Annotated in this window: 101 protein-coding genes, 1 other RNA gene and 3 pseudogenes (2 of these 105 cut by a window edge); 53 read left to right on the forward strand and 52 right to left on the reverse strand. The window is 65.2% G+C overall.

Annotation, left to right across the window (positions count from 1 at the left end; genetic code table 11):
• Positions 1-636 carry the 3' portion of a methyltransferase domain-containing protein gene (locus tag ACE10Z_RS12820; protein ID WP_375788232.1) on the forward strand. 192 nt of this gene lie to the left of the window's left edge, so the window shows 636 of its 828 coding nt (coding positions 193-828); its start codon lies beyond the left edge, outside the window; its stop codon occupies positions 634-636.
• Between the two features lie 60 nt (positions 637-696).
• On the opposite strand, the gene ACE10Z_RS12825 is transcribed toward ACE10Z_RS12820, so the two are convergent.
• From ACE10Z_RS12825 to ACE10Z_RS12845, 5 genes are all read right to left on the reverse strand, one after another.
• Positions 697-2250, reverse strand: coding sequence for a FecR domain-containing protein (locus ACE10Z_RS12825; RefSeq protein ID WP_375788233.1), 1554 nt, complete (start codon positions 2248-2250; stop codon positions 697-699).
• A 154-nt stretch (positions 2251-2404) separates the two neighbouring features.
• Entirely contained in the window at positions 2405-2731 is a 327-nt protein-coding gene (locus tag ACE10Z_RS12830) for a hypothetical protein (RefSeq protein ID WP_375788234.1), read from the reverse strand.
• Positions 2732-2855: 124 nt separating this feature from the next.
• Positions 2856-3503, reverse strand: a complete 648-nt coding sequence (locus ACE10Z_RS12835; protein WP_375788235.1) for a septation protein IspZ — start codon at positions 3501-3503, stop codon at positions 2856-2858.
• Positions 3504-3632: 129 nt separating this feature from the next.
• Entirely contained in the window at positions 3633-4742 is a 1110-nt protein-coding gene (locus ACE10Z_RS12840; RefSeq protein WP_375788236.1) for a helix-turn-helix domain-containing protein, read from the reverse strand.
• A gap of 153 nt (positions 4743-4895) precedes the next feature.
• Positions 4896-5672, reverse strand: coding sequence for a DUF2147 domain-containing protein (locus ACE10Z_RS12845; RefSeq protein WP_375788237.1), 777 nt, complete (start codon positions 5670-5672; stop codon positions 4896-4898).
• A 182-nt stretch (positions 5673-5854) separates the two neighbouring features.
• On the opposite strand from ACE10Z_RS12845, the gene ACE10Z_RS12850 reads away from it, so the two are divergent.
• The 5 genes from ACE10Z_RS12850 (at position 5855) to ACE10Z_RS12870 (ending at position 9922) form a co-directional block, all read left to right on the forward strand.
• Positions 5855-6685, forward strand: a complete 831-nt coding sequence (locus ACE10Z_RS12850) for a DUF2147 domain-containing protein (protein ID WP_375788238.1) — start codon at positions 5855-5857, stop codon at positions 6683-6685.
• Positions 6686-6786: 101 nt separating this feature from the next.
• On the forward strand, positions 6787-7044 hold the full coding sequence (locus ACE10Z_RS12855; RefSeq protein ID WP_375788239.1) for a hypothetical protein: 258 nt from the start codon (positions 6787-6789) through the stop codon (positions 7042-7044).
• 831 nt (positions 7045-7875) lie between these two features.
• Complete coding sequence (locus ACE10Z_RS12860; RefSeq protein WP_375788240.1) at positions 7876-9093, forward strand: extensin family protein; 1218 nt, start codon at positions 7876-7878, stop codon at positions 9091-9093.
• Between the two features lie 65 nt (positions 9094-9158).
• Complete coding sequence (locus tag ACE10Z_RS12865; protein WP_375788241.1) at positions 9159-9587, forward strand: response regulator; 429 nt, start codon at positions 9159-9161, stop codon at positions 9585-9587.
• 140 nt (positions 9588-9727) lie between these two features.
• Positions 9728-9922 (forward strand): hypothetical protein, encoded by a 195-nt coding sequence (locus ACE10Z_RS12870; protein WP_375788242.1) that lies wholly within the window; start codon positions 9728-9730, stop codon positions 9920-9922.
• An 89-nt stretch (positions 9923-10011) separates the two neighbouring features.
• Here the strand turns inward: ACE10Z_RS12870 and ACE10Z_RS12875 are convergent, their stop codons facing one another.
• Positions 10012-10602, reverse strand: coding sequence for a TetR/AcrR family transcriptional regulator (locus ACE10Z_RS12875; RefSeq protein ID WP_375788243.1), 591 nt, complete (start codon positions 10600-10602; stop codon positions 10012-10014).
• A 122-nt stretch (positions 10603-10724) separates the two neighbouring features.
• Between ACE10Z_RS12875 and ACE10Z_RS12880 the strand changes: the two genes are divergently transcribed.
• From ACE10Z_RS12880 to ACE10Z_RS12895, 4 genes are all read left to right on the forward strand, one after another.
• On the forward strand, positions 10725-11105 hold the full coding sequence (locus ACE10Z_RS12880) for a DUF4267 domain-containing protein (RefSeq protein ID WP_375788244.1): 381 nt from the start codon (positions 10725-10727) through the stop codon (positions 11103-11105).
• Position 11106: 1 nt separating this feature from the next.
• Positions 11107-11427 (forward strand): DoxX family protein, encoded by a 321-nt coding sequence (locus ACE10Z_RS12885; RefSeq protein ID WP_375788245.1) that lies wholly within the window; start codon positions 11107-11109, stop codon positions 11425-11427.
• A 79-nt stretch (positions 11428-11506) separates the two neighbouring features.
• Positions 11507-12211 carry an SDR family oxidoreductase gene (locus tag ACE10Z_RS12890; protein ID WP_375788246.1) on the forward strand — a complete coding sequence of 235 codons (705 nt, stop codon included), beginning with the start codon at positions 11507-11509 and terminating at the stop codon, positions 12209-12211.
• A 497-nt stretch (positions 12212-12708) separates the two neighbouring features.
• Positions 12709-15381 carry an alpha/beta hydrolase fold domain-containing protein gene (locus ACE10Z_RS12895; RefSeq protein ID WP_375788247.1) on the forward strand — a complete coding sequence of 891 codons (2673 nt, stop codon included), beginning with the start codon at positions 12709-12711 and terminating at the stop codon, positions 15379-15381.
• Between the two features lie 81 nt (positions 15382-15462).
• Here ACE10Z_RS12895 and ACE10Z_RS12900 read toward each other — a convergent pair whose 3' ends face one another.
• The 4 genes from ACE10Z_RS12900 to ACE10Z_RS12915 all read right to left on the reverse strand — a co-directional run bounded on the left by ACE10Z_RS12900 (position 15463) and on the right by ACE10Z_RS12915 (position 18915).
• Positions 15463-15756 (reverse strand): hypothetical protein, encoded by a 294-nt coding sequence (locus tag ACE10Z_RS12900; protein WP_092115942.1) that lies wholly within the window; start codon positions 15754-15756, stop codon positions 15463-15465.
• 323 nt (positions 15757-16079) lie between these two features.
• Entirely contained in the window at positions 16080-16922 is an 843-nt protein-coding gene (locus tag ACE10Z_RS12905) for a GNAT family N-acetyltransferase (protein ID WP_375788248.1), read from the reverse strand.
• Between the two features lie 136 nt (positions 16923-17058).
• A complete protein-coding gene (locus ACE10Z_RS12910; protein WP_375788249.1) occupies positions 17059-18129 on the reverse strand; it encodes a helix-turn-helix transcriptional regulator in 1071 nt (356 codons plus the stop codon).
• Positions 18130-18267: 138 nt separating this feature from the next.
• The gene (locus tag ACE10Z_RS12915; protein ID WP_375788250.1) at positions 18268-18915 is read right to left on the reverse strand and encodes a TetR/AcrR family transcriptional regulator; all 648 of its coding nucleotides are present in this window, start codon (positions 18913-18915) and stop codon (positions 18268-18270) included.
• 241 nt (positions 18916-19156) lie between these two features.
• Here ACE10Z_RS12915 and ACE10Z_RS12920 point away from each other — a divergent pair, with 241 nt between their 5' ends.
• The 3 genes from ACE10Z_RS12920 to ACE10Z_RS12930 all read left to right on the forward strand — a co-directional run bounded on the left by ACE10Z_RS12920 (position 19157) and on the right by ACE10Z_RS12930 (position 24222).
• Positions 19157-20419, forward strand: coding sequence for an HlyD family secretion protein (locus ACE10Z_RS12920; RefSeq protein ID WP_375788251.1), 1263 nt, complete (start codon positions 19157-19159; stop codon positions 20417-20419).
• A gap of 50 nt (positions 20420-20469) precedes the next feature.
• Complete coding sequence (locus ACE10Z_RS12925) at positions 20470-22059, forward strand: DHA2 family efflux MFS transporter permease subunit (protein ID WP_375788252.1); 1590 nt, start codon at positions 20470-20472, stop codon at positions 22057-22059.
• Positions 22060-22422: 363 nt separating this feature from the next.
• On the forward strand, positions 22423-24222 hold the full coding sequence (locus ACE10Z_RS12930) for an ABC transporter ATP-binding protein (protein WP_375788254.1): 1800 nt from the start codon (positions 22423-22425) through the stop codon (positions 24220-24222).
• A gap of 51 nt (positions 24223-24273) precedes the next feature.
• Here ACE10Z_RS12930 and ACE10Z_RS12935 read toward each other — a convergent pair whose 3' ends face one another.
• Positions 24274-25017, reverse strand: a complete 744-nt coding sequence (locus ACE10Z_RS12935) for a sulfite exporter TauE/SafE family protein (RefSeq protein ID WP_375788255.1) — start codon at positions 25015-25017, stop codon at positions 24274-24276.
• A gap of 106 nt (positions 25018-25123) precedes the next feature.
• On the opposite strand from ACE10Z_RS12935, the gene ACE10Z_RS12940 reads away from it, so the two are divergent.
• Complete coding sequence (locus tag ACE10Z_RS12940; protein ID WP_375788256.1) at positions 25124-25852, forward strand: alpha/beta fold hydrolase; 729 nt, start codon at positions 25124-25126, stop codon at positions 25850-25852.
• A 66-nt stretch (positions 25853-25918) separates the two neighbouring features.
• Here the strand turns inward: ACE10Z_RS12940 and ACE10Z_RS12945 are convergent, their stop codons facing one another.
• Positions 25919-26446 carry a hypothetical protein gene (locus ACE10Z_RS12945; RefSeq protein WP_375788257.1) on the reverse strand — a complete coding sequence of 176 codons (528 nt, stop codon included), beginning with the start codon at positions 26444-26446 and terminating at the stop codon, positions 25919-25921.
• 152 nt (positions 26447-26598) lie between these two features.
• Positions 26599-26778: a hypothetical protein gene (locus tag ACE10Z_RS12950; protein ID WP_092115930.1), complete on the reverse strand. Its 180-nt coding sequence runs from the start codon at positions 26776-26778 to the stop codon at positions 26599-26601.
• A 230-nt stretch (positions 26779-27008) separates the two neighbouring features.
• On the opposite strand from ACE10Z_RS12950, the gene ACE10Z_RS12955 reads away from it, so the two are divergent.
• Entirely contained in the window at positions 27009-28028 is a 1020-nt protein-coding gene (locus ACE10Z_RS12955; RefSeq protein WP_375788258.1) for a patatin-like phospholipase family protein, read from the forward strand.
• 4 nt (positions 28029-28032) lie between these two features.
• A complete protein-coding gene (locus ACE10Z_RS12960) occupies positions 28033-29484 on the forward strand; it encodes a GntP family permease (protein ID WP_375788259.1) in 1452 nt (483 codons plus the stop codon).
• Between the two features lie 108 nt (positions 29485-29592).
• Here ACE10Z_RS12960 and rnpB read toward each other — a convergent pair.
• Positions 29593-30007: RNase P RNA component class A (gene rnpB / locus ACE10Z_RS12965), an RNA gene on the reverse strand.
• 134 nt (positions 30008-30141) lie between these two features.
• Between rnpB and ACE10Z_RS12970 the strand changes: the two are divergent.
• Positions 30142-31040, forward strand: a pseudogene (locus ACE10Z_RS12970) (LysR family transcriptional regulator).
• 105 nt (positions 31041-31145) lie between these two features.
• The gene (locus ACE10Z_RS12975) at positions 31146-31580 is read left to right on the forward strand and encodes a PAS domain-containing protein (RefSeq protein ID WP_375788260.1); all 435 of its coding nucleotides are present in this window, start codon (positions 31146-31148) and stop codon (positions 31578-31580) included.
• A 21-nt stretch (positions 31581-31601) separates the two neighbouring features.
• Here ACE10Z_RS12975 and ACE10Z_RS12980 read toward each other — a convergent pair whose 3' ends face one another.
• Entirely contained in the window at positions 31602-31802 is a 201-nt protein-coding gene (locus tag ACE10Z_RS12980) for a hypothetical protein (RefSeq protein ID WP_375788261.1), read from the reverse strand.
• Between the two features lie 7 nt (positions 31803-31809).
• Entirely contained in the window at positions 31810-31965 is a 156-nt protein-coding gene (locus tag ACE10Z_RS12985; protein WP_375788262.1) for a hypothetical protein, read from the reverse strand.
• Positions 31966-32201: 236 nt separating this feature from the next.
• Between ACE10Z_RS12985 and ACE10Z_RS12990 the strand changes: the two genes are divergently transcribed.
• Together ACE10Z_RS12990 and ACE10Z_RS12995 are read left to right on the forward strand one after the other, a co-directional pair.
• The gene (locus ACE10Z_RS12990; RefSeq protein ID WP_375788264.1) at positions 32202-32558 is read left to right on the forward strand and encodes a YciI family protein; all 357 of its coding nucleotides are present in this window, start codon (positions 32202-32204) and stop codon (positions 32556-32558) included.
• 72 nt (positions 32559-32630) lie between these two features.
• Complete coding sequence (locus ACE10Z_RS12995; protein WP_375789819.1) at positions 32631-33866, forward strand: RNA polymerase sigma factor; 1236 nt, start codon at positions 32631-32633, stop codon at positions 33864-33866.
• 83 nt (positions 33867-33949) lie between these two features.
• Here ACE10Z_RS12995 and ACE10Z_RS13000 read toward each other — a convergent pair whose 3' ends face one another.
• Entirely contained in the window at positions 33950-34174 is a 225-nt protein-coding gene (locus tag ACE10Z_RS13000; protein WP_375788265.1) for a hypothetical protein, read from the reverse strand.
• A 251-nt stretch (positions 34175-34425) separates the two neighbouring features.
• The gene (locus tag ACE10Z_RS13005) at positions 34426-35277 is read right to left on the reverse strand and encodes an N-acetylmuramoyl-L-alanine amidase (RefSeq protein ID WP_375788266.1); all 852 of its coding nucleotides are present in this window, start codon (positions 35275-35277) and stop codon (positions 34426-34428) included.
• A 479-nt stretch (positions 35278-35756) separates the two neighbouring features.
• Here ACE10Z_RS13005 and rsmH point away from each other — a divergent pair, with 479 nt between their 5' ends.
• The 11 genes from rsmH to murC all read left to right on the forward strand — a co-directional run bounded on the left by rsmH (position 35757) and on the right by murC (position 49547).
• Positions 35757-36752 (forward strand): 16S rRNA (cytosine(1402)-N(4))-methyltransferase RsmH, encoded by a 996-nt coding sequence (rsmH, locus tag ACE10Z_RS13010; protein WP_375788267.1) that lies wholly within the window; start codon positions 35757-35759, stop codon positions 36750-36752.
• A gap of 2 nt (positions 36753-36754) precedes the next feature.
• Positions 36755-37204, forward strand: coding sequence for a hypothetical protein (locus ACE10Z_RS13015; protein WP_375788268.1), 450 nt, complete (start codon positions 36755-36757; stop codon positions 37202-37204).
• A complete protein-coding gene (locus ACE10Z_RS13020; protein ID WP_375788269.1) occupies positions 37201-38973 on the forward strand; it encodes a peptidoglycan D,D-transpeptidase FtsI family protein in 1773 nt (590 codons plus the stop codon). The genes ACE10Z_RS13015 and ACE10Z_RS13020 overlap by 4 nt, the downstream gene beginning before the upstream one ends.
• Positions 38974-39022: 49 nt before the next feature.
• Positions 39023-40480 carry a UDP-N-acetylmuramoyl-L-alanyl-D-glutamate--2,6-diaminopimelate ligase gene (locus ACE10Z_RS13025; protein ID WP_375788270.1) on the forward strand — a complete coding sequence of 486 codons (1458 nt, stop codon included), beginning with the start codon at positions 39023-39025 and terminating at the stop codon, positions 40478-40480.
• Positions 40477-41910 (forward strand): UDP-N-acetylmuramoylalanyl-D-glutamyl-2,6-diaminopimelate--D-alanyl-D-alanine ligase, encoded by a 1434-nt coding sequence (locus tag ACE10Z_RS13030; RefSeq protein ID WP_375788271.1) that lies wholly within the window; start codon positions 40477-40479, stop codon positions 41908-41910. The genes ACE10Z_RS13025 and ACE10Z_RS13030 overlap by 4 nt, the downstream gene beginning before the upstream one ends.
• Before the next feature lie 10 nt (positions 41911-41920).
• Positions 41921-43027 carry a phospho-N-acetylmuramoyl-pentapeptide-transferase gene (gene mraY / locus ACE10Z_RS13035; RefSeq protein ID WP_028332550.1) on the forward strand — a complete coding sequence of 369 codons (1107 nt, stop codon included), beginning with the start codon at positions 41921-41923 and terminating at the stop codon, positions 43025-43027.
• An 8-nt stretch (positions 43028-43035) separates the two neighbouring features.
• Positions 43036-44436, forward strand: coding sequence for a UDP-N-acetylmuramoyl-L-alanine--D-glutamate ligase (gene murD, locus ACE10Z_RS13040; protein ID WP_375788272.1), 1401 nt, complete (start codon positions 43036-43038; stop codon positions 44434-44436).
• Between the two features lie 341 nt (positions 44437-44777).
• Positions 44778-45929 carry a putative lipid II flippase FtsW gene (gene ftsW / locus ACE10Z_RS13045; RefSeq protein ID WP_375788273.1) on the forward strand — a complete coding sequence of 384 codons (1152 nt, stop codon included), beginning with the start codon at positions 44778-44780 and terminating at the stop codon, positions 45927-45929.
• A 50-nt stretch (positions 45930-45979) separates the two neighbouring features.
• Complete coding sequence (gene murG / locus ACE10Z_RS13050; protein ID WP_375789820.1) at positions 45980-47080, forward strand: undecaprenyldiphospho-muramoylpentapeptide beta-N-acetylglucosaminyltransferase; 1101 nt, start codon at positions 45980-45982, stop codon at positions 47078-47080.
• Between the two features lie 37 nt (positions 47081-47117).
• Complete coding sequence (locus tag ACE10Z_RS13055) at positions 47118-47957, forward strand: class I SAM-dependent methyltransferase (RefSeq protein WP_375788274.1); 840 nt, start codon at positions 47118-47120, stop codon at positions 47955-47957.
• A gap of 186 nt (positions 47958-48143) precedes the next feature.
• A complete protein-coding gene (gene murC, locus ACE10Z_RS13060; RefSeq protein ID WP_375788275.1) occupies positions 48144-49547 on the forward strand; it encodes a UDP-N-acetylmuramate--L-alanine ligase in 1404 nt (467 codons plus the stop codon).
• A 56-nt stretch (positions 49548-49603) separates the two neighbouring features.
• Here murC and ACE10Z_RS13065 read toward each other — a convergent pair whose 3' ends face one another.
• Complete coding sequence (locus tag ACE10Z_RS13065; protein ID WP_375789821.1) at positions 49604-49939, reverse strand: GIY-YIG nuclease family protein; 336 nt, start codon at positions 49937-49939, stop codon at positions 49604-49606.
• Positions 49940-49959: 20 nt separating this feature from the next.
• Here ACE10Z_RS13065 and murB point away from each other — a divergent pair, with 20 nt between their 5' ends.
• From murB to ligA, 10 genes and pseudogenes are all read left to right on the forward strand, one after another.
• Positions 49960-50877, forward strand: coding sequence for a UDP-N-acetylmuramate dehydrogenase (murB, locus tag ACE10Z_RS13070; RefSeq protein ID WP_375788276.1), 918 nt, complete (start codon positions 49960-49962; stop codon positions 50875-50877).
• Positions 50877-51863, forward strand: coding sequence for a D-alanine--D-alanine ligase (locus ACE10Z_RS13075; RefSeq protein ID WP_375788277.1), 987 nt, complete (start codon positions 50877-50879; stop codon positions 51861-51863). Before murB ends, ACE10Z_RS13075 begins: the two co-directional genes overlap by 1 nt.
• 125 nt (positions 51864-51988) lie before the next feature.
• Positions 51989-52257 (forward strand): annotated as a pseudogene (locus ACE10Z_RS13080) (hypothetical protein); the annotation flags it as partial.
• Complete coding sequence (locus ACE10Z_RS13085; RefSeq protein ID WP_375788278.1) at positions 52197-53204, forward strand: cell division protein FtsQ/DivIB; 1008 nt, start codon at positions 52197-52199, stop codon at positions 53202-53204. The pseudogene ACE10Z_RS13080 and the gene ACE10Z_RS13085, both read left to right, overlap by 61 nt.
• Positions 53201-54517 (forward strand): cell division protein FtsA, encoded by a 1317-nt coding sequence (ftsA, locus tag ACE10Z_RS13090; protein WP_244069774.1) that lies wholly within the window; start codon positions 53201-53203, stop codon positions 54515-54517. Before ACE10Z_RS13085 ends, ftsA begins: the two co-directional genes overlap by 4 nt.
• 89 nt (positions 54518-54606) lie before the next feature.
• Complete coding sequence (gene ftsZ, locus ACE10Z_RS13095) at positions 54607-56391, forward strand: cell division protein FtsZ (RefSeq protein ID WP_375788279.1); 1785 nt, start codon at positions 54607-54609, stop codon at positions 56389-56391.
• Positions 56392-56742: 351 nt separating this feature from the next.
• A complete protein-coding gene (gene lpxC, locus ACE10Z_RS13100; protein WP_375788280.1) occupies positions 56743-57705 on the forward strand; it encodes a UDP-3-O-acyl-N-acetylglucosamine deacetylase in 963 nt (320 codons plus the stop codon).
• Positions 57706-57978: 273 nt separating this feature from the next.
• Positions 57979-58887 (forward strand): outer membrane protein assembly factor BamD, encoded by a 909-nt coding sequence (locus ACE10Z_RS13105; RefSeq protein WP_021077229.1) that lies wholly within the window; start codon positions 57979-57981, stop codon positions 58885-58887.
• Between the two features lie 13 nt (positions 58888-58900).
• Positions 58901-60586 (forward strand): DNA repair protein RecN, encoded by a 1686-nt coding sequence (recN, locus tag ACE10Z_RS13110; RefSeq protein ID WP_375788281.1) that lies wholly within the window; start codon positions 58901-58903, stop codon positions 60584-60586.
• 8 nt (positions 60587-60594) lie between these two features.
• Positions 60595-62748: an NAD-dependent DNA ligase LigA gene (gene ligA, locus ACE10Z_RS13115; RefSeq protein ID WP_375788282.1), complete on the forward strand. Its 2154-nt coding sequence runs from the start codon at positions 60595-60597 to the stop codon at positions 62746-62748.
• Positions 62749-62900: 152 nt separating this feature from the next.
• On the opposite strand, the gene ACE10Z_RS13120 is transcribed toward ligA, so the two are convergent.
• Together ACE10Z_RS13120 and ACE10Z_RS13125 are read right to left on the reverse strand one after the other, a co-directional pair.
• Positions 62901-64193: a multidrug effflux MFS transporter gene (locus ACE10Z_RS13120; protein ID WP_375788283.1), complete on the reverse strand. Its 1293-nt coding sequence runs from the start codon at positions 64191-64193 to the stop codon at positions 62901-62903.
• A gap of 269 nt (positions 64194-64462) precedes the next feature.
• Positions 64463-66292: an aminopeptidase P family protein gene (locus ACE10Z_RS13125; protein ID WP_375788284.1), complete on the reverse strand. Its 1830-nt coding sequence runs from the start codon at positions 66290-66292 to the stop codon at positions 64463-64465.
• Positions 66293-66478: 186 nt separating this feature from the next.
• On the opposite strand from ACE10Z_RS13125, the gene ACE10Z_RS13130 reads away from it, so the two are divergent.
• On the forward strand, positions 66479-66664 hold the full coding sequence (locus tag ACE10Z_RS13130) for a hypothetical protein (RefSeq protein ID WP_375788285.1): 186 nt from the start codon (positions 66479-66481) through the stop codon (positions 66662-66664).
• 18 nt (positions 66665-66682) lie between these two features.
• On the opposite strand, the gene ACE10Z_RS13135 is transcribed toward ACE10Z_RS13130, so the two are convergent.
• Together ACE10Z_RS13135 and ACE10Z_RS13140 are read right to left on the reverse strand one after the other, a co-directional pair.
• Positions 66683-67189, reverse strand: a complete 507-nt coding sequence (locus tag ACE10Z_RS13135; protein ID WP_375788286.1) for a hypothetical protein — start codon at positions 67187-67189, stop codon at positions 66683-66685.
• A gap of 1 nt (position 67190) precedes the next feature.
• A complete protein-coding gene (locus tag ACE10Z_RS13140) occupies positions 67191-68075 on the reverse strand; it encodes a 50S ribosomal protein L11 methyltransferase (RefSeq protein ID WP_375788287.1) in 885 nt (294 codons plus the stop codon).
• Positions 68076-68245: 170 nt separating this feature from the next.
• On the opposite strand from ACE10Z_RS13140, the gene ACE10Z_RS13145 reads away from it, so the two are divergent.
• The gene (locus tag ACE10Z_RS13145; RefSeq protein WP_342727636.1) at positions 68246-68410 is read left to right on the forward strand and encodes a Flp family type IVb pilin; all 165 of its coding nucleotides are present in this window, start codon (positions 68246-68248) and stop codon (positions 68408-68410) included.
• A 277-nt stretch (positions 68411-68687) separates the two neighbouring features.
• Here ACE10Z_RS13145 and ACE10Z_RS13150 read toward each other — a convergent pair whose 3' ends face one another.
• Positions 68688-70289: a phytoene desaturase family protein gene (locus ACE10Z_RS13150; RefSeq protein WP_375788288.1), complete on the reverse strand. Its 1602-nt coding sequence runs from the start codon at positions 70287-70289 to the stop codon at positions 68688-68690.
• 260 nt (positions 70290-70549) lie between these two features.
• Here ACE10Z_RS13150 and ACE10Z_RS13155 point away from each other — a divergent pair, with 260 nt between their 5' ends.
• A complete protein-coding gene (locus ACE10Z_RS13155; RefSeq protein WP_375788289.1) occupies positions 70550-72814 on the forward strand; it encodes a spermidine synthase in 2265 nt (754 codons plus the stop codon).
• Between the two features lie 146 nt (positions 72815-72960).
• Here ACE10Z_RS13155 and ACE10Z_RS13160 read toward each other — a convergent pair whose 3' ends face one another.
• From ACE10Z_RS13160 to ACE10Z_RS13170, 3 genes are all read right to left on the reverse strand, one after another.
• A complete protein-coding gene (locus ACE10Z_RS13160) occupies positions 72961-73554 on the reverse strand; it encodes a hypothetical protein (protein ID WP_375788290.1) in 594 nt (197 codons plus the stop codon).
• A 12-nt stretch (positions 73555-73566) separates the two neighbouring features.
• Complete coding sequence (locus ACE10Z_RS13165; protein ID WP_375788291.1) at positions 73567-73947, reverse strand: hypothetical protein; 381 nt, start codon at positions 73945-73947, stop codon at positions 73567-73569.
• A gap of 114 nt (positions 73948-74061) precedes the next feature.
• Positions 74062-74637 carry a TetR/AcrR family transcriptional regulator gene (locus ACE10Z_RS13170; protein ID WP_375788292.1) on the reverse strand — a complete coding sequence of 192 codons (576 nt, stop codon included), beginning with the start codon at positions 74635-74637 and terminating at the stop codon, positions 74062-74064.
• Positions 74638-74775: 138 nt separating this feature from the next.
• Between ACE10Z_RS13170 and ACE10Z_RS13175 the strand changes: the two genes are divergently transcribed.
• A complete protein-coding gene (locus ACE10Z_RS13175) occupies positions 74776-75333 on the forward strand; it encodes a DUF308 domain-containing protein (protein WP_375788293.1) in 558 nt (185 codons plus the stop codon).
• A gap of 48 nt (positions 75334-75381) precedes the next feature.
• Here ACE10Z_RS13175 and ACE10Z_RS13180 read toward each other — a convergent pair whose 3' ends face one another.
• Positions 75382-76227 (reverse strand): alpha/beta hydrolase, encoded by an 846-nt coding sequence (locus ACE10Z_RS13180; protein ID WP_375788294.1) that lies wholly within the window; start codon positions 76225-76227, stop codon positions 75382-75384.
• A 259-nt stretch (positions 76228-76486) separates the two neighbouring features.
• Positions 76487-77278, reverse strand: a complete 792-nt coding sequence (locus ACE10Z_RS13185; protein WP_375788295.1) for a L,D-transpeptidase family protein — start codon at positions 77276-77278, stop codon at positions 76487-76489.
• A 286-nt stretch (positions 77279-77564) separates the two neighbouring features.
• Between ACE10Z_RS13185 and ACE10Z_RS13190 the strand changes: the two genes are divergently transcribed.
• Positions 77565-77894 carry a hypothetical protein gene (locus tag ACE10Z_RS13190; RefSeq protein WP_375788296.1) on the forward strand — a complete coding sequence of 110 codons (330 nt, stop codon included), beginning with the start codon at positions 77565-77567 and terminating at the stop codon, positions 77892-77894.
• Positions 77895-77996: 102 nt separating this feature from the next.
• On the opposite strand, the gene ACE10Z_RS13195 is transcribed toward ACE10Z_RS13190, so the two are convergent.
• From ACE10Z_RS13195 to ACE10Z_RS13215, 5 genes are all read right to left on the reverse strand, one after another.
• Positions 77997-78758 carry an ABC transporter permease gene (locus ACE10Z_RS13195; RefSeq protein ID WP_097674556.1) on the reverse strand — a complete coding sequence of 254 codons (762 nt, stop codon included), beginning with the start codon at positions 78756-78758 and terminating at the stop codon, positions 77997-77999.
• Entirely contained in the window at positions 78755-79678 is a 924-nt protein-coding gene (locus tag ACE10Z_RS13200) for an ABC transporter ATP-binding protein (protein WP_375788297.1), read from the reverse strand. The genes ACE10Z_RS13195 and ACE10Z_RS13200 overlap by 4 nt, the downstream gene beginning before the upstream one ends.
• Before the next feature lie 343 nt (positions 79679-80021).
• Positions 80022-80702 (reverse strand): OmpA family protein, encoded by a 681-nt coding sequence (locus ACE10Z_RS13205; protein WP_375788298.1) that lies wholly within the window; start codon positions 80700-80702, stop codon positions 80022-80024.
• Positions 80703-80710: 8 nt separating this feature from the next.
• The gene (locus ACE10Z_RS13210; protein WP_375788299.1) at positions 80711-81124 is read right to left on the reverse strand and encodes a hypothetical protein; all 414 of its coding nucleotides are present in this window, start codon (positions 81122-81124) and stop codon (positions 80711-80713) included.
• A 90-nt stretch (positions 81125-81214) separates the two neighbouring features.
• Positions 81215-83833: an ATP-dependent helicase gene (locus tag ACE10Z_RS13215; RefSeq protein ID WP_375788300.1), complete on the reverse strand. Its 2619-nt coding sequence runs from the start codon at positions 83831-83833 to the stop codon at positions 81215-81217.
• A gap of 293 nt (positions 83834-84126) precedes the next feature.
• Here ACE10Z_RS13215 and ACE10Z_RS13220 point away from each other — a divergent pair, with 293 nt between their 5' ends.
• A complete protein-coding gene (locus ACE10Z_RS13220) occupies positions 84127-84300 on the forward strand; it encodes a DUF1328 domain-containing protein (protein ID WP_021077209.1) in 174 nt (57 codons plus the stop codon).
• A 341-nt stretch (positions 84301-84641) separates the two neighbouring features.
• Here ACE10Z_RS13220 and ACE10Z_RS13225 read toward each other — a convergent pair whose 3' ends face one another.
• Entirely contained in the window at positions 84642-85157 is a 516-nt protein-coding gene (locus ACE10Z_RS13225; RefSeq protein ID WP_375788301.1) for a thioesterase family protein, read from the reverse strand.
• Positions 85158-85287: 130 nt separating this feature from the next.
• On the opposite strand from ACE10Z_RS13225, the gene ACE10Z_RS13230 reads away from it, so the two are divergent.
• Together ACE10Z_RS13230 and ACE10Z_RS13235 are read left to right on the forward strand one after the other, a co-directional pair.
• Positions 85288-86712 carry an FAD-binding oxidoreductase gene (locus ACE10Z_RS13230; RefSeq protein WP_375788302.1) on the forward strand — a complete coding sequence of 475 codons (1425 nt, stop codon included), beginning with the start codon at positions 85288-85290 and terminating at the stop codon, positions 86710-86712.
• Between the two features lie 32 nt (positions 86713-86744).
• On the forward strand, positions 86745-86918 hold the full coding sequence (locus ACE10Z_RS13235) for a hypothetical protein (RefSeq protein ID WP_375788303.1): 174 nt from the start codon (positions 86745-86747) through the stop codon (positions 86916-86918).
• Between the two features lie 135 nt (positions 86919-87053).
• On the opposite strand, the gene ACE10Z_RS13240 is transcribed toward ACE10Z_RS13235, so the two are convergent.
• The 9 genes from ACE10Z_RS13240 to ACE10Z_RS13280 form a co-directional block, all read right to left on the reverse strand.
• The gene (locus tag ACE10Z_RS13240) at positions 87054-88742 is read right to left on the reverse strand and encodes a SulP family inorganic anion transporter (protein ID WP_375788304.1); all 1689 of its coding nucleotides are present in this window, start codon (positions 88740-88742) and stop codon (positions 87054-87056) included.
• Between the two features lie 187 nt (positions 88743-88929).
• The gene (locus tag ACE10Z_RS13245) at positions 88930-89919 is read right to left on the reverse strand and encodes a hypothetical protein (protein WP_375788305.1); all 990 of its coding nucleotides are present in this window, start codon (positions 89917-89919) and stop codon (positions 88930-88932) included.
• Between the two features lie 20 nt (positions 89920-89939).
• Positions 89940-90725, reverse strand: a complete 786-nt coding sequence (locus ACE10Z_RS13250; protein ID WP_375788306.1) for a putative DNA-binding domain-containing protein — start codon at positions 90723-90725, stop codon at positions 89940-89942.
• A complete protein-coding gene (locus tag ACE10Z_RS13255) occupies positions 90722-91621 on the reverse strand; it encodes a DUF692 domain-containing protein (protein WP_375788307.1) in 900 nt (299 codons plus the stop codon). Before ACE10Z_RS13255 ends, ACE10Z_RS13250 begins: the two co-directional genes overlap by 4 nt.
• A 103-nt stretch (positions 91622-91724) precedes the next feature.
• Positions 91725-91982, reverse strand: coding sequence for a hypothetical protein (locus ACE10Z_RS13260; RefSeq protein ID WP_021077200.1), 258 nt, complete (start codon positions 91980-91982; stop codon positions 91725-91727).
• A 184-nt stretch (positions 91983-92166) separates the two neighbouring features.
• The gene (locus ACE10Z_RS13265; RefSeq protein ID WP_342727657.1) at positions 92167-92430 is read right to left on the reverse strand and encodes a hypothetical protein; all 264 of its coding nucleotides are present in this window, start codon (positions 92428-92430) and stop codon (positions 92167-92169) included.
• A 320-nt stretch (positions 92431-92750) separates the two neighbouring features.
• Positions 92751-94541 carry a thioredoxin domain-containing protein gene (locus tag ACE10Z_RS13270; protein WP_375788308.1) on the reverse strand — a complete coding sequence of 597 codons (1791 nt, stop codon included), beginning with the start codon at positions 94539-94541 and terminating at the stop codon, positions 92751-92753.
• Positions 94542-94638: 97 nt separating this feature from the next.
• Positions 94639-95103, reverse strand: coding sequence for a DoxX family protein (locus tag ACE10Z_RS13275; RefSeq protein WP_375788309.1), 465 nt, complete (start codon positions 95101-95103; stop codon positions 94639-94641).
• A gap of 128 nt (positions 95104-95231) precedes the next feature.
• On the reverse strand, positions 95232-95963 hold the full coding sequence (locus tag ACE10Z_RS13280) for a cytochrome c biogenesis CcdA family protein (protein ID WP_375788310.1): 732 nt from the start codon (positions 95961-95963) through the stop codon (positions 95232-95234).
• A gap of 190 nt (positions 95964-96153) precedes the next feature.
• Here ACE10Z_RS13280 and ACE10Z_RS13285 point away from each other — a divergent pair, with 190 nt between their 5' ends.
• Positions 96154-98199, forward strand: a complete 2046-nt coding sequence (locus ACE10Z_RS13285) for an adenylate/guanylate cyclase domain-containing protein (protein WP_375788311.1) — start codon at positions 96154-96156, stop codon at positions 98197-98199.
• A gap of 157 nt (positions 98200-98356) precedes the next feature.
• Here ACE10Z_RS13285 and ACE10Z_RS13290 read toward each other — a convergent pair whose 3' ends face one another.
• Genes ACE10Z_RS13290 through ACE10Z_RS13300 form a run of 3 tightly spaced genes read right to left on the reverse strand, consistent with a single transcriptional unit; the run spans position 98357 to position 102085 of the window.
• Complete coding sequence (locus ACE10Z_RS13290) at positions 98357-99394, reverse strand: A4/G1 family peptidase (RefSeq protein ID WP_375788312.1); 1038 nt, start codon at positions 99392-99394, stop codon at positions 98357-98359.
• Entirely contained in the window at positions 99391-100272 is an 882-nt protein-coding gene (locus ACE10Z_RS13295) for a phosphatase PAP2 family protein (protein ID WP_375788313.1), read from the reverse strand. Before ACE10Z_RS13295 ends, ACE10Z_RS13290 begins: the two co-directional genes overlap by 4 nt.
• 43 nt (positions 100273-100315) lie before the next feature.
• A complete protein-coding gene (locus ACE10Z_RS13300) occupies positions 100316-102085 on the reverse strand; it encodes an adenylate/guanylate cyclase domain-containing protein (protein WP_375788314.1) in 1770 nt (589 codons plus the stop codon).
• 688 nt (positions 102086-102773) lie between these two features.
• Between ACE10Z_RS13300 and ACE10Z_RS13305 the strand changes: the two genes are divergently transcribed.
• A complete protein-coding gene (locus ACE10Z_RS13305; protein ID WP_375788315.1) occupies positions 102774-104066 on the forward strand; it encodes an MFS transporter in 1293 nt (430 codons plus the stop codon).
• A 4-nt stretch (positions 104067-104070) separates the two neighbouring features.
• Here ACE10Z_RS13305 and ACE10Z_RS13310 read toward each other — a convergent pair whose 3' ends face one another.
• Entirely contained in the window at positions 104071-104682 is a 612-nt protein-coding gene (locus ACE10Z_RS13310) for a TetR/AcrR family transcriptional regulator (RefSeq protein WP_375788316.1), read from the reverse strand.
• 170 nt (positions 104683-104852) lie between these two features.
• Here ACE10Z_RS13310 and ACE10Z_RS13315 point away from each other — a divergent pair, with 170 nt between their 5' ends.
• Both ACE10Z_RS13315 and ACE10Z_RS13320 read left to right on the forward strand, forming a co-directional pair.
• Positions 104853-106085, forward strand: coding sequence for a cytochrome P450 (locus ACE10Z_RS13315; RefSeq protein ID WP_375788317.1), 1233 nt, complete (start codon positions 104853-104855; stop codon positions 106083-106085).
• A 207-nt stretch (positions 106086-106292) separates the two neighbouring features.
• Positions 106293-110015 (forward strand): AsmA family protein, encoded by a 3723-nt coding sequence (locus ACE10Z_RS13320; protein WP_375788318.1) that lies wholly within the window; start codon positions 106293-106295, stop codon positions 110013-110015.
• A 68-nt stretch (positions 110016-110083) separates the two neighbouring features.
• Here the strand turns inward: ACE10Z_RS13320 and ACE10Z_RS13325 are convergent.
• From ACE10Z_RS13325 to fumC, 4 genes and pseudogenes are all read right to left on the reverse strand, one after another.
• A pseudogene (locus ACE10Z_RS13325) lies at positions 110084-110445 on the reverse strand (VOC family protein).
• Between the two features lie 55 nt (positions 110446-110500).
• The gene (locus ACE10Z_RS13330) at positions 110501-110776 is read right to left on the reverse strand and encodes a ribbon-helix-helix domain-containing protein (protein WP_024580116.1); all 276 of its coding nucleotides are present in this window, start codon (positions 110774-110776) and stop codon (positions 110501-110503) included.
• Positions 110773-110961, reverse strand: coding sequence for a DUF4169 family protein (locus tag ACE10Z_RS13335; protein ID WP_375788319.1), 189 nt, complete (start codon positions 110959-110961; stop codon positions 110773-110775). Before ACE10Z_RS13335 ends, ACE10Z_RS13330 begins: the two co-directional genes overlap by 4 nt.
• Before the next feature lie 275 nt (positions 110962-111236).
• Positions 111237-112588, reverse strand: the 3' portion of a protein-coding gene (fumC, locus tag ACE10Z_RS13340) for a class II fumarate hydratase (RefSeq protein ID WP_375788320.1). It continues 64 nt past the right edge of the window; only the last 1352 of its 1416 coding nucleotides appear in the window; the start codon falls outside the window, past its right edge — the gene reads right to left on this strand; the stop codon is at positions 111237-111239.

Raw genomic sequence — 112588 nt, forward strand, 5'->3', positions numbered from 1 at the left:
ACGCTGGCCGCGGCGCGGCGCTTTGCCGATGTGGTCTCGACCGATTACGTCGGAGCGTTGCTCGAGCGCGGCCGTGAGCGGGCAGCTGCGGAGCGTCTACCCGTCACGTTCCAGGAGGCGGACGCGGAGAGGTTGCCGTTCGCCGACGCGAGCTTCGATGTCGTGCTGTCGACCTTCGGCGTCATGTTCACCGCCGACCAGGAGCAGGCAGCGAATGAACTGCGCCGCGTCTGCCGCGTCGGCGGCAGGATCGGCCTTGCGAGCTGGACGCCGGAGGGGTTCATCGGCCAGGTATTCAAGACCATCGGCAAATATGTGCCGCCGGCGCCGGGCGTGAAGTCTCCCGCGCTATGGGGCACCGAGGCGCATCTCGCCGCGCTGTTCGGCCCGCAGGCGACGGTTGACGCCAAGCACAAGCACTTCAATTTCCGTTACAGGTCGCGCGAGCATTTCCTCGACATCTTCCGCACCTATTACGGTCCGGTGCTGAAAGCCTTCGGCGCGATCGATGCCGTCAAGCAGCAAATGCTCGCCGCCGACCTGTTCCGCCTGATGGACCAGTTCAATGTCGCCAAGGATGGGACGCTGGTCATCCCCAGCGAATATCTGGAGGCGGTGATCACCAGGCAGCGCTGATCTGCGGTTCGCAGTTCGGAATGGGGCGCCGGCCCTTGTCGCCGGTGCCACTTCGTTCGGTTACTGACGCTTGTTCTTGGGCGGCGGCTTCGCGGCGCGCGGCGGCGGTGCGCGTCGTTGCTGGAAGGCGGGGCGTGGCTGCACTGCGGGCCGTTGCACGCCGGGGCGGACGCCAGGTGCGGCCTGCTGGATGCCGGGCCGCGCCTGGCCCGGTGCCGGCGCCGCAGGCTGCGCCGCGCCTTGTCGCGGCACGCCCGGCTGAGCTGGTTGTCCCGGCTGGCGAACGCTGCCCGGGACCTGCGTGCGTCCCGGTTGCAGGCCGCCTTGACGTGCAGGCGATTGTTGTCCGGCGGGTGGTGTCGCGCCGCCCTGACGCGCGGGCTGTTGTCCCGCAGGCGGCTGTCCGGCTGGCGTCTGGACGCCGGGCGCGTGCGGCAGCGTCGTGCCGCCGGGCTGGCCGGGCAGTGCGTGCTGTGCGCCGCCTTGCTGCTGCGTGCCCGGCTGCTGCTGCGAGCCCTGCCGGCCAGGTGTGCCCGGTTGCGTGCCCGGTTGCTGCGGTTGGCCCGGACGGTTCGGCTGGCCGGGCTGCTGCGGCTGGCCCGGACGGTTTTGCTGACCCGGCTGCTGCGGCGCATTGCGGTTCTGGCCCGGCAGGCCGTTCTGGCGCTGCGGGTTCGGCTGCACCGGCTGGCCACGATTCGGATAGGGCGCCGCCGGATTGGCCCTGCGGAAGTCGGGATTGGCGCGCCGGAAGTCACGCTGCTCGGTCACCACCTGGCGGCCCAGCGTCTGTGCGGAATGCACCGCGCGCACAAAGCCCTGGTCACGCGTCATCTGTTGCGGCGAGATCGTCAGCGGCACGGCTGCGAAGCGGGCGCCGCCGGTGCCGGGGCGAATCGCAAACCCGCTCGCCCCGCGCGTCAGCACGCCGAGCGAGGCGCCGCCGCGGTCGTTGACCTCGATGCGGCCGACATGTCCGTCGGCGTCGGGATAGAGCTTGATGCCGACATTGTTGCTGGTCGCGGTCGCGCCTTCGGGCACCTCGACAAGGCCGGTGGTGCCGCGGATGCCGAGCGTCGCGGTCGGCGTCGAGATCTTCATGTCGCCGGTCTTGGCGACGGCGGCGGCGACGAACGCCGCCGTTCCCTTGGCGACGTTGAACAGCGCGCTGTTTTGCTGGCCGCCGTCCTCGTAGACATAATTGTCGATCGTGATCCTGGCGTTGGCTCGCAGGTTGAACGTGGTGCCGTCGTTGAAGGTGATGCCGAGCGAGGAGGTCGCGGATGTGGCGACGTCGTCATTGGCAAAGATGTCGTCGCGGATCTGCAGCGGCGTCGTGGTGTTGTTGCGGATGACTGTGGCGGTTCCGGTCAGTGTTGCGACGTTGCCGATCGGCTCGGGCGCTGTGGCCTGCGGCGCGGCGGCTGGAGCGGGTGCAGGCGTGGCAGTCGCTGGCGTCGACGGTGTCGCGCTCGGCGCCGGGGCGGCCGAAGGCGCCGGTGCAGGCTGCGCCTGCGCGAGCTGCGTCAGGCCCGGCGCGGCATTGGCCGTTGTATGCCAACCCATCGTGACGCCGGCACCAAGCAGAAGCGCATAAAGGAGGGCGCGGCGCATCACCATCGATTCCCGGGAGGCATTGGGGACCGGCAATTGAGCCGCGTCAGGCTGAATGCCGAATGAACGGTCCTGCCTTGTTGTCATGGCGGACCCGAACGATCAAGCACCGCACTCCCGAATGGAAGCGCGGCGCTTGGTCGTTGTTGGGGTTTTAGCCGCGCTTGTGAGGAGTGATGTTGAGTGGCTTCGCCGCCTTGGCCGCGGGGGCATAGCTTGCAGGTTGTGCGGCGGTTGCGGGCGGCACGTAGTGGAACACCGCCTTGCAGCCGTCGCTGAGCAGCGCGCGTTGCCGGACCATGCAGGCGGTGACGCGATCGACATCGGGGATTTCCGAGCTGCACAGCCGCATCGCATCGCCGGTGCACATCTGCTGCTGCTCGTCGGTGTAGGCATGGGACGCCGAGGTCAACAGGCCGAGCGTGAACGCAGTTGCCGCCAGCAGTGTGCCGTGACGAAGCGCGGATGCGGTGAAAGCCATCATGTCCCCCTTGTGGTGAACGCGCCGATGCAGCGCGTCGTCGAGGCCATCATGAGGGAGGCTTGGTTTCGGCGATTCTTCGTGCGCACGGCAAAATGGTTTCGTCGCGCGCCGGTTTGTTTCGTCAACCACTCGCGGACGGGGTGAGATCCGCCCTTGCGGCACCGCGGGCCGCCGGAGCCCCCTCGAGCGCGAGCACGGCCTCGCGCTGGGCCTCGGGCATGGCGCGAATGCGGCGCCTAGCGGTGAGGCGGAGCACGGCAAAGCCGCCGAGGAACACCACGATCTTGCTCACAATGCCGAAGATCGGCATCACGACAGCCCATGTCGTGATCTCGCAGGTCAGTGCGACGAAGGCATTCACGGCGGCGGAGGTGAACATCAGGGCTGCCCAGACGTAGCCGACCATGACGGCGACATCAGGCACGACGGTCTGAGCGATCTCGGGCAGATAGCGGTTGAGCCAACCTCGCTTCAACATCACGACGCCGACGATTGCGTAGATCACGCTCGGCTTGAACAGCACGAAACGCGGGTCATTCGTGAGTAAGGTCGCGGTGCCGGCGGTGACGACCAGGAACAGGCTCAGCCATTCCATGGTGTCGATCCGCCTCCGCCGCATGATCTGGATGCCGATCTGCACGACGCCGAATGCGATGCCGAGGCCGACCGAGAGCGCGGTGTTGTGCGTCAGCAGGAACAGGCCGAGAAAGACAAAGGTCGACGCCAGGTCGAGGGCGAGCAGCCTTGCCGCGGTAAAAAAGTGCTTCATCGGCCGTCGAACTCCGCTTGCCAGGTCACGTTGTCATGTCACGCCTTGGCGCGATCCGCGCCCGTGCCGGCACAGCTAGGCAGATTGTGGGGCCGCAAGCCTATCGATTTCTGAAATCGAGGAGTGAATTCACTCCGACCGAGGGATTTCCGCAGCGTCCGTGGTTTGCGCAGCGGTCGCCCGGCGCCGAAACTCGGTCGGCGTCAGCCCGGTGTCGGCCTTGAAGGCACGGTTGAACGGCGCCAGCGACTGGAACCCGGCATCGAGCGCAATCGTCAGCACCGGCACCTCGGCCTGGCCGGCATCGGCGAGCGCCGCCTTGGCTTCGTCGAGCCGGTAGCGGTTGAGGAAGGCGTTGAAGTTGCGGTGGCCGAGCCCGTTATTGATCAGCGCCCGCAGCCGGTATTCCGGCATGCCGAGCTTGACCGCCAGCACGCCGATGGTCAGCCCCTCCTGCCGGTAGGTCCGCTCGGTCGCCATCAGGTGCTTGAGGTGATTGAGCGCGGCCTGGCTGGACGGCGGCGGACCGGCATTGGCGAGCGAACGCGTGACCGGTGCGGCCTGGTCCCTTCCGCCGCCAGCGCCGGCAACCGCCGGCTGGCCCTCGGGCGGATCGAACAGCATCATCCAGATCGCAATCAGCGCGAATGCCCCAAGGGCGAGCGCGGCGCTGAGGCTGATGGACCGGGCCGGAATTGCGGCGAGCCCGGCCGCAGCGGCGAACATCATCTGAAGGCCGATGCCGATCAGCAGCGCGATCATGATCCGGCCGCGTGCCGTGGTCACGGCGGTGCGCCATCCCTTCGGAATTTGCGCGATCCCGAGCACGGCGAAGGCGATCGTTGCCAGCGCCAGGGCGCGGCCGCACGGCCCGGCGAGATCGGGCCAGATCGTCCAGCAATTGTGGCTCACGACGCCAAGGCCGGCGAGCAGCGTCCACACCGCCGCGTGCCACGGCCGCAAGGCAAACCGCTCGTCGAACATCGCGCGCGCCCACAGCCAGAAGATCACCGGCGAGCCCATCGCGAAGGCGATGAACGGAGAGCTCCAGCCGAATGACGATGCGGGAAAGAACGGGGCGGTCGTGATCGCGTAGGCCGCGCCGGCCACGCCCATCGCGGCACCGAGATGCGCGGCGCGATGCGCCGCCGCGTAGCGCAGCAGCAGCACCGCGCAAACCACCAGGAACAGCGCGACCACCGCGCCGCGCAGACCGAGTTCAAGAGCCGTCATCGCCATCGCAAGCCGCCTGCAGGTTCGATTCAACTCGACAGGGCGACGCTTATAGCGCGTCCGGCGATCGACATGAAGCGACCATCGGAGAAGCAGACAACCTGATGTCCGCCCGCCGCTTGCGCGGCAGCGGACATCAGATCGTGCCGGGTTGGCGTGCTAGCTGACCCGCTTCCAGGTCTGGCCGCCGCAGAACATGCCGCCGAAGGCGCAGCCCTGCACGCGCATCGCATTCGGGCCCTTCATCGCGATCGTCGAGTCGTAGTTGCGGCCGGAGTCGGGATCGTGGATGCGGCCGCTCCATTTGCTGCCGTCGGGCTTCATGTTGATCAGGATGCGTTCGTTGCTCTTCTCGGAGTAGCCGCACAGATTGGCACCGCAGGCTTCGACGCGGACATTGCCCTTATTCTCCTCGGTGGCCCAGATGCCGATCGGTCCGGTCGGCGCCGCTGCCGGTGCGGCGGCAACCGGAGCGGCTTGCGGCTGCGGCGCGGGCTGTGCGGCGACCGGGACTGGCGCAGGTGCCGCGGGCGCGGCGTCGATCGACGCGGGGGCCATGCTCGCAACCGTTGCCGGCGGCGCAGGCGGCGGGGGAGGCGGCGGCGGGACAGCGGCGGCGACCGGCGCGGCAGGCTGCGGCGCAGCGGCCTGGACCGGCGCAAGAGAAGATGCAGGTGCGGGCGCGGGTGGGGGAGAACTCGTCGACGAGGCGACATCGTCATCATCGTCGGACTTCGAGCCGAGAGTCTTGCTGATGCCGCCGATCGTGCCGTTATAGCCCGGCGCCGAGATGCGGATGCAGGACAGCGCGCTGCAATTGCGCGGCGCCTCGACATGGATGCGCTGGCCGTCGATCTGGAAGGTGATGCCGGTGCCGCCGGCATGCGCTGATGTTGTGGCCATCAGCAGCACGGCGATCGCAACGAGCTTCTTCATCTTAAGTCTCCATGGCGTTGAGCGGGGGGCAGCGATTGGTCTGGACGCTACGCGCCGCCGGCTCCCGTTTCCGTGATGTGCATCACGTTGCGGGTTGAACCGAATGGCTCGCCACGGGTGACCGAGATCACTGCGCCGGGAGCACGGCGCTCCTAGCGTCATCGGACGTTTTGGAGGCTTCGATGAAGCGCTTCTGCCTGCTCGTCGCGCTGATGCTGTTCACGCCATTCGCCCATGCCGGCGAGGGCATCTCGTTCTCGATCGGCGGCCACCGCGTCCATCTGGATTCGACGCGATGCCGCTCGCTGTCCTGCGTCTCGGTCTCGGGCGGCTCCAGGCGCGACGACGGCGGTGACAACGGCCGCACGCTGAAACCGATGCCCGCGCCGGCGACGACGGCAGTGATCCCTGCCACGCCGGCCGCGAGCGCGCTGCCCGCGCCCGTGCCGGCAGCGCCTCCCGCGCCGCCGCCGATCATCGTGTACAAGCCCGCCCCAGTCGCGCCCGCTGCCACGTCGCCACCGTCAGCGCCGTCGCCGCCCCGGGTGATGACGCCCCAGCCACCGCCGGTCGTCGCAGCTCCGCCTCCGCCGCCGGTCGTGGTGCCCGCGCGTCCGGCGCCGCCGGTGGTGCGTGTCTCGCGCGAGGCCGACGAGCCCGACGACGGTCCGATCGGCGACTGGCAGACCGAAGCCAACAATTTGGTGCGCATCCGTCTCTGCGGCACGGCGCTGTGCGGCTATGCGCTCGACAGGACCACGCGCGATCTCGGTGAAGCGGTGCTGATCAACATGAAGCCGAAGAGCGGCGCACGCTGGAATGGCGGCGTCACCAGCCAGGACAGCGGCCACATCCGTTACGGCACGATCGAATTGAAGGCGGCCGACAAGCTGCGGGTCGAGTCCTGCATGCTCGGCCGCATCTACTGTACCGGTACCGACTGGGTCCGCGTCTCGCACGCACGGCAGCGCGTGATCACGCAGGGGCAGCCTAGGGGCGAGCCGCGCTCCTGACCGCCCAGCTGTCCAATTTGTAACCGGGTGCCTTCTAACCGTTTGCCGCCTCGCGCGACCGATGGAGGTCAGCACCGTCTTCAAGAGCGATGGAGGCAAAGATGAAACGCCTGAGCCTGGTCGCGCTGCTGCTCGCTGGCAGCGTCGCCGCCGCCCATGCTGACAACGACATCTACACCAACATGCTGAAACAAAAGCGCGGCGACGACGCGCTGCATGCCGATACTGCGGTTTGCGATGCAGAGTTCGGCGCGCTGCGCCGGCGTGACGACGGCTATCCCGATCCCGACAATCCGGGCCTCGTCTGCCACGATTTCACAATCGGCGGCATCACGGGATCGAGCTGCTTGAATTTTTGAGGGTAGGCGATGCGCAGTCTATCACCGTCATCCTGAGGAGCCCGCGCTTGCGGGCGTCTCGAAGGATGAACGGCCCGGCTGGTGGCCGTCGACCCTTCGAGACGCGCTTCGCGCTCCTCAGGGTGACGGGGTGGTAGCGTCGATGAGAAAAGCAAAGCGCCCGGCGGGGGGCGGCTGCCGGGCGCTGAACTCATGCCAAGTCGAATGTCTAGAAGTCGAATACTAGAACACGCCGAGAATGATGGCGCCGACGAAGGCGAACGCGATGTACGCGGCCACAATGCTCAGCTTGCTCAGCAGAGGACTCGCGAAATCCATTGGGAAACTCCCTCGGTTCACAACGCTGCCCGCATTAACGCAAAAGCTAGCAAGAGGTTCCTGGCCGAAAAAGTCAGCCTTGCTGCCAAGCTCGATGTTCCCCTGTAATGCCGCATTGCGATGCCCGGCTCAAACAGGCGGCGAATCAAGGCGTTGAAGCACCTGCAAATAAATTGCGCGGCGTTGCGGGTTCCGGATGGGCCACCGGTCCCGGATACCGTCTGTCGGATCTCAGCAGGATTGTGGTGCTTGTAAACACAATCAAAAGGTGAATGGCGGCGCCGGGCGCAGGATGTCGAACCTCATGCATTCTCGATCACAACAATGCGGTGGCGATCACCTCGCTCCGCTGCGACGTGATGCGGCGCATCGCACAGTTGGTGACACAACAAGATCGATGCGGTCGCGCGCGAACTGCCTTGCCGGGTTCCGCCGCATGGTTAAAGACACCTGAAATCGATCGGTCGAAATGCGTTGAAGAGTCTTTAATCAAATTCGCAGAACCTCCGCGCCATGACGCGTGGAGTTCGTTTGTATCTCGTCGGCTCCCTTGTCCTTGTGTCGCTTGCTGGTTGCGGCCGCGGTCTGTTCCAGACTGCCGAGCGCGAACCGTGGCGGGCCGAGGCCGAGGCCGCTTGCCTGAAATCCGGCGCGGTCAAGGAAGGCCCGGACCTCGTCCGCATCGATCCGATTTCCGGCCCCGGCGTCTGCGGCGCCGAGTTCCCGCTCAAGGTCGCCGCGCTCGGCGAAGCCAGTTCAGCCTACGGATTTGCCGACGACAGCCTGCGTCCACCGGCGTCGATCGGCAACCAGCCGCGTTGGCCGATCAATCGTCAGCCGAGCCCGCCGCCCGCGCAGGCGCCGTACTCCGAACAGGCGGTCGGCCAGCCGAACTATGGCGGCCAGCCGAACGGACCGGTGTCGCTGTCGGCGCCCGGCGTGCCGCCGCAGCAGGGCGAGATTGACCTGCCGCCGGATGGCTCGCCCGATGCCCGCGGCGAGCGACCTTATTATCCGGGCCTGCCCCGTAATCCGCAGCGCGAGGGCGCGGCCGCGCCTTATTCACCTGCGCCCTATTCCCAGCAGCCATCCGGCGCGGCGCCGCCGCCGCGGCTCGGCCTGCCGAGCGGCAATCCGGTGATGACGGTCGGTCCGGTCGCAGTGAAGCCGGCGGCAACGCTGGCGTGCCCGATCGTCTCGGTGCTGGAGCGCTGGCTCGCCGATTCCGTGCAGCCGGCGGCGCAGCGCTGGTTCGGCGCGCGCGTCGTCGAGATCAAGCAGATCTCGGCCTATTCCTGCCGCGGCATGAACGGCAATTCGCACGCCCATATCTCCGAGCACGCCTTCGGCAATGCGCTCGATATCGCGGCCTTCACGCTCTCTGATGGCCGACGCATCTCGGTGAAGGATGGCTGGAAGGGACTGCCGGAGGAGCAGGGCTTTCTGCGCGATGTCCAGGCCGCCGCCTGCCAGCAATTCACCACGGTGCTGGCGCCGGGTTCCAACGTCTATCACTACGACCACATCCATGTGGATCTGATGCGCCGGGCCAGCCGGCGCCTGATCTGCCAGCCCGCTGCTGTCTCCGGCGAAGAGGTCGCGGCGCGTGCCGGCGGCCGTAGCCCCTATGCAGCGCGCGAACCTTATGTCACAGGATCGCTTGGCGGCAGAAAGCCGGCTCCGCGGGGTAAGGCGGGGGTCAACGAAGAAGACGAATTCGCCGACGAATAGGACGCGTCTGATACCCGTATTTTTACTGGGGGTGCCGTGCAAACGGTAGCCACTATTTGCTGCATATGCTCGCGGAGCCGGCGCACCCGGCTGATTTCTGGGGGATTGCTTTGCAAGACGTGCCGATCATTCTCGTCATCGAAGACGATCGTGATCTTCAGATGATGGTGGAGGACGCCCTGAGGGACGGCGGCTATGAGCCGGCGATCGCGGGCTCGGGTGAGGAAGCACTGACGCTGCTGAAGGCGTTCCGCACCAAATACAGCGCGCTGGTCACCGACATTCGCCTGCTCGGCCGGCTCGACGGCTGGCGTGTGGCGCGCGGCGCCCGCGAGATCGATCCGTCTTTCCCGGTGCTCTACATCACCGGCGGTGGCGGCGACGAGTGGCCGACCCGGGGAGTGCCGGACAGCGTGCTGCTGAACAAGCCGTTCTCGCCCGATGAGCTGGTTGCGGCCGTGGCGAAGCTGCTCAAGAACGGCGCACCGGCCTGACGGCGGCTTCGATCGACCTGCCGTGCGTAGCAGTTGACACGCGGCAGGCGCTTATTCCGTCTTTATAAGATCTCCTCGCGGTTCTTCTCGAATTCATACGTGCTCGCGTTCATCTTCGCCGCAACAACCGGAGAACGAAGATGACGACCTATCGCGCCTATATCGTCGGACCGCACAGCCGATCCATCGGCGTGGTCAACATGGATTGCAGCGATGACGATGCGGCCGTCACATCGGCCAGCCGTCTTGTTGACCGCCATGATATTGAACTGTGGCAGATGGACCGGCCGGTCGCCAGGTTCGACGCTTGTTCGAAGCAGGTGTTCCGGAAGTAGTGGGACGCGGCGCGGCAGATGAGCGCGTAGACTCATAAGTGCACAGCCGTCGTCCCAATGCGTCGAAGCAGTCCTTCGACCGAACGACCTCAGCCGCCAGTACGCGGGCTTTTTCCTGAAACGACGATCGCTCGCACAATCAGCGCGATGCGCTCGTTGCGCGCGCTGGGCCGAATTCTGCCTGAACGTTCGAGTGTGGCGACCCCATGAAGGGCTGCCCAAAAAGTCTCGGTCACGTCAGCTACCTCGGCGCAAAACGGCGCGACGACCGCCGCAAGTGCTTCGAAACCGGCCCGCAGTTCGGGTCTGGTGCCAGATTCGGCGAACCGCAAATCCGTTGGCAGAACAAACATGGCGTCGTAAAGCGCGGGACGATCCAGCGCAAAGGCGAGATAGGCCACGGCGACATTCTTGAGGGCGTTTCGTCCTGTCGATCCGCTCGCTGCTTCGCGAAGTGCGACCGTGAGTTCCTTGAAGCCCTCGACTGCAACTGCCGCAACAATCGCATCCCGGTTCTTGAAATGTGAATAGAGGACGGGCTGGCTATATTCGATCTCGTCGGCGAGACGGCGGACCGTAACGGCATCCCATCCTTCGCGCTCTGCAATCACCCGCGCTGCCGCGACAATGCGATGCTCGCGCGCAGCCCGGTCCCTGCCTTTTCGCTCCGTGGTACCCAATCGTCGATCTCCTGGACCGTGAAGGTCCAAATATATCAATATTATACCGCTGCTTGATATTCTAGCAATGCTATATATCTAGCATTGCTAGATATTGTTCTAAGGCAGGTGAGGACAGTGTGATGCATTGGCTTGCGCTCGGAACGGGATTGCTCCTGGCCCTGGGAATTATCGCGATCGGCACCAGCTATGTCGTGAGTCCGACAACCGCGACACGCAGTTTCGGCCTGCCGCTTCCTGAAACCGGCACCAACATCGCCTGGTGGCTTCGCCTCAAGGGGGTGCGCGACATTGTCGCGGGACTGGCCGTATTGGCGTTCATGGTGTTCGGCGCGCCGCGCGAGGTCGGCATCATCCTGCTGGTTGAAGCCGTCATCCCCGTCGGGGACATGCTGCTCATTCTTGCAGCGAAAGGCTCGACCAAAAGCGCCTTCGGCATGCACGGTCTCACGGCGGTGATCATGGTCCTTGCGGCGATGCCCCTGATCATTGGTGTGCCCTGAGATGATGCATGCTCTTCCAATCTGGCTGCTTGTCGCCGGCTTCTTCGGCGCAGGCCTTTTCAACGCGATCAGCACGTCCGCAACGCAAAGCGATTTCGCTCGATGGGGCTACCCGCGCTGGTGGGGCGCTTTAACCGGTGGACTGGAGATCATAAGCGCCGTTCTGATTGCACTTCCAGTCAGTCGCATTGTTGGCCTGGCGCTTGGGGCGATCATCATCGCGGCCGCAGTTTTCACTGTTCTGCGCCACCGTGATTTTTCTCATCTTGTGCCACTTGGCGTCTTTGTCGCCTTGATAGGTCTTGCCGCGGCCTCGTCCTGAGCGCCGCCCCGGGGTGTCGCGCCGCGCGATTCCTGATGATAGACCTTGCTTCGGGTTCGTCATCAATGGGATCTCGATCATGACAACAGAGAAGGTCGCACTCGTCGCCGCGGGCGGCAGCGGCATGGGAGCGGCGGCGGCGCGGCGGCTCGCCGCAGATGGATTTCGCGTGGCGATCCTGTCGTCGTCGGGCAAGGGCGAGGCGCTGGCGGCCGAGCTCGGCGGCATCGGCTTCACCGGCTCGAACCGTTCGAACGACGATCTGAAGCGCGCCGTCGACGGCGTGATGGCGCGCTGGGGCCGCATCGATGCGCTGGTCAACAGCGCCGGCCACGGCCCGCGCGCCGGTGTGCTGGAATTGACCGACGAGCAGTGGCACACCGGTCTCGACGTCTATCTGATGAACGTGATCCGCCCGACGCGTCTCGTCGCACCTCACATGCAGGCGCAGAAGTCGGGCGCGATCGTCAACATCTCCACTGCCTGGGCATTCGAGCCGAGCGCGATGTTTCCGACCTCTGCGGTGTTCCGCGCCGGGCTCGCCGCGTTCACAAAACTGTTCACCGACAGCTACGCGGCCGACAACGTCCGCATGAACAATGTGCTGCCGGGCTGGATCGACAGCCTGCCGGCAACCGACGCACGCCGCGACAGTGTGCCGATGAAGCGCTACGGCAAGGCGGAGGAGATCGCCGCGACGATCGCGTTCCTCGTCTCCGACGGCGCGGGCTACATCACCGGCCAGAACATTCGCGTCGATGGCGGTTTGATGCGGTCGGTGTAAAGTACGACTGCGAATCCGTCATCCTGAGAGGATGTGAGGCTATATCTTCGTCCACCGCTGTCATCGCCCGGCTTGACCGGGCGATCCAGTACGCCGCGACCTCTCGGCTCAAGCACCGCGGTCTCTGGAATACTGGATCACCCGCATGCGCGGGTGATGACACTGAGCAAGCTGAGCAATCACCCCGTCATCCTGAGGAGCGCGCTCTTGCGCGCGTCTCGAAGGATGCACGGCCCCCGACGCTACAGCCGGGCCATCCACCCTTCGAGACGGCCGCTGCGCGGCCTCCTCAGGGTGACGGGTCTAGATTCGATCGCTCGACTTTGACACGGCCTTGCCGCAACGTGCCCGCTCACCACTTGCGTCTACGCGCTGCGCGTCACACTCCAGGCTGCACGCGTCACAATTGCGGCGACCTCAGATTGCGTTTGTCGTGATGACAAACTGAAAGCGCAGGGCTAGCCTTCCGTCAAATCAAAACATACGGGAGGAATGGCATGCCAGACGCAGCAGTTGCAGCACGCGCTTCGGACTCCACGCACAGCGGAACCACGCAGCAGGTCGACGTCGCGGTCGTCGGCGCTGGTTTCGCCGGTCTCTATCTGCTGCATCGGCTGCGCAAGGCGGGCTTCTCGGCGGTTGCGCTCGAAGAGGGCGCCGATGTCGGCGGCACCTGGTACTGGAACCGGTATCCCGGCGCGCGCTGCGACATCCAGACGATCGATTACAGCTACACGTTCGATCCCGAGCTCGATCAGGCGTGGACCTGGTCGGAGAAGTACGCGACGCAGCCGGAAATCCTGCGCTATCTCGGCTTCGTCGCCGACCGCTACGATCTCCGCCGTGACATCAGGTTCGGCACCAAGGTCACGCAGGCGACCTGGGATGATGCGACTGCGCGCTGGCAGATCTCCACCAACAACGGCGCCAACGTCTCGTGCCGTTACTACATCATGGCGACCGGCTGCCTGTCGTCGCCGAAGCCGCCGGAGATCGACGGCGTCAAGGATTTCAAGGGCGAGATCTATTTCACCGGCCGCTGGCCGCATCAGGGTGTGGATCTGAAGGGCAAGCGCGTTGCCGTGATCGGCACCGGATCGTCGGGCATTCAGTCGATCCCGCTGATCGCCGAGCAGGCCGCGCAACTCACCGTGTTCCAGCGCACGCCGAACTTCGCATTGCCGGCCGGCAACGGTCCGGCGCCGGAGGATCGCAAGACCTTCTTCGAGACCGACCGCGCAGCCTATCGCGAGCAGGCGCGCTGGTCGATGGCCGGCGTGCCGTATCCGCAGCAGACCGTGGTGAGCTGGCAATTGAGCGATGCCGAGCGCCGCGAGCGGTTCGAGAAGGCGTGGGCGGCGGGCGACCTCGTCCACATCCTTTCCCAGCTCTGGGCCGACCAGGCGGTCGATGTCGACGGCAACCGGCTGGTCGCGGATCTGATCCGCGAGAAGATCGGTGCCGTGGTCAAGGATCCGGAGACGGCCGCGGCGCTCGCCCCGCACGATCATCCGTTCGGCGCCAAGCGCCCCTGCCTCGATACCAACTACTATGCGACCTACAACCGTCCGAACGTGACTCTGGTCAATCTGCGGCAGGAGCCGATCAAGGCGATCACCGCCGGCGGCATCTCGACCGACAAGCGCAGCTTCGATGTCGACGTCATCGTGTTCGCCACCGGCTTCGACGCGATGACCGGCGCGATCATGGCGGTGCATCCGATCTCCGGCCGCGGCGGCAAGTCGCTGTCGGATTTATGGTCGCACGGACCGCAGACCTATCTCGGCGTCACCGTCGCGGGCTTCCCCAATCTGTTCATGATCACCGGTCCCGGCAGCCCGTCGGTGCTGTCGAACATGGCTGTCTCGATCGAGCAGCATGTCGACTGGGTGGTCGACCGCATCGCCGCGCTGCGCGACGCCGGCTTCACCACGATGGAAGCCACCGAGACCGCGCAGGCCGGCTGGGAACGCCACATGGCCGATTGCGCGACACTGACGCTGCACCGGCTCGCCAACACCTGGTACACAGGCGCCAACGTGCCCGGCAAACCGCAGGGCGTGATGCCCTATACCGGTGGCGTCGGCCCGTATCGCAGCATCTGCAACGAGGTTGTCGGGCGCGGCATGCTCGGCTTCAAGCTCTCCGGTCCCGGCGTTGCCGAGCAGTGCAATGACGGCGAGGTGGTGCGCTTGCAGCCCGATGTGCGGCTGGTGCTGGGCATGCTCGGCGAGATGAACCTGCCGCCGATCGAGACGATGGGCGCGCAAGGCGCGCGCGACTTCCTCAACGAGTTCAACAAGGGCCGTCCTGCCGGCCGTCCGGTCGGTGAGGTCGGCACCGGCATGCTGCAAGGCGCCGACGGTCCGCTGCCGTACAAGCTCTACCGGCCGGCGACGCCGGGGCCGCATCCGATCGTGGTGTATTTCCACGGCGGCGGCTGGGTGCTCGGCGACGAGCTGTCGGACGATCCGTTCTGCCGCGATCTGTGCCGGCGCACCGGCATGATCATCGTCAGCGTGGGCTATCGCCACGCGCCCGAGCATCGCTTCCCGGCTGCGGCCGAGGACGGCTATGCGGCGACGCGCTGGATCGCAGCCCACACCGCCGAGCTCGGCGGCCGGGCAGGGCCGGTGCTGGTCGCGGGCTGGAGCGCCGGCGGCAACATCGCGGCCGTCACCTGCCAGCTCGCGCGCGATCGCGGCGGGCCCGAGATCGCAGGCCAGCTCTTGATCTGCCCGGTCACCGATTCCTCGTTCGACCGGCCGTCCTATGTCGACAACGCGGCCGGCTACTTCCTGACCCGCGGGCTGATGTTCTGGTTCTGGGACCTGTACTGCTCGCCGGCCGATCGCACCGATCCGCGTGTCGCGCCGTTGCGCGGCAAGCTCGAGGGACTGCCGCCGGCATTCATCGCGACCAGCGAGTTCGATCCGCTGCGCGACGAGGGCATTGCCTATGGCGACGCGCTCGCGAAAGCCGGCGTCAAGGTCGAGCAGCTCAAGGCACACGGCCACTTCCACTCGTCGTTCGTGATGGTCGACGTCATCATCACCGGCGTTGCCGGTCGCGTGAAGATGGCGAAGGCGCTAAGGCGTTTCGCCGGACTGCCCGAGGAGCTGGAGCAGGACAACGTCGCGGCGCCGAAGGTCAACGCCGCGGCGAACTAGGGGGGTGCAAATCCCCGCGGCTTGCCCGCGGGGATTTCGCACGACTCGGACTCCGGAGCTCCGATTCAATCAGGACCGGTTCTAGAGAAAGGCGAGGTGCTCGACCTTGTTCACGACGTCGTCGAGCGTCTGCTTGGTGGCCGCGGTATCGCCGCCGGCCATGAACACCTGCCAGAACTGCCGATCGACATTGTGCAGATGCAGGATGGACACGCGAACGCCGTTCTTGTTGCCGGCGACCTCCGACTGGGTATTGACGACATCGGTGAAGCCGTTCTGCTTCAGCGTGTTGGCGACGACGCCCTTGAGCTCGCCGACATTGGCGAGCGCCTCGCTGAGGCCCATGCTGCGGAAATTGAAAAACAGGAACGCCATGCGACACCTCCTTCTGTTGCGGACGAGCGCAGCGCGCGGAAGTGCGCCGAACTGGCTCTCTCGCTCAACCAGAGGTGTATTCCCCTATTGAATAATCGCGTTATGAGCCGCTTCACAGGAACCGCGTCCGCGATCGTGCGGCATTTGAACGCAGAGGTTTCTCTAGTGTGCTGAATGCGAAGTTCGTGCGATTTCGCGGCAGCCGCTTTCACGAACTTCGCATTCATAAAGCACACTAGAATCATAAGTTTGCTAGTGTCCTTATCGAATCCGAAGTTCGCTCCGAAGGTGCGGCGAATGATACGAACTTCGGATTCGGGACACTAGCCGAGCTCGAACGTCGTGACGCCGAACACGCGATCGATCCGCAATGGCGGAATCGCGCCGGTGTACATCCGCGCGGTCTCGAACACCGGCGACAGTCCGAGGTCCTGCGCCAGCGCCACGGCGTCGCGGTTGACCGCGGGGACATCGAGGAATATCTCGCCGCCGCCTGCGCTCGCGAGCAATGCCGACAGGATGGTCTCCGCGCCGGCGCGGTCGTCGGCGACCAGCGGACCGATCTTGCGGCCGGTGCGGCACGGACGGATCACACCCCAGCCGGCCAGCCTGCCGTCGCGCATCAGCGCGCGCCCGACATGTCCCGGCGTATTGATCCAGGCACGCAGGAAGGCCGGACGCGGCGCGGGAAACGCCGTGGCGTCGTCGGCCTCGACCAGCGTGACAGGCAGATCGGCCAGCGCGACGATGCCGGCGTTCGGCGCCGGAGGTGCTGCGACCGTGCCGCCGTAGCGCACGTTGGCGTAAGCGAGCGCGAAGCCGGACTTTTGGTAGTTCGCCTGCTGCGCCACCACGCCATCGAGCCCGATCACGCGCGGCCCCGCGTGCGCGATGGCCGCATTCCAGATCTTCAGACCGTAACCGCGGCCGCGCAGATCCGGGCGCACGATGTAGAAGCCGAGGAAAGCGAAACCCGCGCCGTAGTTGACGCAGGAGATCACAGCGGCAGGCTGGCCGTCGAGTTCGCCGATGAAGAAGCCCTGTGGGTCTTCGGCGGCAAAGCAGGCCGCATCGGCGAGACCGGGATTCCATCCCTCCGCCGCGGCCCAGTCGATCGCGAGCGCGATTTCGTCGGAATGCATCGTGCGTATGATGATCTCGTTCATGGCCGATGATCTCTTCGCGCCGGTGTTGTTGATCGTGCACATCGACGGCGGGAGAACAATCCCCCTTGGAGGCCTAAAGAGTGCGGGTCAGTCAAGCTGAGGGGGCCGCAGGGACCGCGCCGGTGCGGCGCCATGCTCAGGCGATCCGAAGGACGAGGCTGACCAGTTCGGGCTGGCGGTGCGTGCCGGTTTTGGCGAAGGCCGACTTCAACTGGTTGCGTGCCGTGTCGCGAACGATCCCGAGCCGTTCGGCAGCGTCGGCGATCGAGAGGCCGCCCGCGAGCAGCGCCACCAGCCGCGCTTCTGCCGGCGTGAGGTCGAATGCCTGCGCGATCAAGCCGGGCTCGGGCATCGGGTGTGGCGTCAAATTGACGAAGACCAGCATCGCCCGCGCGCCGAGGAAGACGTTGCGTGCCGCACCGTCGACCGGCAACACGCGCAGAACCACCGGCCCCTTTTGCGTACGGCGGATCAGGATTGGCTCGATTGGCAGCGCCATGCGCTCGGGTGCGGCGCGGATCAGATCGACGACCTGATCAAGCCGCGCCTGTGCCGCTCTGTCGCGCACGATCAGCCGGCGATCCCTGATCCTGATGTCCGCATCGAAGCCGGCATCGGCGGCTTCGTTGCGATCGATCACGAGGCCCGCGCGATCGAGTGCGACGGCCGGCTGCCGCACCCGGTCGAGAATGCCGGTCATGGAGGCGAGCGCGATGCGGCCGACCGCAGTCGACAGTGTCGCTGTCTCCGTCAGGCGCGGCCCCAGCTGCGTCAGCAGCCGCGTCTCGCGTGTCTCGAAATGTCCTTCCTCTCCGGTGCGCTGCAACGTCAGCACCCACGGTGCGCTGTCGGCCCAGAAGCCGATGCCGGCGAACCATTTGAAGCCGAACGGATACAGCACCTCATTGTACATCGGATCCGACCGGATCTGCTCGGGCGTCAGCAAGTCCTGATCGGTGATCACTTCGCCGGCCATTGCTCGCGGAACGCCCGAAGCGCGCGAATCCTGCTCATGCCAGTTGTGTGCGAAGTAATGCTGCACCATCTCTTCGGTCGACGCGGTGCGCGGCACGTCCGGTGTCCGCACGTCGCTTTGCAGCAGCACGGCGCCGGTTGCGCCCACCGCTTCGCAGATCGACGTCATGATGTCGGTCCACGCCGTCGGGTCGACCACTGCGTCCCCCAGCCGCGCCATCACGCTGGACATTCGATCTGGGTCGATATCCCCGTTCATGCAGGGAATTGTTGCGCGAGGTGGCGTCGCGCGACAAGCGCCAAGTTGCGGTCCTGCCAAAGGAAATAGTCGTATTGGGTCGTCACTCGCCTGTCTTGCGACGGCGGGGGTTCAATCAGCTTGCTTTGGCCGGTACGCCGCGAAGAACACCCGCGCCGCGCTGTCGACGACATCAGCGATCCGCTCCGGCGAGGGCGACGGATTGGCCTGGAAGATAAACGCCTGGAACAGCGTGGCCTGGCACATCTGCATGAACTGCCAGGCCGCGAGCTGATAGTCGTCGATCACGAGCTCGCCGAGCGCGGCGCGCGCCTCGAGATAGGCGGCGAAGCGGTCGACGGTGTGGGCGATCACATGGGTGTAGAACCGGCTGCCGAGCTCGGGCATCCGCTCGGCGATCGCCATCACGGTGCGGATCGCCGAGCCGCCGCCGGGCCGGCACAGCACCGCGACATAGGCACGGCCGAATTCGGGGAGGGTGGTGTCGACGTCGCGTGCCGGATCGAAGTTGAAGGCGACCTTGCCCTGCTCGCGCTTTTCCTCCTCAACGATCGCCGCGAACAGCCCGGCCTTGTCGGGGAAATACACGTACAGCGTGCCCTTGGAGACGGCGGCGGCGCGGGCGATCTCGCCCATGCTGGCGCCGTCGAAGCCGAGCTCCAGGAATACCTTGCGGGCGCCGTCCAGGATCTGGCGACGCTTCGAGGACTCCTCGTCGCCGACGACGAGGTGGAGGGGGTTTGTGGGCGCTGCAACCATTGATTTAGCTTCTCACGAAAGAACCCAACCCAGAATCAGTCCGGGAAGAATCGAAGCCTTATAATCCGCTGGGCGGGAATGTAGATTGACCGAACCGTTCGGTCAATGGTATTGGTGGGAGTGACGATGCGCCGCACGGCCCTTCTTCCGCCATTGCGGGCGTCGAGATTTTTTCTGGGGAGCCTCGGTTATGGCCGCAGCGCGGGATCAGGCTGCACGCATTGTTCGTTCCGAGCCTGAAATGGCTGAGGACGCGATCGCGCGCGACGCATCCGCCGATCTCAGCGAGCAGGCCAGAACCGACGAGGCCAAGAGTCCCGGCGACAAGGGTCCCGGTGACAAACGTCCTGCTGAGGCGCCGCCCGCTTCTGCGCCCGCGCAGCCGGCGGCATCGCCCGCCGCCGCAGCGCCGAAGTCCGGCAAGCGCAAATTCGTGATGATGGGCGTGGTCGGGCTGCTGGCGCTCGCCGCCGCGAGCTATGCCGCCTACTATCTGATGGTCGGGCGCTTCTACATCTCGACCGACGACGCCTATGTCCGCGCCAACAACACCATGCTCGGCGCGCGCGTCGCGGGCCATATCGCGGCGATCCTGCCCGGCGACAACGCGGTGGTGCGCGCCGGCGATGTGATCTTCCGGATCGACGACGGCGACTATCGCATCGCGGTCGACGCCGCCCGCACCAGGATCGGGACCCAGCAGGCGACGATCGAGCGCATCGGCCGCCAGGTTGCCGCCGCGGTGAGCGCGGTCGAGCAGGCGCAGGCGCAGCTCGTCTCCGCCCAGGCTGGTCTGAAGCGCGCCGATCTCGATTTCGATCGCCAGCAGGCGCTGAGCACCAAGGGCTTCGCCTCGCGCGCCACCTTCGAAGTGTCGGAAGCGGGCCGCGACCAGGGTGCGGCTGCGGTGCGCTCGGCGCAGGCGGCCTATGATGCGGCCAAGGACAATGTCGAGGTGACCAAGGCGCAGCAGGCCGAGGCCCGCGCCCAGCTCGCCGAATTGCAGACCCAGCTCGCCAGGGCCGAGCGCGATCTCGATTTCACGAAGGTGCGTGCGCCGGTCGACGGCACCTTCTCCAACCGCCTGGTCAACACCGGCGATTACATCAATGTCGGCCAGCGGCTCGGCAATGTGGTGCCGCTCGACGGCGTCTTCATCGACGCGAACTACAAAGAGACCCAGCTCAAGCGCATCCGCACCGGACAGCGGGTGACGATCAAGGTCGACGCCTACGGCTTCCGCAAGTTCACCGGCATCGTCGACAGCATCTCGCCGGCGGCAGGCTCGGTGTTCACGCTGCTGCCGCCCGACAACGCCACCGGCAACTTCACCAAGATCGTGCAGCGCCTGCCGGTCCGCATCCGGGTGCCGAACAGCGTCGCGAAGCAGGGCATGCTGCGCGCCGGGATGTCGGTATACACCACCGTCGACACGCGAGAGGGCGCGGCCGACGCGGACGCCGATACCGACCTCGACGCGCCGATGATGATCCATCCGCAGTGATGCCTTGAAGCTTCGAACCGCGGGTTCGAAGCGCGGAGCCTGATGAGCCCATGGCCGACGCGACCACTGCTTCGCCCTCGATGATGACCGGCGCTTCGGAGTCCGAGCGGCTCCAGCCCAAGCGGGTGGTCGCCTTCATCATCATGGTGTTCGGCATGTTCATGTCGATCCTGGACATCCAGATCGTCTCGGCCTCGCTCACCGAGATCCAGGCCGGCCTGTCGGCATCTTCGACCGAAGTGTCGTGGGTGCAGACCGCCTATCTGATCGCCGAGGTGATCGCGATCCCGCTGTCCGGCTTCCTGTCGCGCGCGCTCGGCACCCGGCTGCTGTTTGCGATCTCGGCGTTCGGCTTCACGGCGTCCAGCCTCTTGTGCGGCTTCGCCTCCTCGATCGAGCAGATGATCCTGTGGCGCGCGCTGCAGGGCTTCCTCGGCGCCGGCATGATCCCGACCGTGTTCGCCTCGGCCTACACGATCTTCCCGCGCTCCAAGTTCTACATCGTGGCGCCGATCATCGGGCTGGTCGCGACGCTGGCGCCGACCGTTGGGCCGACCGTCGGCGGCTACATCACGGATCTGATGTCGTGGCACTGGCTGTTCTTCATCAACATCGTGCCCGGCGTCATCATCACCATCGGCGTGCTCGCGCTGATCGATTTCGACCAGCCGAACTTCGCGCTGCTCGAGCGCTTCGACTGGTGGGGGCTGATCTTCATGGGCGGCTTCCTAGGCTCGCTCGAATATGTGCTCGAGGAAGGCCCGCAATATGAGTGGCTGCAGGACACTTCGGTGGCGATCTGCGCCGCGATCGGCTTCGTCTCGGCGGTCGCCTTCTTCTGGCGGGTGCTGACCGCGGAGGAGCCGATCGTCGATCTCTATGCCTTCTCCAACCGCAACTTCGCGGTCGGCTGCGTGCTGCAGTTCTGCATCGGCATCGGGCTCTACGGCCTGACCTACGTCTATCCGCGCTATCTCGCCGAGATCCGCGGCTACAGCGCGCTGATGATCGGCGAGACCATGTTCATCTCCGGCATGACGATGTTCTTCATGGCGCCGGTGGTCGGCCGTCTGATGCAGAAGGTCGATCTGCGCTACATCATCGCCTTCGGCCTCGTCACCTTCGCGCTCGGCTCCTGGCAGATGACCTGGATCACGCGCGAGTACGATTTCTACGAGCTCCTGGTGCCGCAGATCCTGCGCGGCATCGGCATGATGTGCGCGATGGTGCCGACCAACAACATCGCGCTCGCCACGCTGCCGCAGGACCGCGTCAAGAACGCCTCCGGCCTGTTCAACCTGATGCGCAATCTCGGCGGCGCGGTCGGGCTCGCCGTGATCAACGAGGCGCTCAACGACCGCACCGATCTGCACATCTCGCGGCTGCAGGATCGGGTGACTTGGGGCAACGCCACCGCGGTCGAGACCCTCAACAATTTCGCCCAGCGCCTGCAGGGCATGGGCGATTCCGCCACCATGGCGATGAAGCAGCTCTCGCAGCTCGTGCACCGCCAGGCCCAGGTGATGAGCTATGGCGACGCCTTCTTCATGCTGTCGTTGTTCTATGTCGGCCTCAGCCTGCTGGTGCTGTTCGTCAACAAGCCGCCGTCGATGACCGCAGGCGGCGGCGACGCGCATTGAGCGCGTCGGCTTCGCGCGCAGTCCGCCCGGTCGCGTGCAGAGCGTTGCATCGCCGACACATTGGCGCACTCACGCGCTTGTCATCTTGCCAATCGCGCGTGATGCATTTATAAGCAGCCCATTCCTTACTCGAACCCGGGAGATGCGCATGAAGTCGTTTATTTCGCAGATCGCGCGCCCGCGTTCGACGGTGCTTGACGCGCCTTCGCGTTAGCTCCCGGCGCTGATCGGGCCTGATCCCCGATCACCCAAACTTCCCAGCACGTTATCTACAATTTCCAGCGACATAAGCGGCCGGATTCCGTCCGCATGTCGCCTCAGATGGAGCCGGCTTGCGCTGCAGAAGCGTGGCCGGAATGTGCCATGACCTCTCTGACGACCAAGCGACCGGCCGCGATCCGGATCGTCCTGCCATTCGTGTTCCGCCATTGGCTGGAGCAGCCGCTGCGCGCCTTCGCCGTGACGGCGGGCTTCCTCGGTGCAACCGCCGCCGACCTGTTCATGCCGGTGTTTTCCGGTCATCTGGTCGACGCGCTGACCGCGGGGGCGACGGATGCCGCCGCGCGCCATGCGGCGATGCTGGCGTTCGGCGCCATCGTCGGCCTCGGCGCGCTGTCCCTGCTGCTGCGGCTGGTCGGTATCCAGACCATCGTGCCGTTCACGTTGAAGACGATGTCCGATGTCGGGCAGCAGGCCTTCATGCGCGTGCAGCGCTTCTCGACCGACTGGCACGCCAATTCGTTCGCGGGCTCCACCGTGCGCAAGATCACGCGCGGCATGTGGGCGCTCGACCTGTTGAACGACACCATCCTGATGGCGCTGTTGCCGTCGCTCGTCGTGCTGCTCGGCTCGATGATCCTGCTCGGGCTGCACTGGCCGCAGCTCGGCGCGGTGATCGCCGTGGGTTCGGTGATCTATGTCGCGATGACCATGGTGTTCCAGGTGCGCTACGTCGCGCCAGCCGCGCGCGTCTCCAATGCGTGGGACACCAAGGTCGGCGGCACGCTGGCCGACGCCTTGACCTGCAACGCGGTGGTGAAGTCGTTCGGCGCCGAGACGCGCGAGGACGTGCGGCTCGACGGCGTCATCAGCCGCTGGCGCCGGCGGGTGCGGCGGACCTGGCTCCGCTACAACCACACCTCGACGGCGCAGCTGCTGGTGCTGTTGTGCTTCCGCGCTTCGGTGATCGGCGGCGCGATCCTGCTGTGGGCGGCCGGCCGCGCCACGCCGGGCGACGTCACCTATGTGCTGACCAGCTACTACATCATCCACGCGTATCTGCGCGATGTCGGCATGCACATCAACAACCTGCAGCGTTCGGTCAACGACATGGAGGAGCTGGTGCAGATCCATGGCGAGCCGCTCGGCATCGTCGATGCCGTCGATGCCAGGACGATCGACATCCAGGGCGGCCGCATCGTGTTCGACGACGTCACGTTCCACTATGGCGGCCATCGCTTGCCGCTCTATGACGGGCTGTCGGTCGACATCGATGCCGGCGAGCGCGTTGGCCTCGTCGGGCGCTCCGGCTCCGGCAAGACGACCTTCGTCAAGCTGGTGCAGCGGCTCTACGACGTCTCCGCCGGCCGGATCCTGATCGACGGTCAGGATATCGCCAAGGCGACGCAGCAATCGCTGCGCAGCCAGATCGCGATCGTGCAGCAGGAGCCGATCCTGTTTCATCGCACGCTGGCGGAGAACATCGCCTATGGCCGGCCCGGCGCCAGCATGGACGCGATCGAGCAGTCGGCGCGGCTTGCCAATGCTCACGACTTCATCATGCGGCTGCCGAAGGATTACGGCACGCTGGTGGGCGAGCGCGGCGTCAAGCTGTCGGGCGGCGAGCGGCAGCGCGTGGCGCTGGCGCGTGCCTTCCTGGCGGATGCGCCGATCCTGATCCTGGACGAGGCGACCTCGAGCCTCGATTCGGAATCCGAGGCGCTGATCCAGCAGGCGATGGAGCGGCTGATGAAGGGCCGCACCTCGATCGTGATCGCGCACCGGCTGTCGACCGTGCGCAGCATGGATCGCATCCTGGTGTTCGATCGCGGCGAGATCGTCGAGCAGGGCACGCACGATGTGCTTGCCGCACGACAGGGCGGCATCTACCGCGGCCTGTTCGAGCGGCAAGCGACCGAGTTCGGCCAGGCGGCGGCGGAATAAGGCAGTGGCGCGTGGCTGGCGGATTGATCTCCGGCAGCCACGCGCCGCGCGCTACCGCGGCGCCAGCCCGTTCCACACCAGCGCCACGCCGGACAGGAACAGCAGCACCAGCACGACGTCGGAAAAATTGCGGTCGCTGAGCGCGTGGTAGAGCCGCGAGCCGAGCCAGGCGCCGAGCAGCGTTCCCGGAAACGCGCAGGCCACGAGCCAGATCAATTCGGGGTTCACCAGGCCGCTTACGATCTGGACCAGAAGCGCGGCGGCCAGGATCGTGAAGTTGAAGATCTGAAACACGCCGCGGCGTTGCTGCTTGCCCCAGCCGCGCAGGCTCGCCCACAGGATCGGGAGCGGGCCGGACAGTCCGGCGAGGCCGCCGAGGATGCCGCCGGCAAATCCGATCGCGCCATCGGCCCATTTGCCGCCGAAGGCGATCGACATCGGTTTGCGCTGCAGGAACAGCAAGGTCGGGAACACCAGCAGAAAGACGCCGATCGTCAGCTTGAAGACCTCGGGGTCGGCGCGGGCGATCAGCAAGATGCCGATCGGCACGCCGGCGAGGCCGCAGATGACGAACGGCCAGACCAGGCGGAAGTCGATGGTCTTCCAGATCGACGGCAGCGTCGAAACCTGCGCGATGACCGAGCACACCAGCACCAGCGGCACCGCAAGCGTCGGCGGCAGCACATAGAGCCAGATGCCGAGCGCCATCAGCGCGGTGCCGAAGCCGGCAAGACCGGAAACGAAGCCGCCGGCAAGCGCGCCGAAGAACAGGACCGCGTAGCTTGCCGGGTTCATCCTCGTCTCGTTGTTTTGTTCATTGCCGCGACGTTTACACGACGCAGCCGGCGGGTACACTTCAAAATCGCGGCCCATCAACGATAATCGGAATGGAAGCATCCCCATGACTGCGAGCATGACTGCGAGTTCGTCCAAAACCTTTCTGATCTGTCACGGCGCCTGGTCAGCCGGATGGGCGTGGAAGAAGATGCATCCCCTGATGCAGGCTGCCGGGCACCGGCTGGTTACGCCGAGCTACACCGGGCTCGGCGAGCGCGCGCACCTTGCGCATCAAGGACTCGACCTCGAGGCGCATATCCAGGACGTGCTCAGCGTCATTTCGTACGAAGATCTGCGCGACATCGTGCTGATCGGCCATTCCTATGGCGGCATGGTCGCGACCGGCGTCGCCGACCGGGTGCGCGAGCGCATCGTGCAGATGATCTATATCGACGCCTTCGTGCCGCGCGACGGCCAGTCCCTGTTCGACCTCAACGAGCCGTCGATCGAGACCATGCGCGAGCTCGCAAGCGACGGCGACGGCTGGCGCATCCCGCCGATGCCGACGCCGCCGGATACGTCTGCCGCAGATGTCGAGTGGCTCACCGCGCGCCGCGTCGACATGCCGATCAAATGCTTCGAGCAAAAGCTGAAGCTGCAACACGGCGAGACGAAATTGCCGCGCAGCTACGTCTACGCCACCCGCACCACCCAAGCCGATACGTTCGGCCAGTTCGCCAGGCGCATCAAGAATGAACCCGGCTGGCGCTATTTCGAGATTGACGCCAGCCACTCGCCGAACGTCACGGCGCCTGAGGCGCTGATGGCGCTGCTGCAGGAGATCGTTTCCTGACGAGCCGTCATTCCGGGGCGATGCGAATCGTCCCGGAATCGATCGGGTGCGCTTGTTCGCCCGGGCTCATGCGCCACGCGTGTCGCGCACCGCCTGAGCGACTTTCGTCGCTTGCGACACGCGTCCGATTTTCGCGCCCGCAATGATCTTCCTTCGGCGTTCGCTCGGCTTCGAAGCCATGCCTTCGCCTGCGGTCGATCCGGCCGGAGGACGGGTCGTGAAGTTCGCGGCTCGGTGCAGCGCGAGGGCCTTTCGAGCTGCTTCGACATGCGCGGTCCGGGTCGCCAGATTGTGCTGACGCCTGAGCTCCGTGTTCACCCGCTTCAACGCCGCTGCGAACACTTGCTTCCGCTCTGAAGCATGCTTGGCGGTTCCCGGAAAGCTTGTCCCGCGAGCCTCGGCTTTTCCGCGGCTCTCTCGCTGCTTTTGCCGGCCGACCGTTCGCTCCTTGTCGCGCATCTTGCGCAAGCGGGGGCGCATGGCTTCAAGCTCGGATACCTCGACGCCATAGATGGCGGGATGATGCGTCAGGCGGATTGCTTCATATTCTTCGTGGTTGAGAATGCTGCGCTCGAACTTGCAGGCGACCGACATTACCATTCCTCCTCTTGATTTCTTGAATCCGGGCAGAAGGACACGTCCAGCTTCAGCAGATCATAGCTCCAGCGCCGCCGGGGACTCAAATTTGGCTAGCACCTCGGTCACGACGATCGGCCGCTTTGCCGTAGTGTGCGGGCACGGAACTCCTACTTTTCCGCATCGTCGTCCTTGAGGCGAATTCCCTCGGCCCGCAGGGCCGTAAAGAGAGCCGCGATGTCTTCGGGCTCCATATTGTTGGGACACATCCCGTTGAGTTGTTCGGTCGTGATCGTGCCGGTGCTCTTGGCGATATCTCGTGCCTTCGCCATGATCTTCTGAAGGTCCATCGGCGTTCCTCCGCGAGGCAGATATCCTACGCCCGCCAACCCATTATGTCGCCTTTTAAGAAACGTGCGCCTATGGCGGCACCAACGCGATTGGTTCGCTTCGCGGCGCGATGAAGCAACATCCTTCGCGAAGTCCGCCATCGGGACCGGACGGTCACCGCAACTTTGTCTCGCATGTTTCGCCAAACCGCGACATAATCAGCGTCCCGCGTGCTGGTGAACATGGCCTCATGAACCGCAGCCCCGTGCTCGTAGATCTGGCGCTCCAAGGTGGAGGCTCGCATGGCGCGTTCACATGGGGTGTCCTGGATCGGCTCCTTGAAGAATCATGGTTTCAGATCGCGGGCATATCCGGAACATCGGCCGGAGCGATGAATGCTGCCGTGCTGGCGGATGGCTGGACCGCGGGCGGCGCTGCGGGCGCACGCGAAGCGCTTGAAAAGTACTGGCGAAGCGTCTCACGCGCCGCCGCATTCAGTCCGTTGCAACGGTCGCCGCTCGACCGTCTGATGGGACGCTGGTCGCTCGACAGCTCTCCGGCCTATCTCTTCACGGATTTGATGTCGCGGATGCTTTCACCCTACGACCTCAATCCCCTCGGCTTCAATCCGCTGCGCGACATATTGAACGACAGCATCGATTTCGAGCGTCTTGCGCGCGCGCCGATCAAGCTCTTCATAACCGCCACACGGGTCCGTACGGGGCGAGGGCGGATTTTTCGCAACGCGGAGATTACCGCGGATGTCCTGCTCGCGTCGGCCTGCCTGCCAACGATGTTTCCTGCGATCGAGATCGATGGCGAGCCCTATTGGGACGGCGGCTATGCGGGCAATCCCACGGTCACGCCGCTGGTCCGCGAGACCGACGCACACGATACGGTCGTGGTCCAGATCAACCCGACCGAGCGGCCGGAGCAGCCGCGCACGGCCGCTGACATTCTCAACCGGCTCAACGAGATCTCATTCAATTCGCCGCTGGCAAAGGAGCTGCGGATGATCGCGTTGCTTCGTCAGGTTGCCGACCCCGGCACCGGAGAGGGCGCCCGCTGGGCCCAGATGAAAACGCATCGGATCAAGAGCGACATGCTTGCGACGTTCGGTTCATCATCCAAGCTCAATGCCGAATGGGCGTTCGTGACCAAGCTGCACGAGGAGGGGCGGCGTGCCGCCGGCGAATTCCTCGACGCGCATGGCGCCGATATCGGTGAGCGCTCGACCGCCGATCTGGATATTCTGCTGGCGGAGTGCTGAGCCGATGGGTCTACTCGGCATTCTCGTCGGGCTTGGACTGCTGGTCGGTCTTGCGTTCCGCGGTTGGAGCGTCCTGCTGCTCGCGCCGCTCTGTGCGTTGGTGGCCGCAGCCTTCGGTGGCGAGCCGTTGCTTGCCAACTGGACGCAGACCTTTATGGCCAGCGCGTCGGAGTTTCTCGCGCAGTTCTTTCCTATTTTTCTGCTTGGCGCCGTGTTCGGGAAACTCATGGATGACAGCGGCGCGGTCGCTGCGGTCGCGGGCTTCATCTCCCGATGTCTGGGCGAACGCCGTGTCATCCTCGCGGTCGTGCTCGCGGGTGCACTAGTCACCTACGGCGGCGTCAGCCTCTTCGTCGCGTTCTTCGTCATCGTTCCGATGGCCCAGTCGCTGTTTCGCACGGCAGGGATTCCGCGTCGTTTGGTGCCGGCGGCGGTTATTCTCGGGACTTCGACCTTTACCATGTCGGCGCTGCCGGGCACGCCGTCGATACAGAATGCGATACCGATGCCTTTCTTCGGCACGACTCCGTTTGCCGCACCGGGCCTTGGCGTTGTCGCATCGATGATCATGCTTGTTGTCGGGCTGTGGTGGCTTCTTCGCGCAGAGAACGCGGCGCGTCGCGCAAATGAGGGCTATGGCGACGAGCCGCCGGTTTCGGCGGATGCAGCCGACGATGAGTTGTTGCGCGAGCGGGCGACGACGGCGCGAGAATTCGACCCGGCGGAGATCCGCCACGGACATCACAGCGACGCGGCAGTCCCGGTCTTCAACGCCATCCTTCCCTTGATCGTCGTTGTCGCAGTCAATCTGCTGATGTCGCTCGTTGTCCTGCCCCGGCTTGATTTCTCGTTCCTGGCCGAACAGCGATGGGGAAATACATCACTGGCAGCCGTGGCCGGCGTCTGGTCGGTTGTCGTGGCGTTGGCGGGGGCGATCGTGACGGTCATACTCTGCAACTGGACGCGACTGCCCGCACTACGACGAACCATGGATGCCGGTGCGAATGCGTCGGTGCTGCCGGCGCTGAGCGTCGCAAGCCTTGTCGGATTCGGCGCCGTTATCGCCTCGCTTCCCGCTTTCGGCGTGGTGCGGGAGTGGGTGTTGCGAATTGAGGGCGGCCCATTGGTGTCGCTCGCAGTCGCGACGAACATCCTTGCCGCGCTGACGGGGTCGGCTTCTGGCGGCTTGACGATTGCGCTCGATGCGCTGGGCAAGACCTATATGGCTCTTGCCGCCGAGGCGGGTATTGATCCCGGCCTTCTGCATCGCGTCGCGGTGATCGGCTCGGGAACACTGGACATTCTGCCTCACAACGGCGCGGTCGTTAGCCTGCTTGCGATCTGCGGGCTCAAGCATCGCGACAGCTATCTCGACATCGTCATGGTCGGCATTGCGAGTTCCGTCATTGCTCTCGCCGCGGTGATCGCAATCGGCACCGCGTTCGGGTCGTTCTGATGCAAGGCGATGGGGCGGCTCGACCGGCCGCGGGCGCGCGTAGCTGGAATGAAGTTGCTGGAAATGGCGAAGGGCCCGGCGTGTTGCGCCGAGCCCTTCATACTCCAAAATATCAGCCGGCCTGTAAGCCGGGTTCTGTAGGGCACCATTCTTGCGAATGGTACGCGACGGCCATTCCTCTGGGACAAGGTTTGCACCTTGCCTCGAGCAACCTACCCGGACAGCGGGCCTGACATCGCCCTGCGGTGTTATCGCGCGTGCGCGAACTAACCGCGTTGCCGTCCCTATTCGGTTTTGCTCCCGGTGTGGTTTGCCATGCCGTCTCCGTTGCCGGACACGCGGTGCGCTCTTACCGCACCTTTTCACCCTTGCTTCCTCCGGGGAGGAAGCGGTTCGTTCTCTGTGGCACTTTCCCTGGGGTCGCCCCCGCCGGACGTTATCCGGCACCGCATGTCGATGGAGCCCGGACTTTCCTCCCCCGCGGCCTTTCGGCACCAGCGGGAGCGGCCGTCCGGCCGACTGACGGCCTGTGCATGCGAGCTTTGGCCGCCCGCGTCAAGCGATTGCGATGGTTAACCGGACGCCGGCCCTCGATTTTGACATCCGCGAAGGTGAGGCCTTTGATATCGACTTGATCGAACCAAAGGTTGAGGCGCCATGGACACCGAACTGGCCCGGACGTTCCTGACGGTGGTGAGCGCCGGCAACTTTATCACCGCGGCGGAACGGCTTCATGTCAGCCAGTCGACGGTGAGCACCCGCATTCACACCCTCGAGCAGCAGCTCGGCTGCGTGCTGTTCGTGCGCAACAAGGCCGCACCACCCTGACGCCGGCCGGCCGGCAGTTTCAGCGGCATGCCTCGGTGCTGGTCCGCACCGTCGAGCAGGCGCGCCACGATGTCGGAATCCCCAAGGGGTTTTCCGCAACCCTGGTGGTCGGCGGCCGCATCGGGCTTTGGGAAGAGTATCTGCTGCGCTGGCTGCCGCTGATGACGCGGGCGCATCCCGACATCTCGATCCGCGCCGAGAGCGCGCTCGAGCCTGAACTGATGCAGGGGCTGGTCGAGGGACGCATCGATATCGGCGTGATGTACACGCCGCAGAGCCGCCCCGGCCTCAAGGTCGAGCAGCTGTTCGAGGAGCAACTCATCCTGGTGTCGACCGATCCCAGGAGTGCACCGGAGCCGGGACAGGGCTATGTCTATGTCGACTGGGGGCCGGAATTCTACGCGCGTCACGCGACGCTGTTTCCGAACTTCGCTGGTCCTGCGCTGACGGTGAATATCGGCTGGCTCGGATTGCAGCATGTGCTGGAGAATGGCGGCTCCGGCTTCTTCGCGCGCCGCATCGTGGAGCCGCTCCTGAAGGCGCGGCGGCTGCACGCCGTCGCCGGCGCTCCTACCTTTGCAATGCCGGCCTATGTCGCCTATCCGGCCGATCGCCAGGACGACCATCTGGCGCGCGCGATCGCGATCATGCATCGCCTCGCCGCATCTCAGGTCCAGGCCGCCACCGAGGCCCCGCGGGCCAGGCCCGGCACGCGGCGGCGGCGCTGACCGCGATTGATATCGGCATCGCCGATCGGTTGCATCGGCATTCTTCGCTTGTCAGCGCGTTCGTCAGAGTCCAGAGCAGGATCGGGATCAGCAGGAGGTCAGGCGATGGACATTGCGGCAGCGGTGGGAGATGCGTTGCTCAACGGTGCGTCCGACGCGATCGTTGCGACCGATGCGAGAGGCCGCATCACCGTGTGGAATCCCGGCGCGGTCAGGGTATTCGGCTTCACGCCTGAGGAGGCCGTCGGACAATCGCTCGACCTGATCATTCCGGAAGCCTTGCGCGCGCGTCACTGGGCCGGCTTCCGCCACACGATGGCGACCGGGACGAGCCGTTACGGTCAGGGCGATCTGTTGTCGGTGCCTGCGCTGACCAAGGATGGCGCGCGCATCTCCGTCGAATTCACCATCGTGATGCTGCATGACGCGGAGCACAAGGTCGCCGGCACCGTGGCGGTGATGCGCGACGTGACCAAGCGGTTCGATGAGCTGAAGGCCTTGCGGCGCCGCGCGGCGCAGCAGGGCGGCCCATCCTCGTAAGGCTGCTGGTGGCAACGCCAGCTATTTTCCTGATCGCAGGCGGGCTTCCGCGAACGCCGTCACGAGGCCGATGATCAGCATCGAGGCGACAATGTCGGCTTCCGCACCGAAGCCAAACGCGATTCCCGTCGCCGAGGCGACCGCCGCAAGGATCGCGATGGTCAGCCCCTCATCGGCGATCAGCCGACGCAGCGCCGTCAGGTGCGTGATGCCTCGTCGCATGGCCTGTTCACACGCCGAGCGGATTGCCGGCCGCGGCGATCGCAGAGGCGACCTGGCTGGCACGGTGGCCCGGTTGCGCGACGATCCGGCCGCGCAGGATCCGGTACAGCACCCACAGCAGGAGCCGCGAAAGGCGCGTCGCAGTCTGCGGCAGTAATGTCATGGCCTGTCCTCCTGATATCCCGCCCAAGGCTACGCGCGGCAATGAATTAAACAAACGAATAATATTGGCGGTTGATATCGGATTATCAGATATAAGCATCAGTCGGTCCGCCCGCCGCCGGGGCCGCAGATGCGCTCGCGCGGGCCGGCCAAAATAATTTATCCTGCCCCTGTCGTCCTGCAGGCCGCCCGTTCGACTGGGTGTCGGCGATCCAGCCGATCAAGAGGAGAGACGAGATGCAATATTTGCTGCTGATCTACCGGAGCGACGCGCAATACGCCCACATGTCCGCTGAAGACCGCAAGGCCGTGACGGCGGAGTACGGCGCCTACACCCAGTCCATCATCCAGAGCGGGCACTTCAAGGCCGGCGACGGGCTGCAGCCGGTGTCGACGGCAACCACCGTGCGGGTCCGCGACGGCAAGACGCTGACGACCGATGGGCCGTTCGCGGAAACCCGCGAACAGCTCGGCGGCTACTATCTGGTCGAGGCCAAGGATCTCGACACCGCGCTCGGCCTCGCGGCGCGGATTCCCGGCGCCAAGACCGGCTCGATCGAAGTCAGGCCGGTGATGATCTACGACAACCCGTGATGACGGCATTATCGCATCATGAATGCAGCGGCCGCGTCGCCTGGCGCGGCCGTTGAGCAACGATTGATGGCCATGACCCCCAGCCAGATCGAGAAAACCTTCCGCGACGAGGCGGGCCGGGCGCTCGCAACGCTGATCCGTCTCGTCGGCGATTTCGACCTGGCCGAGGATTCCCTGCAGGAGGCCTTCGCGGTCGCGCTCGAGCGCTGGTCGATCGGTGAATTCCCCGCCAATCCGCGCGCCTGGCTGGTCAATGTCGGCCGCAACAAGGCGATCGACCGCGTCCGCCGCGCGGTTTCGTTTCGCGGCAAGCAGCAGGAATTGACGCATCACTTGCTGCTCGATGCGGAGGCGGCGCCCGAGCCGGCCGATGCAACGCTCGATGACGACATGCTGAGGCTGATCTTCACCTGCTGCCATCCGTCGTTTGCGGCGGAGGTCCAGGTTGCGCTGACCTTGCGCACGGTGTGCGGTCTGACCACGGCGCAGGTCGCGCGCGCGTTCCTGGTCAGCGAGGACGCGATGGCGCAGCGCCTGTTGCGCGCCAAGCAGAAGATCAAGCTCGCCGGCATTCCCTATGAGGTGCCGGAGCGCGAGGCGCTGGAGCCGCGGCTTACGGGCGTGCTGGCGGTGATCTATCTCGTCTTCACCGAAGGCTATGCCGCGACCGCCGGCGAGGATCTGATGCGGCCCGATCTCGCGCGTGAGGCGATCCGGCTGGCGCGGCTGCTCGACGGGTTGATTCCGGCGCGCGGCGAGATCAAGGGCCTGCTGGCATTGATGCTGCTGCACGATGCGCGGCGCGCCGGCCGCCAGACCGCGGATGGCGACATCGTGCTGCTCGAGGAGCAGGACCGTTCGCTATGGGATTTCCAGCAGATCGCCGAAGGTGTGAGGCTGGTCGAGGCGGCGCTGCAGATGCCGGGCCGGCCGCAATCCTACGCGGTGCAGGCCGCGATCGCCGCGCTGCATGCGCGGGCGCCGAGCTATGAGGATACCGACTGGCCGCAGATCGCCGGTCTCTATGAGGTGCTGCTCCGCATCAGCCCGTCACCGGTGATCGAGCTCAATCATGCCGCTGCGGTGTCGATGGTCGACGGCCCGGCGCGCGCGCTCGATCTGATCGACGCGCTGGACGCGCGCGGCAGCCTGAAGGGATACGACCAGCTGCCCGCGGTGCGCGCCGACCTGCTGCGCCGCCTCGGCCGCAAGGACGAGGCGCGGCAGGCCTATCTTGCGGCCACCGCCGCGACGCAACTGGAGCCGTTGCGGCGGCTTTACGCGCGCCGCATCGCCGAGATGGGCTGACGTCGCCTCATCTCGTGCGCTGTCCGCGAGGGCACGCCTCTCGCATCAACACTGGTCCGTGTGCCGCGCGGCGTCGAACGTGCTCAGTACCCTGTCTTGGCCTTGGCGCCGGTCGATTGCCCGGTCGTCGTTCCACTCGACATGCCGGTCGTGGTGCCGGGCGCCATCATCTTCTTCTGCGCGTGATGGACCTTGTGGGTCTTGTGATGGGTCGACATGGACTTGTCCTGGGTCGACATCGCACCTGCGGCTACTGGAGCTGCGATGAGGCCGATGGCGACAGCTCCGGTGATGAGTGTTTTGAACATGGACGAATCTCCACTCAGACCGCCCCAAATAAGAAGGCGGGACACGGAAAAAAGTTCCAGTTTGCGCGTGAGGATTTGGCCGGAAGCGTCATTGCGAGCGGAGCGAAGCAATCCATCGCGCCGCACGCCGAAACGTGGATTGCTTCCGCCTTCGCCGAGGCTTCGGCGGACAAGTCGTCGCGGAGCCTGTCATCGGGCGCGCATTTCGCGCGACCCGTTGGCGCCTCGCAATGACGATGGAAAGACCGAGCCTACCTCGCCGCGTCCGGCGGCAGACTCTCGAGCAGCGCGTGCAGCGTCGCCATGGTGGAGCGGTCGGCGATCCCGTCGACGCGCTCGGGGCGGAAGTGACGCTGGAAGGCGGTGACGACCTCCATCGTTGGGCCGTCGAACTTGCCGTTGGTCGGGATGTTGTAGCCGTAGCGCCGGAACGCGGCCTGCATGTTGGAGACGCTGTCACTGATCGCACCGAGCTGCAGCGCGTCGCCACGCACGATCGGCGCCGGCTGCACCCAATGCCCGACGCCGGAATTGGCCAGCGAGTGCCAGGGGAATTTCTCGCCGGGATCCTTCTTGCGTCCCGGCGCCACGTCGGAATGGCCGAGCACGCGATGCGAGACCACCTTGCGCCGAAGCATGATGCCGCGGCACAGCGCGATGACGGCCGCGATCTGGCGCAGCGGGAAGTCGGGATAGCCCCAATCGTGGCCGCGATTGACGATCTCGACGCCGATCGAACAGGAGTTGATGTCGTCCTCGCCGGCCCAGGCCGAGACGCCGGCGTGCCAGGCGCGCTTGCTCTCCGGCACGCACTGCACGATGCGGCCGTCCTCGAGCACGATGTAATGTGCCGAGACTTCGGTGCCGGCGGTGCAGAGCTGGGCGATCGCGCCCTCGACGTCGGGCATGCCAGTGTAGTGCAGCACGATCATGTCGGGCTGCCGGTTGTTGGCGCGGTCGCCGAAGTTCGCCGACGGGATCACGTCGGAGGCGATCGAGGAATCCGGCGTGAACGTCTCCACGTCGGCCACGCCCTTCGGAACAGGAAGGACGCGCTGACGCTTCGAATCAGCGTTGCCGGACGAGGACGAACCAGAAGCCATACGAATCACTCAAAACCCGAACCAGGAGAAAGCATTTTGACATATGGATAAACAAATAGGCGTTTACTATTCCTTTACCGTGCGGGCCGCGCAATCGGCCCTGCCGGTTCCAGGGTCCGCTCCATGAGCCGCGCAATGATGCCCGGAGCGAGGGCCGAGGGTATCATTCGAATGCGGATCAAAGTCGCGCGATTCCGCTAACCGATCATCAACGTTTTCTTAACGTTAAGTGCCGTTACTGAGAGGTGAAGTGCCGAACCGGTTTCGGGGGACGGCCAAGGTCCGCTGTTGCGCGAAATCCCATGGAAACCCTCCCAATTCCGGTCGGATATCAGGATTTGCGGCCGAGGACGGGAGTTGGCGCTGGTATTACGCAGCGGCCTTTTTGCCGGAACAGCCAGCGCGAGGATTCGAGACGCTATGAGTCGGCGCGCAGCCAGCTTGCATGCCAGCAACGCGGCCCTGTCCGGGGGCGGCGCATGAGCGAGCGTGCTCCCCGTCACATTTCGGTGCTGGGCCGCGAGGCGGTCGCCTGTCTCGAGCCGCGCGCCGGCGGCATTTATGTCGACGCGACCTTCGGCGCCGGCGGCTACAGCCGCATGATTCTCGATGTCGCCGATACGCGCGTCATCGGCATCGACCGCGACCGCACCGCGATAACAGGCGGCTTCGATCTGGTCGACGGCTCGGACGGCCGGTTGACGCTGGTCGAGGACCGCTTCTCCAATCTCGCCGAGGTCTGCGCATCGCAGGGGGCGGATCAGGTCGACGGCATCGTGATGGATGTCGGCGTCTCCTCGATGCAGCTCGACCAGGCCGAGCGCGGCTTCTCGTTTCGCCTCGGTGGCCCGCTCGACATGCGGATGGCACAGAGCGGTCCGACCGCGGCCGATGTGGTCGCCACCGCTTCCGAGAAGCAGCTCGCCGACATCATCTATATCTTCGGCGAGGAGCGGCATTCGCGCGGCGTCGCCCGCGCTATCGTGGCCGCGCGCAAGGACGCGCCGATCACGACGACCGAGGCGCTCGCCGACATCGTCGGGAAAGTCGTGCGCGCCAAGCCGAACGAGATCCATCCGGCGACGCGGACCTTTCAGGCGCTGCGCATCTTCGTCAATGAGGAACTCGATGAGCTGCATCGGGCGCTGGCCGCGGCCGAGCGCGTGCTGAAGCCGGGCGGGCGGCTCGCCGTGGTCTCGTTCCACTCGCTGGAAGACCGCATCGTCAAGAATTTCCTCACCGAGCGCGGCAAGGTTTCCGGCGGCTCGCGGCATCTGCCCGAAGTGGCGCAATCCGCGCCGAGCTTTCAGATCCTGACCAAGCGGCCAGTGACGCCCGGCGAGGCGGAGATATCGGCCAATCCGCGCGCCCGGTCGGCCAAGCTGCGCGCGGCCGAGCGCACCGCGGAGCCGGCGCATGCGGACGACGACCTGCCGTCATGGCCGCGGCTGTCCGATCTGAAGCGGGGGGGCTGACGATGCGCCTCCTCCATCTCCTTGTCATCGGCATGCTGATCTTCGCGGCATCCTATGTCTACCGCATCAAGATGGAATCGACCGCGCGCGTCGAACGCGTGCTGCAGCTCAATGCCGAGATCCGCGAGCAGCGCAACGCGATCGCCACCTTGCGCGCGGAATGGGCCAAGCTCGATGCGCCGCTGCGGCTGCAGGGGCTTGCCGAACGGCATCTGCCGCTGAAGCCGATCAACGCCAACCAGTACGATTCCCTGAAGAACCTGCCGGAGCGGCCGCCGAGCTTCACGCGGCCCGGTTCGCGCGATCCGATCGGCGCGATGATCGACACCATCGAGGCCGCCGCCGCGCCCGACAGCACGACCGGATCGATCGACAAGCCGGCGACCGACCAGCCGGCCGCCGACCAGCCCGCGCCCGAAGAGTCCGAGCAGGGTGGGGGAGACCAGCAATGACCGGACCTGCCATGACCGATCCGGCACCCGCCAGCAAGCCGGCTGAGAAATCCGCCGAACCCTGGCGCACGCGGCTGATCCGCACGCTGCTGTACGGAAGCAATGTCGACCGTGCCGCGAAGGCGCGCGCACGCGTCGGTCTTGCGATCATCGCGTTTGCCGCGGTCTATTGCGTGCTGGCCGGACGGCTGGTGCTGTTCGCCGTCGGTGCCGACAGCCATGGCGCACGGCGCACCGCCTCGCAGGACGCGATCGCCACCGCCCGGCCCGACATCACCGACCGCAACGGCGAAATTCTCGCCACCGACGTCAAGGCGCCGAGCCTGTTCGCCGAGCCACGCCGCCTGATCGACAAGGACGAGGCGATCGAGCTCTTGACCGCGGCCTTGCCGGATATCGACACCAGCGAAGTGCGCGACCGCCTGTCGTCGCGCAAGGGGTTCGTCTGGCTCAAGCGCGAGATCACGCCGAAGCAGCAGCTCGACATCCACCGCCTCGGCCTTCCCGGCGTCGGCTTCCTGCGCGAGAACAAGCGCGTCTATCCGACGGGCAATGAAGTCGCCCACCTGATCGGCCTCGTCAATATCGACAACCAGGGCATCGCCGGCATGGAGAAGTGGCTGGACAATAACGGTCTGGCCGATCTGCATCGTGCGGGCTTCGCCACCGACCGGCTGCAGAAGCCGGTGGAGCTGTCGGTCGACCTGCGCGTCGAGCACGCGCTGCGCGACGAACTGATCAAGGCGAAGGAGAAGTTCAAGGCCAAGGCCGCCTCCGGCCTCGTCTCCAACGTGCGCACCGGCGAGATCGTGGCGATGGTGTCGCTGCCGGATTTCGATCCGAACAATCCGAAGGAGGCGCACGATCCTGATCGCATCAACCGCCTGACCACCGGCGTCTACGAGATGGGCTCGACCTTCAAGGCGTTCACGCTGGCGATGGCGCTGGATAGCGGCCGGTTCGACCTCAACTCGATGTGGGATGCGCGCGGCCCGCTGCACTACGGCAAGTTCGCGATCCATGACGATCACAACATGGGCCGCATGATCAACATGAAGGAGGTGTTCTACTATTCCTCCAACATCGGCGCCGGGCGCATTGCGCTGGCGATGGGCGTCGATGCGCACAAGGCCTTCCTGCGCAAGATGGGGCAGCTCGAGCGGCTGCGCACCGAATTGCCGGAGAGCGCCTCGCCGATCGTGCCGAAGAAGTGGGGCGAGTTGAACACCGTCACCATCTCGTTCGGTCACGGCATCGCGGTGGCGCCGCTGCAGGCGGTGATGGGCATCGACGCGCTGGTCAATGGCGGCTACCTGATCCCGCCGACCTTCCTCAAGCGCACCGAGCAGGAGGCGATGGCGCTGGCCAAGCGCGTCATCAAGCCCGAGACCTCGGACAAGATGCGCTATCTGATGCGGCTCAATGCCGAGATCGGCACCGCGAAGAAGGCCGACGTCAAGGGCTACTATATCGGCGGCAAGACCGGCACCGCGGAGAAGGTGATCAACGGCCGCTACGCCAAGAAGCGGGTGCTGAACGCCTTCACCGCGATCCTGCCCGCCGACAATCCGAAATACCAGCTGTTGATCATGCTCGACGAGCCGCAGCCCCTGAAGGAGACCTATGGCTTCATCACCTCGGGCTGGAATGCGGTGCCGACCGGCGGCAACGTGATCGCCCGAATTGCGCCGCTTTTGGGCGTTGAACCGCGCTTCGACCTGCCGCCGTCCGACCGCCTTATTCTTGCGGCATCCAGAACAACCCAGTAAGGCGTATAATCACGCGGCGCCAGAACGGCGCCGGCCAGACTGGAAGATCATGAGACTTCGCGACCTCTTCAGCGCCGATGCCACGATCGATCCAAGTGCCGACGCTGTTGTCGTCGGAGGGCTTGCGGTCGACAGCCGTGCGGTGAAGCCGGGCGACCTGTTCTTTGCGCTGGCCGGCAGCAGGACCGACGGCGCACGCTTCGTCGATGCGGCGATCGCCGCGGGCGCAGTCGCGGTCGCCAGCGACCAACTGCCGCAAGGTCACGGCCGTGTTCCGTTCGTCATCACGCCGAATCCACGCCGCGCGCTTGCGCTCGCCGCCGCCACATTCTATCCGCGCCAGCCCGCGACGATCGCGGCGGTGACCGGCACCAGCGGCAAGACCTCGGTCGCGGCGTTCACGCGCCAGATCTGGCAGCGGCTCGGTCACTGCTCCGCGAGCATCGGCACCATCGGTCTCGTCTCGGACAAGCGCACCGTCTACGGCTCGCTGACAACGCCCGATCCGATCGCGCTGCATCGCCAGCTCGACGAGATCGCGCGCGACGGCGTCACCCATCTCGCCTTCGAGGCGTCCTCGCATGGCCTCGACCAGTATCGGCTCGACGGCGTGCGCATCGCGGCCGGCGGCTTCACCAATCTGTCGCGCGACCACATGGATTATCATCCCGACGTCGCGCATTACCTGAACGCAAAGCTGCGGCTGTTCCGCGATCTCGTCGCCGACGGCGGCACTGCCGTGATCTCGGCCGATCACGACTGCTCGGCTGAGGTGATCGATGCGGCGCGGGCGCACGGCCTGCGCATCATCACGGTCGGGCGCAATGTCGACGCCACCGATGGCATCAAGCTCACCGATGCGGCGATCGAAGGCTTTGCCCAGCAGCTCGCGATCGAGCACCGCGGCCGCAAACACGCGATCCGGCTGCCGCTGGTCGGCGAATTCCAGATCGAGAATGCGCTGGTCGCGGCGGGCCTTGCGATCGGCACCGGCAGCGCCGCCGATGACGTGTTCGGTACGCTCGAACATCTCGAAGGCGCCAAAGGCCGGCTGGAATTCGTCGGCGAGCATAATGGCGCGCCGATCTTCGTCGACTACGCCCACAAGCCCGATGCGCTCGCCAAGGCGCTGCAGGCGCTGCGGCCCTATGCCAAGCGCAGGCTGGTCGTGATCTTCGGCGCCGGCGGCGACCGCGACGCCGGCAAGCGTCCGATCATGGGCGCGATCGCCGCCGAGAATGCCGATCAGATCATTGTCACCGACGACAATCCGCGCAGCGAGAAGCCCGAGGCGATCCGCGCCGCGATCATGGCGACGGCGAAGGGCGCGCGCGAGATCGGCGACCGCGCCGCAGCGATCCGGGCCGGGATCGCCGGCCTCGAGCCGGGTGATGCGTTGGTCGTGGCCGGTAAGGGCCATGAGGTCGGGCAGATCGTCGGCAGCACGACGCTGCCGTTCAGCGATCATGAAGCGGTCGCGAATGCTTTGGCCGAGGAGGGCGCATGAGCATGATGTTGTGGACCTCGGATGCGATGGCAGCGGCGATGCGCGCCGCCACGCAAGGCACGCTGCCGGACGGCGTCACCGGACTCTCGATCGACAGCCGCACCGTTGCAAAAGGCGACGCGTATTTTGCCATCAAGGGCGACGTCCATGACGGTCATGCCTTCGTCGCGGCGGCGCTGAAGGCCGGCGCCGGGCTAGCCGTGGTCGAGACTGCGCAACGCGAGAAATTTCCCGCCGACGCGCCGCTGCTGGTGGTCGACGACGTGCTCGCCGGCCTCGTCGAGCTCGCGCATGCCTCGCGGGCGCGGCTCAACGCGCAGATCATCGCGGTGACCGGTTCGGTCGGCAAGACCTCGACCAAGGAGGCGCTGCGGCGCGTGCTGTCGGCGCAGGGCGAGACCCATGCCTCGGTCGCATCGTTCAACAATCACTGGGGCGTGCCGCTGTCGCTGGCGCGCTGCCCGGCGAGCGCGCGCTTCGCGGTATTCGAGATCGGCATGAACCATGCCGGCGAGATCACGCCGCTGGTCAAGATGGTGCGGCCGCACGTTGCCGTCATCACCACGATCGAGCCGGTGCATCTGGAATTCTTCTCCGGCATCGAGGCGATCGCCGACGCCAAGGCGGAGATCTTCGCAGGGCTGGAGCCCAATGGCGCAGTCGTGCTCAACCGCGATAACGGGCAATTCGCGCGGCTGCAGAAGCAGGCGAAGAAGGCCGGCGTCTCGCGCATCGTCTCGTTCGGCGCCGACAAGCGCGCCGAGGCGCGGCTGATCGACCTCTCGCTGCACGCGACCTGCTCGGCGGTGCATGCCGATATTCTGGACCATGACATCACCTACAAGATCGGCATGCCCGGCCGCCACATGGCGATGAATTCGCTCGCGGTGCTCGCGGGCGCCTCGCTGCTCGGCGCCGATATCGCGCGTGCGGCGCTGTCGCTGTCGCAGCTCGAGGCGCCGACCGGCCGCGGTCTTCGCCGCACGCTCGAGGTCGGCCACGGCGAGGCGACGCTGATCGACGAGAGCTACAACGCCAACCCGGCCTCGATGGGCGCCGCGCTCAACGTGCTCGGCCAGGCCCAGACCGGGCCGCACGGCCGCCGCATCGCCGTGCTCGGCGACATGCTCGAGCTCGGGCCGACCGGGCCCGAATTGCACCGCGGCCTCAACGAAGCCGTGACCGGCAACCGCATCGACCTCGTATATTGTTGTGGTCCGCTGATGCGGAATCTGTGGGATGCCCTTTCCACCGGCAAGCGGGGAGGCTATGCCGAGAGTTCGGCGGCGCTCGAAGCGCAGGCGGTCGCCGCGGTCCGTGCCGGTGACGTGATCATGGTGAAGGGCTCGCTGGGGTCGAAGATGAAGCTCATTGTCAGCGCGCTGGAAAAACGCTTCCCCGACAAGGCCGCGCACGAAGAAGCGGTATAGGACTTTTTGAATGTTCTACTGGTTGATCGAACTGTCCAACACCGTTCCGGGGTTTGGGGCATTCCGCAGCGCTCTGAACGTGTTCCGCTACATCACCTTCCGCACCGGCGGCGCGATGGTGACCGGCGCGCTGTTCGTGTTCCTGTTCGGGCCCTGGATCATCGATCACTTGAGGCTGCGGCAGGGCAAGGGCCAGCCGATCCGCACCGATGGTCCGCAGTCGCACCTGATCTCCAAGAAGGGCACGCCCACCATGGGCGGGCTGATGATCCTGTCCGGGCTCGTGGTGTCGACGCTGCTCTGGGCCAACCCGCTGAATCCCTATGTCTGGATCGTGCTCGCGGTGACGCTCGGCTTCGGCTTCGTCGGCTTCTATGACGATTATCTGAAGGTCACAAAGCAGTCGCACAGCGGCTTCGCCGGCAAGCTCAGGCTCCTGATCGAGGCGGTGATCGGGCTCGCCGCCACCTACGCGCTGGTCCGGCTCGGGCGCGACGTGTCCTCGACGTCGCTCGTGATTCCTTTCTTCAAGGACCTCGTGATCAATTTCGGCTGGTTCTTCGTGATCTTCGGCGCCTTCGTGATGGTCGGCGCCGGCAATGCAGTGAATCTCACCGACGGCCTCGACGGCCTTGCCATCGTGCCGGTGATGATCGCGGCCGCGAGCTTCGGCATGATCTCCTATCTCACCGGCAACGCGGTGTTCTCGGATTATCTGCAGATCAATTACGTCGCCGGCACCGGCGAACTGGCGGTGCTATGCGGCGCGGTGCTTGGCGCGGGCTTGGGCTTTCTGTGGTTCAACGCACCGCCGGCCTCGATCTTCATGGGCGACACCGGCTCGCTTGCGCTCGGCGGCATGCTGGGTGCCACCGCGGTCGCGGTGAAGCACGAGATCGTGCTTGCGGTGATCGGCGGCCTGTTCGTGCTGGAGGCGGTCTCGGTCATCGTGCAGGTCACCTCGTTCAAGCTCACGGGAAAACGCGTGTTCCGGATGGCGCCGCTGCACCATCATTTCGAGCAGAAGGGCTGGACCGAGCCGCAGATCGTGATCAGGTTCTGGATCATCTCGGTGATGCTGGCGCTCGCCGGCCTCTCCACCCTCAAGCTGCGCTGAGCGTCATCATGATCCCGGTCACCTCCTTCTCGGGCAAGACGGTCGCGGTGTTCGGGCTCGGCGGCTCCGGGCTTGCGAGCTGCCAGGCGCTGAAGGCCGGCGGCGCGGAGGTGATCGCGGCCGACGACAGTGCCGATAACGTCGCCAGGGCGGCACAGGCCGGCTTCACCACCGCCGATCTGCGCACCGTGTCGTGGGCGAATTTCGCCGCGCTGATCCTGACTCCCGGCGCGCCGCTGACCCATCCGGCGCCGCACTGGAGCGTGCTGAAGGCGCGCGAGGCGGGCTGCGAGGTGATCGGCGACGTCGAATTGTTCTGCCGCGAGCGTCGCCGCCATGCGCCGAACGCGCCGTTCGTCGCCATCACCGGCACCAACGGCAAGTCGACCACGACAGCGCTGATCGCGCACCTGATGAAGGTCGCCGGCTACGACACCCAGATGGGCGGCAATATCGGCACCGCAATCCTGTCGCTGGAGCCGCCGCGCATGGGCCGCGTCCATGTCATCGAGATGTCGTCCTACCAGATCGACCTCGCCCCCTCGCTCGATCCCTCGGTCGGCATCCTGATCAACATCAGCGAAGACCATATCGATCGCCACGGCACGCTGGAGCATTACGCCGCGGTCAAGGAACGGCTGGTCGCGGGCGTGCAGCAGGGCGGCACCGCGATCGTCGGCGTCGATGATGGCTGGTGCCGCGACATCGCCGACCGGCTCGATCGCGCCGGCAAGCGCGTGGTGCGCATCTCGGTGAGGAACCCGCTGCCCGACGGCCTCTATGTCGAGCACGAGACCATCGTGCGCGCCTCGGGCGCGGCGCGCAGCGAGATCGCGCGCCTCGGCGGCATCGGTTCGCTGCGCGGCCAGCACAATGCGCAGAACGCCGCCTGCGCCTCGGCCTGCGCGCTGGCGATGGGGATCGCGACCGATGTGTTGCAGAACGCCCTGCGCAGCTTCCCGGGCCTCGCGCATCGCATGGAGCAGGTCGGCCGCCGCGGCAACGTGCTGTTCGTCAACGACTCCAAGGGCACCAACGCGGATGCTGCCGCGCACGCGTTGTCGTCGTTCGCCGACATCTACTGGATCGCCGGCGGCAAGCCGAAGGCCGGCGGCATCACGGGCCTCACCGAATATTTTCCGCGCATCCGCAAGGCCTATCTGATCGGCGAGGCGGCGGCCGAATTCTCCGGGACGCTCGGCGACCGCGTCGCGCACGAAATGTCCGGCACGCTCGACGTCGCGATCGCCAGCGCCGCGCGCGATGCCGAGGCGTCGGGGCTTGCCGAGGCGGTCGTGCTGCTGTCGCCCGCCTGCGCCTCGTTCGACCAGTACCGCAATTTCGAAATCCGCGGCACTGCCTTCCGCGACATCGTCCAGGCGCTGCCGGGTGTGAAGCCGGTGGTGTGACGACTGATTGTAGAATCGCAGGTTGGGTAGAGCGCAGCGAAACCCATCAGACCGCGCCACACATTCATCGTCGTCCTGGCGAAAGCCAGGACCCATTACCCCAAATCTCAATTGTTGCGCGACGCTGGGGCCGCCATCCTTTTCATCATTGAATGCGGTGGTTATAGGTCCTGGCTTTCGCCAGGACGACGGCTGTGTGAGGCGACCGCATGCCCGGATGGCGACACCGGAGGCGTCGCGAGCCCCCAACCTACCTCCCTCAAAAGTTACCCAACCCGTTAACCCCTTGGAAACCATCCTGCGCCACGAATGGACGTTATCTCTGCCATCTGGGGACGCCCATGCTCGCCCGTGACCAACGCACCCCGTTCTCGGACTGGTGGTGGACCGTCGACAAGCTGCTGCTTGTCGCGATCGCCGCGTTGATGCTGGCCGGGGTCATCCTGTCGCTGGCGGCGAGCCCGCCGGTCGCGGCCCGGATCGGGCTCGATCCGTTCCACTTCTTCAACCGCCACGTCATGTTCCTGGCGCCGTCGCTGATCGTGCTGATCGGGGTGTCGTTCATGACGCCGCGGCAGATCCGGCGCACCGCGCTGATCGTGTTCGCGGTCTCGATCGTGTTGATAGTGCTCACGCTCTTGATCGGGCCCGAGGTCAAGGGCTCGCGACGCTGGATCACGCTGCTCGGCGTCAACATCCAGGCCTCCGAAGCCGCCAAGCCCGCCTTCGTCATCGTCGCGGCCTGGCTGTTTGCGGAATCGACCAAGCGGCCGGAGATGCCGGCGACCTCGATGGCGCTGGTGCTGTTGATGATGCTGGTCACGCTGCTGGTGATGGAGCCAGATTTCGGCCAGACCATGCTGATCCTCACCGTGTGGGGCGCGCTGTTCTTCATCGCGGGCATGCGGATGATCTGGGTGTTCGGGCTCGCCGGCGCTGCCGGCGCCGGCCTGTTCGGTGCGTATTTGCTGGTGCCGCACGTCGCCGGCCGCATCAAGCGCTTCATGAATCCCGCCTCCGGCGACACCTTCCAGGTCGACACCGCGATGGAAGCGTTCTGGAATGGCGGCTGGTTCGGGCTCGGGCCGGGCGAGGGCATCGCCAAGCGCAGCCTGCCGGACAGCCACACCGACTTCGTGTTCGCGGTGGCGGCGGAAGAATTCGGCATCATCCTCTGCCTGATGCTGGTCGCGCTGTTCGGCTTCATCGTGATCCGCACGCTGACCCGCGCCTATGCCACCGAGGACATGTTCTCGCGCTTTGCGGCATCGGGGCTCGCGATCCTGTTCGGCGTGCAGGCGACCATCAACATGGCGGTCAACCTGCAACTGATCCCGGCCAAGGGCATGACGCTGCCGTTCATCTCCTATGGCGGCTCCTCGTTCGTCTCGCTCGCCTATGGCGTCGGCATGATGCTGGCGCTGACGCGGCAGCGGCCGCGCACCGAGATCGAATCGATGGAAGGCGCCAGCGCCCGGCGCGCCTACGCGTAGGTGACTGTGACGGCGGTGTCGGTTATCTGGAAGCCATGTACTTGCACGATATGGACAACGCGCCCCTGATTCTGCTGGCGGCCGGTGGCACCGGCGGCCATTTGTTCCCGGCCGAAGCGCTCGCCGTGGAACTGATCAGACGCGGCCTGCGGGTGCGGCTTGCGACCGACGGCCGCGCGCTGCGCTACTCCGGCCTGTTCGGCAGGGAGAGCATCGAGCTCGTGCCGAGCGCGACCGTGCGCAGCCGCAACCCGATCTCGCTGGCGCGGACCGTGCTGATGCTCGGCTACGGCACGCTGGTCGCCGCCAATGTGGTGCGCCGGCTGAAGCCGTCGGCCGTCGTCGGCTTCGGCGGTTACCCGACCTTGCCGCCGCTGATGGCGGCGCGGATGCTCGGTGTCCCCGGCATCATTCACGATGCCAATGCGGTGCTCGGCCGCGCCAACCGATTCCTCTCCGGCCGCGTCAACGCGATCGCGACCTCGCTGCCCGGCGTGCTCGACCGCGATCCCGCGCTCGCCGGCAAGGCCACCACCGTCGGGACGCCGATGCGGCCGGCGATCCTCGCCGCCGCCGCGGTGAAATACACCCCGCCCGAGGTGGATGGGCCGCTGCGCCTGCTCGTCGTCGGCGGCAGCCAGGGCGCGCGGGTGATGAGCGACATCGTGCCGCCAGCGATCGAGCAGCTCGCGCCCGCGCTGTGGAGCCGGCTGATCATCACCCAGCAGGTGCGCGAAGAGGACATGGATCGGGTGCGCGCGGTCTACGACCGGCTCAAGGTCAATGCCGAGCTGGCGCCGTTCTTCGCCGATTTGCCGGCGCGGCTGGCTTCGAGCCAGCTCGTGATCTCGCGCTCCGGGGCCGGCACGGTGGCCGAGCTCGCCGCGATCGGCCGGCCCTCGATCCTGGTTCCGCTGCCGGGCGCGATCGATCAGGACCAGTTCGCCAATGCCGGCGTGCTGTCGCAGGCGAACGGCGCGCTCCGCATCACGCAGGGCGACTTCACGTCGGAACGGCTCGCGGCCGAGATCTCGGCCTTCGCCGCCGAGCCCGAGAGACTGACCGCGATGGCGGACGCCGCGCGCAGCGTCGGCCGGCTCGATGCTGCCGAGCGGCTGGCCGATCTGGTTGCCAAGGTGGCCGGGATTTGATGCGCCAATCCGGCAGGACGCCGGGGGAGACTAGATGATGACGGGTCTTTTGATTCACTCCGTCTCGGAATTCTCGGACCTGATCCTCGAAGCGCTGCGCCTTTCGGATGCGCAAGACATCGTCGAGATCGGTGCGGAGCATGGCGGCATGTCGGCGCTGCTCGCCGATCACTGCCGGGCCCGCGGCGGTCAGCTCACCAGCATCGATCCGGCGCCGAAGCGCGAATTCCTCGACTGGGTGAATGCCAATCCGGATGTGCGTCACCTGGCGAAGACGAGCCTCGATGCATTCGGCGACCTGGATGCCGCCGACGCCTGGATCGTCGATGGCGACCACAACTGGTACACCGTGTATCACGAGCTCCGGCAGATCGAGGCGATCAGCCGCCGCGCCGGCAAGCCGGTTCTGGTCTTCCTCCACGATGTCGGCTGGCCCTGCGGGCGGCGCGACATGTATTACGCGCCCGGCCAGATTCCCGCCGAGTTTCGTCACCCACACAGTTTCGACGCCGGCGCCACGCTGGATCGCCCGGTGCTGGTCGAGGGGCGTGGATTTCGCGGCGCGGGTTTCGCCGCATTCGCGAACGTTGCCGGCGGTGCGCGCAACGGCGTGATGACCGCGATCGATGACTTCCTGGCGGAACAGCTGGCGCAGGGCAGGGAGTTCGGCTTCGCCGAGATCCCCGCCGTGTTCGGCCTCGGGGTGTTGTTCGACATGAACGCCAGCTGGAGCGCGCAGCTTGCCGAGCTCGTGCTGCCCTATCACCAGAACAAGCTGCTGCGTGCGCTCGAGACCAACCGGCTACGCAACTATCTTCGCGTCATCGACATGCAGGATGAGTTCGCGGCGCGCGCTGTGCGGTCGGGAGCGGCGTAGCCGCCGGGCCCGGATGGAGATGTCCGTGACGTCAGATCACCAGCACCGGCCGGCAGCTGACAACAGCGACATTTCCGCGGCTGCGGGGTGGAAAAAGCCCTTGTCACGCATGGGAAAAGCGGGGCATCCAGTACCCAGCGCGACCGATGTGAGGCGCACAGGAACGATGATATCAGGAACCGGATCATGAGACTGCCGCGCGAGATCGGACCCATTCACTTCGTCGGGATCGGCGGCATCGGCATGAGCGGGATCGCCGAGGTGCTGATCAATCTCGGCTACACCGTGCAGGGCTCCGACGCGTCCGACAATTACAACCTCGACCGGCTGCGCAAGAAGGGCGCCAAGGTCTCGGTCGGCCACACCGCCGAGAATGTCGATGGCGCCGATGTCGTCGTCGTCTCGACCGCGATCAAGCGCGACAATCCCGAGCTGATGGCGGCCCGGGCGCGGCGCATTCCTGTGGTGCGGCGCGCCGAGATGCTGGCGGAATTGATGCGGCTGAAGAGCTGCGTTGCGATCGCCGGCACCCATGGCAAGACCACCACGACCACGATGGTGGCGACATTGCTCGATGCCGGCGGGCTCGATCCGACTGTGATCAACGGCGGCATCATCAATGCCTACGGCTCCAACGCGCGGCTCGGGGCCGGCGACTGGATGGTGGTCGAGGCCGACGAGAGCGACGGCACCTTCCTGAAGCTGCCGTCCGATGTCGTCATCGTCACCAATATCGATCCCGAGCATCTCGATCACTTCAAGACCTTCGAGGCGATCCAGGACGCGTTCCGCAATTTCGTCGAGAACGTTCCGTTCTACGGCTTTGCCGTGATGTGCACCGATCATCCCGTGGTGCAGACTCTGGTCGGCAAGATCGAGGACTGCCGCATCATCACCTACGGGCAGAATCCGCAGGCCGATGCGCAGCTCCTGGATCTGACGCCGATGGGCGGCGGCTCGAAGTTCAAGGTCGCGATCCGCAATCGCCAGTCGGGTACGACGCACGAGATCGCGGACATCATGCTGCCGATGCCGGGGCGCCACAACGCGTCGAACGCGACGGCGGCGATCGCGGTCGCGCATCAGCTCGGCGTGTCCGACGACGTGATCCGCCAGGCCATGGCCGGCTTCGGCGGCGTCAAGCGGCGCTTCACCAAGACCGGCGAGTGGAACGGCATCACCGTGATCGACGATTACGGTCATCATCCGGTCGAGATCGCGGCCGTGCTGAAGGCGGCGCGGGAATCCACCAACGGCAAGATCGTCGCCGTGGTGCAGCCGCATCGCTACACCCGCCTGCAATCCTTGTTCGAGGAATTCTGCACCTGCTTCAACGATGCCGATGCGGTCGTGGTCGCCGAGGTCTATCCGGCCGGCGAGGCGCCGATCGTAGGCATCGACCGCGATCATTTCGCCGCCGGCCTGCGTGCCCACGGCCATCGCAACGTTGTCCCGCTGCCTAATGCGGGCGAGCTCGCGAAGATCGTGCACGGCATTGCCAAGTCCGGCGACCTCGTCGTCTGCCTCGGCGCCGGCAACATCACGCAATGGGCCTACGCACTGCCCGGCGAATTGAAGGCGCTGGGGTGATGGAGGCCTCGTATCTCACCACGTCATGGCCGGGCTTGTCCCGGCCATCCACGTCTTCACTGCACTATCGTGTCGTACAGGTCTTCCCAGTTCGGATTCGCTGCGATGATCTTGCGGATCTTCCAAGCGCGCGGCCAATGCTTGATGGTGTGTTCGCGCTGGATGGCGGTACGGATGTCGTCAAATTGCTCAAAATAGACCAGCCGCTTCAGTCCGTATCGCTTGGTGAAGCCATCGACGAAGCCGGAACGATGCTCGAATATCCGGCGGACGAGATCGCTCGTTACCCCGACGTAGAGCACACCGTTCGGACGGTTGGTCAGAAAGTAGACGTATCCACCTGCCATGTGGAGATACTGCAAGACGTGGATGGCCGGGACAAGCCCGGCCATGACGGATGGAGAGGTCACGTATGACCTTCCCCGACATCACGCTCGACCTGAAAGCCGCGATGCCGGAGCTGCGCGGGCGGCTGCTGGCGAACCAGTCACTGGCGGAGCTGACCTGGTTTCGTGTCGGCGGTCCGGCGCAGGTCCTGTTCACGCCGGCCGATGAGGATGATCTCGCCTATTTCCTGAAGCACCTGCCGCAGGAGTTGCCGGTCTATGTCGTCGGCGTCGGCTCCAATCTGATCGTGCGCGACGGCGGCATGCCGGGTGTCGTGATCCGGCTGGCGCCGCGTGCCTTTGGCGAGACCAGCGCAGCCGGCGATGTCGTCACCGCCGGCGCCGCGGCGCTCGACAAGCGCGTCGCCGAGACGGCGGCAGCGGCTGACATCGGCGGCATGGAATTCTTCTTCGGCATTCCCGGCACGGTCGGCGGCGCGCTGCGCATGAACGCCGGCGCCAATGGCGGCGAGACCAAGGACGTGCTGGTGGAGGCCACCGGTATCGGCCGCGACGGCACGAAGCATAGGTTCAGCAATGCCGACATGAAGTTCGTCTATCGCAACTCTGGCGTCGATCCGTCGATCGTGTTCACCTCGGCGCGCTTTCGCGGCAGGATCACCGATGCCGAGACGATCCGCGCCCGCATGAATGAAGTGCAGGCCCATCGCGAGACCGCGCAGCCGATACGCGAGAAGACCGGCGGCTCGACCTTCAAGAATCCGCCCGGCAACAGCGCCTGGAAGTTGATCGACGCCGCCGGTTGCCGCGGCCTCAAGGTCGGCGGCGCGCAGGTGTCGGAGATGCACTGCAATTTCCTGATCAACACCGGCAACGCCACCGGGCATGACATCGAGATGCTCGGCGAGACGGTCCGCGAACGGGTCAGGCAGACCAGCGGAATTGAGCTGCACTGGGAAATCAAGCGGATCGGGAAGAGCTGATGCAGGTGACCATTCTGTTCGGCGGCACCAACAAGGAGCGGCTGGTCTCGGTGGCGAGCGCGCAGGCGCTGCACCGCGCACTGCCCGACGCTGACCTCTGGTTCTGGGACGTCGACGACACCGTGCATGCGGTGACGCCGGAACGGCTGCTCGGCCACACGCGGCCCTTCGAGATTGACTTCAAGCCCGACGGTCGCGGCATCGCGCTTGATCAGGCACTCGACAGAGCAGGCGCCGAGCAGCGCGTGCTGGTGCTCGGCCTGCACGGTGGCCGCGCCGAGAACGGCGAATTGCAGGCGATGTGCGAGATGCGCGGCGTCGCGTTCACCGGCTCCGGCTCGGCGTCGTCGCATTTGGCGTTCGACAAGCCACAGGCCAAGCGCTTCGCCGCGATCGCGGGCCTCAACGCGCCGCAGGGCATCACTGTCGACGAGATCGACGATGCCTTCGCAAAGCACGGCAGGCTGATCGCAAAACCCGCAAAGGACGGATCGAGCTACGGGCTGATCTTCGTCAACGCGAAACAGGACCTCGTCGCGGTCCGCAATGCGGCGAAGCATGAAGACTATTTGATCGAGCCGTTCGTGTCGGGCGTGGAGGCGACCTGCGGCGTGCTGGAGCAATCCGACGGCACGGTGTTCGCGCTGCCGCCGATCGAGATCGTGCCAGCAGAGGGGGGCTTCGATTACACAGCCAAATACCTCCTGAAGTCGACCCAGGAGATCTGCCCCGGCCGCTTCGCGCCCGAGGTCAGCGCCGCGATCATGGACCATGCGTTGCGGGCGCACCGCGCATTGTCCTGCTCCGGATACTCGCGCAGCGATTTCATCGTGTCGGCCAATGGCCCGGTCTACCTCGAGACCAACACGCTGCCCGGCCTCACCGCGGCATCGCTGTACCCTAAGGCCTTGAAAGCACAGGGCATCGCCTTTGCCGACTTCCTGGCCGACCAGATTGAGCTCGGCCGCCGCCGCGCCAGGAGTTGAGGGCAACCGGGCGGGAACCCGCCCGACTCGGCCGGATGGAACCCGGGCGCTGTTGCTAAAATGCTAACGGGTTCGCGGCAAAGTATTCAGAGCGTTGATCAAAATACACTCCAGGCTGAACTCCTTTACCATTTGTTTACCAGGAAGCCCGAAGGTTAACGCTGGCGGCGCATGTAGCGCTTGGCTGCCGGGGCGTGAGCTGTCGCGGAATACCGCTTCGAGGATCGCAACCAGGGAACAGGGGGCCACTCTAATCCCACCGGTCTAGCCGAGACGTGATTTGTGCCGGGACCCCGCAGGGTTTGCGGGCGCAACATGTGACGAGCTCGTGCAATGGATGGTGCAGGACGCCTCACCCGATCGCTGCGATCGCTGGGGCCTCAAGCTGACCTGAGAGCAGCCGCTATTGGAGCGGCAGTGCTGCTGCGCGAGTATGTCGGCGCCCATCTCGCCCGTCGCCGCCGGCGTCCCGCCAAGCGCCCGCAGATAATCGATCGCGAGCCGCCGAACCGCTACATCCTGCTGGTCGAACGCTACCTGCCGCGCCGCATCGGCCTGGTCGCGACGCTCGCGATCCTGTTCGGCAGCCTGGGCTTCGGCATCGTCAGGGGCGGCCATCTCGAGGAGTTCACCACCGCGCTCAGCGACACCCGCAACGCGCTGGCCAATTCCGCGGGCTTCCGCATCACCACCGTCGGCATCAACGGCCGCAAGCAGCTGAGCCAGGACGAGGTGCTTGCGATCGGCGGCGTCAATGGCCGCTCCTCGCTGTTGTTTCTCGACGCCGATACCGTGCGCGCCAAGCTGAAGACCAATCCCTGGATCGCCGACGCCACGATCCTCAAGCTCTATCCGGGCCGGCTGCAGATCGACATCGTCGAGCGCACCGCCTTCGCGCTGTGGCAGCAGAACGGCCGCCTGTCGGTGATTGCCTCCGACGGCGCGGTGCTCGAGCCCTATGTCTCGCGCCGCTTCCTCAACCTGCCGCTGGTGGTGGGCAAGGGCGCCGATACGCGGGCTCAGGACTTCCTGGCGCTGCTCGACCGTTATCCGCAGGTGCGCTCGGTGACCAAGGCTGCGATCTTCGTCGGCGAGCGGCGTTGGAACCTGCGCCTCAAGGACGGCCTCGACGTCCGCTTGCCGGAGAACGATGTCGGCAACGCGCTGGCCGCGCTCTCCAGGCTCGACAAGGACGAGAAGCTGTTCTCGCGCGACATCGTCGCCGTCGACATGCGCCTGCCCGATCGGCTGATCGTGCAATTGTCCGAGGAAGCCGGCAAGGCGCGCGACGAGCTGTTCAAGGACAAGAAGTCCAAGAAGAAGCCGGGTGACTCCGCATGACCGGCCTCGATCGCAATTTGACCCCGAAGACCCGCCCGATGCAGAAGCGCACCGCGATGGTGGCTTCGCTCGACGTCGGCTCCAGCAAGATCGCCTGCATGATCGCGCGGCTCAAGCCGTCGCCGCCGAACGAGGCGCTGCGCGGCCGCACCCATGCGGTCGAACTGATCGGTTACAGCCAGATCCAGTCGCGCGGCGTCAAGGCCGGCTCCGTCGTCGATCTCGCCGAATGCGAGAAGGCGGTGCGCCATGCCGTGGCGCTGGCCGAGCGCATGGCGAAGGTCCGTGTCGAATCCGTCCTGCTGTCGGTCTCCGGCGGCCGGCTGCATGGCCAGCTGGTTGAAGCCGCGGCCGATATCCGCGGCGGCTCGGTGACCGCGGACGATATCAGCCGCGTCACCTCGGCGGGCATGCGCCACGCCGCCGGCGCCGGCCGCACCGTGTTGCACGCGCTGCCGGTCGGCTACGCGCTCGACGGCGTCAAGGGCATCCGCGATCCCAGAGGCATGGTGGCGCGCCAGTTCGGCGTCGACATGAACGTGGTGACGTCGGATGCGACGGTTGCCAAGAACCTGATGCTGGTGGTCGAGCGCTGCCATCTCAACGTCGAAGCCATGGCGTCGAGCCCCTATGTCGCGGGCCTGTCGGTGCTGACCGATGACGAAGCCGATCTCGGCGCTGCCGTCGTCGAGATGGGCGCGGGATCGACGACGATCGCGACCTATTCCGGTGGCCGCCTCGTCCACGCATCCGGATTTGCGCTCGGCGGGCAACACATCACGATGGATCTTGCGCGCGGCATCGGCGCGTGCATTGCGGATGCCGAGCGAATCAAGACTTTATACGGCACGGTGCTGACCGGCGGTTCGGACTCGCGCGAGCTGATGTCCGTTCCCACTGCAGGCGATGATCGGGAGACTCCGCAAATCGTGTCCCGCGCCACGATCGCGAACATTGTCCGGCATCGCGCCGAGGAGATTTTCGAAATGGTCCGTGACCGGCTCGCGGATTCCCCCTTTGCGGCAGAGCCGAGGGCGCGCGTCGTATTGAGCGGCGGCGCGTCGCAGCTCACCGGCACCGTCGAGCTTGCCACCCGCATCCTGAACCGTCAGGTCCGCATCGGCCGCCCGCTCGGCTTCGGCCGGCTGCCGAACGAGGCGAAGGGCGCCTCGTTCTCGGTGCCGACGGGCCTGTTGGTCTATCCGCAATACGCACATCTTGAACATGTCGAACCGCGGCGCACGCGGCAGCTCAGGACAGGGACAGACGGTTACTTCGGAAAGGTCGGACGATGGCTTCGCGAGGGCTTCTGATGACCACACCCCGGCTCATTGCATTTTCACCAGCTCCTGCGGCCAGCGGCCGGGACGAACCAACGCGCGCATAATCGAGAGAGGCAACCATGGCACTCAATCTGACACCCCCTGACATCAGCGAGCTGAAACCGCGGATCACCGTCTTCGGCGTCGGCGGCGCGGGTGGTAATGCCGTCAACAACATGATCACCGCCGGGTTGCAGGGCGTCGACTTCGTCGTCGCCAACACCGACGCGCAGGCGCTGACCATGTCGAAGGCGCAGCGCATCATCCAGATGGGCACCCAGGTCACCCAGGGCCTCGGCGCCGGATCGCAGCCCGATGTCGGTGCTGCGGCCGCGCAGGAGGTCATGGACGAGCTGCGTGATCACCTGACCGGCGCCAACATGGTGTTCGTCACCGCCGGCATGGGTGGCGGCACCGGCACCGGGGCTGCGCCCGTGATCGCCAAGGCTGCCCGCGAGATGGGAATCCTCACCGTCGGCGTGGTGACGAAGCCGTTCCACTTCGAGGGTCAGCGCCGGATGCGCACCGCCGAGCACGGCATTTCCGAGCTCCACAAGGTGGTCGACACGCTGCTGATCATCCCGAACCAGAACCTGTTCCGGGTCGCCAACGAGAAGACCACCTTCGCCGACGCCTTCGCGATGGCGGACCAGGTGCTGTACTCGGGCGTCGCCTGCATCACCGACCTGATGGTCAAGGAAGGCCTGATCAACCTCGACTTCGCCGACGTCCGCGCCGTGATGCGGGAAATGGGCAAGGCGATGATGGGCACCGGCGAGGCCACCGGCGAGAAGCGCGCGCTGACCGCTGCCGAAGCTGCGATCGCCAACCCGTTGATCGACGATAGCTCGATGAAGGGCGCCCGCGGCCTGTTGATCTCGATCACAGGCGGCAAGGACCTCACTTTGTTCGAGGTCGACGAAGCCGCAACCCGCATCCGCGAAGAGGTCGATGCCGACGCCAACATCATCGTCGGCGCCACCTTCGACGAATCGCTCGACGGCGTCATTCGCGTCTCGGTGGTCGCAACCGGTATCGAGCAGGCCGCGATCGCTTCCCGTGCCCAGGCTCCGGCGCAGCAGCCGGGCGGCTCGCCCGAGAGCCGGCTGGCCGATCTGACCGCTCGCCTGCGTGCCGACAATCAGCGGATGGCCGAGCGCGCCCAAAAGCTGGAACCGCCGACGGGCGTGACGGTTGCTCCGATCGCTGCTCCCGCCGCACCCCAGCAGCGGCCGGCCGTCGAGCGCGCCGCGCTGGCGGCAATCGCTGCCGCGGTCGCCCCGGACAGCGCACCGGCTCAAGCGCCGATGCAGCCGGGGTCCTACGGTGACGTCACCGTGCGGCCGATCGCCCAGAAGCCGACGCTGTTCCCGGACCACGAGGCGGCCCGCGCCGAACAGCACGAGCCGATGCCGCCCGAGACCTTCATCCCGAAGGCGGCGGAGCGGTCGCCGGTCCGTGCCCCGCGGATGCCGAAGTTCGAGGATCTGCCGATGCCGGCGCAGGCCGAGATCCGCCAGGCCAGCGGTGACGGCGAGGCGGAACACCCGCAGAAGACCCGGCTGTCGCTGCTGCAGCGGCTGGCCAATGTCGGCCTCGGCCGCCGCGACGAAGAGACCGAGCCGCCGATCGCGGCCCGTGCCTCCGGTCCGGCGATGCCGACGATGCCGCCGCTGCCCGACCGCAAGCCGGCCCGCAGCGTCGCCCAACAGATTTCGGCGAACGAATCGCCGGTATCGGAATATGCGAAGCGCCCGGCACCGCAGGGATTGGACGCCCATGGCCGCCAAGCGCCTGTTGCCCCGGCGCCACAGGGTGACGACCATCTTGATATCCCGGCCTTCCTGCGCCGGCAGGCAAACTGAAGTTTGTTACAACCTTGGCGACGAAGAAGGCCTCGGCGGGGAACCGCCGGGGCCTTCTCCTTTTGGCGGGCAGGCGGTTGCATCGGGTAAACAAGCAGCTGATTTTAAATGATTAATTATTATTTCGGTGGTCAGATGGCCACTCGCCGAAGGCCGTTTTCGCTGCCGCAATTTGGTTAACCTTGGGCGCGAATACGGCGGAGATGGGGTAACAATCGGTAAAGAAGCGTGAGTTGGCGCGGTTTGGGGCTGTGACTATGGTCTGCCGGGACTTGGGGAGCTCATGCGAGTCGGCCTTGGGGAAGTTTGGCCACTTGATGTTGAGCGAAGTCGGGTAGTGGGCATTATCGAATGAAGTTCAGCCGTCAGACAACGCTTCGGTCGCAAGCCACCGTGACTGGCGTAGGCGTTCATTCCGGTCTTCCTGTCAGTCTCACGCTGGGACCTGCACCCGTCGATGCGGGTTTTATTTTTGTCCGCACCGGTCTCGACGGTGCCGACCGCGAAGTTACCGCCACCGCCGACGCTGTGATCGCAACCGAGTTCGCGACGGTGCTGGGTGACCGCGAAGGTCCGCTGGTCTCGACCGCGGAGCATGTCCTTGCCGCGCTGCGCGGCATGGGCGTCGACAACGCCACGATCGAAGTCGACGGTGCGGAAGTTCCGATCATGGACGGCAGCGCTGCGGCGTTCGTCGCAGCCATCGATCAGGCCGGCATTGTGACCCAGCCCGCCGTCCGCCGCTTCATCCAGGTGCTGAAGCCGGTGCAGGTCAAGATCGGCGATGCGATGGGCGAGCTGCGTCCGTTCGCCGGCGGGTTCCGCGCCGAAGTCGAAATCAATTTCGCCAACAAGGTGATCGGTCACCAGACCTACTCCTTCGATCTGTCGCCGGAAGGCTTCCGCCGCGAAGTCGCGCGGGCCCGTACCTTCGGCTGCATGAATGATGTGGCGCGGCTGTGGGGCGCTGGCTTCGCGCTCGGCGCCTCCTTCGACAACACGGTGGTGTTCGACGAGGCCCGCCTGCTCAACGCCGAGGGGCTGCGCTACGCCAACGAATGCGCCCGTCACAAGGTGCTCGACGTGATCGGCGATCTCGCGCTGGCCGGCCTGCCGTTGCTCGGCAGCTACCGTTCGGTCCGCGGCGGCCACAAGCTCAACAACGCGGTGCTGAAGGCGCTGCTCGCCGACCGCAGCGCCTGGCGCGTGGTCGAATCGGAAACCGCCCGGCGGCCGGTCCGCGGCCATGTCGAGGCCGGTGCCAGCGCGGTGGGCGGCCTCGTCGCCCCGGCCTACGGACCGGACGTGTCCTGATCGCCCAGGTCCTGATCGCCTAGGTCCTGATCGCCTAGCCGGTCAGCCCGATTTCCGTAATAACCACAGCAGGCTGTGAGCTTCGCCGGGTCGCCTTATTCCCGGCGGATTGGCTCCCTATTCGGTTGGTCGACGGTCATTTTTCGGTTAAACAGGCCCGCGGTTGCCTTGATACGGCGCCAAAGGCGCGAGAGATATTGCATCCATGATCGCGGTTCATGGGTGGAGTGGGGTCGCCGTTAACCGCATCAAAGGCGTCAGGTTTTACAATCCATGTCGGCAATGCGTATGGCGCTCGAACCACGCTCCTCTTCTGACGTCTCCGGCCTGACCAAGGCTGCGCGCACGCTGCGTTTCGCGGCGGGCTTGATCGTGCTGGCACTGCCGCTGAGCGGCTGCGGCACCGGCGCGCTGTGGGACAAGTTCATGGCCAAGGACGACACGTTCGTCGATGAGCCCGCGGACAAGCTCTACAATGAGGGCTTGTACATGATGAACGAGAAGAAGGACCTGAAGGCCGCTTCGAAGAAATTCGAGGAAGTCGACCGTCAGCATCCTTATTCGGACTGGGCGCGCAAATCGCTCCTGATGTCGGCCTATTCGTACTATCAGGCGGGCGACTACGACAGCTGCATCGGCTCCGCCACTCGCTACGTGACGCTGCATCCCGGCAGCCCGGACGCGTCCTATGCCCAGTACCTGATCGCGGCATCGCATTTCGACCAGATCCCGGACATCTCGCGCGACCAGAGCCGCACCGAGAAGGCGATCGCGGCGCTCGAAGAGGTGGTGCGCAAATATCCGACCTCCGAATACGCCACCCAGGCCAAGAACAAGATCCAGGCCGCGCGCGACCAGCTCGCCGGCAAGGAGATGGCGGTCGGGCGCTATTACATCGAGAAGCGCGACTTCACCGCCGCGATCAACCGCTTCAAGACCGTGGTCACCCAGTACCAGACCACACGCCACGTCGAAGAGGCGCTCTACCGGCTGACCGAGGCCTATATGGCGATCGGCATCGCCGGCGAGGCGCAGACCGCGGCCGCGGTGCTCGGCCACAATTTTCCGGACAGCCGCTGGTACAAGGACGCATATAATCTAGTAAAGTCCGGCGGTCTCGAGCCGAGCGAGAATCAGGGATCCTGGATCAGCAGGACCTTCAAGAAGATAGGTCTCGGCTAGGAATTGTCCTCGCATGCTGGCCCGTCTGTCGATCCGTGACATCGTCCTGATCGAACGGCTCGATATCGAATTTTCCCGTGGCCTGGCGGTGCTGACCGGCGAAACCGGCGCCGGCAAATCCATCCTGCTTGATGCCTTTGCGCTGGCGCTCGGCGGCCGCGGCGATGCCGGGCTGGTGCGCCATGGCGCCGAGCAGGGCCAGGTCACCGCCACGTTCGATGTCCCGAAGGGGCATCCGGCGGCCGGGATCCTCGCCGAGAACGGCCTCGACGACACGAGTTCTGAACAAGGTTGCGAGATGATCCTGCGCCGCGTGCAACTCGCCGACGGCCGCACCCGCGCCTTCATCAACGATCAGGCGATCAGCGTGCAGACCCTGAAAGCGGTCGGCTCTGTTCTGGTCGAGATCCACGGCCAGCACGACGAGCGCGCTTTGGTCGACGCCTCCACCCACCGCCAGCTGCTCGACGCCTTCGCCGGCCACGAGAAGGACGTCGCGGCGCTGGAGGCGCTGTGGGATATCAGGCGGACCGCCAACGCCGGCCTCGAGGAGCATCGCGCCGGCATGGAGCGCGCCGCCCGCGAGGCCGACTATCTGCGCCATGCCTCCCAGGAGCTGAAGACGCTGGCGCCGAAGGAGGGCGAGGAGACCGAGCTCGCCAACCGCCGCACCACCATGATGCAGGGCGAGAAGATCGCGACCGATCTGCGCGAGGCGCAGGAGGCGATCGGCGGCTCGCATTCGCCGGTGTCGGCCCTGTCCGCGGCTGTACGGCGGCTGGAGCGGCGCGCCGCCAATGCGCCGGGATTGATCGAGCCGGCGGTGAAGGCGATCGATATCGCGATCAACGCGCTGGAAGAGGCCGACCAGCATCTCCACGCGGCACTGGCGGCGACCGATTTCGATCCGGCCGAGCTCGAGCGCATCGAGGAGCGGTTGTTCGCGCTGCGCGCCGCCTCGCGCAAATATTCGACGCCGGTCGATCTGCTGGCGGCGCTGGCTGCGCAATACGCTGATGACGTCGCGCTGATCGATGCCGGCGCCGACCAGCTGAAGAAGCTGGAAGCGGCCGCCGCTGAGGCCGACAAGCGCTATGCTGCCGCGGCGGCAAAGCTGTCGGCGGCGCGCGCCAAGGCGGCCGAGAAGCTCAACAAGGCCGTCAATGCCGAGCTCGCGCCGCTCAAGCTCGAGCGTGCGAAATTCATGACCCAGGTCGAGGCCAATGCCGCCGCGCCGGGGCCGCAGGGCATCGACCGCGTCGAGTTCTGGGTCCAGACCAATCCGGGGACCAAGCCGGGGCCGATGATGAAGGTCGCCTCCGGCGGCGAGCTGTCGCGCTTCCTGCTGGCGCTGAAGGTCGTGCTGGCCGATCGCGGCTCGGCGCCGACCCTGGTGTTCGACGAAATCGACACCGGTGTCGGCGGCGCGGTGGCGGACGCGATCGGCTCGCGGCTGGCGCGCCTCGCCGGCAAGGTGCAGGTGATGGCGGTGACGCATGCGCCGCAGGTCGCGGCCCGCGCCAGCCAGCATCTTCTGATCTCCAAGGACGCGCTCGACAAGGGCAAACGCGTCGCCACCCGCGTCAACGCACTCGCCGCCGACCACCGCCGCGAGGAGATCGCACGCATGCTGGCCGGCGCCGAGATCACCGCGGAGGCGAGGGCAGCGGCGGAACGGCTGCTCAGGGCGGCGAGCTAGTTGCGCCCATGGCCACCAAGGCGAAGAAAGCGCTGGTCGACGTCGACAAGCTCACCAAGGCCCAGGCCAAGGTCGAGCACATGCGGCTTTCACTCGAGATCGAGGCGCACAACGAGCGCTACTACCAGAAGGACGCGCCGACCGTATCGGACGCGGCCTACGACGCCCTGCGGCAGCGCCTGGAGGCAATCGAGGCCAGGTTTCCCGATCTCGTCACCAGGGACTCGCCGACGCAGACGGTCGGCGCTGCGCCGGCCCGCGGCTTTGCCAAGGTGCAGCATGTCGTTCCGATGCTGTCGCTCGGCAACGCATTCAGTGACGAGGACGTTACCGAATTCGTCGAACGGATCAGGCGCTTTCTCAAGCTGGATGCCGACCACATTCCGGCGCTGGTCGCCGAACCGAAGATCGATGGCCTGTCCCTCTCGCTGCGCTACGAAAATGGCGAACTGATCCGCGCCGCAACCCGTGGCGACGGCTTCACCGGCGAGGATGTCACCGCCAACGTCCGTACCATCAAGGACATTCCGCACACCCTGAAGGGACGCAACGTTCCGGCAGCCTGCGAAATGCGCGGCGAAGTCTATATGCTCAAGAAGGACTTCCTTGAGCTGAACAAGAAGCAGGCCGCGGCCGACGACACGGTCTTTGCCAATCCGCGCAATTCGGCGGCGGGTTCGCTGCGTCAGAAGGACGTGTCGATCACCGCGTCACGACCGCTGAAATTCTTCGCCTATACATGGGGCGAGATGAGCGAGCCGCCCGCCGACACCCAGCACGGCATGCTGGAGTGGATGGACAAGGCAGGCTTTGTGGTCAATCCGCTGATCACACTCTGCAAGAGTATCGACGACGTCCTGAAATTCTACAACAAGATCGGCGAGCAGCGGGCTTCGCTCGGCTACGACATTGACGGCGTGGTCTACAAGGTCGACCGCCTCGACTGGCAGGAGCGGCTCGGCTTCGTGTCGCGCAGCCCGCGCTGGGCCATCGCACACAAGTTCGCGGCCGAACAGGCAACGACCATTCTCAGGGGCATCGACATCCAGGTGGGGCGCACCGGAGCGATGACGCCGGTCGCGCGGCTCGATCCGGTGACGGTCGGCGGCGTCGTGGTCTCGAACGCGACCCTGCACAACGAGGACTACATCAAGGGCATCGGCAACGACGGCAATCCGATCCGGGATGGCGTCGATCTCCGCGTCGACGACACCGTCGTCGTGCAGCGCGCCGGCGACGTCATCCCCCAGGTCGTCAGCGTCGTTCTGGACAAGCGGCCCAAGAGTGCCAAGCCGTACAAGTTTCCGGACACCTGTCCGGTGTGCGGCAGTCACGCGATTCGCGAGGAGGGCGAGGCGGTGCGCCGCTGCACCGGCGCGCTGATCTGTCCGGCGCAGGCGGTCGAGCGGTTGAAGCATTTCGTGTCGCGCCTTGCCTTCGATATCGATGGTCTCGGCGAGAAGCAGATCCAGGAATTCTACGAGGATGGACTGGTGATGTCGCCGGTCGACATCTTCACCCTTCGCGAGCGCGACAAGCGTTCGACCAGCAAATTGATGGAGCGCGAAGGTTACGGCGAAACCTCGGTGCGCAACCTGTTCGACGCGATTGACGCCCGCCGCAACATCGAACTGCACCGGCTGATCTTTGCGCTCGGCATTCGCCATGTCGGCGAAGGCAATGCCAAGCTGCTGGCGCGGCACTATCACACGATCGAGAGTTTCCGTGAGGCGATGCTGGCCGCCGCCAAGGGCAGCACGGACGAGGAGAACACCACCGAAGCCTACCAGGACCTCAACGATATCGATGGCATCGGCGAGATCGTCGCCGATGCGGTGGTCGAATTCTTTGCCGAGCCGCGCAACGTCAAGGCGCTCGGTGAGCTGTTGCACCAGATCGAAGTGAAGCCCGCCGAGCAGCCGCGCAAGAGCTCGCCGGTCTCGGACAAGACCGTGGTGTTCACGGGGTCGCTGACGAAATTCACCCGTGACGAAGCCAAGGCGATGGCCGAACGTCTCGGCGCCAAGGTCGCGGGCTCGGTGTCAAAAAAGACGGATTACGTCGTCGCCGGCGAAGACGCCGGCTCGAAGCTGACCAAGGCGCGCGAGCTCGGCGTTGCGGTGCTGACCGAAGACGAGTGGCTGAAGCTGATCGAGGAGTGAGGCGCGCGCAGTAGCGCCGCGTTCTCCACTGTCGTCCTCCGCGAAAGCGGGGGACCCAGTATTCCAGAGACAGTCATTGTTGGGCCGATAGGCCGCGGCGTACTGGATCCCCCGCATGCGCGGGGGATGACGAGGTGAGGGTGATGCACCCCTCACATCATCCCCTGCTCGTCCTCCTCGGCCTGCGCGATCAGCTCTTCGCTCACCACCACGTTCCGCCGCGGCACGACGAAGATCATGGTGCAGGCGCAGGCGAGCGAGATCGCGAAGAGCGCCGAGGTCAGCGGCAACGTCGTGGTCGAGTGGCCGCCGAGATAGGCGCCGAACTGCGAGATCAGCGAACCGATGCCCTGCTGCAGGAAGCCCATGGCGCCGGAGGCGGTGCCGGCGGCCTCGGGGCGGATGCTGATGGCGCCGGCGGCCGAATTGGCCATCACGAAGGCATTGGCGACCATCACGATCATCTGGGTGCCGAACAGCCAGAGCGGCGCCTGGTTCAGCCCGGCGAAACTCCAGATCAGGTTCAAAAGACTGCCGCCGACCTGCAGCGCGAGCCCGAACCAGATCAGCTTCTCCAGCGAGTGCCGCGGCGCAAAGCGCACGCAGAGCAGATTGCCGACGAAGTAGCCGAATCCCGTCATCGCGAACCACGCGCCATATTCGGCGCTGCTGCGGCCCATCTGGGTCACCACGATGTAGGGACCGCCGCCGGCGAAGGCGAAGATGATCTGCGAGGCCAGCACCTGGCACAGCAGATAGCCGACGAAGGCGCGGCTTCGCATCAGCCTGCCGAGGTCGCCGCGGAAGCTGGAGCTGTCGGTGCGGTCGCGGCGGGTTTCAGGCAGCGCGAGCGCAATGAAGATCGTGACGGTCAGCGACGCCCCGGTGATGAGATAGAGGATCGCGCGCCAGCCGAATGTGGTCTCCAAAAGACCGCCGGTCAGCGGGCTCACCATCTGCGCGATCATCAGCGCGGCGACGACAAGGCTGATCATGGCGCCGACCCGCTCGCGCGGATAGAGATCGCGGATGATGGCGCGGCTGATCACCATGCCGCTGGCGCCGCCAAGCGCCTGGAAGAAGCGCGCGGCGATCAGTTGCGGCAGGGTCTCCGCGAACACCGAGCCGATGCCGGCCACCACCATCAGGCCGAGGCCTGCGAGCAGCACAGGGCGGCGGCCGAACTTGTCGGACAGCGGTCCCATGATCAGCTGCGAGAGCGCGATGCCGACCATATAGAGCGACACGGTCATCTGCGCGACCCCGATGTCGCGGCCGAACGTGGTCGCCAGCACCGGCAGCGCCGGAACCAGCATGTAGAGCGAGATCGGCGCGACGCCCGTCATCACGACGAGCATCAGCAGCATGACCTTCGATGTCGCGATGTTGTTGTCTTTGGTGTTGCCTTGGGCCGCGCCGGGCGGCTTGCCCATCACGCCGTGCATTCAGGTCCGATCCAGCATTGTGGAACGACTGTAGCGTGCCCGTTCGCGCGGAATACGGGTGTTTCGACATACGCCCATGCATTTCGGGCGGCGAAGCGATGATGTTTCGTCTCGCGCAACAAGCGCGGCTGTCGTCCTCCGCGAAAGCGGGGGACCCAGTATTCCAGAGGCAGGCGTGTTTGAACCGATGGGCCGCGGCGTACTGGATCCCCCGCTTTCGGGGGGATGACACCGAGTGTGAGGAGCGGGGAACGCTAAACTCGACGCTGCTACTTCAGCGCCGCCGTCGCCTCGTCGAGCCACAGCTTGGTGGCATTGTCGTCGAGATGCGGACGCACCACGCGGGCGACGCGGGCGTGGTAGTCGTTGAGCCAGCTCAACTCGCCTGCGCTCAGCATGCTGACCTCGATCAGGCGGCGATCGATCGGCGCCAGGGTCAGCGTCTCGAATGCGTTGACCGGCTTCTCGGCGCCGGCGATGTCGGTGCCGATCACCAGCTCGAGGTTCTCGATCCTGATGCCGTAGGCGTCGGTCTTGTAGTAGCCGGGCTCGTTGGACAGGATCATGCCGCGCTTCAGCGGCGTGGTGCCGAGCTTGGAGATCCGCGCCGGCCCCTCATGGACGCTGAGATAGCTGCCGACGCCGTGGCCGGTGCCGTGCTCGAAATCGATCCCGGCCTGCCAGAGATGTTGCCGCGCGAAGCTGTCGAGCTGCGCGCCGGTGGTGCCGTCGGGGAAGATCGCGCGGGCGATCGCGATATGGCCGCGCAGCACGCGGGTGAAGCGGTCCCGCATCTCGTCGGTCGGCTTGCCGATGGCGATGGTGCGGGTGACGTCGGTGGTGCCGTCCTCATATTGCGCGCCGGAATCGATCAGCAGGAGGTCGCCGGGCTCGATGCGGCGGTTGCTCTTGCGCGTCACGCGATAATGCACGATGGCGCCATTCGGTCCGGTGCCGGCGATGGTCGGGAACGAGACATCCTTGAGCGCGCCGGTCTGGCGGCGGAAGGTCTCCAGCGCCTCGACGGTGTCGATCTCGGTGAGGTGGCCTGCGGGCGCCTCGCGGTCGATCCAGGCGAGGAAGCGGGTCAGCGCCACCGCGTCGCGCTGATGCGCCGTGCGCGTGCCGTCGATCTCGGTGCGGTTCTTGACCGCCTTCAGCAGGCTGACCGGATCGTTGCCGCGCACCGGCTTGCCGCCGGCGCCGGAGATCAGGCGGCTCAATGCGTCGGCCGCGGTCGCGCTGTCCAGCGCGATCGAGGCGCCGCGCTTGGCGAGCTCGGTCAGTTTCGGCGTCAGCGCCGCCGGCTCCTCGACATCGGCGGATTGCTCGAGATGGTCGCGGGTCGCGTTGGACAGCTTGCGGTGATCGATGAACACCAGCGGCCGGCCTTCCTTCGGCACCAGCGCGTAGGACAGCGGCAGCGGCGTGTGCGAGACGTCGGCGCCGCGGATGTTGAAGGTCCAGGCCACCGCATGGCTGTCGGAGAGCACCAGCGCATCGACCCCGAGCTTGTTGATCTCGAGCCGGATGCGCTTCAGCTTCTCGGCCTCGATCTCGCCGGAGAACTGGGCGCCGTGGATCGCGACCGGGCCGAGCGGCGGGGCCGGCCGTTCGTGCCAGATCGTATCGATCGGGTTGCCGTCGACGGCGACCAGCTCGGCGCCGGCCTTGGCGCAAGCCGCCGCCAGCCGTTCGGCTGCCGCAGAAGTGTGCAGCCAGGGGTCAAATCCTAGGCGGTCGCCGGCTGCCAGATGCCGGGTCAGCCAGTGCTCCGGTGGCGGATCGACCAGCGGCTCGACCTGCCATGCCTTAGCGTCGACCTGCTTGCCGGCCTGCAGCGTGTAGCGCCCGTCGACGAACAGGGCAGCTTCCTTGCTCAGCACGATCGCCAGTCCGGCCGATCCGGTGAAGCCGGTCAGCCAGGCCAGCCGCTCCTCGGACGCCGCAACATACTCATTCTGCTGCTGATCGGCGCGCGGAACCACGAACCCGGTCAGCTTGCGCCGTGCCAGTTCCTCGCGCAGCGCGCTCAAGCGCGCAGTTAGCGCCACGCCGCCTTCGGGCTCTTCGAACGTTTGGAAATGGGCTTCGAACATCGCCTTTGCACTCTCTTCGGATGCAGCATGAACTTCGCGCCGACGCGCTGAGGCATGACCACATTTTTGGCATAACTTATGCTTGAATCATGGCATAGTGGAAGTGACCGGACGATGTCCACCATCGACGGTCAGCGTACGGGGGGTGTCCAGGAGTGTCTCAACTCAACGGTGAGGAGATGCACGATGCCTGCATTCACGTTTGAGAAGATCTCGCCGCCGGTCCGTCGCGGGCCGATCGCGCCGATCGAGCAGAAGCAACGTGGCGTCATCGTGCAGATGCTCGACCGTTTGGTCGCGGCGCGCGCCAGGCGCGCAGCCGGTCAGGACAAGGCCGAGACGGCCGGCCGCGATTCCGCAGCACCTGAATAGCCAATCCGCGGATCGCGTTTACGGTGCGAGGTCGGACACCTTCGCCACCGTTACATTCACGACCTTGGTGCCCTCGAGTTCGCGCACGATCCGCTCATCGGGGCCGACGACACCCAGATCGAATTCGCGCTCCGCCGTCAGCAGCGTGATGCGCTGACCGACGATGACGACGACGGTCATGTCGAGCGGCTCGCCGGATATCGCCCATTCCCTGAGCTCGTTGCGAAACGGCTGCCTGCGCCAGGCATCCGGGAAGCCCGGATCGCATCGGACCTCGAGGCCGTCGTCCGATGTGGTCAGGACGAGCTTCGATCTAGAGGGCTTCCAGTGCTCCTCCAGCAATTCGTTGACCAGCCAGACGCAGCTGAACGCGCGGCACTCCGCCGGCCGGCTTGGATAGATCCGGCAGCCGCGCCCCGGCCTGCAATGCGCACACCATGCGTTGGCCGGCTTCGCCAGCTCCTCGATCGCCATCACCTTGCAGCAGAGCGTGCAGTCGCCGCACTGTCTGCCGGTGGCGGTCATTTCACCTGACCGAGCGCAGCAGCAGGCTGCTCCAGCCCTCGATCTTCAGATGCCGCAGCGGCACCAGGCCGCGGGCGCGATAGGCGGCGATGACCGCCGGCGCCTGATGCGTCAGCAAGCCCGAAAGGATGACCTGCGCCGACGATGCGAGGTGCCGGGCCATCGGCCCCGCCAGCTGGCGCAGCGGATTGGCAAGGATGTTGGCGAGCACCAGATCGAACGGCCCGTCCTCGGCAAACCGCGGCGATGCAAAGCCGGTGGCACGGATCACATCGACCAGATGTCCGGCCCCGTTCAGCTGGGCATTCTCGTCGGCGACCCGGACTGACGGCGGGTCGATGTCGCTCGCCAGCACCTTGCGATGCTGTGCCTTGGCGGCGGCGATCCCCAGCACGCCGGTCCCGGTGCCGAGATCGAGCACCCGCCGGGGCTGATACGCCTTCAGCACGTGGTCGAGCAGCAGCAGGCAGCCTCGCGTGGTGCCGTGATGGCCGGTGCCAAAGGCGAGCGCCGCCTCGATCTCGATCCCGAGCTTGTTCGGCGGTATCCTGTACCGGTCATGCTGGCCGTGGACGATAAACCGGCCGGCTGCGACCGGGACCAAATCTTCCAGGCTGGCCTTGACCCAGTCCTTCGCCTCCACGGTATCCAAGACCAAAGTTGATGCGACATCGGGCCGCACAGCCTGTCCGACCATCTCGCACAGCAAGGTTTGGTCCGGCGGCTCGGCAAAATGAACGGTGACGTCCCAGCGGCCATCCGGCCGCTCGAAGGCCGCAAATGCCGCCTGATCCTCGAAAAACAGCTCGGAAAGCGTGTCGACCACGCGTTTTGCGGTCGATTCGTCTGGAAGGGTGATGCTGGCGCGGTGTGTGGGCGGGGTCATCGGAGGCCGGTAGCGCGGTTTTTGTTAAAATTTCAAGCCGGATTCAATCGAATATCGCGAGAATTGATAGGTTCCCGATTCAGGCAACTTTAGATTTCACCGTAGTAGTACCGGTTTCGGAACCGGGAACTCCCCTGTTCCAGGGCATCACAACCGAGGGCAACGCTGCAATGAAGACTCTTTTCGTTAGATTTTTGAAGAATGAATCCGGCGCGACCGCCATCGAATACGGACTGATTGCGACCGGTATCGCCATCGCCATCATCGCTGCGGTGAATGGCGTCGGCACGAACTTGAGCGGGACGTTCAACACGGTCGCCAGCTCGCTCAAGTAATTTCGCAGACGGCGTTCTCGAGCAAGCACCGGGCAATGAGGCCCGGTGTTTTCTTTTTGACAGGTTGTCCACAGAGCCTCACGCAGCCTGTCTACAAGACGTCAAGCTCCTCGTCCCGGGGTTGTCGGCCTCTATTCCACAAGCAGTCCACCGGGATACGCACCGATTGTCCCGCCAAGGGACACCAGGTCTGACCGCAATCGACCCACAGCTTCTCAACAGACCTGTGCACAGCCTGGCCCGGGCCATGACCGCGGCGCCCGATGCGGCGTCCGCTTTATGCGAACAGTGCGCGATGGTCGGCGAGGACGGCCCGCGCGGCGTTGTGGCCGGGGGCGCCGGTGACCCCGCCGCCGGGATGGGCGCCGGAACCGCAATGGTAGAGACCGCGCAGCGGTCCGCGGTAATCGGCATGGCCGAGCATCGGACGCGCCGAGAACAACTGGTTCAGCGTCAACGCGCCGTGAAAGATGTCGCCGCCGATGAGGCCGAACTGCCGCTCGAGGTCGAGCGGCGACAGGATCTGGCGGCCGACCACACTGCCTGCGAAGCCGGGGGCGTAGTTGTCGACGGTTGCGATCATCAGGTCGGCGACCTCTTCGCGATGGTCGTCCCATGATTTGCCGTCGGGCAATTGCGGCGCGACGTGCTGGCAGAACAGGCTCGCGACGTGCTGGCCCGGCGGGCTCAAACTGTCGTCGAGCGTCGAGGGGATCAGCACCTCGACGACGGGCGCGCGGCTCCAGCCGAACTCCCGCGCATCGCGCCAGGCGCGATCCATGTAGCCGAGACCAGGCGCGATGATGATGCCGGCGGTGAGGTGATCGCCCGGGCCGGGCAGCGCGGTGAACGAGGGCAGGGTATCAAGCGCCACGTTCATCCTGAACGTGCCGGAGCCGTTCTGCCATCGCGAGATGCGCGTGCGGAATTCGCTCGCCAGCGCGCCCTCCGGCACCAGGCGCGTGTAGAGCAGCTTCGGGTTGACGTTCGAGACGACATACTTGGCGCGCACCGTCTCGCCATTGTCGAGGATGACGCCAATGGCGCGATCCTTCTCGACGATCACCTCGCGGACACCAGCATCGGTCTCGATCTCGACACCATGGCTGCGCGCGGCGCGTGCCATCGCCTGGGTGATCGCGCCCATGCCGCCGATCGCGTGGCCCCAGACACCCTTCTTGCCGTTCACCTCGCCGAACGCATGGTGCAGCATCACATAGGCCGAGCCGGCCGCGTAGGGACTGGCGTAATTGCCGACGATGGCGTCGAAGCCGAACAGCGCCTTGACGAGGTCGTTCTCGAAACGCTCGTCGAGCATCTCGCCGGCCGAGCGGGTGAACAGGTCGAGCAGATTGCGCTGCTGCTCGAGCGACAGCCGCCGCAGGATGTTGGCGGTGCCAAGCGCGTTGAAGGCTTCACTCATTGCGCCGAGGCCAAAGCCTTCGACGAGGTTCGGCGGTGCGCGCAGCACCAATTGGCGCAGCACGTCGGCGATGGCTTCGAGTTCCCCCGAGAACACGCTGATGGTTGCCGCATCCCGCTGGCTGAGTTTCGCGACCGACTGCTGGGTGCGGCCTTCGCCGGTCAGCAGGTAACTGCCGTCGGGTGCGGGGAGGAAGTTCTGCGCGCGTCGCTCGACGATCTTGAGGCCGTGGTCGGCAAGTTTCAGGTCAGAAATAATCTGCGGGTTGAGCAGGCTCACCGTGTAGGCGGCGACCGAATTGCGGAAGCCCGGACAGAACTCCTCGGTGACGGCGGCGCCGCCGACCACCTTGCGGCGTTCCACGACCTTCACCCGCAGCCCTGCCATCGCAAGATAGGCCGCGCAGGTGAGGCCGTTATGCCCCGCACCGATGATGACGACGTCTGTTTCGTTCATGTCCGCTTCAACAAGGAGTGATTAGAGCATGATCCGGAAGAGAAGAAGCCGGATTATCCGCGACAAACGCGAAGCTTTTGCGCGGGGATCGAGCTCAGCCGAAAGATCCAGCGTGCTTGGCGCCGCAACGCCGCGTCGTCAAGTCCACGTGACCGCGGTTTCTTGTCCGTGATACTGCCATATGCTCAATTCAATTGCTCCGGTGCGCTGCCGCCGGACCGTCCGCCTCCGGCGCCCGCCGGGCCCATGCCGGAGCTTTCATGACATCTGAGCCGTCCGCCTCGCGAAACCGGCTGGTGCTGGTTGTCTATACCGCGGCGATTTTCGTCAGCGCCCTGCTGCTGTTCTCGGTGCAGCCGCTGTTCACCAAGATGGTGCTGCCGCGGCTCGGCGGCTCGCCGGCGGTGTGGTCGGTGGCGATGGTGTTTTTCCAGTCGCTGCTGCTCGGCGGTTACGCCTACGCACATCTGCTGATGAAGCTGAACAGCCGCGTGGTGCCGATCGTGGTGCATCTCGTGCTGCTCGTCGTGGCGCTGCTGACATTGCCGCTGTCGATCAGGAGCGGCTGGGGCGAGCCGCCGACCTCGGGCTATGCGGTCTGGCTGCTCGGCCTGTTCGCGGTCTCGATCGGCCTGCCGTTCTTCGCGCTCGCGGCCAACAACCCGCTGCTGCAGGCCTGGTTCGTGCGCACCGGCCACCCCAACGGCCCCGATCCGTATTTTCTCTATGCATCCTCGAACATCGGCAGCTTCCTGGCGCTGCTGTCCTATCCGGTGCTGCTCGAGCCGATGTTCACATTGCGCACCCAGAACCTGATCTGGACCGGCGGCTATGGCCTGCTGATCGCTCTGATCGCGGCTTGCGGCGTGCTGCTGCTGCGATCGCCCGCCCGTGCCGCCGCGCTCGATCTGCAAGCCGATGATGCCAATGCGCCGGCGCCGTCCTGGTCGCGGCGCGCACGCTGGATCTTCCTGGCTGCCGTGCCGTCCGGCCTGCTGATCGCAGTGACGGCGCATATCTCGACCGACGTCGCGGCCGCCCCCTTGCTCTGGGTGCTGCCGCTGTCGCTGTATCTGTTGACCTGGGTGCTGGTGTTCCAGTCGCGGCCGCTGCTGCCGCACAAATGGATGCTGCTGGCGCAGCCGCTGGCGATTGCCGGCGTCGTGATCCTGCTCGCGGTTGGCGGCGAGCAGAACCTGCTGCTCACGCTCGGCGGCCATCAGCTCTGCTTCTTCATCATCGCGATGGCCTGCCATGGCGAGCTCGCGCGCACCCGTCCGGCGGCGAAATACCTCACCGGCTTTTATGTCGCGCTGTCGTTCGGCGGCATGGTCGGCGGCCTGTTCGCCGGGCTGATCGCGCCGTTCACCTTCTCATGGATCGCCGAATACCCGATCCTGCTGGCGCTCGCGGCGCTGTGCCGTCCGCCCGGCGGCGCGGAGCGGCTGCCGCGCTGGAGCGCCTGGTACTGGCCGTTCCTTGCGGTGCTGGCGGTGGCGCTGATCGCACCGAGCTATTCGGCCGGCGACATCTTCAGCTGGTTCGACGACCACCGGGTGTGGGTGATCGGCGCAGTCGGCGTGCTCTCGGCGCTGCTCGCGCTCGCACTGAATGCCAACCGCTGGAAGATCTTCGCCACCGTCGTGGTCGCACTGGTGGTGCTGCGCGCCTATCCGTCCGACGATGGCCGCGTCGAGACCGTGCGCAGCTTCTTCGGCGTGCACAAGATCGTGGTGACGGCGAACGGGCAGTATCACGTGCTGATGCACGGCACCACGATCCACGGCGCCGAGAAGTTCAAGAACGACGACGGCACGCCGGTCACCGGAAAGCCCGAACCGATCAGCTACTATCACAAGGACGGCGGCATCGGGCAGGCCATCAGCGCAATGCGCGAGCGCAAAGGCGCGCCGCTGAAAGTGGCCGTCATCGGTCTCGGCTCGGGGACGCTGACTTGTGCATCGGCTCCCGGCGAGGATTGGCGCTTCTTCGAGATCGACCAGTCGATGGTCGATACCGCACGCGACCCGAAATACTTCACCTACATCCAGAGCTGCGAGCCGAACCTCAAGCCTGTGATCGGCGACGCGCGGCTGACCTTCGCCAAGGAGCCGGACGGCGTCTACGATCTCATCATCGTCGACGCCTATTCGTCGGACGCGATCCCGATCCATCTCGCGACCGAGGAGGCGATGGCGATCTACAAGGAGAAGCTGGCGCCGCAGGGCGCGGTCGTGATGCACGTCTCCAACCGGCACCTCGAACTTGCCAGCGTCGTGGTCGGCATCGCCGATGCCAACGACATGAAGAGCTGGGTCTACAGCGAGGATTCCGGGCGCGACAACGAGTACATCTTCTCGACCTCGGTCGTGGTTTCCGCCCGCGAGGACGCCGATGTCGGCAAGCTCGCATCGTCTGACGTCTGGACTGAGACTGACGCCAACGAGAAGCAGCGGGTCTGGACCGACGACTATTCGAACGTGCTGGGCGCGGTGTACCGGCGCCTGCGCGACGGCGAGCAGTAGGGCGAAGCACAGATGGCGCACACAATTTGTGCGCCGAACGTCGTTATTGGTTTCGCAGCGGTCGCGTTAGAGCTTGATCCGGAACAGTGTGAAGCGGTCTTCCGAAAAGATCATGCTCAAACACCGAGCCAAAGCGCGATGACGATTCAACTCATCCATGTGTGCGTAAAAGTCCGTAGCCGTTCGTCGTCTTCACGATGACCGTGTTTCCGTAACCATGGAATATCTCCTTGTGCGTGACGGGATGTATCCTCGGTTCGTAACCGGAGCTCCGTTCGAATGGCCGCGTCGGTTTTGGAGCAACGTAAGGACTCAATTCGCGGGCGGGCAAGGCAGCGTTTTCCAGCGACGTTACACTTGAGAATGGATCCTGGGGGCTGCCCGGATTCGATAAAAAGTGTCAGTGTTCGTTGATCGTCTTCGAACCAACCGTTCTTGACCCATCCGATATCTGATTTCGTCATCGAGGCGATATTCACGCCATTGCGGTCCAGAATGTCGACGGACGTCGGATAGACGACGGCGATCCTCGAGCCATTCGCGCTCCATTTGATCCACTCAGGCCGCTGCGTCTGGCCTATCGTCCGCTTGTCCTTGACCAGAACAACCCTGAGCTGGGGTGCCTGCGGTTTCAGTTCGAGCGGACCGGAGCTCGCGACGCTCTTAAGATCCGGCGAGAACGCTATCGCGCGATCATACGACGCAATCCATTGACTGTCGCCGCTTGCAATATCAACCATGAACACGTGCCGTCAATGGATGTTGATCAACTGCCGGCCGTCGCTGCTACATTGGTATGGATTACCGGGCGAAATCGCTAATGCCGCGATCTTGGCGCCGGCCTCATAGGCATTCACCGCTCCGTTTTCGTCGAGCAGGTATCGGTCCTGCTGGCCGCACCAGCCGTTGAAAAGCGCCCTCGAAAATGTGGTGTGAGGCAGCGACTCAAATGTCGGGACAGGCGTGGGCGACTGTCGGCTCTCTTGGGCATTCACCGGATCGCTAAAAGCCGGCGGTGCAAACATTGCCACGCAAGCGACGAAATACGCAGCACGCAGCGTTTGAGAAAACGAACCAAGCATCAACAGCAGCAACCACCAACGAAACAAAGGGCAGAATTGATGATAGAACAAATAGAGAACGAAATCAAGACCTCGCCGGGAGGTTGCACCCGCGCCTATGATCGCAAGGCCTGTTCGGCTTGCCTTTGTTTCCGCCGTGACGCTGACAACCTGCGAAAGGGCTTTCTAGTGATCCGCGGCCAGCAGCCTTGCGACCTGAGGCTTGACGATTGCGGCGAACAGTCCGGGATCGTCGAAAGCGCGCGCCGAGAGCATAGCGCCATGGACCGATGCCATCAGCATCTGGGCCTCCTCGTCCGGCCGGAGCAGGTGCTGATCTGCACCAGCCTTCAGCACCGACGTAAGCCATCCCACGAGATGATCAAAATGGGCGCGGACGCGCGATGCGACCTCGTCCGGCAACATCGGCATCTCGCCGGCAAGCATTGCGCAGACGCAGAACGGCAGCGTGGCATCGCGAATGCACGCCTGCCAGAAGTTCACATAGGACTGCAGTTGGTCGACCGGACTGGCGGACTGCTCCCGAAGCGCGTTCAGGCCCAGCTCCGTCTGCTGCCGGTAGCGATCGACCAGCGCCGAAACCAGTTCGGCCTTGGTCGGGAAGTGATGGTGGATGCTCGCCTTCCTGATGCCGATCGCATCCGAGATGTCGGCATAGCTGAACCCGTTATAGCCGCCCGCCACGATGAGAGATTGTGCGACATCGAGAATCCGCTCTGAAGTCGAAATTGTTGAGCTCATAGCGGCGCCTACCTCCCGGTAGGTAAGTTGTCAAGGCGGGGTGGTGCACCTGTTCGACACAAGAAGGTGTCCCTGCGCCCGATTGACCTGAGATGTTTATATACCTACTAGTAGGTAGATAAACATGGGAGTCAATCAATGCAAAGCCGACTTTCGGCCCAATCCAGCTGGCTGCAATCCTACTATTTCGGGCGCGCGATCTTCTCGATCGCCTGGGTCGCCGCCGCCGTTCTTTTCAGTGGGCAAGCGGGCCCCGCCGCGTTTCTGCTCGTGATCTACCCGGCATGGGACGCCATCGCCAATCTGGCTGACGCCCGGGTCAACGGCGGGCTGATAGCCAACCCATCCCAGGCATTGAATGTCGCGGTCAGCGCAATAACCACGCTCGCCGTCATAGTGGCGATGAGCCACAACATCTATGGCGTTCTCGCGGTGTTTGGGGTTTGGGCGATCCTCGCGGGTGTGCTGCAATTGTACACCGGCGTCAGGCGCTGGCGCCATGTTGGCGCGCAATGGGCGATGATCCTCAGCGGTGCGCAGTCGGCACTCGCCGGCGGCTACATGATCAGCCGATCGATAGGCACCGTCGCGCCGACGATTCTGGACGTCGCTCCCTATGCGGGATTCGGCGCGTTCTATTTCCTGCTTTCGGCGATCTGGCTCGTTGCCAGGGCCCATCGCAGCGCCCGTGCCTAGGCGCCGACTTGCAGCATCGGAGAGCGCCAGTCGACGTCTGCGCGATAGCTATTTCTTCTCCGGTGCTGTCGTCGCGGAGGCGGGTGTCGAAGCGGCGAGCAGCGGCATCGCCGGCGTGCTCTCGCCGGCGTCCTCGTCGAGGAATTGCGCCACGCCCGCCTGGATCGACGATTTCGCGCTGTCGGGGCCGCGGTCGCTGAGGTCGTTGTGCTGGAATTCGGTTCTGACCACCTTGATGCCGAGTCTGGCGCAAGTCTCGTCGTCAGGCACGACGCCCGGATCGGCCTTGAACACCGGGTCCCTGGAACGGAACGACAGGATCTTGATCCTGCTGTCGGTGATGAAGGGGACGCGCAGATTGTCCAGCGTCACGACCTTCTTGACGAGGTCAGGATGCTGCTTGGCGAAGAACATCGAGATGTCGCCGCCGTTGGAGTGACCGATCAAGGTCAGCGCGCGAAAGTTTGCGTTCGGATAGAGCTTCTTCAGCTCGTCGATCGCATACATGATGTTGAAGGCGCCGCGATTGTATTGCATGCGGCGGCCGACATATTCCTCGCCGACCTTCGTCACCATCGGTGCATCGGTGTCGAGATCATGCTGGATGCTGACCACGAGGTAGCCGCGTGAGGCGAACACGTTGGTGAGGAACGAGTACTCGGTATTCCTGACGGTGTTGCCGTGGCTCAGGATCGCGACCGGCAGCTCGATCATCTCGGCCATCGCCTGCATTTGCCGGTCGCGCCGGACCGCGACCTCGACCGTGACGTTGCGGTCGTCGCGCAGCACGTCGTGGAACGTCAGCGTCGTGTGACGGATGGCCCATCTGTCCGTGGTGAAATAGCCGGCCATCGCCACGATGCACAGGCAAAGGACAATGATGCCCCGTTTCATGTCGACCTCTGATATTGCCTACGCGACCCGCGCTTCTCGCCCTGGTTTCATGGGGCATTCCGCGTGAATCGGCCTCCAGGGGCCGGGCGGGCGCTCTTGCCGCCGAATATCGGGCTAATTTTACAATCAGATGACGGCGCGACGACGGGCCACGGCGCAGGACGACGCGGGCCTTTTGCGGCGGTCACAAGCGGGTGAGGGGAGCGTGAACTGACGGCGCTCCGGGCGCGGCGCCGTCAGCGGATAAGGAGACCGCGTCTCAGTCCTGATAGTTGTTGCCGTAGAAGCTGCGCTGCTGCTGGTAGTACGGCCGCGGCTGATAGGTGCCTTGCGGCGCCGCCGCGTAGCCCTGGTTGCCGTAGTATTGCTGCTGGCCATAGGCCTGCGCGTCGTAGACGCGGCGGCTTGACGGCGGCGCCGGGTAGCGCTGCGCGGTCGAGCTGCCGTCGGCCGGATAGATGTAGCCGTCGTCGACGCGGGCCTGCGCCGGATATTCGCGCGGCTGCGGCGTCAGGACGACCGGGTCGCCGGCGGCGGCGGTGCCATACTGCTCGTCCGGCTGCGGCGCGCGGCGGGCGACGGCGGTGCCGTTGCGCCCACGCGGATTGCGTGCCAGCGCGACCTGCGCCGAGCCGGTCAGCGTCACCGTGGTGTTGAGCACGCCTTCCTTCTGGACCAGCGCGTAGAGCGTCGATGCGTTGTCGCGCGACAGCCGCACGCAGCCATGCGAGGCCGGTGTGCCGAGGCGGCCGACCGAGTCGGTGCCGTGGATCGCGTGCCCGATCTTGGTGAAGAAGATCGAGTGCGGCATCGGCGCATCGTCGAATTCCTTGGAGTAGTGATCCTCTTCCATACGGAAGGCGCGGAAGGTGCCGTTCGGGGTTTCGCGCGAGGGGATGCCGCTCGAGACCGGCCAGCGATAGCGCGCGACGCCGTCGACCGCGACGGTCATCTGCTGGTTGTCCTTGTCGATGGTGATATCGACCTTGGCCTGCGCGGCGCCGGCCGTGAAAAGCATCACGGAAGTGAACGCAATGAGGAACGAACGCATTTTACCTTTGGCCTCCGGGCCCGATCGCAGTAGCGGCTCTCCGTCCCCGCAACCAATATGCACGGAATCCGAATTTGGTTCCAGTCGCGGACCTCATGCATCGTTAATCCCGCACGCGGCGCAAACAAGGCCGAAGCCGGGCTCTCCTGTCACGGCGGACTGACATTTTCGCGAGCAGGCCGCGACAACGGCCCCAATCGGTCACCGCTACGCAACCATTTGGCCGCATGGGCGTTTCACGATCCCGCCCCGGCGGCGCATTCGCGCCTCGCATCAAGGAACCAAGATGAACAACACCAAGGTTAAGACCGCGGCCGTCGTCCCAGTAGGCCTCTCCGCACGGCTCCTGCTTGCGGCCGCAGCCCTCGCTTTGGCGCTGGTGACTGTCCCCCATGCCGGCCATGCCCAGGGCATCGTCCGCGGGGCGCATGAAGGCGCCTATGAGGGTAATCGGGTCGCCGGTCCGGTGGGCGGTGTGGTTGGCGGAGCCGTCGGCGCCGGCGTCGGCGGCGCCATGGGTGCGGTCAAGGGCGTGTTCGGTATCCCGGATCGCGGCTACCGCCGTGGCCACCGCTGCCGCGGCTATTATCGCCACGGCCATTTCCATTGCTACTGACTGCGAGGTGCGTAGCCCGGATGGAGCGAAGCGAAATCCGGGTTCTGCAGGCTTGGCGATAAAGGTCCCGGATCTGGCTGCGCTTCATCCGGGCAACAAACGTCAATTCTTCAGCCGGTAGCCGGTCCGGAAGATCCAGGCCACGATCACCATGCACGCGATCAGGAAGCCCGCGGTCATGCCGAGGCTCAGTCCGACGCTGACATCGGCGATCTCGTAGAAGCTCCAGCGGAAGCCGGAGATCAGATAGACCACCGGATTGAACAGCGTGAGCGTGCGCCAGCCCGACGGCAGCATGTTCACTGAGTAGAAGCTGCCGCCGAGGAAGGTGAGCGGCGTCACCACCAGCATCGGGATCATCTGCAGCTTCTCGAAGCCGTCGGCCCAGATGCCGATGATGAAGCCGAACAGGCTGAAGGTGACGGCCGTCAGCACCAGGAAGGTCAGCATCCACACCGGATGCTGGATATGCAGAGGTACGAAAAGTCCCGCGGTCGCCAGGATGATCAGGCCGAGGATGATCGACTTGGTGGCGGCCGCGCCGACATAGCCGATGACGATCTCGAAATAGGAGATCGGCGCCGACAGGATCTCGTAGATCGTGCCGGCGAATTTCGGGAAGTAGATGCCGAACGAGGCGTTCGAGATGCTCTGGGTCAGCACCGACAGCATCACGAGCCCCGGCACGATGAAGGTGCCGTAGCTGACGCCCTCGACCTCGGTGATGCGCGAGCCGATCGCGGCGCCGAACACCACGAAATACAGCGAGGTCGAGACCACCGGCGAGACGATGCTCTGCAGCAGCGTGCGCCAGGTGCGCGCCATTTCGAACAGATAGATCGCCCGGATTGCGCGGTAGTTCATGGCGCCCTCACGAGGCTGACGAAGATGTCTTCGAGGGAGCTCTGCCTGGTATCGAGATCGGAGATCCGGACGCCGGCATTGCGCAGATCGTTGAGCAGGCTGGTGATGCCGGTGCGATCGCCCTTGGTGTCGTAGTCGTAGGTCACCGCGTGGCCGTCGTCGGAGAGTTCGAGATTGTAGGTGGCGAGCGCCTGCGGAACGGCGTCGAGCTTGCTCTGCAATTGCAGCGTCAGCTGCTTCTTGCCGAGCTTCTGCATCAAGGTCGCCTTGTCCTCGATCAGGATGATCTCGCCCTTGTTGATGACGCCGATGCGGTCGGCCATCTCCTCGGCTTCTTCGATGTAATGCGTGGTCAGGATGATGGTGACGCCGGCCGCCTGCAGTGTGCGGACCACTTCCCACATCCCCTTGCGCAATTCGACGTCGACACCGGCGGTGGGCTCGTCGAGGAACAGGATCTGCGGCTCGTGCGACAGCGCCTTGGCGATCATCACGCGGCGCTTCATGCCGCCTGACAGCGTGATGATCTTGCTGTCCTTCTTGTCCCACAGCGACAGGTCTTTGAGCACCTTCTCGATATGATCGGGATTCTTCGGCTTGCCGAACAGGCCGCGGCTGAAGCTGACGGTTGCCCAGACCGTCTCGAAGGCATCGGTGTGCAGTTCCTGCGGAACCAGCCCGATCATCGACCGCGCCGCGCGATAATCGGCGATGATGTCGTGTCCGCCGATCGAAACGCGGCCCTCGCTCGGATTGGCGATGCCGCAGATGATGCTGATCAGCGTGGTCTTGCCGGCGCCGTTCGGTCCGAGCAGCGCGAAGATCTCGCCCTTGACGATGTCGAGATTGATGCCCTTCAGCGCCTTGAAGCCGGAGCCATAGGTCTTTGAAAGATTGGATACGGAAATGATCGGCGACATGGAGGATCGGAAGCGTGAGGGAAGGGTGCGCGCGGATTGGAGCCCGGGCGCGCGGGGGGCGTGATGCGGGTTCAGCCCAGATATGAACGCACGGTCCGTTCTGCAATCGGTCGGCGAGGGAGAAATTTATTCTGCGGCGCGCCTTAGGGGCGCCCTGCCAAAATATCGAAAACAACCCCATGCAAAGTAGCCGGGGGCTGGCGGCCGACATTGCAATTTGACCAGTCGGGCAAATCAGCGGTACTCTTCTAGTATTCCGAAGTCGTGGAGACGCCCTCCGCTCCGGGGCCATCGCATACAGGCGGGAGGGGACGCGGGTTCCGACGCCCGCGATTCAATCCTATCAGTGCCGCTTCGCCGGTTTCGCCGGCTTCTTGGCGGCCGCCGCCGGGGTGGGGTGCGCGGGCGGCGCGGTATCGGCGACCTTGCCGACCAGCATGATCTGCACCTGGTTGTTGACCGGCGCGTTGGGGCGGGCAGAGTCGAGCAATTGCTCTTCGCCAAGCCCGACCGACTGCAGCCGCTTCGCCGTGATCTTGAAGGTGTTGACCAGGATGTCGCGGATCGCGTCGGCGCGCCGCTGGCTCAGCAGCACGTTGTTCTCGCGCCGCCCGGTCGATTCGATGTGACCGACGATCAGGAACGTGTAGGGCAGCAGCGAAGAGTGCGTCAGCGCGTCGGCGATGCGCCCCACGGACTGGTAGGAGTCCGGCAGCACGATCGGCGTGTCGACATCAAACTGGATGTCGGCATTGAATGTCGGCAGGTTGGTCAGGTCGGGGGCGATCGGCGGCCGCTTTTGCGGCGGCGGCTCGTTCTTCGCTCGCGACCGCGATCGTTCCAGCACCTGCTGGCGCAATGCGGGGACGTCGATCGTTGCGTCCGTCTCGTAGTGATTGAGCTTGGCGATGACGTCGTCGCGCGTGATGGCGGTTTGCGCCTGAGCTGGCGCAAGCGGCATCGCCAGCAACACCAGCGTGCCGAGCACGCCCAAAAGGCCAGGATCGCGCAAGCCTCGCGTCATCAGGCGTATCATTGATACCCCGCGTCATTGATCGCCTGGGCGCAATTGCGGCTGAGGCCCTTGGCGCTGACGAGACAGGGTACCGATTTGCTGGTCTCCTTGGTCGAGCCGCCGCAGACCTTGACGATCTCGCGGGTGCATGCGTTGGCAACGGTCACGCGCGCCGAGATCCGCTTCTGGATCGCATCGAGGGTGGAGAAGTAGCTCTCCTTGCACTGCGGCGATATCACGTCGCGGTTGCGCGACAGGCACTCCTTGAGGCGGTTGGAGTCGAGGTTGACGCCGCGGCAATTGGCGGTGATGTCGGCGCCGCAGGCCTTGGCGAGCTGCGCTGCGGAATCGCCAAAGCTGATCGTCTCTGCGACCGCCAGCGACGGCGCAGTGAGCGCGATGACAAAAAGGAAAAACCCACCCCGGACCATAGGGCCATCTCAACCCGTGAAATCAGCGATGGTCAAGGGCTACGAACAGAGAAGGCCGCCGAAGGAAGGTCGCCAAGGAAGGCCTCGCTGTCACGCCCGTTCCACAAAGCTGTCGACCACCTTCTTCTCGCCGGCCTTTTCGAAGGCGATGGTCAGCTTGTTGCCGTCGATCTTCACGACATGGCCGTAGCCGAATTTCTGGTGAAACACCCGGTCCTCCAGTGAAAATTCCGACGTCGTGCCGGTGGATTTCGCCACCAGTTCGCCCTCGATCACCATGGGGCCGCGCTTGGTGCGGCTGAAGCTGTCGGAGGAGGTATCGCTGCGCGAACCTGAAAACGACGACTGCCGCTCCTCGAAGCCGCCGCTGCGTCCCCCGCCACCGCGGTTGCGGTTGGCCTGGGCGCGCTGCCAGCCCGGGGTCGAATAGCTCGAGCCGAACGATTCGAGATTGTCGAAGCGCGAGGCGCCATAGCCGCCGCTGCCGCCCCAGCCCGATCCGCCCTTGGATTCGGTGATCTCGACATTGTGCGCCGGCAACTCGTCGAGGAAGCGCGACGGGATCGTGGTCGACCAGGTGCCATGGATGCGGCGGTTGGTCGCGAAATAGATTTTTGCGCGGCGGCGGGCGCGGGTCAGCCCGACATGGGCGAGGCGGCGCTCTTCCTCGAGCCCGGCGCGGCCCTGTTCGTCCAGCGTGCGCTGGCTCGGGAACAGGCCTTCCTCCCAGCCCGGCAGGAACACGTTGTCGAATTCGAGGCCCTTGGCCGAATGCAGCGTCATCAGCGACACGGCTTCGTCGCCGGCCTCGCCGTCACGGTCCATCACCAGCGAGATATGTTCGAGAAACCCTTGCAGGTTCTCGAATTCCTCCATCGAACGCACCAACTCCTTGAGGTTGTCGAGCCGGCCCGCGGCGTCCGCCGAGCGGTCCTTCTGCCACATCTCGGTATAGCCGCTCTCGTCGAGCACGATCTCGGCGAGCTCGGTATGCGAGGTGACCTCGCGCTGGGCGCGCCAGCGGTCGAACTGCATCACGAGATCGCGCAACGACCCGCGCGCCTTCGGCTTCAGCTCGTCGGTCTCGACCACGGCGCGCGCCGCCTCGAACAGCGGAATGCGGCGCTTGCGGGCATGGTCGTGCAGCAGCTGCACGGTGGCATCGCCGAGCCCCCGTTTCGGCACGTTGACGATGCGCTCGAAGGCGAGATCGTCGGCCGGCGAATTGATGGTGCGCAAATAGGCCAGCGCATCGCGGATTTCGGCGCGCTCGTAGAATCTGGGGCCGCCGATCACGCGGTAGGGCAGGCCGAGCGTGACGAAGCGATCCTCGAACTCGCGCATCTGGAACGAGGCGCGGACCAGGATGGCGACGTCGTTGAGGTTTTCGCCCGTGCGCTGCAGCTCCTCGAGCTCCTCGCCGATTGCGCGCGCTTCCTCCTCCGAATCCCATGAGCCGGTGACGGTGACCTTCTCGCCGTCGACATCCTCGGTGCGCAGTGTCTTGCCGAGCCGGCCCTCATTGTGCGCGATCAGATGCGAGGCCGCGGCCAGGATGTGGCCGGTGGAGCGGTAATTGCGCTCGAGGCGGATCACCTTGGCGCCGGGGAAATCGTGATCGAAGCGCAGGATGTTGTCGACCTCGGCGCCGCGCCAGCCATAGATCGACTGGTCGTCGTCGCCGACGCAGCAGATGTTCTTGAGAGGAGCTCCTTCCGTCATGCCGGAATGCGCCGCAGGCGCAGACCCGGAATCTCGGGATGAGTCCTCTTCTCCTCGAGATTCTCCGGTGCGCAATTGCGCACCAGAGTTCGCATCTTCGATGCGCCCCGGAATGACGGGAGAATTGACGGCACCCGGAATGACATCAGCGAGCGATCGCCCCGGCCGCGACGGCGCCTGCGACAGCAGCCGCAGCCACAGATACTGCGCCACGTTGGTGTCCTGATATTCGTCGACCAGGATGAACTTGAAGCGGTTCTGGTACTGCCGCAGCACATCCGGATTTTCGCGGAACAGCCTGATGTTCTCGAGCAGGAGATCACCGAAATCGGCCGCGTTGAGGATCTTCAGCCGCTCCTGATAGGTCGCGTAGATCTTGCCGCCCTTGCCGTTGCCGAACGAGGCGGCTTCGCCCGCGGGCACCTGCGACGGCGACAGCCCGCGGTTCTTCCAGCTGTCGATCAGGCCGGCCAGCATCCGCGCCGGCCAGCGCTTGTCGTCGATGTTCTCGGCCTGCAGCAACTGCTTCAACAGCCGCACCTGGTCGTCGACGTCGAGCACCGTGAAGTTGGATTTGAGCTGCACCAGCTCGGCATGGATGCGCAGGATGCGGCCGCCGATCGAGTGGAAGGTGCCGAGCCACGGCATGCCCTCGACCGCCTGGCCCAGCATCTGGCCGAGCCGCAGCTTCATCTCGCGCGCCGCCTTGTTGGTGAAGGTCACCGACAGGATCTCTTGCGGCCGCGCGCGGCCCTGACTCAGGATATGCGCGATGCGGGTGGTCAGGACGCGCGTCTTGCCGGTGCCGGCGCCGGCAAGCACCAGCACGGGACCGTCGAGCGTCTCGACCGCCTCGCGCTGCTCCGGATTGAGGCCGTTGAGATATTGCGGAGCGCCCGCCGCCGCCCGCGCACGCGCGGCGATGCCGCCAGCCACCGGCTGGTGCTCGGGAACGCCGTGATGGGGCAGTTTGCTCGGCTCGGTCATTGGCGAATCGTCTCGGCCCCACGATGGCACCGTGGGACGGTGAAGGGGAGCCTTCTTAACAGGGATTGAAGGCCATATAGGGCCTGATCGGCCGTTTTGACAGGTTTTATCGCGGCCGACTGGAACGGTTTTGGCAGCAGTGCACAACCAGCCTGGTTCCTGAAATCGGCGAAAATTTCGCGGTTTCGCGGTCAGGAACCAGCGTTTCCCCGCAGGATTGTTTCAACAAATGCGGCGCCGGCTAAACGCCCGCGTCAGGAATCGAACGAGAAAACGAAGCGAGAGGTTTGATCATGCTGAGCTGGGTCGTCACATTCCTGGTCATCGCCCTGATCGCGGGCATTCTGGGCTTCGGCGGCATCGCCGGCGCCTCGATCGAAATCGCCAAGGCGATCTTCTTCATCGCCATCATCCTGTTCCTGGTGTCGGCGGTGGTCGGATTGGCGCGCGGTCGCACAAGGGTCTAGTGTCCCGAATCCGAAGTTCGTATCATTCGCCGCACCTTCGGAGCGAACTTCGGATTCGATAAGGACACTAGCAAACTTATGATTCTAGTGTGCTTTATGAATGCGAAGTTCGTGAAAGCGGCTGCCGCGAAATCGCACGAACTTCGCATTCAGCACACTAGCGAGGAATGAGATTGGTGCCACAACGGCAGTGCAAAACCTCTCCCATTGGGAGAGGTCGCGCCGAAGGCGCGGGTGAGGGGTTAAGCTCTCTCGTGGGACCTGAACCCCTCACCCGATTTGCTGCGCAAATCGACCTCTCCCGATGGGAGAGGTGAGGAGTTCTCGGCGAGACCTTCAGCCTACTTCGAGGGCATCGCCACGTTGCGGCCGATGCCCTCGGGCCGCGGCACGCCCGCGTAGCTATCCACGATCTTCTGAGCGCGGGCGCGAATATCAGGTGGAAATGGCGCCACCTTGCGCGCCTCCATGTCGATGTGCAGCGTGAGGTTTTCCGAGGTCGCGGAAAGCCAGCCCTCGGTGGCGTGGCGCAGCTCCTCGAACGTGTGCAGCCGCTTCTCGTCGGCGCCGAGCAGGAACACCTGGACCTGCACGGGATCGCCGAGATGAATTTCTCGCAAGTACCGGACGTGGCATTCGGCGGTGAAGGTCGAGCAGTGCCGTTCCTTCATGTAGGCCGGCCCGATGCCGAGCTGCAGCCACATCTCGTCGATGGCGCGGTCGAACATCACATTGTAATAGGCCATGTTGAGATGGCCGTTATAATCGATCCATTGCGGCTCGATCTGCATCACCGAAGATTTGAACGGGGCGGCCGGAAGTGGCATCTCGCTCGTGGTAGTCGCTGAAGTCATCATCCATCCCCGGTTCGCTGGCGTTCGAGCATGAACTTTTCTGTGGCTCCGGCGTCCACTTTTTCAAGTCAGGCTCTCTTGACCCCTTATACAAGCTTTGCCACGGTCGGCTAAAGCCGGGAGGAAATTCGACGTGGCGACAACGATTTCGAGCAATCTGACGCGACCTGAGCCGCAGGCCCTGAAGCGCGCGATCGACGCGCTGGCGGCGCGGTTCGGCAACCGGCTCGTGACGTCTTTAGCCGTGCGCGAACAGCACGCCCATACCACCACCTGGCTGCCGACCCAGCCGCCGGATGCGGTGGTGATGGCGCAGGAAACCGCCGACATCCAGGACGTGGTGCGGATCTGCGCTGCCAATCGCGTGCCCGTCATCGCGTTCGGTACCGGAACCTCGCTGGAAGGCCAGGTCAACGCGCCCGCCGGCGGCGTCTGCATCGACCTGCGCGATATGAACAAGGTGCTCGAGGTGCATGCCGAGGACCTCGACTGTGTGATCCAGCCCGGTGTGACCCGCAAGGCGCTGAACGAGCATCTGCGCGACCAGGGCCTGTTCTTTCCGATCGATCCCGGCGCCGATGCCTCGCTCGGCGGCATGACCTCGACCCGCGCCTCCGGCACCAACGCGGTGCGCTACGGCACCATGCGCGAGAACGTGCTGGCGTTGAAGGTGGTGCGCGGTGACGGCGAGATCATCACGACCGGCACGCGCGCAAAGAAGTCGTCGGCCGGTTACGACCTGACGCATCTGTTCGTGGGCGCCGAAGGCACGCTCGGCATCATCTCCGAGCTGACTATTCGCCTGCGCGGCATTCCCGACACGATCGCGGCCGCCGCCTGTTCGTTCGAGACCGTGCGCGGCGCCTGCCAGGCCACCATCCTCGCGATCCAGACCGGCATCCCGGTCGCGCGGATCGAGCTGCTCAATGCCGCGCAGGTGAAGGCCTGCAACAATTATTCGAAGCTGTCGCTGCCGGAGACGCCGCTGTTGCTGTTGGAATTCCACGGCAGCGAGGTCGAGGTCGCCGAGCAGTCGAAGAATTTCCGCGACATCGCCGCCGAGTGCGGCGGCGGCGAGTTCACCTGGACCACCAAGCCGGAGGACCGCACGAAGCTATGGCAGGCCAGGCACGATGCCTATTGGTCGGTGAAGGCGATCCGTCCCGGCGACAGCATCGGCGTTGTCGCGACCGACGTCTGCGTGCCGATCTCGCGGCTTGCCGACTGCGTCACCGAGACCGAGGACGATCTGAAGCGGCTCAACCTGCTATCGCCGATCGTCGGCCATGTCGGCGACGGCAATTTCCACTGTTCGCTGGTCTGCGACGTCAACAACGCGGACGAGATGGCGCGCGGCGAGGAGTTCATGCACCGCCTGGTCGAACGGGCCCAGGCCATGGGCGGCACCTGCACCGGCGAGCACGGCATCGGCCAGGGCAAGCAGAAATATCTGAAGGCCGAGCTCGGCCCGGAAGCGCTCGACGCGATGCGGGCGCTGAAGCAGGCGCTCGATCCGCAGAATATTTTCAATCCCGGCAAAATCGTTCCTGCGGCTTAACCAATCGGATATCCCGGCCACAGGACGTCGCGATGTCGTGGTTCAGCAAGGCCAAGCGGAAGGATATCTGGGACGACCCCGCCGCGCAGCCGCTCGGCGACATCGAGGCCGCGCAGCGGATCCGTGCGTTCCGCGCCATCAACGCGGGCTCGATCAAGGCGGAAGTGCTGAAAGAGCATCCGACGCTTGAGGGCGAGCAGGCTTGAATCGATCCGGCCGAGTGGAGAGCCAGTAGCCCGGATGGAGCGAAGCGAAATCCGGGACGGTTCATCGACGAGCGAGAGAATCCCGGATTACGCTTCGCTCCATCCGGGCTACGCAGCTCCCGATCTCACCAATTTCTAGCTCTGCCCGCCCAGCGCCCGCACCGCTTCATCGACGCTGTGGAAGACGTGATCCCTCGGCAGCACGTCGTAGAGATCGAAGCGCTCGAATGCGTCCTGCGCGCGGGTGGATTCGAGCCGCGCCACCGCCAATGTCACACCGTCATCGCGGCATTCGCGAAACAGGTCGCGCAGCGCCTGCGCGGCCGTGAAGTCGATCTCGACCATGCCGCTGGCCTCGATCACCAGCAGTTTCGGCTTGGGCGTCGCGCGGCCGATGGCCTTGAGCACGCCGCCGTGAAAACCTTCCGCGTTGAGGAACGACAAGGGGGCCTGAAGCCCGACCACGGCAATGCCGGGCTTGCGCTCGCCGGTGACGTGCGGTCCGGTCGGCCACCAGATCGTGGTGCCGGGCACATGGACGAACTCCACCAGCTGGCCCTGCGTCGTGGTCCAGATGCCGTGCAGCAGCGACAGGGCAATGCCGACGGCGACGCCTTGCTCGATCGGCAGCACGATGATCGCGGCCGCCGTCGCTACCACCAGCAAGAATTCGTAGAAGGATTGCTTGAAGATCGTGGCGATCTGTTTGACGCGGATGATGCGCAGCGCGACGAACAGCAGCACGCCGCCGAGCGCCGCATCCGGTACGTGTTGCAGCAGCGTCGCGCCGAAGGCGAGCAGCGCGAGCACGATCGCGGCGGCAAACAGCCCGGCGAGCTGGGTGCGGCCGCCGGTCTCCGACACGATGCCGGTGCGCGGCGGCGAGGCATTGACCGGAAACGCGCCGAACAGCCCGGACAACAGGCTGCCGGCGCCGGCGCCGAGGAAGTCGCGGTCGACATCGGCCGGCTTGTTCGGGTCTGAGAGGAACGAGCGCGTGGTCGCCGCCGTCTGCACCATGACGACGACGGCGATCAGGATCGCGAGCGACGCCAGCTTGACCCATCGCTCGGGAGCGACAACGGGAAGCGACGGCGTTGGCAATGTCCCCGGCACGGTGCCGACCACCTTGACGCCCTTGCTTTCGAGATGGCCGGCGATCACGGCGACGGTGGCCGCCACCAGGCCGATCAGCGCGCCGGGGATGCGGGCGCTGACTTTCTCGCATCCGGCGACCAGCGCCAGCACGCCGAGGCCGATCACCAGTGTGTAGACATTGGTCTGGCCGATCTTCTCGGCGAGCACGCCGAGCTTGTAGAGCGTCGGGCCGTCCGGGGTGGTCAGGCCAAGCACGCCGGGTAATTGCGAGACCAGGATGTGCACGGAGATGCCGGCGAGGAAGCCGACCGTGACCGGCGTCGACAGCAAATTGGCAACCCAGCCGAGCTTGAACAGGCCGCCCGCGATCATGATCGCGCCGACCATCAGCGCCAGTGCCATCGCCAGCGACTGATAGTCGGGCGAGCCAGCGGTTGCCATAAGCGCCAGGCCGCCGGCGAAGATCGGCGTGATGGTGGAATCGGCGCCGCAGGACAGGAAGCGGTTGGCGCCGAACATCGCAAAGCCGAGCGAGCCGGCCATGAAGGCAAAGAAGCCGATCTGCGGCGAGAAGCCGCCGAGCCGGGCGGTCGCCATCTGCTCGGGGATCGCGATTGCGGCCAGCGTCAGCCCGGCGATCAGATCTCCGGGCAAATTGCTCGGCTGAAAGCTCGCCAGCGAACGGAAGATCGGCCAGTTGGCGCGTGTTTGATGAACGTCGGCCATCGGTCTCCCGTGAGGATTGCGGCGATTCCCCGATAGTCCGACATCGCGCCGGCAAAATCCAGCGGCGTTGGCCTGTGTGCAGCCGCGAAACGGGGCGCTGCAGCATGATCCGGAAAAGTGCGAAGCGGTTTTCCCTCGCGACAAACGCAAAGCGTTTGCGCGGAGATCACGCTCAAAAAAGCGCGCTTCAGCGCGCGCGCGCTTCGGTGATCGCCTTGCGGATATCGGCCAGTGGTGCGCGGTCGTCGAATTCGACGCTGTCGCCCTGGAGCCTGACGCCGAGGTCGCGCCATAGTCCGGCGAGATCGGGCGTCACGGGTTTCGATCCCCATTCGCCATGCAGCCGCGTCAGCACGTCGACGCCGACCGCCTTGTCGGCGGTCGACAGCACGCGCACGAGCGGCCAGTCCTTTTCGTGGTTGCCGCCGGCGGTGAGCACGCCGCGCATCGCATCCTGCAAGCCGAATTTATTGCCGGTGCGTTTGCGGATCTCGACGTCGGCGAACAGGCAGAACATCGCGCCGCCCCAGTATTTCCGGCCCCAGGTGTCGGTCTTGTCGAGGCCCTCATCGCCGGCCTGCGGCAGGCCTTTGGGCATGTCGCGCAGCATAGCCGTCCAGATTTCCCGCGCCGTGAGATCGCCGGCCTGCACCCGCGCGACCGGCTCGACATAGACCGCGAGCCCTTCCGACAGCCAGGCATAACGGTCGTCGAGATCGGGCAGGGCGGTGTGCACCATCTCGTGCACGATCACCCAGTCGCGCTTGAGATCGTCCACGCCCGCGTCGCGGCCGATCGGCAGCCGGATCGCGGCGCCGCGATAGCCCCATGTGGTGCCGCCGCGCACGCGCGAACCGTCGACCGGCACGATCAAGAGCCGCAACGAGCTGACGGGAAACCGTCCGTAATAGATCGAGACCGCGCGGGCGGACGCCTTGATCCAGTCGAATATCCTTTCCTTGGGCAGCGCTATCTCGCCGGGTGCGAACCCGACATGAATGGTGGCGCCAGCGATGTCGAGATCGGTCTTGGGCAGCCGGTCGAAGGCGTCGTAAGGCATGCCCTCGCCGCGCATGAACTCGGACTGCGCCTCGACGTGACACGATGCGATGCCGATGAGGATCGCCGCGACCAGCATCGCGGCGGCGATCACGCGATATGTCGGGATGCTTTTCATCGCGTCATGTCGCGGGCCCGCTATTTGCAGATGGATGCCGCTGTCAGAAGCCCCGCCGTGATCCAGCCGTGCAGATAGCCGGCGCCGCGCGCTGCGGCATTGTCGGGATCGTCGTAGGTCGCGAGCATCTCGCAGAGCACGCCGAACGGAACGCCATCGGAGGCTTCGTCCCACATCATCGCTTCCTCCGTCGGCAGCTCGCGGAACATCGGCGTCGTGTCCTGGCGCCAGATCAGGAGACGCGCAGGCTCGGCGAGCGTCTCCGTCTCGGGCGGCGTCTCGTCGTTCTTCAGTGCCATCCAGATCGAAGCGGCATTGGTCAACAGGTCGATCCTCGCAGCGCTCGGATGCGGCTGGAACACAAGATCGTTCCACTGCTCGGGCGCGAAACCGGCCATCGCCTCCAGCGCGAGCACGGCGCCCTCGGCGGCGTCGAACGCGTCGTTCAACGCCTTCTCCAGCGCGGCGAGGTCGGCGAGCACCGGATGGTTGCTGTAGGGGGCGGTGGCCTTCAGGAAATCCGGCAATCCTTGCGAGAACCAGCGCAGGTTCGGGTGCTCGGACGGCCGTGCCTTGACGTAGGCATGGCCCATCTCGTCGAACATCTCGTCGCCGAGAAAGCGATGCAGCAGCTCGTGGTCGTTACGCATCGCCTCGACCAGCCGCGAGCCATAGGCATGGCGGTAGACGCCGAACAGCGTCGCGCGCGTCTCCCTGGGGCTGTCGAGGATTTCGGTCAGGATGCCCTCGTCGCCGGTGAGGATGGCGTGCTGGAAGTCACCCTGCTGGCGCGCGAAGTCGCTCATGCCGCGGGCGCGCCCGCAGGCAGCACCTGCCCGGCGATCTCGCGGGTGCGCTCGACCTCGCGCAGCAATTCGTCGAGCGGCGGGATGTTGTCGTCGCGTTCGATCATGGTCGAAACGCGTCCGAACCGCTTCAAAGCCGCAACATAGAGGTCCCAGACATCCTCGCACACCGGATGGTCGTGCGTGTCGATGATGTGGGTGCCCATATGGCTGTGGCCCGCCATGTGGAATTGCACCACGCGATCGGGCGGAATGCCGTTGAGGAAGGCCATCGGATCGTAGCCGTGGTTGAAGGCGCTGACATAGACATTGTTGATGTCGAACAGCAGCCAGCAGCCGGAGCGGCGCGACAGCTCGGAGAGGAATTCCCACTCCGTCATCTCGGAATTGTCGAACTGGACATAGGTCGAGACATTCTCGAGCACGATGGCGCGGCCGAGGAAATCCTGCACCAGCTGCACGCGGCTCACGACGTGATCGAGCGCCTCTTGTGTGTAGGGGATCGGCAGCAGGTCGTGCAGGTTCTTGCCGTGCACGCCGGTCCAGCACAGATGGTCCGACACCCATTTCGGCTGCACGCGTTGTGCGAGGTCCTTCAGGCTTTGCAGATAGTCGAAATTCGGTGGCGCGGTGGAGGCGATCGACAGCGAGACGCCGTGCATCACCACGGGATAGCGCGCGCAGATCCGGTCGAGGATGCGCAGCGGCTGGCCGCCCGGCAGCATGTAGTTCTCGCTGATCACCTCGAACCAGTCGATCGGCGGGTTACCGCTCAGGATCTCGTCGTAGTGCTGGGCGCGCAGGCCGAGGCCAAAACCGAGGAACGGCGGCTTGGCTGATTGCAGCGGGCGCTCTGCGAGCACCGACTTGTCCGGTGATCGGCTCGCAACGTTCATGGCGGCTCCGCGCTTCCGGCGCCAGGATCGTGGCGCCCAACTTCAGAAAACTATCATGGAAACGAGGCCCGGCCTACACCGGGCCCCGCCTGGTCCGATCCGTTCACCCGGCCTTGAACTTGCCCTTCGCCGCGGTGCAGTCGGCCTTCGTCATCTCCGCAAAGCCCTGGCCCTTGCAGGCATTCTGACCCTTGCAGGCGTGGTTGCCGCCCTTGCAGGCGCTCTGGCCCTTGCAGGCATTGGCGCCAACGCATTTGCCTTCGCTCGCAGCGTAAGACTGCGTCGACACCACGGCTCCGGCCAGGAAAAGCGTGGCGGCGGCGGCGGCGAGTGTGGCACCGGACTTGGTTGTAAGCTTCATGAGCGTCTCCTTGTGCAAGATGGTTGAAGGTGCGCCGCCTGCAAACCGTGTGAGTTGGCCGAAGGCTGCACCCAAAGATAGCTACGGATATGGTCCGCTTTGGTTACTCATGCCGGGATCATTTATCCACGCCTTGGCGTGAAATGGCCCGGCGCCGTCGCCGGGCCCTCTTGGGACGATGGGATCAGCCCTTGACGAACTTGCCGCCCATCGCGTTGCACTGCTTTTCGGAGCTCAGCGAGAAGCCGGTGCCCTTGCAGGCGTTCAGGCCCTTGCAGGAATTGGCGCCGCCTTTGCAGGCGCTCTGGCCCTTGCAGGCATTGCCGGCCATGCACTTGCCCGTGGCGGCATTCGCGGGCGTCGAGGTGGTCGAAACCACGGAGCCGGCGAGGAACAGGGTGGCCGCAGCGACGGCGAGCGTTGCGCCGGACTTCGAACTCAACTTCATGACGATCTCCTCGGTGATCATTTGAAAGCAAAAAACATGGCGCCGTGAGCATCCTTCGATCGTTCGATCCCGGACCGCACAACGGATGGGCATTCGGAGAGCAATCAGATCGCAGGGGCGTCCGCGGCGCGGTGCTTCCCGCGATTTGAGTGCTCGTCCAAGATCAGCTACGAGGTATCAGGCGATTTGGTTACAGCGTTTCAAAAGAAAATTTTGTTTGGTCCGGGTCTGACGCCCGGTTCATATCAAACACCGTCGGCCAAAGAGTATTCATTGCGCCAAGTCGACCGGTTTGCTGCATTGCACTGCGTGCATCTTAATCAATTTTGCGCGGCGCGCGCCGGCTTCAGCTTTGCCATCTGCGCCACGTTCGCCTGCAACTCCTCGGCGCTGAACGCCGGGAAGGAGCAGATGCGGTTGCTGCAGGCAAAGGCCGCGGGCTCGCCAAGATCTGGATAGTCGACGTCCGGGTTGGGCAGCTTGCCCTCGCGCAGGTCGAGCCATTCGAGCCGCTTGTAGCGAGCGGGCAGGGCGCGGGCGATCGCATGCAGTCGTTGCGCGCGGGCGTCGTCCTTGTGTCCGACGATGGTGACATGCGTCGGCTCGGTGGCCAGCTCCTCATCGGCGAGCAGCACGCCGGGCATCGGCCGCGGCATCTCGGCCGATGCTGCACCGAGATAGCGCATCGCATGCGCAGCCAGTTCACGGGTGCCGTCGCTACCGACATAGCGATCGAGCATGTTCATGAAGCGCGCGACCTGGATCTGGTCGTCGATCAGCTTGGCGGGCCTGGCGAACACGCCGGCCTGTCCTTCCGACGTCTTCGAGGTGAAGAAGCCGCCGGCGTCGTCACGGAACGTCGCGGCGAAGTCGCCGGCTCCCACCGCCGACGTCAGCCAGTCGCGATTGCCGGTCGCGGCGTAAAGATCGAGCAGGGCCTGTCCCATCGCGACGGTGTCGCCGAGGAAGGGGCCGCCGCGATCCTTGTCGCCATGGCGGAAACCGCCGTCCGGCAGCGAGCGATTGGCGAGCACCCATTTCGCTGCGCGCTCGGCGATCGCCAGCGCCTTGGGATCGGCGCTCGCGTCGTAATAGGCCACGAGGCCCGAGATCGCCCAGCCGTTCTCGCGCGCATAGAGGTTCTTGTCGATGCGAGGCAGACCAAGCTTGCGGCGCGCGGCATCATCAAGCGCATAATAGGCGTGGCCGTCGACGTCGTGATTGAGATCGGCGTCCTGGCTGACATAGAAGGCGCCGTCGGGGCTCAGCAGGACGTCCGTGAGGTAACGTTCGACATCGCGCGCGGCCGCGAGATATTTCGCCGCCTTCCATTGCGCATAGGCCTGGCTGTACTGCCGCAGGTATTGTGACTGGAACGAGATGATCTTCTCGAAATGCGGATGGCTCCAGGAGCCGGCCTCGGAATACTGGAACACGCCGCCCCACACCGGATCGATCAGCGCGACCGCGGCATCGAGGGTCTGCCTTGCGCGCTTTGTTGCCGTCGTGTCGCCGGCTTCGGCCCGGCTGATCGCAAGGTCGAGGCTGTCGGCGTCGATATATTTCTGGTTCTCGCCCCAGCCGCCGAGCTTGTCGTCGTAGGATTCGTCGAACGTCCTGGTCAGCTCTGCACGTTGCGCCTTGCCGAGAAAGGCCGAGGTGGCGGGCTTGATCTCGAACGCCTCGCCGACCGACGGGCCCGGCGAGGGATCGTCGATGATGGCCTTGAGCAGCGACTGCATCCGCTCGGGCTCGATATAGCCCCTGATCTTGGCGATCTCGCTGCCGTCAGGCGCGAACACGATGGTCGCAGGCCAGCCCCAGTCGCCGTAGCGGCTCGAGAGGTCCGGATTGGCGTCCTGGTCGACGCGGACCGGGAGATATTTCGCCGCAAGCAGCTCCTGCACCTTGGGGTCGGCGTAGGTGGTCTTCTCCATCACGTGGCACCAGTGGCACCACACCGCTTCGAGATCGAGGATGACGAACCGCTGCTCGGTCGTGGCGCGCGCGAACAGATCGTGGCTCCAGCCGGTCCATGCCGGGGCGTCCGCCGCAAGTGAGGGCGACGCGTTCAACGCGATGAGAATTGCGATGCTGCGGACAAGTCTCATGGCGCGCTCCCGAAGGCGAGGGTCGTCTGAGCTACGGGGCCGCTGGGATCGGGGCTCGCCATGTCACGGTATTGTGAGCCGGCCTGCCGGGCTGCTCTCAGGTCGGCGCCTTCTGGCTCTCGGTCGCGTTGACCAGCAGGCGGTCCAGCGAGGCGGCGCCGGGACCCGCGATCGCAAGCCATATGAAGGCGGCGAAGTAGGTCGCTTCCTCGAACCCGAGCAAGGTCTCCAGCGAGTCGACGTCGCCCCATTTTGCCGACTTGATCGCGACGATCATCACCACCGCGAGCATCGCGGCCGGGATGCGGGTGAACAGGCCGAGGATCAGCATCGCGCCGCCGAAGCATTCGACGCCGGACACGAAGGGGGTGAGGATGGTCGGGAAGGGGATGCCCCAGCCGACGAAATTCTCGGTGACCTGGGCGAGGTTGGTGAGCTTGCCCCAGCCGGCCAGCATGAAGGTGTAGCCGACGATGATCCGCATGATCAGCGGCCCGGCCCAGGCGAAATGCGAGGCGATCCGCGCCGGCAGCAAAATAAGCAGGTTGACGATGAAATTCATGCGAAACCCTCCCAATATTCCGCCATGCAGCCTGCGCCGGCGTTCGATGCGAACGCGAAGGCACGAGCCAAAAGCTACGGCTGCGTCATGGTGGGAGTTTCGCCGGCGAGGCGGGCTTGTTACGGGCCCTAGCCGATATTTTGCAGCGCCGGGAAGGTTTCCAGCAGCCAGACGCTGACGCCGGACACCGCGCCGGTCAGGAAGCCGACGCCGGTGATCACCATCAGCACGCCCATCACGCGCTCGACGGTGTCGAGATGGCGCTTCATCCGCGCGAACACCGAGGAGAACTGCTTGACCATGAAGGCGGCGAGCAGGAAGGGGATGCCGAGCCCGGCGGAATACACCGCAAGCAGGCCGGCGCCCTTTGTCACCGTGGCCTCCGCGGCCGCAATCGAGAGGATCGCGGCGAGGATCGGCCCGATGCAGGGCGTCCAGCCGAACGCGAACGCAAGGCCCATGACATAGGCGCCCCACAGCCCGACCGGCTTGGGCGCGGTCAGCCGCCCCTCGCGCATCAACAGTCCGATCCGGGTGATGCCGAGGAAGTGCAGGCCCATGATGATGATCACGATGCCGGCCAGGATCGAGAGCTCGGCCGACCAGGCGCGCACCAGCCCGCCGACGATCGAGGCGCTGGCGCCGAGCGCCACGAACACGGTCGAGAAGCCGAGCACGAACATCAGCGCCGAGATCATCACGGCGCGCTTGGAGGCCGCGGTGGCGCCGTCCTGGTTCACCTGCTCGATGGTCGCACCGGTCAGGTAGATCAGATAGGGCGGCACCAGCGGCAGCACGCAGGGCGACAGGAAGCTGACTAGACCGGCGATCAGGGCCGCCGGGATCGTGACGTCGTGCATCAAGGAACCTTCGAAGATAGCTGGCTTGTCTTGGCGTGTACGCGGCCAACAATCCAGAAGTTTCGTCACTGAGGCCTTCAACTATGGTCACAGGCCCGTGTCCGGGGGCTGCGTTGCGTCCTGCGCTGGTGAAACAATCGCGGATATGTTCCGTAATGCGGTAAAGCAACCGCTGATCCGGACCTCATCGATGCGCATCGGCATCCGCAGCGCCATCTCCGCCCTCGTCCTGACCTCGATCGTGGTCAGCGCCGTCGGCGTGCATCTGTTGTGGTGGCGCACCGCACAACGGGTGAGCCAGACGCTGGCCGACACCATCAACGACCAGATCGTCTCCGCGGTCGGCGACGAACTGCAGTCGATCACGACCGAAGCGCGCTCGTCGATGACGGCGGTGCGGACGCTGTTGACCGAGAAGGTGCTGGACGCCCGCGACGCGCGCAAGCGGCAGTTCGTGTTCCTGTCGCAGTTGCAGTCGCAACCGACCATTTCGTGGGTCGCGTTCGGCTGGCCGGACGGCTCGTTTTTTGGCGCCCACAAGCTCGGCGACGCCGGCGTCGAGATGCTGACCATCTCGCCCGACCGCAAGCTGCGGGCCGATCAATACGACTATGCCGGCATCGACATCAAGCCGAGGGGCAGCACCGTCGAGGACGGCAAATATCTGGTCACGGAGCAGCCCTGGTTTCGCGATGCGATCGCAGCCCGCGACCAGCAATGGTCGACGCTGACCACGCTGCCCCGCGGCGAGCGGCTGGCCGCGATGCTGTCGGTGCCGATCGATGTCGACGGCGAGCGCACCGGCGTGCTCGCCATCATCATCGAGCTGACCCGGGTGTCGAACTTCCTCTCGCAACTGACGGTCGGCAAGTCGGCGGGCGCCTTCCTGCTCGATCGCGACGGCGGCGTGATCGCGTCCCCCGATGCCGACGCCGACGAGCTGAATGCGCTGAAGACCGATCACCCGCTGCTGCCGGTCGCGGTCGCCGCGATCAGGCAGGCCGGCAAGGCCTACGATCCCGGCGAGGGCGAGGCGTACCGCTCCCAGGTGACGCGGGACGGGCAGGCCTATCAGGCGGTGTTGACGCCGATATCGTTCCCGGGCTGGTCGCTGGTGACGGTGGTGCCGGAATCCGAATTCCTCGGCCCGGTGCGAATGACGATCCGCAGCCTCCTGATCGGGCTCGCGGCCCTGATCGCGGCCGCCGGGCTGTTGTCGGCCTGGCTGGCGCAGCGCCTGATCGCGGCGCCCCTGATCAAGGTGGTCGGCGAGATCAGGCATATCGAGCGCTTCGACCTCGACAAGGTCGAGCGGCATCCGTCGCGCCTTGCCGAGATCGAGAACCTGTCGGGTGCGATCGGCGACATGGCGCAGGGGCTCGCCGCGTTCCGCAAATACATTCCGGCCGATCTGGTGCGGCGACTGGTCAGCGACGGCAACGGCGCGCGGCTCGGCGGCGCCGTGCGGCCGATGAGCGTGATGTTCGTCGACCTCGCCGGTTTCACAGGCATGTCGGAACGGCTGGGTGACAAGATCATTCCGTTGCTGTCGCGCTACTTCGACATCGTCTCCGCCGCGGTCCAGCAGGAGAGCGGCACCATCGACAAGTTCATCGGCGACGCCGTCATGGCGTTCTGGGGCGCGCCGGCGGCCAATCCGGATCATGCCGCCGATTGCTGCCGGGCGGCGCTCGCCTGCCAGCGCGCGGTCGCGCAGGCCGGCCTCGCCGACGACAAGGGAGAGGCGGTCAGGATCCGCATCGGCATCAATTCCGGCGACATGCTGGTCGGCAACATCGGCTCGGAAGTGCGGCTCAACTACACCGTGATCGGCGATGCCGTGAACATCGCGAGCCGCCTCGAAGGCACCAACAAGGTCTATGGATCGACCATCATCATCGGTCCGGAGACGCGGCGTCTGGCCGGTGACCGCATCGTCGTTCGCGAGCTCGACCGGCTCGCCGTCTACGGCCGCGCCGGCGGGCTGGAAATCTACGAGTTGATCGCAATGGCCGACGAGGGCCCGATCGCGCGCGACTGGATCGCGCCCTATGAGGCCGGGCTTTCGGCCTGGCGCGCCGGTGATTTCACCGCAGCGATCGCCGCGTTCGAGAGGTCCTTGCAACTCCGCGGCACGGATGCGGCCTCGACACAGATGATCGCGCGATGCAGGCATCAGCTCGCCAACCCCACCGATGAGGATTGGGACGGCACCACCGTGGCACGGTCGAAATAGCGGCGTCGCGGATGTCTTGGCTGCGACAAAGCAACCCGACGGGCAACGCAGCGGAACCCGTCAACCGCCTCGTGCAAGAATATTTCGCTTTATCAGAAATATAGATCAACAACCCCGCATGTCGGCGGCCTCCGCCCAGCGGGTTGTCGAACGCGCGCTAGCGGAAGTAGGTAAGGAACTCCGTCGAATCAATCGGTCTCGCAATGGAGGGCTTCTCGGTCCTTTCCGGGCCTTCCTTCACGACGTACATGTCGATGAGCTTCGCGCCGGAGAGATTGCGCTCCACCGTCGCTCCGGTATCCATGTTGATTGCCGACGCGCCGCAGTCGTGGAAGACCACGGTGCCGTAGTCCGGGAGCTGCAGCGGCGTTGGATTTCCCGGGAGGGCCGACCGCTCCATCACCCATTCCGCCGTTGCGCCGGGAATCCTGAAGGGTTGCCCCAGTTGGGTCATGGGTGCGGTTTGAAAAAACTGCACGGAGCGACTGGTCGTGAGGTTCGTGATCACGAACGACACGCCGGTGCGATCCGGCGCCACCTGCATGAGGCACATGATCAGATCGCCGGCATGAATCTTCGGCGACACGAGCGTGATCGGATGCGCCTGGGCCGGATCGCCCCTGACCCACCATTGCCACCACGCGAAGAACGAGGTCGTCGGGCTGCCCCCGCCCGCGGCAGGATCGATGTTCTGCGCGGTGCCGATCTGCGGCAGCGTCGATCGGTAATATCGACGTTGTCCATCAAAGCCGATCCACGTCGAACTGTGGTATGTCTCGCTGGCGCGGCCGCTCGCCGGCTGGGTTGGCGTCGGCACCTGAAACTTCCCCCAGACCGACGAGAATATGGTGCCATCCCTCGGCGTGATGTAGGCACCGGACCAGTTGAGGCTGCTTTCCCGCCGCGGCGATTGGTCGAACGATCGGCGAAGGCCCGCCGTGACGGGGGAAAGCACTTGGAAATCGAACGCCTCGAACGCCACCGTCGGACTAAACATCTTCTGCCAGAATGCGTACTCGGCCGGCTGCAGCACCGGGTCCGGTCGTCTTGGAAAGCCGAGCGCCTTCAGCTCGTCCTGCGACGCGACCATCGTGCGAAATCCGGTGGGAGGAAGCACGCTGGTCGTCGAATCCCTGATGACCTTCTTCAGGCCTTCGGTGTCGTATGTGGGGCTCCGCCCGTCCCGGGTGCTCATTGCCATTCGCCCGCGGCAGCCGCGATTGCGCTGTCAAACATCGGCACGACGGCCGGCGTCAGAATGACGGTGTCCAGCAGATCGGCGATTCTGGCGCCGCCTTCCGAATCCTTCGGATAGTGCACACCGGCGATCTCGCGGTTTCGGGCGATCGAATCCGCCAGAATCGACAGGTCGGATTTCCATACGGCCTGGTCGGCCGCAGACACCGCCGCCGCGGCGAACACCCGAAGCATGCAGTTCTTCATGAAATGGGCCTGGGTGGAATGCCCGCTCGGCCAGGATGAGTGGCCGGGGACCTGGATCGGCGGCAGCAATGCGGGACAAAGCTGCGACGGCCGAGGCAAATCGTATCTGTCCTTGAAATACAATGCCGCAAAGGACCCAATCAAACTCGCGATGTTCAACAGGCGCCAGGTTTGCGTATGCGAGCCGGGCCGCGCGGTCAGCACAGCCAGAAAATCCGTGAAGAATTCAACGTCCTGCGAGAGGATCAGGCCCATGGCATCCGGCCGTTCATCCCGCGCGGCGAGTACGAGGTTATCTATCTGAGCGGTATAGCCGGCGACCAGGTCGGCCCGAATCTGCGTGAGGGTGGCGTCGGCGTCGACGGTCGCTGCCCAGCCGGGGACATTGGCGACGAACTGATGCAGGACACGCCACGCATACCATTCTGCAGACCATTGCCGGCTGCCGAAGTGCGCCGGCGGCGTCCGCCGCAGGGTGCCAAGCTCGTTTGTGCCGGAGGGGTCGAGCCTCGTGACGAACGGCAAGTCGACGCGGTCTGAAATAAGCCAGCCGCCCCCTCCGACGTTGCCGGTGTTTCCCGTATTGCCGGTGTTTCCGGTATTGCCCGTGTTACCTGTGTTGCCAGTCATTGACGTCTCTCCCTTGTTCGGCAGTTGTCGTCAGCAATACCAGTCAATCAGGAAGCCCCGCCGATCGCAGATGGCCGAGCCAGGTGTCCAATGCATCGCCACGAAACGGGCAGTGCGGCGCGTAGGACGAAATACGGAATCCGGGTTGAATCTCCAGGTAGCGGCGTGCCGCCTCCGCTGCTTCTTCACGTCGGCCCAAGGCACCGAGCGTGGCGATGAGCAGGCGATGATTGAAGCGAATAAGTCCGTTGCGATTCAGTGCGCCGCGCACCCACTCCAATGCCTGCTCATAGTCGCCATTCACGTAGTGAGCCTGGCCGAATAATCCCTCGTGCCAGAACGAGCGCGCGTCGAGCGGCGAGAGCCGGACGCCCTGCTCGCCCTGGCGCAGAGCGGCAGGGCCGTCACCGAGAAAGCCGGATGTTGCGCTTGCCATGGTCCAGGCCATGGCTGAACTCGGGCCGGCGGCAACGGCGCGGTCGAGGGCTATCCTTGCGCTTTGAAAGTCGTGCAGCAAGAATGATTGGACGTGACCATACACCGCCAACGCGAATGCATCGTCACCGCCTCGATCGATCGCCTCCTTGGCGTATCTGGCGCCGGCGATGACGTCAGCCTCGGGATCCGGCGATCCGATTTCCCCGATCCGGAACACATACCACAGCGCGACGTAGGAATAGGCCAGCGAAAAATTAGGGTCGTATGAAATGGCTTGCTCGAGCAGGCCACGCGCTTTGGAGAAGGAATCGTAGTCCATCCGGTACAGCAGATCGAGCGCCTGCAACACGAGGTCGTACGCGGTCAGGTTCTGCGGATGTTTGCGCATCGATCGCATCAGCTCGCGCTCGCGAACCTGCGGCGCGATCTGTCTTACGACATTGACGGCAATCCGATCCTGGAGCGCAAACAGCTCGCCAAGGTCGCCTTCGTGCAAATCCGAACGAATGACTTCGCCCGACTCGGCGTCGCTGAGCTCGGTCACGATGCGGACTGAGGTCATCGTCCTCTGAATCCCGCCATAGAGGACATAGCGAACCCCGAGCCGACGTCCGATCTCGCGGACGTCGACGTTGCGGCCGCTGAAGCCGAGGCTGGAGCCGCGCGATACGACAAAAAGCTCCTTGAGCCCGGCCAGGCCGCGAATGATGTCGTCGACGACACCATCGGCGAAATAGCCCTCTTCCGGAGTGGCCAGGTTCATGCGGAACGGCAGCACGGCAATCGAGGGGCGGGGTTCCGAGCCCACCGGGGCTTCGCCAACCAGCTTCGCGGGCTGCATGGGTCGGTGGAGCGCATACACGCGGACAGGTCGACCCATGTTGCGAAGATGCAGATCGCCAAGATCGATCACGCTGACGTCCAGGTCCTGGCCGATCTGCTCCGCAACGGCTCCCGACACCACGACGCCGCCCGCTTGCGCATAGTTCTGAAGGCGCGCCGCAATGTTCACGCCCTCGCCATAGACGTCATCTTCTTCGACGATGATGTCCGCGGCATTCAGCCCGATGCGAAAGCTGATGCGCTCGTCGGCGGGCATCGCGGCTGTATTCATGGCGAGAGCTTCTTGCAGCGAAAGCGCGCACCGCGTTGCATCGCGCGCGGTATCGAATGTCGCAAGGAAGCCGTCGCCGGTGTTCTTGACGATCCTTCCGTTCTGCGCCGTGACGCCCGGGTCGAGGACTTCCGAGCGCAATCGCATCAGCCGGGTATGGGTGTTTTCCTCGTGCGCCTCCATCAGGCGCGTATACCCGACCACGTCCGCCGCAAGGATTGCCGCGAGACGTCGGCGAACTTCCGGGACCGATGGGGTCATCATATTATTGATACTTCTGCAAAATTTTACTGATACGCGGCTAAAATCCGGCACGAAGAACGCGAAAAGGATATCTTCATCAAGATCATAAAGGAAGGCTCCATCCGGTGGGCTGTGCCAGCCAAGTGCGCTGGTACAGTATGATGTTTGCAACCTTTGAGGGGGTGTCCGTGGGCGCGCAATCGCGATCCGCCCGACGGGTGGATACGGTGCGGACCAAGCAGGCATTCGCGCCTTGAACATGTAACGCAAATGCGTCCCTTGGCTTCATGGCTGGATCATCGTCGCAGCGAAACGCGTCTCCATTGATCTACGTCAATGCGGGAACGGTGTTCTCCTTTCTTCCCGCCGATCACGGGCGAGTTTAGCCGGGAGCGCGGCGTTATCGCTGGGGCGATCGCGATCGTCGTATTCGGTGCTGCCAGTCGCCCGATGGAGCGTGCTCGGAAGTCCCGCAGATAACAGAAGGTCACTGACATGGCCGAGGTGGTTGACATCGCGCGCGAGTCTGCCGCGCCAGGCCTGATTGTCTATGAATTGCTTCACACAATGGGGCCGTTGGGCGAATTGACGCGGGCCGGTGGAATATCCGCCCTTGAAGCCACCTTGTCGGTCCGTGGGACTTGACCGTCAGCGGGCGCGGGCTGAAACAGGTATTCGTCCTCCAACCCTGGCAACGAAGACCCCCATGCGACTTCCCTTTTTCTACGGCTGGGTCATCGTCGCGGTGACCTTCGTCACGATGGCGATCGGCGTCAACGCACGGACGGCATTCTCGCTGTTCTATCCGCCGATCATCTCCGAATTCGGCTGGGAGCGCGGCGTCACCGCGGGCGCATTCTCGTTCGGCTTTGTTGCCTCGGCGATCGCAAGCCCGCTGATCGGCCGGCTGATGGACCGCGGCGGCCCGCGCGCGGTGATGGAGCTTGGCGTCCTGTTGATGGGCTCCGGCCTGCTGCTGGCGCCGCTGACGACGCAGCCCTGGCACCTCTATCTCACCATCGGCGTGCTGGTCGGCGCTGGCAGCGTCTGCCTCGGCTACTCCGGCCAATCGCTGTTCGTGCCGAACTGGTTCCTGCGCCGCCGTGGCCTCGCGATCGGGCTCGCCTTCGCGGGCGTCGGCATCGGCTCGGTGACATTGCTGCCGTGGGTGCAGCACATGATCGAGCACACCGGCTGGCGCACCGCCTGCACCGCGATGGGGATCGTGGTGCTGGTCGTGCTCGCGCCGATCAACCTGTTGCTGCACAAGAAGCCGGAGGACATCGGCCTGCAGCCGGACGGTGATGCCGCGCCGACGGCGACGTCGGCCAGGCCGGCATCGAACATCGTCGATCCGGTGTGGGCCGGCACCGATTGGACGCTGTCGCGTGCGCTGCGCACCGCGCGGTTCTGGTGGATCGCGATCGGCTATTTCTGCGGCCTGTACATCTGGTACGCCGTGCAGGTGCACCAGACCAAATTCCTGCTCGACATCGGCTTCAGCTCCAATGTCAGCGTCTGGGCGCTTGGCGTCGTCAGCCTGCTCGGCATACCCGGGCAGATCTGGCTCGGGCATCTCTCCGATCGCATCGGACGCGAATGGGTGTGGGCGATCTCCTGCTTCGGCTTCGTGATCTGCTTTGCCGCGCTCGCCGCCTTGAAATACTGGCCGAGCATGGCGCTGATCTATCTCATGGTGTTCACCCAGGGCGCGCTCGGCTATGGCCTGACATCCGTGATGGGACCGGTGGTGCTCGAGATCTTCCAGGGCAGGCACTACGGCAGCATTTTCGGCACCGTGATGCTGGCCGCGCTCGCCGGCGGAGCCGCGGGCCCGTGGATCACGGGCCAGCTCTACGATCTCTCGGGCAGCTACACGAGCGCGTTCCTGCTCGGCATTGCCGTCAGCCTGCTGTCGGCATTTGCGATCTGGCAGGCTGCGCCGCGCAAGGTCCGTGCCGTCGCCGGCCAGATGCACAAGGCCGCCAGCGCGGCCTGACGCATCAGGCGGATGAAACGCCGATTGCCCGCTGCAGGTCGGTGATCGCGCGCAGGCAACTGTCGGCGGGGGTGGTCTCCGGATCGATCAGGCGGTGCAGGCGGAAACCATCTTCCAGCGCCAGCACGATCGCGCCGGTCCAGTCCGGATTGAGTCTGGCGTTCCTGCCGCTGTTCTTCTGCGCGGTCTCGACGATGTCGGCGATCAGCTTGCGCCGCGCGCGCAGGCGCTTGGCAAGCTCGGGCCTGCGCTTCTCGGCGCGCGCCACGAACAGGATCATCTCCATATGCAGGAGAGGCGAGCGGCCGAGCGGATCCTGGCGGCTGCGATCCATGGTGCGCAGCGCCTCCAGGAAATCGGCGAGGTCCTTGTGCTTGGCGAGCAAATCGAGATTGCGCCGGATCGATTGCTCGACGTGATCCTCGAGCATCGCGAAGATCAGCTCGTCCTTGCTCTTGAAGTTCGAATAGAAGGCGCCGCGGCTGAAGCCCGCCGCAGCCGCGATCGCTTCAATGCTGGCGCCGCCAATTCCTTGTTCCTCGAACACCCGCGCCGCCGCCTCGAACAGCTTCTCGCAGGTGTCGTCCCGTGTCGGTCTGGTTCGAACCCTTGACATCAGCGCAGTTTAGGGCACAATGCAACTCGATACAAGAGTGTATCGAGTTGCATTGCCAAAACCAGAGTTGCTAAAACCAGAATGGCCGTACCCGTGTTGGTGCGGTCTTGAGGATGACACCAAGGCGCGCCAGAGTGCAGGCACCGGCGTAGCGCACGAACGAGGTCACCATGAACGAGCAAGTTCAGCCGGCCAGCGGCGAGCCGCTTTTCAATCCACTGGCGCCCGAATTCATTCGCAATCCCTATCCGTATTATGAGCGGCTGCGCCGCCTCGATCCGATGCATGTCAACGCGCACGGCGCATTCGTGGCCAGCCGTCACGCGGAAGCCAGCCTCGTGCTGCGCGACAAGCGGTTCGGCAAGGACTATGTCGAGCGCTCGATCCGCCGTTACGGCCCCAAGATCATGGAGGAGCCGGTCATTCGCAGCATGAGCCACTGGATGCTGCAGCAGGACCCGCCCGACCACACCCGCCTGCGCGGGCTCGTCGTCAAGGCGTTCACCGCACGCCGGGTCGAGGATATGCGTCCGCGCATCCAGCACGTCGTCGACGAGACGCTCGACCGCATCATTCCGCAAGGGAGGATGGACCTGATCGAGGATTTCGCGTTCCGCCTGCCGGTGACGATCATCTGCGACATGCTCGGCATCCCCGAGGAGCATCGCGATGCCTTTTACAATGGCTCGCGCGACGGCGGCCGTCTGCTCGAGCCGGTGCCGCTGTCGGCGGAGGAGATCAAGCAGGGCAACGCCGGCAACGCGATGGCCGCGATGTACTTCCACCAGCTGTTCGAGCTGCGCCGAAAGCAGCCCGGCGACGACCTCACCACGCAACTGGTGCAGGCCGAGGAGAACGGCCAGAAGCTGACCAACGAGGAGCTCACCGCCAACATCATCCTGCTGTTCGGCGCCGGCCACGAGACGACCGTGAACCTGATCGGCAACGGCCTGCTCGCGCTGTTCCGCAACCCGGACCAGCTCGCGCTGCTCAAGGCCAATCCCGGCCTGATCACCAACGCGATCGAGGAGTTCCTGCGCTACGATTCCTCGGTGCAGCTGACCGGCCGGGTCGCGCTGGAGGACATCGACGATCTCGGCGGCAAGCGCATCCCGAAGGGGGAGAGCGTGCTGTGCCTGCTGGGATCGGCCAACCACGACGAGGCTGTCTACCCCAATCACCCCGAGAAGCTCGACATCCAGCGGCCGAACGTGAAGCCGCTGTCGTTCGGCGGCGGCATCCATTTCTGTCTCGGCGCCCAGCTGGCGCGGATCGAGGCCGAGATCGCGATCTCGACGCTGCTGCGCCGGATTCCCGACCTGCGGCTCGATGACGCGGAGAATCCGGAGTGGCGGCCGACCTTCGTGCTGCGCGGGCTGAAGCGGCTCCCTGCGAGCTGGTGACATCCCGGATGTTGTGACGTCCGGGATGCGCGGCAGGGCAGTAACCCTGCCGCGGAAGGCCGGTGTGCACGCACGCTTGAGCGGAAAACCGTCATCCGCCTGACGTCGCAGCGGTAAAGCCGCTGTGACTTCGCCATACTTGTCTCTATATTTGGGTTGCTCCGGCCGAGCGTTCAGCACCGCGGAGCGGGCTCAAAGGGAGACACCGTGCAGACGACGCTGCTCGGCCTGGCAATCGCCTTCATTCTTGCACTGGTCGCTGCGCTGGTCGGTCCGTATTTCGTTGACTGGAACCAGTTCAGGCCGCAGTTCGAGGCGGAGGCGTCGAAGATGATCGGCATGCCGGTTCGTGTCGCCGGCAATCTCGACGCGCGCCTGCTGCCTGCGCCCTCGCTGCGGTTGAAAACCGTCACTGTCGGCGGCGCCAACGACCGCGGCAAGGTCCGGGCCGCCAATCTCGACGTCGAGTTCAGCCTGAGCTCGCTGATGCGCGGCGAGTGGCGCGCCAACGAACTCACCATCAACGGCGTGTCGCTCGACCTCGGGCTCGATCCGAAGGGGCGGATCGACTGGTCGCCGTCGAGCGGGAGCTTCAACCTGGCTTCGCTGGCGATCGACCGCCTCAATCTGACCGGCCGCGTCGCGCTGCACGATGCCACAAGCCGCAGCACGCTCGAGCTGAACGACATTGCCTTCAGCGGCGATGTCCGCTCGCTTGCCGGCGCCGTCCGCGGTGACGGCAATTTCATGTTCGACGGCAACCGCTACCCGTTTCGGATCTCCTCGGGGCAAAGCACTGATGGCAGCGGCACCCGCCTGCATTTCAACATCGATCCCGGGCAACGGCCAGTGTCGGCCGATCTCGACGGCATCCTGACCTTCGAGGCCCGCGCGCCGCGGTTCGAGGGGAGCGTGACGCTCGCGGGCACGCCTGGCCAGCGCGGCGGCAGCGACATGCCGCCCTGGCGGATCGCCGCCAAGATCAAATCGGATTATTCGGCTGCGCGTCTCGACCAGGTCGAGGTGAGCTATGGCGGCGAGGACCGCGCGCTGAAGCTCGCGGGAAATGGCGATCTCAAGTTCGGTGCATCGCCGCTGCTGCGCGCCTCGCTTTCGGCACGACAGCTCGATGGCGACAAGTTTGCCGCAAAAGACAGCGCCAAAGACGGCAATAACGGCAATGTCGAGCCGGTGCGCGTGCTGCCGGCGATGCGCGCGGTGTTGTCGAGTCTTCCGCAAAGCCCGATACCGGCACAGGTCGAGCTCACGTCCGAGCAGATCATGCTCGGCGGCCGCCCGCTGCAGGACATCTCGGCGGAGCTGCAATCGGATGCGAAGTCATGGACCGTGCGCCGACTGGAGTTTCGCGCACCGGGATCGACGCGGGTCTCGATGAGCGGCGCGAGCGCGCAAGGGGGAGCCTCGAACAGCTTCAAGACCGCGCTCAATATCGAATCGTCCGACCCCGATACGCTGATGAGCTGGCTGCAGGGGCGGAGCGACATCGCCTATCGCAGCCAGAAGCCGCTGCGGTTGCGCGGCGACGTCACGGTGTCGCCGGCCGGTTTTTCGATCGACGCGATGAAGGCGGAGATCGAGAGCGGCACGGTCGAGGGCCGCGTCGCGGTCGCGCATCGCGAGGCGACGAGCGGCTCGAAGGTCGAGGCGCAGTTGAAGGCGGAGCGGCTCGATCTCGATGCGACCGCAGCCTTCATCCGATCGCTCGCCGGCCCGCAAGCTGAATGGCCGGACGAGGCGCAGCTGTCGCTCGACATCGGGCGCGCGGTCTCCTCGGGGCAGGAATTGCGGCCGCTGCTCGCGAAGATCGCCTACAGCCCGAACAACATCGTGCTCGAGCGCGTCAAGATCGGTCAGCCCGACAATGTCACGCTTGACGGCAGCGGCAATTTCGATCGCGTCAATTCGACCGGCAAGCTCGCGGTCGATGCGACCGCCGCGTCGCTTGGCCGGTTGACGGCTGTGGTTCAGCCGTTCGCACCGGCGCTTGCCGCGCGGCTTGGCGTGCTGCGCGCGGATGCCGGTCCGGTCCGTGCCAGGCTTGCGCTCGACCTCGGCAAGGGCAAGGCCGCCGATCGCGGCAGCGCGCGCGCGACGGTCGATCTCGACACGCCGCAGCTCAAGGGCAATACGGTGATCTCGGCGACCCCGTCGGTGGCTGCGATCCGTGCGCTGGATGTCGACGCACTTCGCAAAAGCGAGGTGACGGCCGAAGCGAAATTCTCCGCCGGCGAGGGCAATGCGCTGCTGGCACTGCTTGGGCTTGACCGCGCGGTCGCAGCCGGTGCGGGCCCGACGCGGTTCGAGGGCACCGCGAGCGGCGCGTGGCAGGCGCCGTTGCGGCTGAAGGCGAGGCTCTGGGGCGCCGGGCTCGACGCGGATGCGGAAGGGACCGTGGAGCCGTGGTCCAGGAACGGCGCGAGCGAGAGCAAATCGAGTGTCAGCCTCCGTGTCCGCAGCGCCGACATCAGTCCGCTGCTCCATCTCAAATCATCCGATCCGGCGGCAAACATCCGCCTGTCGTCGCGGATCACGCTTGCGGGTGACAGGCTGACCTTCGATGATCTCGACAGCATCGTCGCCGGTTCGCGGCTGCGCGGCCGGCTGGCGCTGACGCTCGCCGATCAGAAGAGCATCGACGGCGAAGTCGGCCTCGATCAGATCACACTGGCGCCGATTTTCGCGGCGGCGATCGGCGCGGCCGGTCACGATGCGACGGAGCCGCTCGGCCAGGGACTGACGGGCGCCTGGCGCGGCAAGGTCACGTTCGAAGCGCTGCACGGTCTGCTGCCGGGCGGCGCCGAGCTGCAGCCGGTCAGCGGCACCATCAGGTCGGATGGGCAGTCGCTGACCTTCGACGGCGTCAAGGGCAAGATCGGCGGCGGCGAGGCGACCGCCTCCATCGATGCGCGACAGGGCGTCAACGGACTCGCCTTAAATGCAAATGTGCAGCTCTCGGGCGTCGACGGTTCGGCCCTGCGCTATCGCAGTCTCGCGATGCCCAAGGGACGCGCTTCGATGCAGATGACGTTGTTGACGCAGGGCCGCAGCGCTTCGGCGCTGATCGGTGCGCTGTCCGGCAGCGGCGCCGTGACGCTGGAGGGGCTGAACCTTCCGGGTCTCGATCCGCGCGCGTTCGACGTCGCGATCCGCGCCAGCGATTCCGGGCAGGCGACCGACGATACGCGGCTGAGGCAGATCGTCGAGCCGGCGCTCGCCGCCGGCGGGCTGTCGGTCGTTTCGGCCCAGATTCCCTTCAACATCCGTGACGGCCGCATCCGGTTCGGCACCACCACGCTTGCGGCGAGCGGTGCCAACGTCATCGTGTCCGGCGGCTACGACATTCCGGCCGACCAGGCCGACATCCGCGCCGCGCTGGCCTCGACGCAGGTCGGCACCGCAAACAGCCGTCCGGAGATCCAGCTGCTCGCCGTGGGCACGCCCGACGGATTGTCGCGCAGCGTCGACATTGCGGCGTTGTCGTCGTGGCTTGCGGTGCGCGCGATCGACCGGGAGACCAAGCGGCTCGACGCGATCGAGCGCGGCGAACCGGTGCCGCCGCCGACCCCGGCGGCCCTTCCGCCGCCCGCCGCGCCGGCGCCGGATGCGTCCAATCCAAATTCGGCGGGAACGCCTTCTGCCAATTTGCCGGTGCCCGGCCCGGATCCGCACCATGTGCCGGCGAAGCCGAAGATCGTAGCGCCCCGGCCGCCGGTCATCCCGCCCGCTGCCACAGCACCTGCCGCTGTGCCGCCTGCGCCGGTTGCGAGCCAGCCGCAACTGGCGCCGCTGCCGCCGCCGATCGAGGTCAAGCCGGTGCCCGGCGCGGCCAGGTCGAGGCCGCTGCGGCCGCCACTGTCGCTGACGCCGCAGGTCGCCAATCCGCCGCCGCGGCCGGCGATGCAGAACTAGAATGCGTTTTCACGTGAGGCGGGTACCGGTTCGCGTGACGAAAACGCGTCAGAACAGGAATCCAGAGCTTACGATCGGTGCTGGAGAATATTGATCAGCCGGCCGAATGGATCGCGGACGAAGAAGCGCCGCACGCCCCATGGCTCGTCCGCCGGTCCGCCGGTCCGTAGCCGATCGCGATGCCGGCGGCCTGCATCCGGCGCAGCGCTTCGTCGAGGTCGTCGACCTCGATCGAGGGATCGGGCACCGGCGTGCCGGAGCCGCCTTCGGAAGCGAAGCTGATTTGAACCTGCATCGTTTCGGATGAGCCGTAGGTCGCAACCCAACCGAAATCCATCAGCGGCTCGAGGCCGAGGATGTCGCGATAGAACGATTTCGCTGCCGCGACATCTGATGCGGTAACGTTCGCGACGATGCGATTGACTTTCATGCTGAAGTCCACGCGGCGGAACGACCGTCTGCCGAAGCGACGGTCGGCAAGGCCATCAGGCCTGCTGGCGCGTGTCGACCTGCTGCGGCCTGACATCCGTCGGCACGGCCGGGGTGGCGCGCGAGCGGAAATAGTCGAGCACGAAAAGCCGGATCGCGGAGGACAGATTGCCCTGCTGACGGTTGTTGTCGATCTCGCCGACCAACTCCGACAGCGTCATGTTCCGCAGACCGGAAATCTCCTTCATGCCGTTCCAGAAGGCTTCTTCGAGGCTGACGCTGGTCTTGTGACCAGCGACGACGATCGACCGCTTGACGACGGGAGACTTCATGATGCGTCACCACTTTCGATGCGGTGCTGATCGAGCACGCGCGTACTGCGCTCGCCGAGAAATTCGTCACGCGCTCGTTCGGATTTGGTGCGACCGAATAGCGCACGATTGGCTTCGGCCTGCTTTACTGCTTGTTCGCGCTCACCGCGCTTCTTGAATCGTTTCAGGTTGACCACGTCGCCCATGCTCGTCGTCCTCATCGTCCCCACAGCGGACTTGGTGATGCATCGTGACGAAAGCAAGAGCGATCGCGCTAAGCGCCCGGCTCGATATCCATCCCGAATCCCCATTTGATGCTTGTGATAGCATCAAAGAATCCGTTTCGCTCTGCGAAAACTAGACGTCTGTACCACGCGCCAGCGCAGAGCTGATAGGCAAACAGCCTTAGCCTTTAGGCGTTATGATCCATAATTATATCACGCGCACTGACCGTAATTATCCGGACATTGCGCGCTTCGCTTCAGCCGGGGTGTGTCATTTTGTCCGGCTGCACGAGGCGATCAAATTCGTCGGCAGTTACGAATCCGAGCCGCAAAGCCTCTTCCTTCAACGTCGTTCCGTGCGCGTGCGCCGACTTCGCGACCTTGGCTGCGTTGTCGTAACCGATCTTCGGCGCGAGCGCCGTCACCAGCATCAGCGAGCGCTGCATCAGTTCGTTGATGCGCTTTTCGTCGGCGCGTATTCCGACAACGCAATGCTCAGTAAATGAGCGGACAACATCAGACAGCAACTGAATGGAATTTATCATACAATATGCCAACACGGGCTTGTACACGTTGAGTTCGAAATGGCCCTGGCTGCCGGCGACGGTGATCGTGGTCTGATTGCCGAACACCTGGCAGCAGACCATGGTCATGGCCTCGCATTGGGTCGGATTGACCTTGCCCGGCATGATCGACGAGCCCGGCTCGTTCTCGGGCAGGATCAGCTCGCCGAGGCCGGAGCGCGGGCCCGAGCCGAGGAAGCGGATATCGTTGGCGATCTTGAACAGGCCGGTCGCCACCGAATTGATCGCGCCGTGCACCAGCACATAGGCGTCGTTGGAAGCGAGCGCCTCGAACTTGTTTGCTGCGCTCGTGAACGGCAGCTTGGTGATCTCGGCGACATGCTTGGCGAAGGCGTTGGCGAATTCCGGCTTCGAGTTGAGGCCGGTGCCAACGGCAGTGCCGCCCTGCGCCAGAGGGAACAGCTCCTTCACCGCGGTGCGCAGCCGCGCGATGCCGCTCTCGACCTGCGCGGCGTAGCCGGAGAATTCCTGGCCGAGCGTCAGCGGTGTCGCGTCCTGGGTATGCGTTCGCCCGATCTTGACGATCTTGGCAAACGCTTCCTGCTTCTGGTGCAGCGCCTGATGCAGCTCGGTGAGGGCAGGGATCAGGTCGGCGATGATGCGGCCGGCCGCTGCGATGTGCATCGCGGTCGGGAACGAGTCGTTCGACGACTGACTCATGTTGACGTGATCGTTCGGATGGATCGGCTGCTTGGCGCCGAGCTCGCCGCCGAGCATCTGGTTGGCGCGGTTGGCGATCACCTCGTTCACGTTCATGTTGGTTTGCGTGCCTGAACCGGTCTGAAACACGACCAGCGGAAAATGATCGTCGAGCTTGCCCTGGATCACTTCCCTGGCTGCGCTGACGATGGCGTCGGCGCGGCGGGCATCGAGCTGGCCGAGTTCGCGATTGGTCTCGGCTGCGGCGAGCTTGACGATGGCGAGTGCATGAATGATCGCGATCGGCATCCGGTCGTGGCCGATCTTGAAATTCTGCCGCGAGCGCTCGGTCTGAGCGCCCCAGTAGCGATCGGCGGCGACGTCGA

Origin of the sequence: Bradyrhizobium sp. Pha-3, from assembly GCF_042258615.1 — a bacterium.
In the GTDB taxonomy this organism is placed as follows: Bacteria; Pseudomonadota; Alphaproteobacteria; order Rhizobiales; family Xanthobacteraceae; genus Bradyrhizobium.

Bases quoted from the DNA above. Each gene is read 5' to 3' on its own strand.
- recN (WP_375788281.1), top strand. From the start codon at position 58,901: ATGCTGGCCCGTCTGTCGATCCGTGACATCGTCCTGATCGAACGGCTC.
- rsmH (WP_375788267.1), top strand. From the start codon at position 35,757: ATGAGCGAGCGTGCTCCCCGTCACATTTCGGTGCTGGGCCGCGAGGCG.
- ACE10Z_RS13280 (WP_375788310.1), bottom strand. From the start codon at position 95,963: ATGCACGACGTCACGATCCCGGCGGCCCTGATCGCCGGTCTAGTCAGC.
- ACE10Z_RS13150 (WP_375788288.1), bottom strand. From the start codon at position 70,289: ATGAACGAAACAGACGTCGTCATCATCGGTGCGGGGCATAACGGCCTC.
- ACE10Z_RS12825 (WP_375788233.1), bottom strand. From the start codon at position 2,250: ATGCGCCGCGCCCTCCTTTATGCGCTTCTGCTTGGTGCCGGCGTCACG.
- ACE10Z_RS12960 (WP_375788259.1), top strand. From the start codon at position 28,033: ATGGGTCTACTCGGCATTCTCGTCGGGCTTGGACTGCTGGTCGGTCTT.
- ACE10Z_RS13155 (WP_375788289.1), top strand. From the start codon at position 70,550: ATGACATCTGAGCCGTCCGCCTCGCGAAACCGGCTGGTGCTGGTTGTC.
- ACE10Z_RS13250 (WP_375788306.1), bottom strand. From the start codon at position 90,725: ATGAGCGACTTCGCGCGCCAGCAGGGTGACTTCCAGCACGCCATCCTC.
- ACE10Z_RS13330 (WP_024580116.1), bottom strand. From the start codon at position 110,776: ATGAAGTCTCCCGTCGTCAAGCGGTCGATCGTCGTCGCTGGTCACAAG.
- ACE10Z_RS13310 (WP_375788316.1), bottom strand. From the start codon at position 104,682: ATGTCAAGGGTTCGAACCAGACCGACACGGGACGACACCTGCGAGAAG.
- mraY (WP_028332550.1), top strand. From the start codon at position 41,921: ATGTTCTACTGGTTGATCGAACTGTCCAACACCGTTCCGGGGTTTGGG.
- ACE10Z_RS13185 (WP_375788295.1), bottom strand. From the start codon at position 77,278: ATGCGTTCGTTCCTCATTGCGTTCACTTCCGTGATGCTTTTCACGGCC.
- ACE10Z_RS13265 (WP_342727657.1), bottom strand. From the start codon at position 92,430: ATGAAGTTGAGTTCGAAGTCCGGCGCAACGCTCGCCGTCGCTGCGGCC.
- murC (WP_375788275.1), top strand. From the start codon at position 48,144: ATGAGACTGCCGCGCGAGATCGGACCCATTCACTTCGTCGGGATCGGC.
- ACE10Z_RS12885 (WP_375788245.1), top strand. From the start codon at position 11,107: ATGATGCATGCTCTTCCAATCTGGCTGCTTGTCGCCGGCTTCTTCGGC.
- ACE10Z_RS13105 (WP_021077229.1), top strand. From the start codon at position 57,979: ATGTCGGCAATGCGTATGGCGCTCGAACCACGCTCCTCTTCTGACGTC.
- ftsA (WP_244069774.1), top strand. From the start codon at position 53,201: ATGACCGGCCTCGATCGCAATTTGACCCCGAAGACCCGCCCGATGCAG.
- ACE10Z_RS13085 (WP_375788278.1), top strand. From the start codon at position 52,197: ATGGATGGTGCAGGACGCCTCACCCGATCGCTGCGATCGCTGGGGCCT.
- ACE10Z_RS13295 (WP_375788313.1), bottom strand. From the start codon at position 100,272: ATGACTGGCAACACAGGTAACACGGGCAATACCGGAAACACCGGCAAT.
- ACE10Z_RS13200 (WP_375788297.1), bottom strand. From the start codon at position 79,678: ATGTCGCCGATCATTTCCGTATCCAATCTTTCAAAGACCTATGGCTCC.
- ACE10Z_RS12840 (WP_375788236.1), bottom strand. From the start codon at position 4,742: ATGGCGATGACGGCTCTTGAACTCGGTCTGCGCGGCGCGGTGGTCGCG.
- murD (WP_375788272.1), top strand. From the start codon at position 43,036: ATGATCCCGGTCACCTCCTTCTCGGGCAAGACGGTCGCGGTGTTCGGG.
- ACE10Z_RS13025 (WP_375788270.1), top strand. From the start codon at position 39,023: ATGAGACTTCGCGACCTCTTCAGCGCCGATGCCACGATCGATCCAAGT.
- ACE10Z_RS12860 (WP_375788240.1), top strand. From the start codon at position 7,876: ATGACGCGTGGAGTTCGTTTGTATCTCGTCGGCTCCCTTGTCCTTGTG.
- ACE10Z_RS13210 (WP_375788299.1), bottom strand. From the start codon at position 81,124: ATGGTCCGGGGTGGGTTTTTCCTTTTTGTCATCGCGCTCACTGCGCCG.
- ACE10Z_RS12870 (WP_375788242.1), top strand. From the start codon at position 9,728: ATGACGACCTATCGCGCCTATATCGTCGGACCGCACAGCCGATCCATC.
- murG (WP_375789820.1), top strand. From the start codon at position 45,980: ATGGACAACGCGCCCCTGATTCTGCTGGCGGCCGGTGGCACCGGCGGC.
- ACE10Z_RS13255 (WP_375788307.1), bottom strand. From the start codon at position 91,621: ATGAACGTTGCGAGCCGATCACCGGACAAGTCGGTGCTCGCAGAGCGC.
- ACE10Z_RS12915 (WP_375788250.1), bottom strand. From the start codon at position 18,915: ATGGTTGCAGCGCCCACAAACCCCCTCCACCTCGTCGTCGGCGACGAG.
- ACE10Z_RS13245 (WP_375788305.1), bottom strand. From the start codon at position 89,919: ATGAAAAGCATCCCGACATATCGCGTGATCGCCGCCGCGATGCTGGTC.
- ACE10Z_RS12880 (WP_375788244.1), top strand. From the start codon at position 10,725: ATGCATTGGCTTGCGCTCGGAACGGGATTGCTCCTGGCCCTGGGAATT.
- ACE10Z_RS13145 (WP_342727636.1), top strand. From the start codon at position 68,246: ATGAAGACTCTTTTCGTTAGATTTTTGAAGAATGAATCCGGCGCGACC.
- ACE10Z_RS13275 (WP_375788309.1), bottom strand. From the start codon at position 95,103: ATGAATTTCATCGTCAACCTGCTTATTTTGCTGCCGGCGCGGATCGCC.
- ACE10Z_RS13135 (WP_375788286.1), bottom strand. From the start codon at position 67,189: ATGACCGCCACCGGCAGACAGTGCGGCGACTGCACGCTCTGCTGCAAG.
- ACE10Z_RS13170 (WP_375788292.1), bottom strand. From the start codon at position 74,637: ATGAGCTCAACAATTTCGACTTCAGAGCGGATTCTCGATGTCGCACAA.
- ACE10Z_RS13020 (WP_375788269.1), top strand. From the start codon at position 37,201: ATGACCGGACCTGCCATGACCGATCCGGCACCCGCCAGCAAGCCGGCT.
- ACE10Z_RS13195 (WP_097674556.1), bottom strand. From the start codon at position 78,758: ATGAACTACCGCGCAATCCGGGCGATCTATCTGTTCGAAATGGCGCGC.
- ACE10Z_RS13290 (WP_375788312.1), bottom strand. From the start codon at position 99,394: ATGAGCACCCGGGACGGGCGGAGCCCCACATACGACACCGAAGGCCTG.
- ACE10Z_RS13215 (WP_375788300.1), bottom strand. From the start codon at position 83,833: ATGACCGAGCCGAGCAAACTGCCCCATCACGGCGTTCCCGAGCACCAG.
- ACE10Z_RS13065 (WP_375789821.1), bottom strand. From the start codon at position 49,939: ATGGCCGGGCTTGTCCCGGCCATCCACGTCTTGCAGTATCTCCACATG.
- ACE10Z_RS12835 (WP_375788235.1), bottom strand. From the start codon at position 3,503: ATGAAGCACTTTTTTACCGCGGCAAGGCTGCTCGCCCTCGACCTGGCG.
- ftsW (WP_375788273.1), top strand. From the start codon at position 44,778: ATGCTCGCCCGTGACCAACGCACCCCGTTCTCGGACTGGTGGTGGACC.
- ACE10Z_RS12950 (WP_092115930.1), bottom strand. From the start codon at position 26,778: ATGGACCTTCAGAAGATCATGGCGAAGGCACGAGATATCGCCAAGAGC.
- ACE10Z_RS13125 (WP_375788284.1), bottom strand. From the start codon at position 66,292: ATGTTCGAAGCCCATTTCCAAACGTTCGAAGAGCCCGAAGGCGGCGTG.
- ACE10Z_RS12940 (WP_375788256.1), top strand. From the start codon at position 25,124: ATGACTGCGAGCATGACTGCGAGTTCGTCCAAAACCTTTCTGATCTGT.
- ACE10Z_RS13305 (WP_375788315.1), top strand. From the start codon at position 102,774: ATGCGACTTCCCTTTTTCTACGGCTGGGTCATCGTCGCGGTGACCTTC.
- ACE10Z_RS13140 (WP_375788287.1), bottom strand. From the start codon at position 68,075: ATGACCCCGCCCACACACCGCGCCAGCATCACCCTTCCAGACGAATCG.
- ACE10Z_RS12910 (WP_375788249.1), bottom strand. From the start codon at position 18,129: ATGTCCAGCGTGATGGCGCGGCTGGGGGACGCAGTGGTCGACCCGACG.
- ligA (WP_375788282.1), top strand. From the start codon at position 60,595: ATGGCCACCAAGGCGAAGAAAGCGCTGGTCGACGTCGACAAGCTCACC.
- ACE10Z_RS13055 (WP_375788274.1), top strand. From the start codon at position 47,118: ATGACGGGTCTTTTGATTCACTCCGTCTCGGAATTCTCGGACCTGATC.
- ACE10Z_RS13205 (WP_375788298.1), bottom strand. From the start codon at position 80,702: ATGACGCGAGGCTTGCGCGATCCTGGCCTTTTGGGCGTGCTCGGCACG.
- ACE10Z_RS12865 (WP_375788241.1), top strand. From the start codon at position 9,159: ATGCTCGCGGAGCCGGCGCACCCGGCTGATTTCTGGGGGATTGCTTTG.
- ACE10Z_RS12990 (WP_375788264.1), top strand. From the start codon at position 32,202: ATGCAATATTTGCTGCTGATCTACCGGAGCGACGCGCAATACGCCCAC.
- ACE10Z_RS13120 (WP_375788283.1), bottom strand. From the start codon at position 64,193: ATGCACGGCGTGATGGGCAAGCCGCCCGGCGCGGCCCAAGGCAACACC.
- ACE10Z_RS13225 (WP_375788301.1), bottom strand. From the start codon at position 85,157: ATGATGACTTCAGCGACTACCACGAGCGAGATGCCACTTCCGGCCGCC.
- ACE10Z_RS13000 (WP_375788265.1), bottom strand. From the start codon at position 34,174: ATGTTCAAAACACTCATCACCGGAGCTGTCGCCATCGGCCTCATCGCA.
- ftsZ (WP_375788279.1), top strand. From the start codon at position 54,607: ATGGCACTCAATCTGACACCCCCTGACATCAGCGAGCTGAAACCGCGG.
- ACE10Z_RS13300 (WP_375788314.1), bottom strand. From the start codon at position 102,085: ATGACCCCATCGGTCCCGGAAGTTCGCCGACGTCTCGCGGCAATCCTT.
- ACE10Z_RS12830 (WP_375788234.1), bottom strand. From the start codon at position 2,731: ATGGCTTTCACCGCATCCGCGCTTCGTCACGGCACACTGCTGGCGGCA.
- ACE10Z_RS12930 (WP_375788254.1), top strand. From the start codon at position 22,423: ATGACCTCTCTGACGACCAAGCGACCGGCCGCGATCCGGATCGTCCTG.
- ACE10Z_RS12900 (WP_092115942.1), bottom strand. From the start codon at position 15,756: ATGGCGTTCCTGTTTTTCAATTTCCGCAGCATGGGCCTCAGCGAGGCG.
- ACE10Z_RS12845 (WP_375788237.1), bottom strand. From the start codon at position 5,672: ATGAAGAAGCTCGTTGCGATCGCCGTGCTGCTGATGGCCACAACATCA.
- ACE10Z_RS12890 (WP_375788246.1), top strand. From the start codon at position 11,507: ATGACAACAGAGAAGGTCGCACTCGTCGCCGCGGGCGGCAGCGGCATG.
- ACE10Z_RS13220 (WP_021077209.1), top strand. From the start codon at position 84,127: ATGCTGAGCTGGGTCGTCACATTCCTGGTCATCGCCCTGATCGCGGGC.
- ACE10Z_RS13030 (WP_375788271.1), top strand. From the start codon at position 40,477: ATGAGCATGATGTTGTGGACCTCGGATGCGATGGCAGCGGCGATGCGC.
- ACE10Z_RS12985 (WP_375788262.1), bottom strand. From the start codon at position 31,965: ATGACATTACTGCCGCAGACTGCGACGCGCCTTTCGCGGCTCCTGCTG.
- ACE10Z_RS13130 (WP_375788285.1), top strand. From the start codon at position 66,479: ATGCCTGCATTCACGTTTGAGAAGATCTCGCCGCCGGTCCGTCGCGGG.
- ACE10Z_RS13190 (WP_375788296.1), top strand. From the start codon at position 77,565: ATGAACAACACCAAGGTTAAGACCGCGGCCGTCGTCCCAGTAGGCCTC.
- ACE10Z_RS12955 (WP_375788258.1), top strand. From the start codon at position 27,009: ATGAACCGCAGCCCCGTGCTCGTAGATCTGGCGCTCCAAGGTGGAGGC.
- ACE10Z_RS13175 (WP_375788293.1), top strand. From the start codon at position 74,776: ATGCAAAGCCGACTTTCGGCCCAATCCAGCTGGCTGCAATCCTACTAT.
- ACE10Z_RS13005 (WP_375788266.1), bottom strand. From the start codon at position 35,277: ATGGCTTCTGGTTCGTCCTCGTCCGGCAACGCTGATTCGAAGCGTCAG.
- ACE10Z_RS12935 (WP_375788255.1), bottom strand. From the start codon at position 25,017: ATGAACCCGGCAAGCTACGCGGTCCTGTTCTTCGGCGCGCTTGCCGGC.
- ACE10Z_RS12920 (WP_375788251.1), top strand. From the start codon at position 19,157: ATGGCTGAGGACGCGATCGCGCGCGACGCATCCGCCGATCTCAGCGAG.
- murB (WP_375788276.1), top strand. From the start codon at position 49,960: ATGACCTTCCCCGACATCACGCTCGACCTGAAAGCCGCGATGCCGGAG.
- ACE10Z_RS13335 (WP_375788319.1), bottom strand. From the start codon at position 110,961: ATGGGCGACGTGGTCAACCTGAAACGATTCAAGAAGCGCGGTGAGCGC.
- ACE10Z_RS12995 (WP_375789819.1), top strand. From the start codon at position 32,631: ATGACCCCCAGCCAGATCGAGAAAACCTTCCGCGACGAGGCGGGCCGG.
- ACE10Z_RS12855 (WP_375788239.1), top strand. From the start codon at position 6,787: ATGAAACGCCTGAGCCTGGTCGCGCTGCTGCTCGCTGGCAGCGTCGCC.
- ACE10Z_RS13315 (WP_375788317.1), top strand. From the start codon at position 104,853: ATGAACGAGCAAGTTCAGCCGGCCAGCGGCGAGCCGCTTTTCAATCCA.
- ACE10Z_RS13240 (WP_375788304.1), bottom strand. From the start codon at position 88,742: ATGGCCGACGTTCATCAAACACGCGCCAACTGGCCGATCTTCCGTTCG.
- lpxC (WP_375788280.1), top strand. From the start codon at position 56,743: ATGAAGTTCAGCCGTCAGACAACGCTTCGGTCGCAAGCCACCGTGACT.
- ACE10Z_RS13015 (WP_375788268.1), top strand. From the start codon at position 36,755: ATGCGCCTCCTCCATCTCCTTGTCATCGGCATGCTGATCTTCGCGGCA.
- ACE10Z_RS13260 (WP_021077200.1), bottom strand. From the start codon at position 91,982: ATGAAGCTTACAACCAAGTCCGGTGCCACACTCGCCGCCGCCGCCGCC.
- ACE10Z_RS13270 (WP_375788308.1), bottom strand. From the start codon at position 94,541: ATGAGACTTGTCCGCAGCATCGCAATTCTCATCGCGTTGAACGCGTCG.
- ACE10Z_RS13235 (WP_375788303.1), top strand. From the start codon at position 86,745: ATGTCGTGGTTCAGCAAGGCCAAGCGGAAGGATATCTGGGACGACCCC.
- ACE10Z_RS13180 (WP_375788294.1), bottom strand. From the start codon at position 76,227: ATGAAACGGGGCATCATTGTCCTTTGCCTGTGCATCGTGGCGATGGCC.
- ACE10Z_RS12850 (WP_375788238.1), top strand. From the start codon at position 5,855: ATGAAGCGCTTCTGCCTGCTCGTCGCGCTGATGCTGTTCACGCCATTC.
- ACE10Z_RS13075 (WP_375788277.1), top strand. From the start codon at position 50,877: ATGCAGGTGACCATTCTGTTCGGCGGCACCAACAAGGAGCGGCTGGTC.
- ACE10Z_RS12895 (WP_375788247.1), top strand. From the start codon at position 12,709: ATGCCAGACGCAGCAGTTGCAGCACGCGCTTCGGACTCCACGCACAGC.
- ACE10Z_RS12905 (WP_375788248.1), bottom strand. From the start codon at position 16,922: ATGAACGAGATCATCATACGCACGATGCATTCCGACGAAATCGCGCTC.
- ACE10Z_RS12925 (WP_375788252.1), top strand. From the start codon at position 20,470: ATGGCCGACGCGACCACTGCTTCGCCCTCGATGATGACCGGCGCTTCG.
- ACE10Z_RS12980 (WP_375788261.1), bottom strand. From the start codon at position 31,802: ATGCGACGAGGCATCACGCACCTGACGGCGCTGCGTCGGCTGATCGCC.
- ACE10Z_RS13285 (WP_375788311.1), top strand. From the start codon at position 96,154: ATGCGCATCGGCATCCGCAGCGCCATCTCCGCCCTCGTCCTGACCTCG.
- ACE10Z_RS13160 (WP_375788290.1), bottom strand. From the start codon at position 73,554: ATGGTTGATATTGCAAGCGGCGACAGTCAATGGATTGCGTCGTATGAT.
- ACE10Z_RS12975 (WP_375788260.1), top strand. From the start codon at position 31,146: ATGGACATTGCGGCAGCGGTGGGAGATGCGTTGCTCAACGGTGCGTCC.
- ACE10Z_RS12945 (WP_375788257.1), bottom strand. From the start codon at position 26,446: ATGTCGGTCGCCTGCAAGTTCGAGCGCAGCATTCTCAACCACGAAGAA.